The sequence below is a fragment of the Thioclava sp. F34-6 genome (assembly GCF_002213235.1).
GTDB classification, from domain to species: domain Bacteria; phylum Pseudomonadota; class Alphaproteobacteria; order Rhodobacterales; family Rhodobacteraceae; genus Thioclava; species Thioclava nitratireducens.
This window is the reverse complement of the sequence record NZ_NBOA01000007.1, coordinates 1-112,010: the sequence shown is the minus strand read 5'-3', so window position 1 is coordinate 112,010 and position 112,010 is coordinate 1. Positions and strand designations below refer to the sequence as shown.

Here is a 112,010-nt window from a genome sequence, read left to right as displayed (position 1 = left end):
CCGCAGCATTCCCCGCCGCCCCTCCGATTGAGAAGTTATTCGCATCGGACACAGCGACGAAACGGGAGACCAGATCATCGACCTCTTTCGGGTCTTTGAGTTTCGCAAGATCGAACTTGTCCTCGAAAATCTGTTTCTGCCGCTCGACATCGAGCTTCACCACGTCATTCGGGATCCCCAAAGCGGTGCGCATGAACTGCGCCATATCCTTGTCTTTCAGGACCGAATACCATGTTTTGACGCCGCCGAGCTTCTGCCGGAATTCGAGCACGGACCCGACGGTCTCGTTCTGGTCGCGCTCACCATTGATGAACTGCTGGCTGACATATTGATCGACGATCTTGTCCTGCCACGAGGCCGAGGAGGTATTCGCGTTTGCAGTGCCGCCATTGGTGAACCCGAGCGCATCGTAGAGCTTGCGAAACCGCGGATCGGTGAGCCTGTTGACGAGGGAACTTTTGTCATTGGGATCGCTCGACAGGATTTCGCGCATCATCGCCTTGCCGAACATCTGGTCTTCCAGATCGAAGGCCTTCATCACGAAACTATAGGCGTCGTAATCCTTCACCAAGTCGGCCGCGGTATGGATATCCCCGATCTTCTCGCGGAAACGGCTGATCGCGCGCGCATGCTGCGGCTCTTGCGCCAGTTGATCGAGTTGCTTGGCCTGCGTCCGATCGATCAGGCTCAGCGCGAGCCGACTGCTCATGCCCGAAATCGTCAGCATTCTTCGCCCTCCAGCGCCGCCGTCGCGCTCGTGTTTGCGGACAGGCGGGCGAACAGTTCTTCTTCGCGGCGCATGACCGGGCGCAGCGCGCTCAACGCTTTGTAATAATCGCCCTGAGACACCCAGTTCGCGGCCTCGAAAACACTGCCAACCACGGCGGCACTGAAGATCGTGGCGAGATCGGCGAGCTTCTCCTGAATGACCGGCACCAGCGTGTCGCGGGTATCGGCGCGGATCAGCGCGGTCTGGATCAGGAAATAGGCCTGCTTCACCGGGGTCGGCTCGCAGTTTTCATCCAGCAGGTCTTCGGCCCGGATCACGTCGGCAGTGTTCTCGATCTGCAGCGTCTGTCGGCGGTTGGCATTCCGGATGACGCATCCATTGACCACGATCCGCTCGTTCGGTTTCAACGTCAGTCGTAATGCCATGACCCGCGCCCCTTCTTATTCCGCAGCCACCGGCTCGCCCGCGTCGCCGCTGAGCCCGCGAATGATGTTGCGGTTCACCTCGACCAGCGGCGCAACCGCGCCGCCGCCGCCCATCACCATCTGCGTCTGCCGCTCGACCCAGAGCGCGAGCGAGATCAGCCCGGCCTTCAACTCGGCGGGAAACTGGTTCGCAGGCTCCGCGAGGTCATCGCGCAATGCCGTCCAGATGCGTTCGTTTTCCCAGAGCGCGGTGCGCAGCCCCTGCGCGAGGATCGCCCCCCGTCCGGCCCGTGGCGCCTCGTCATAATCGACGAGAAAGGCCTCAAGCTCGCCAGTGACGCGCGACAGGATACGACGCTCGATCTGCCGCGGAGACTCGGTTTCGGAAATGGTTCGCTTATACGCGGCGACGCTCATGCAAGCTCTCCTCTCGATATTCTTTTGTTCTCTTTGCCCGAACTTAGCACGACCCGGTTAAAGGCGTTTTTAAACTTTGGGAGAAAAGACAACTCAGACGCGACAAAAGAAAAGGCCCCGCACTGCACGGGGCCTTTCCATTCAGTTCATCGCCACCGATTAGCGGAACAGGCTCAGAAGGTTCTGAGGACCCTGGTTCGCGATCGAGAGCGACTGCGTCGCGAGCTGCTGCTGAACCTGGTAGGACTGCAGGCGAGCCGCCTCCTGCTCCATGTCCGCATCGACCATGTTGCCGACACCGGTGTCGAGCTTGTCGGTCAGCTTGCCAAGGAAGTTCTGCTGAGCTTCCAGCGACTTCTCCGCAACGCCCAGCGAGGTCGCGTTGTCGATCGCCGTCGAGAGAGCGCTTTGGGCGCTCGTCAGCGCGCTGGTCAGAACCGCCGCCGAACCACCAGAGATGTCGATCCCGCTCAGCGTCGCCTGAAGCGATGAGAGATCGACCGCCTGGAAGGTCATCGACGTCGTTGCGAAGGAACCGCTTGCGCGGCTGATCCCGGTGACGACCGTCACGTTGGCCGAGCCGTCGACGAGGCTGTCACCGTTGAAGGTTGCCTGGCTGATCGTGGTGCCGATCTGATCAACGATGCTGCGGAGTTCCTTTTGAACCGCAGCATGATCCACCGCATCGCCTTGCGCGAACGAAACACGCTCGACGAACTGCTGGGCGAGATCCTTTACCGACTCTGCGCCGAGACGTGCGGTCGAAACCGAGTTCTTGGTCAGGGTCAGGCCTTCGTTGATCGACTTGTACATGCCGCTGTCGCTGTTCATCGATTCCGAGATCGAGAAATACGCGGCGTTGTCTTTCGCCGAGTTGATCTTCTTGCCGGTCGAGATGCGGTTTTGCGTGTCTTCGAGACCTTTGTTCACCGAACGCAGGGTCGCAAGAGCATTCATCGCGGAGGTATTGGTAAGAATGGACGACATTTCTGGTCACTCCTCATTCTGAAAGATATTTTGTTTTCGTCTTCTGACAGAAAAACGGCGCGAGCCGTGGAGAGGAACTTTGGACCGAAGATTAAGCGCGGGTTAACGTTTGGCCGAAACTTAGAATTCCTTATCGATATGCATCTGTGGACCATCCTGTCCTGTGACCGGTTTGCCACTCTTTCCATAGAGACCGTCGAGGCTGTGCCGGTTCCGGATTTTCTCGATCTCGCGCACGATGTCCCGGGTCGCGTCGGACATCCGCGACAACAGAACGCTATTGTCCTGCACGGCGACCTTCAGCTGGCGGAGCTTCTCGCGAAGTGCGGGCGCGGCTTGCTCAGACGCCTCCAGAAACGGCTCGATCACAGGGATCTTCAGCTCGATCCGCTTCAGAAGGTCCGCCTTGCGATCATAAAGCTCCGTGACGCGGTCGAGATGTCCCGCCTCGATCGCCGCGATTTCCTCATGCAACAGATCGAGCGTCGCATCGATATTCGCCTCGAAAGCGGCGAGGTTGGCGTCGTCCTCCTCGGTTAGGACGGGCCCGTCGGCGGAGATATCGTCGCGCCGGGCTTGCATCCGCTTGCGAAAACGCGACGGAGTTTCTTCAGCCATGATCTTCTCCGTTCGAAGTATAGGCGCCGATCATCCGCTCGACGCTTTGCGCGATCCCGGTCCGGCCCGAGGCGGCGATCTCATCCGCGATGCCGCGCGCGAGGAAGGACTTCCACATCTCCTCGGCGTGGCCGCCATCCAGTCCGCCCATCTTCACGGTCTTCATCATCTCACCAACGGCCTGCTGCAGGAAGGTCGCCTCGAAATTCTTGGCGATTTCCTTCGCATCCTGCGTCTTCGCACCGGAGGCAGCAGGCGCCTTGAGAGACGCAGCCGAGAGAAATGGCTTCGACGGACCGAGCGGGTTCATCAGATGATCTCCAGATCGGCATGAAGCGCGCCGGCGGCTTTGATCGCCTGCAATATCGAGATGGTTTGCCGCGCGCCGACACCGATCGCATTGAGACCGTCCACGAGGTCCTGAAGGCTGACATCACCCCCTTGGAGCACGCTGAACTGAGTGTTGCGCTCTTCGACCTGCACATCCGTTTCGGGCACCACGACCGTCTGCCCGATGGAGATAGGCTTCGGCTGGCTGACCGCGTAGCTTTCCTTGACCTTCACGGTCAGCCCGCCCTGGCTGATCGCGACCTGATCGATCCGCACATTGGCGCCGATCACGATCGTTCCGGACTTCTCGTCGACCACTACTTTCGCCACGGAGTCGGGCGTGACGGGGAGGTTCTCGATCATCGCCAGAAGCTCCGGCACACCATATTTGCCCTTCGCCTGCACTTCGATCGTGGAGGGGTCGAGCATCTGCGCGGTGTTGTGGCCGAGCTTGTCATTGATCACCCCTGCGACCCGGGAGGCCGTCGTGAAATCCGGCTCGCGCAGGGAGAGACGCACCGAGTTCAAGGAGTTCAATTCGAAATCGATCTCTTTCTCGACGATTGCGCCATTCTCCATGCGCGCGACCGTGGGCACACCGTCCACGATGCTCGCCGCGTTGCCCTTCGCGCTGTAGCCCGCAACCGAGACCGGCCCCTGCCCCACGGCGTAAATCTCACCGTCGGCGCCGACGAGCGGCGTCACGATCAGCGTGCCCCCCCGCAGGCTGTCCGCATTGCCGAGCGAGGAGATCGTCACGTCGATCGTCGAACCACGGCGGGCGAAGGGCGGCAGCTTGGCCGTCACCATCACCGCGGCCGTATTCTTCGTCTTGATCGCATCGCCGGAGAGATTGCCGACCCCGAGCCGCTCGAGCATCCCCTCGATCGACTTCTTCGTGAAAGGGCTGCCGTTGAGGGTGTCGCCAGTCCCGTTCAGGCCAACGACGAGACCGTAGCCCACGAGCTGGTTCTCGCGCACGCCTTCGAAACTGGCGATGTCCTTGATCCGGACCTGTGCGGTGGCCGGGATTGCGCTGAGCACCCCCGCAAAGACGGAGAGCGCGACGAGCGCTCCGCGAAACCCGGCGCAAGAAAGCGACGCCCGACGACTTTTTCGGCACAAGGCAGCAAGCATAGTTTCCTCACGTCACCGACACATTTCATTAAATTAAAGTAAAACGCGAATAGTGTCCAATATAAATCGGTACTATTCTTGACTAATCCTTTGTGGCAACTTAGCGTGAGCTTGCCGCTTGTGCGAGAAACTTGCCCGGGATGGAGACCTGTATGAATATTTACGTCTTTGAGCCTCGCGATGGCCGTGTTCGCGGCCTGCTCGGCGAGCTGGAGAGCGTTGGGTTGCAGCCTGTCCTCATCCCTGCGTCCTTCTTCGCGTCCGATCTCAGCACGCTAAACCAGAAGGGGGTCGACACGCGGGCGATCCTGATCGGCGACTGCCCCGAAGTGACCGATTACATCCGGGCCATCCGCAGCTGCGGCTGCCGCAACCCGGTACTGGTGATGCGGGACTTCAAGAACTCGCGCGACGCCTCCGAGGCGCTCGATGCCGGGGCAGACGATGTCATGGTCAGCCCGATCAAGGGGATCGAGGCGCTGTCGCGGATCAACTCGATCATCCGGCGTTCCTATGGCCACGCCGCCGAGAGCATCAGCGTCGGCGAAATCACCGCCTTCTTCGACGGGCGCGACCCGCTTGTCTCCGGTGTGCGGCTGAAACTGTCGAACCGCGAACACGCGATCTTCCAGCACTTGGCACTGAACGCGAACAAGGTGATCGCAAAGGGCGCGATCTATGACGCGGTCTACGGGATGAGCGACGACCAGCCCTTCGACAAGGTGATCGACGTCTATATCTGCAAGCTGCGCAAGAAGATCGCCGACGCGGCCGAAAGCGGCCACCAGTATATCGAGACGGTCTACGGTCGCGGCTACAAGTTCAGCGAACTGGACAGCACGAGCGACGTGAAAATCGCCGCTTACGAGCAGACCGACTCGCGCCGCACGGTGGCCGCGCGATAAACGCGCGGCTCAGAGATAATTCAGGATCGACAGTTTCGACATCTGCGCGGCAACGCTGTAGCTCGCGTTGAGCTGCGTCTGGAGTGCCGTCATCCGCGTCGCGGCCTCATATGGATCGACCGAGACATAATCCGACAGCCGACTGTTGAGCACCGCATCCATCGATTGCTGCTGCGTCAGCTTGATGTCGAGCCGCTTCTGCTTCGCACCCAGGGCGGTCTCGGAATTGCGCAGCCCCTCTACCCCATCGCTCAATGCTTTGACCCCGGCCGCCACCCAGCTTTTATAGGCATCCCGATCCGTGATCTTCGAGACGTCGGTCGAGGCGAAGAGTGCGAGCCCCTTGATGATGTTGCGGAATTCGGGATCGTTCGCCTGCATCCCGTAATCAAGCGTCTCGCCATCCCCGATCAACGCCGACTTGCGCGCCGCTCCACTCGTCGCGTCGCCCTTGAAGAAGGTAGAACTGAAGCGCTTGGCCGGATCGGCATTGCTGTCGTCGAACACGCTGTCGATCTGCGACAGCATCGCCGCCGCCTGGGTCGCATCCGCTGGGCCGCCACCGACGATGCCCGCCAGGACATCCTTTGCCGACAGGCCCGTCGCACCATTCGCCACATCATAGCCCCGCAGCGCGGGCTTGTCCGACGCGACGCCGGAGAACAGGTGCTCGCCGTCGAGCGAGATGTTCAGGCTCGTCATGATGGTGTCGAGCGCGGCGCGGGCGCTTTGCTGCAGGGTCGCCGCCGCGGCGCCGGGTTGCTCAAGGTTACCGACGGCGAGCCCGAGCACCTCCTGCGCGGCCCCGCGCGCCGTCGACGCGCTCGATGCAATCATATCGAGCTTGCTTCCGAGGAGCTTGTTCGAGGTGACGTAATTCGAATTTGTGGTCGCGCGATCTTCCAGAGCGAGGACGAAGGCCGATTTCGCCCCCATATCCGCGTAGACATCGGATTTGCGCCCGGTCGCGACCTCGTCGCTCGTGCGTTGCAGCTCTGCCGTGGTGCGATCGACCGAGCGGCGCGAGATGATGCTCATCTGCAGGGTCGACAGCGAATTCCGGATCAGGGGGATCATCGTTCAGTCTCCTCAGACGGCGGCGAGCAGCGTGTCCATCATCTTCATGACGGCGGTCATCATTTTCGAATTGGCGGCGTAGCTTTGCTGAATCGTGATCAGCTTTTGCATCTCGTCATCGATATTCACGCCCTGAATGCTCTGACGCGTACCGTTCACGGTTTCAGCGGCGGTGCGGGCGGCAGCGAAACGCTCCTGCGCGCGGGTGCCCTCGAACTCCTGCGCGGAGATCATGCTGCTGCCGTAGTCGCGCAACGACAGGGACGCCGCCAGCCCGGTGTCCGGATTCGCCGAAAGCGGGGCGTCGAACATCGACACAAAGGCCTCGATCTGGGTCGAATCCCCGGCCGCGCCCGGCGTGGTCGCACCGATCCCGTCGCGCAGTCGCGACAACTGCCCGCCCTGCGCAGGGTCCACGGCTGCGCTCACGGCGATCCGTCCGGCAAGCCCGTCGAGCTTCGCGGGATCGTAAGCCGCACCAGCGTCAGTAAAGAGACCCGCCTGCCCCGGAGCGAGCGAGGCATCCGCCCCCTCGAACCCTTGCACGAGGCCGCGCGCCATCTCGTCGAGCTGAAGCTGGAAGCGCGGCAGAACATCCTTCTTCACCGCGAACAGCCCGGCAATGCTGCCATTCTGGAAGCCGCGCGCTTCAGTTGATTCCGGGGTGATCTCCGCCTTGCCCGCGAACAGCTTTCCGGCCACCTTGTCATAGGTGACGTAATTTGCCTGATCGCCATCGACGAGCGGCGTGCCCCCCGCGGTGTAGAGCGTGGCCCGCCCATCGGTGGAGCGGCGCACCTGCATATCGATCAACTTCGACGCCTTTTCCACCAGAACGTCCATCTGGTCGCCGAGATCGGCCGCGCCGAGCGAGCCGGGCTGCGCATCCGAGATCTGCTTGTTGAGCGAAGTGATCTTATGCAGCGTCTCGTTGAAATCGGAGACGTCGTACTTGATCTCCATATCAACCTCGCCACCGATCCGCGCGAGCATGTCGCTGCTCTGGTTGAGCGACGTCACCATCTCCTGCGCGGCGGAGGCCACTCCGTTCTGCGCCGCGTTGTTGCCAGGATTGTTCGCCAGCGCGATCATCGAGCTGCGCAGGTCGGTCAGCCGATCCGCGGGCGACAGCCCATCGCCCGGCTGGCCGAGGGTCGCGGTATATTCGCCCACCGCCTCGAAGATCGCCTGCTCGCGTGCCATGGCAGAAGAATGCTGGCGATACATGCGGTTGAGCGAGGCGTCGACGTCGCGCCGCGCCTCGCCGGTCTGCACGAGGCCGCCCGAGATAGTGACCTGCGGCAGTTCCTTGCGCACATAGCCCTCGGTGCTCGCATTCGCGATATTGCGCGAGGTCGCTTCCGACTGCATCTGCGCCGCGCGCAGACCGCTCGTGCTCGCCTGGAGGGCGCCCGTCAAGCTCATCGGTTTGCTCCGTTCTTCTCAGCGTGACGATCAGCGCTTGAGGCGCGTGGTTTCGTCGAGCATCTCGTCCATCGTGGTGACGATCTTGGCGTTGGTGGAATAGGCCCGCTGGGTGCGGATCAGATCGCTCAGTTCCTGCGCGATATCGACATTCGACCCTTCGAGCGCACCCGAACTGATCGTGCCCACCGGACCCTCGTTCGCCTTGTGGATCGTGTAGGCGCCGCTGTCGCGGGTCAGACGATAGGCGTCGCCGTCGATCTCCTGCATGCCGTTGGGGTTCTCCACATGGGCGAGCGGAATCTTGTAGAGCGGCTGGCGCTGCCCGTTGTCGAAGATTCCGTACATCGTGCCGGTATCGTCGACTTCGATCCGGGTCAGCGCGCCGGACGAGGAGCCGTCTGCAGTGAACTTCTGGGGCGTGAAATCGCCAGCGAACTGGGTGATCCCGTCGAAGCTGTTCAATGCGCCGAGCCCGATCTCGATCGGCTGCGTGGTGCCGCCGTCATTCATCGTCAGGCTCATCACGCCCGTGGTCGTGTCCATCGAGAAAGCGCCGGGGGCCGTGGCGAGGTTGGTCACACCGGAATAGCTGATCGGCGCGCCGGCATTGGCACCGCCCGGGGCGAAATCGACCGTCACCTGACCATAGGGCACGCCGTCACCATCGGAGACAGTGATGTCCCATTGGTTCGGCGTCGAGGTCGGCTGCCACGAATATTCGAGCCGCTTCACCGCGCCGAGCGGCGTGTAATATTGCGACGAGGAGGTGAAAGGCGCGCCCGGCGTCGCGTTGCCGGTTTCCTGCGAGGGAAGATTGCCCTGCACCCCGATCGAGGTGGTCGCCTTCGCGCTCAGCGTGGCGTCCGTGACGTTCACCGTCTTCAGACCGTTGAAGCTGTTGCCGTCGATCGTGGCAAGTTTGACGTCCGTGTAAGGATAGCCGGACAGGAAGTAGCCCGCCGAATTGACGAGGTTGCCGTTCTCGTCGGGCTGGAACGAGCCGGCGCGCGTCATGACGTAATCGGATTGCACACTGGTATTGGCGTTGCTGGACACGACGAAGAACCCGTTCCCGTTCACCGCGAAATCGGTGGGCGAGTTGGTAGGGATCACCGCGCCGCCATTCTGCAGATCGGAGGAGACGACGGCATTGACCCCGGATGGCGCGTTGAGCCCGCCGGTCGGCGTCATGGTCACCATCTGGGCAAAGCTGCGCTTGTAGCCCGTGGTGTTCGCATTCGCGATATTCTCGGAAATTTCGCCAACGGCGACGGAGTTCGCATTCAGGCCGCTCACACCGGTCTGCATTGCGCTCGAAATACTCATGGTTTTATCCTCTCATGTCCGAAGAGAAAGGGGTCCTATCCAAGAGATAGACGAGTGATGTTTCACTGAAGTTAAAAATATCCGCCGTTTTTCTTTGGACTCGCGTCAGGGGCCAATGCATAGCAAAGATACCTAGCCTCCTGCCCGCTTCGCCTCCGCCCCGACCATCTCGATCGCATCACCGGCGTTGCGCAGCCGATCCCGCGCTGCGGCGTCCATAAGCGGGGTCAGTTTGGCGGGCTCGGCCAGCAGGCTTGCGACGAGCTTGTTCAGGTCCTCCCGCCCCGCGAGACGGGGGAAAACCTCTGCGACGCTGCGGGCCGTGGTCAGGTCGCCGGACCGGTAGGCAGCCAGCAGCAATTGGACCGCATCGGTCTCCGAAAAGTCACCAGAGGCTGTCTTCCACAATGCGCGATAGGACCGCGTCGCCGCTGACCAGTCGCCCTTCTTCCAATGGAGCTGCGCCTGCAACCGGAGATGGTCGATCGATTGCGCGGTGACCTTGGTGTCCAGGGCCGCATCGGTCTTTCCGGCCTCGGCCAGAACGCGGGCCTGCAGCGCGTTGAACTGGTTCAGCTCCTGCGCGTCGGCGGGACGCTCGGAGGCCTCCAACACCTTGGCGGCACGCGCGAATTGCCCGCCACGGGCAAGTGCTTCCGCCTCGCGAAGCGCAAGATAGGCCATCCGGTCCTGCGACACCGCCTCGGGGTTATCTTTGCGCTGCACGCTGAGAGCCTCTCGGATCTTGCGATATTCCGACGAGGCTTGCGTCGTGGCGCCCAGTTCCAGCAGACGATCCGCGAATTGCTCGGCATAGGCCTGGAAATCGGCGCGAGCCTCGTAATAGGGCTCCAAGCGCTGATGGCCTGCGGTGAAGGCGGTGAGCGAGATCTTCCCCGCCGCGCCTTTCGCATAGAACGCCTTGAGCAACCGATCCGCCGCCTCTGCGGCCGTCCGCGCCTGCGGGCGGTCCGGGAAACGGGTCAGGATCTCGCCATAGGCGATCAGCGCCTCCACATCGCGACCGCTCTTTTCCCCCAGATGCGCGCGCTGTTCGAGGGCCTGAAGATCGAACCGGTCGCCGCGCCACGCAAGATTGGCCTCGGCGAGCATGGATAAACCTTGGTCCGTCGTGAGCGCACCCTTCGCAAGGCCGAGATCGACCAGAGCGAGCCGCGCCCGCTGAGCGTATCGATCCCGTCCCTTCGCTGCTTCGCGATAGGCGGCATAGGCCTTCTCCGGATGATGCGATTGCTCTGCCACCCGCCCGATGAGGAAGCTGTAAACCGGTTGGGCCTTCAACTCGGGATAGCTGTCGAAATCCCGGCTCAGTCGCTCGGCCAGCGCCCATTGCTTGACCGCGATCGCGCCTTCCAGAAGCGCGGGCAGGCAGGCCTCCACGAAAACGGGCGGATAGGCGGGCAGCCGGTCCGCCGCACCCGCGAGGTTCCCCTCGAGCTCCTCCGCGTCGCCCTGCGTGATCGCATTCAGCGCCGCCCAGAGGTGATAATCCTGCCAGTTCGCCCAATCCGCATTGGGCAAGAGCGTGCCAGTCGGCACCCCCACCCCTTCCATGATATCGAACCCGGCGGCGATCGCGCGCCAGCGGGCCTGTTCGGCGGGGATCAGACCGTCGGGCATCTCGTCGCCCAGCACCGACCGCCCCTCGGGCAACATGACATGCGCGAGATAGAATTCAGCCAGATTGAGCCGCGCGACCGCGCGCGACGGCCCGGGCTCGGCCGCGGCGAAACCTGCGGTTAGCGCATCGCGGTCCGCAAGGAAGCCCGCCTGAGTGTATTGCGCGAAATCGAATGGTGGCGGCGCAGGTATGGCCTCCGCCGCGGCGGGGCCGCACAGAAGACAGAGCGCCAAAACGCCGCCCATCAAGGGGAAACCGCTTCGCAATTCCATCACCTCTTGCCCAAATGCGCCAGAATTCCTTCGCTCTTTAAAGAATAGTATTGATTATTCCAAGAAGAGCAAACATTATTGACCGGAAATCGGCAGCAGTCCAAGCAAAGCCACAAGTTCTATTCGCGCGGGCGGACATTCATGGATAGCTCAAATTACGTCTCCCTATCCCTCGCCTCGACGCTGTGGCGCAGTCTCGACATCTCCGCCAACAACATGGCCAATGCCAACACGGCCGGCTTCAAAGCGGAGCGCTCGCTGACCGAGAGCTTCGAGTCGAAGGGCAATGCCGGGGCCGAGGATGACGTGAGCTACGTGCTCGACAAGGGCTCCTATCTCGACGACAGGCAGGGATCCCTCACGAAAACCTCGAACCCGCTCGATGTGGCGCTGAACGGCGATGGCTGGTTCGCCTACCAGACGCCGGCGGGCCAGACCGCTTTCGGGCGCGACGGCCGGCTGACCGTCGACCCGCAAGGCAATCTCGTGACGCTGTCGGGCAATCGGGTACTCGACCGGGGCGGCGCGCCGATCGCGATCCCGCCGGGCGAGGAGATCACCATTTCCCGCGACGGCACGATTTCGGGGCCGAATAGCGGCACGATCGGCACGCTGGGCATGTTCGCCGTGCCCGACATCCAGAGCTACAGCCGGCTGGGTGGAGGCCTCTTTGCCGCGCCCGGCGGCGCCGTACCCGCCTTTACGCCATCCGAAACGACGCAGGTCGCTCAGGGCTTCATTGAGGAGAGCAATGTCCAACCGGTGGTCGAGATGACCCGGATGATGGACATCCAGCGCTCCTATGAGCGCGCGGTGAAGTTGATGGATGAACAGAACAACCTTCGTCAGGAAACGTTGCGCAGGCTTGGCAAAGTCTGACCGGCGCGAAAAGGAGCTGAACCATGAGAGCACTTGGAATTGCCGCGACGGGGATGCTGGCCCAGCAGACCAATGTGGACGTGATCTCGAACAACATCGCGAACGCGAACACCACCGGCTACAAGAGCACCCGCGCCGCCTTTCAGGATCTGGTCTACCAATCGCTGCAACGCGAAGGCTCGCTGACCTCTGCCGACGGGACAGCGCGCCCTGTGGGCGTGGATATCGGCCTCGGTGTACAAAGCGCGGGCGTGGTGCGGCTCAACACCCAGGGCGGGCTCGTCCAGACCGAGAACCAGCTCGACCTCGCAATCGACGGCGGCGGCTATTTCACCCTCAACATGCCCGATGGCAGCCAGGCCTATACGCGGGCGGGTACCTTCCAGCTGAGCCCCGAGGGACAGATCGTGTCCCTCGACGGCTACGAGGTCGCGCCCGGGATCAACGTCCCGGCGAACACCACGAATGTCGAGATCAACCAGCAGGGCCTCGTGATGGCTTATGTCGGCAAGGACCCGACCCCGGTTCAGATCGGCCAGCTGACGATGGCGACCTTCGTCAACGAGGCGGGGATGAAACCGCTTGGAAACAACCTCCTGCAGGCGACGACCGCGTCGGGCGATCCGACCGAGGCGCTTCCGGGCGATCCGGGCGTGGGCATCCTGCGTCAGGGTTATCTCGAAAGCTCGAACGTCAACATCATCCAGCAGATCACCGACCTGATCTCGGCGCAGCGCGCTTACGAGATGAACTCGAAGGCCATCGAGACGGCCGACCAGATGATGTCCACCTCGAACCAGATCAAGTGATGCCATGAGCCCGATACGCGCCTCCGCGACCGCCGTTCTCGCCACGCTCGCCGCCGCGCTTCTCGTCGCCCCCGCGAGCGCCGAATCCGTGCGCGTGCTGATCGCCGAGAAGGCGGAGCAGTCCTGGGGGATGGAGATGCCGCCGAGCGGCCATTTCGAGATCACGCTGCAAGACAGCGACCCGGGCGACGCGGAGATGATAAGCGACTTCTGGATGGACCGCTCCACGGGGCAGTTCCTGGCGAATGCGGTGGAGGCCTCGGGCGACGTGCGCCGCCTCGCGGGGCTTGCGCTGCTCAACGTGCCCGTCCCGGTGCCAACGCAGCAGTTGCTTCCCGGCAAGATTCTTTCCGGAGATGATTTTCAGGTCGTCGACCTGCCCTACGGTCAGGTGGGCGCCTATGCGGTGACGCGGCTCGACCATCTGGAGGGGATGCAGGTGCGCCGCGTGCTCGCCCGCGGACGCCCGGTGATGAGCCAATCCATCACCGAGCCGGTCATCATCTCGCGCGGCGACCCGGTCTCGATCGAATATTCGAAAGGCGCCATGTCCCTGACCGCACCCGGCAAGGCGATCTCCGACGCCCATGCCGACCAGTCAGTGCGCGTGGTCAATCTCGTGAGCAACAAGATTGTCGAAGGCATCGCCAAGCCCGACGGCAAAGTGGAGATTCAGAAGTGAGACATCCGTTCTACATCCTGCCGATGCTCGCACTGGCCGCCTGCGGTTCCGGCACGGCCTTTGAGCGCGACCCAAAAGTGAGCGACATGGTGGTCGATGGCGACACGATCCCCGAGGTGAACCGGGTGAGCGTACCGATGCCGCCGCTCGAGCCCACGCGCATTCCGCAGCGGGCCGAGGCCGCGTCGCTCTGGCAGACCGGCTCCACCGGCTTCTTCGGCGATCAGCGCGCCGACAGGGTAGGCGATTTGCTGACGGTGGATATCAACATCAAGGACGAGGCGCAGCTTCAGAACGCGTCCCAGCGGAGCCGCGACGGCAGCCAGAGCGTCGGTTTTCCGACCTTCCTTGGCTATGGCGGCAAGATCGCCAAGATCCTGCCGGGCGTCAGCGAGAAGGACTTGCCCACCGGCAGCAATATCGTCGATCTCAGCTCGCAATCGACCTCCAACGGCAGCGGCTCGATCAAGCGCAACGAGACCATCAGCCTGAAGGTCGCGGCCCTCGTGATCCAGAAGCTTCAGAACGGGAATTTCGTGATCGCGGGACGCCAGGAGGTGAAGGTCAATCACGAGCTGCGCGAATTGCGTGTGGCCGGGATCATCCGTCCCGAAGACATCCGGATGGACAACACCATCCCCTACGAGAAGATCGCCGAGGCGCGCATCTCCTATGGCGGGCGCGGCCAGATCAGCAAGGTGCAACAGCCCCGCTACGGGGAAGACGCGCTCGACGTCGTCCTCCCCTACTGATCGTCTCCGATGCCGCGCTGGAGAACACTCGTACTGCTTGTCGTGGTGGTGCCGATCGTCGCGGCGGGGCTGGGCTATCTGGGCGGAAGCCAGATCGCACCGCGACCTGCTGCCCCAGAAGCGCCGCCCGAACCCGCGCCGCGTGACGTCGCCTTGGGGCCTGTCACGGTGCCGGTCTACCGGGCGGGTACGATCAGCTATTTGAGCGTCGACGCATCACTGGTGCTGAAGGGAGACGGGCTTCCCGATGGCCCCGCGCTGGTGCCGAAGCTGCGCGACGAGACACTCGACCTTTTGAGCAAGCTCGCGGATAACCGGATGTTCGATCCCGATACGGTCAAACCCGAGGACCTCGCCACCCTGCTAGAGCGTGGCCTCGCGGACCGAGTACCCGGCCTGCAAGCGGCCAAGGTAAACAGCGCCGAGCCGTTCAAGCAGAGATAGAAAGCCTCCCATCACGGATCGCGCCCGGTGCAGGCGTGTCAGCCCGACACCGCGACGATGAGCGAACTCGGCACTTCCTCGCCATTGCGAAGAACCAGCGATTGCCCCTGCGAAGAGAAGCGCACCTGCTCCACCTGCGTGCTGGGATAGGTGTCATACGAGACCGCATTACCATCGGCGTCCTGCGCGTCGATCTCGACCCGGAACGTGTCATCCGGCACCGGCAACCCCGCAGAATCGCGCCCGTCCCAGTTCAGCGCGATCTTCTCGCCCGCCCGTCCGGGCAGGCCAGTAATCCGGCGCAGTTCGGTCCCGTCTTCCGTCTTGATGATCGCGGTCACCTTGTCGGCGGGTGCGGCAAGCTCGTAGCTGGTGCTGGCCTGACCGTCGCGCAACTCGATCCGGTCGGAGGCGAGCGACACTGTTTTGCCCATCAGGGCCACATCCGACATCGCACCCATTGCGCTCAGCTTGGCATCGATGGTCTTGAGGTTGGTATTGGTCTGCACCGTTTGCTCGACCTGACTCAGCTGCGCCAGTTGCGAAACGAATTGCGTGGAATCCATCGGCTTCAGCGGATCCTGATTTCGGATCTGCGCCGTCAGAAGCTGCAAGAAGCTGTTGTAATCCGCCGAGATCTTGGACTGCGCCGGGTTCACCTTGGCGTCGGCCGCGGTCGCAGCGGGATTGGTGCTTGTCGGAGAGATGCTCATCGGTGGCTCCTCAGGTCCTGATATCCAGTTGTCCGTCGAGAATGGTGGGCTGCCAGTCGGCGCCCAGCACGGGGATGTCTTCATCTGCGGCAACATGCGCGCCGGAGGCGCGCTCATCGCCCCGTTCGCCGTGACCGCCGAACTGCTCGAAATCGAGCGCGCCGCTATCCATCTGCAGCCCCTGCCCGGCGAGGATCGCCGCCAAGGTCTCGCGATCGCCGCGCAACGCACTCAGCACCGCCGGGCTCTCGGCGCGCACGACCACGTTGACCTGACCACGCTTGTCGCGCTCCACGTCGATCTCGATATCGCCGAGCCCGCGCGGGGTCAGCGCCACGCGGGTGCGTCCTTCCTGCAGATCCGCGCGCCGAAGCTGCGTCGCGACGAAGGCCGCGAAGCGCGGCGAGGGTTGGGCCGCCGTCTGCGCCGATTGAGCAGCAGCGTCGCTGCGCGCAACGTGACTGGCGTCATGCTGCGTGAGCCGCGCCACCGCGGTTTCGGGCAAGACGCCTGCACGGGCGGCCTCGGCAAAAAACTGGGCGGGCTTGGGGTCGCCCTTGCTCTGCGCTGCAGGCAGAACCGCGGCTTGCGCCTCGACCTTGCCGGTGTTCGTGGCGCCGTTGGCGGCAGCTTCCAGCACGGCGCGCACCCGCGGGTCCATGTCGCTCTGCTGAATCTCCGCCGTGAGCGGCGCTGGAATCACCCCGGCAAGCCCCTGCGGAACGGCGATGATCGCCTGCGCCTGCGACTGCGTCTGCGTTGCCTCAAGCTTCGGCTGTGCCGCCGGAGAGGATAGATTGCCAGCAGAGTGCGCGGGCATGAGCCCCGCTACCGACGGAATCTGCGCACCACCCGTTTGCGGCGATGCAGTCCCAGATGGCTTCGCTTGCAGACCGAGCGAGACCAGAAGGCTCGCGAAGACCGCGTCGATCGTGTCGCTTTTGTCGCTCGCACGATCCGAGGCGGGCTTTGCCCCCGCGCCGTCAGTTTGCAGCCGCATACCTTCAAGTGCCCGCGTCAAACCTTGCTGCAGCTTCGTGCCATGCGCCGCGTCGAACTCCGTGAGGACCGTAGCCAGCGACGCGCCCAGCTTTTCGAGCACCTCGCTCATCGACTTGCCCTGCGCCAGCTCTGCCAGCGCGCCGTCGCGAACCGTTTGCAGCTTGCTGGCCAGCTCGGCCTGAAGCGCTGGATTGTCGGTCAAGGCGGACGCTGCGCCTGCGCCAGCCCCCGGCGTCGCGGCCGCCGTGGCAGCCCCCACGCCCGAAGCTGCAAGCCCATCCGCCGGCACGCCCTGCACGAGCGATCCGAAACCGGTCCCCTCTGTCGCGGATTTGCGCCCGGTGCCTGCGGCCGACGCCGTTACCTTCAGCAATGTCGCGGCTATCGCGTCCATCTCATCACCCTCGTCACACGAAACTCATACGCTTGCTCCGGGGCCTCGAGGCCGCCTGCCACGCCATGAACGGCGCGAACCAGTCGCGATCCTTTTCGTAGCCCAACTGCTCGAGCAGGTCGAACAGCACCGGGAAGCGCGAGAATTGATCGAAAATCCGCGCCCGATGCTCTTCGTCGAGCCACTTCGCACGCGCCTTTTCCACCGGGCGCACACCGTTGAGCGGGCCTTGCAACTCCTCGGGAATTTCGGCGGCGCCGAAATCGGAAAAATGCCCTTCGAATTGCAGACCGAGCGCATCGCGCAACTTCTGCTGAATCCTGTCGGGATCATTGACCAGGTCTTCGTATTTCAGGAGGAATACACCCTGCGGGAAAATGCCGGATCTCAGCACGGTCCCGATCGCCTCGTGAATCTGCAGGAACCCCGGCATCACCGGCGCGGGCGCATCCGGACCGCCGATGAAATACATCGCGTCCGCCGAGATGAAATAATCGTCCGGCACCGCCGAATGACGGCTCACGAGGATGTCGCGCGGGTCGCGCAGCGGCACGATCAGATCGATCTGCTTGCTACGGACATTCGCCCGCGCGACATTCGCGACCTGGAAAATATCGAGCGGCCGCTTGCTGACCCAGTCGCCCGGCTGCCCGATCGTGGAAAGCGCGCTGGTCTCGCGCGGCGGGATTTCGAAACCTTTGAGAGTCTCGCGCAGCATGTTGTAAAATAGCGTGGTGCCTGCGCGCCCGTGCCCTGCGATCATCAGATGACGTGCCATCGCCCTTCTCCTCAGTTCAGCATCGCGGGGCTGAAGCCGCGTTTTTCGAGACACCGCTTCAGCCGGAGGAGCGCACGCTTCTCGACCTGTCGGGCACGCTCACGGCTGATTCCAAGATCACGGGCAAGATCGTCGAGCGACTCCGGCGGAGTCTGCAATTTGCGCCGCAAAACGATCTCGCGATCCGGCGCGTCCAGATCATCCAGCGCACTGCTCAGCACCTCATGTGCAGCCTGCGCGGCGGAGGACGCCAGCGTCTGTTCCTCGGGTGTGAGATCGGGGCTGGGCATCATCTCCATCAGGTCGGCGTCACTGTCATCGAAGGATTTGGCGTCCAAAGCGACGAGACCGGTCAGAAGCTGGCTCGCCTCGGGATTGTCGAGCCGCCCCATCCGCGCATCGAGATAGACCCGCGCCGGCACGTCGATCACCGTTTTGATCCGGGCGAGGGCGTTCAGCACGCAAGTCATCACCCACCAATGCGAGTAGGTCGAGAACCGGACATCCTGCGTCAGATCGAACCGTTCGGCGGCGCGCATCAGACCGATGATCCCTTCGGCCACGAGGTCTTCGAGCTCGACCGGATTGGACGCCCAGCGACGCGCCTGTGCATACGCCTGCCGGACATGCGACCGCAGCAGAATTTCAAGCGAGTTCTGATCTCCGTATTCCTGCCACCGGGAGATCGCCTGCCGCTCTTCTTCGACATCGAGAAACGGCGCATCAAGTGCAGCACGAAAGCTCAATGCAAACATTACCCCGCCTCTATTCACTCTATTCTTGCTGAACAGAAGACCACGGCGCCCTGTTTGGAGAAAGCTTTACTTGATTAAAGGCGAGTTAATCGCGGTGTTTTCTGGTTAACCCTAGATTAACGCCCCAAAAGGCAGCGCCGCCCCAAGGGCGGCGCTTCGTATTTCCAACGATGTCGCGGTTGCACGGCCCACCCGCCGAGCAGCGCGTTCATACCGGGCTTTCGGCACTGTACTCACGTTCAGAGATAGCCGCCCATCGCGGTTGCGCTGCAATCGCGCGCATCTTCGTGCACCGAGAACTCGCTCCGGGGCCGCGACGCCATGGCCGGCAGGCGGAGGTTGATCGCGCGGTCCCCAAAACCATGCTTCACCTCCGCGGCATTCGCTGGCTCGATGACCACGAGGCTTCCATAAGGCACCTCGATACCCAGTTCTTCCACGAGCACGTCGCCAAGCGAAATACCCGGCAGGAGCTCTTCCGACTCGGGCAGCACGAGCAGGCTTGCTTCCTTGTGTGTCGAACGCAGCACCACGGTCTGCGCAGGCAGAAGCGCAGCCGCCACCAAACTTCCCTGAGAACCTGCTCCGGCTGACACTTGCTTCACCGAGCCTTCCCAAATTTGCGCTAACAAATTGTTACTTTTCATGGACATCCCTAATCCCCAAGTCCCCCAAAGTCAGTGGCTGCAGATTACCAGCGATTCCCTTTCCCGTAAGGTTAAGGATTGTTAAAACTGTAAGGCGAGTAAGGATAGTTCCTGCCCAAAAGGACAACTTGCCGCCGCGCCGAGTTATCCCCAGGCGAACCTCGAAAGAAGCGTCGATGACCCAATTTTTCATGGCCTCTTACGCTACAAGTTGTGGCTACAACTTCAATCATCCACAGCTTGTCGACGGTTCCGCTACAAATTGTGTACTCACGATCAATCGCTGAGATGTTAACAATTCAGCGCTTGACACGCACTCTCTCGAAACCAGTTTCGGAAGATCGACGAATCAACCTCAGGTTGCAAAGTCTGAGGGCTTTCGCAGGGGAATTTCATAGAACGAGTATCCGGCGGATCGCACCGTTTCGACGACATATCGGTCGCCGAACGCATCGCGCAGCTTCTTGCGGATCTTGGTGATGTGAACGTCGAACTTCCGGTCGCCATAGACCCACATAGTGTTGTCGATCCGGCGCGAGAGCGCGTCGCGGGTCACGATTCGACCGCCGCTGCGGATAAGCTCGCACATGATCTCCCGCTCCATGGGAGTCAGCTGGACAGCTTCAGTCGCGTCTGGGCCGGTCAGCCGGTTTTCCTCGTCTATCTTGAGGCGCGCGACCCGCTTCTCTTCTCCCGGGAAACTGATGGGCAATCTGCTCCCCGCCCGAAGCCAGAGGCGCGCCGTCAACTCCCTGTCGGAATAGGGCTCCCGGAGCACGTCATCGGCGCCAGCGAGGATCATCTCGGCAGCGAACACTCCGTCGCTCGAGGGATCGACGAACAGGATGAGGCTCTCGGGCGTACTGACACGCGAGGTGCGGATCAAATCCGCTGCGCCCTCGGGCTGCGCAAGACTGATCATCAACAGGCACGGATTGCCATGCAGCAGGATATACTGCTCCGCCTCCACCGCCGTCGCGAACGGTAAGGAGGCCCAACCACAGCACGCAAGAAAGAAGGCAGCCAACTTGGCTTGCTTCGCGTTTTCTTCCGCTACGACGATAACGTTCTGTCTCCGCATGGCGCTCGAGCCAAACAAAAGGCAACTCCCCGTATCTCTCTGCGCGTCGACGCGAACCTTAGGTTTCGCGCCGCCCCCATCGCGCAGCCCTTTTTTTGAATAACGCAGCGCCAGGGTGAAGGAGAGAGCGTAAATCCGCCTGCCCCGGCATGTTCGCGTTTTCAAATTTTTTTACCTGCTTTATCCAACTAATTTACGTGTTTACACCTGACAAGCCCGACCACTCATTTGACATGGACCGCGCCTTCGTGACGTCTCGTGGGAAAAGTTGATTTCTTTGACCTAACTTTAAGAATTCCTTCAATCTTTCTCCCGTAGGACAAAAACATGTGAGGATAGACATGACGCAACATTCCCCGGACCAGTCCGGCGAGCCTGCGACGTCCCGCGTCCCTGCGGTGCCAATCTCGGAGAGCGTCCTACCAGACCGACTGATCTGTCTGGAAACGGGCCGCCCAATCAAGATGTTGAAGCGTCACCTCCAAAACCTACTCGGAATGACCTTCGAGGAATATCGCGCGAAATGGGGGCTTCCGCCGGATTATCCGACGACCGCGCCGAACTATCAATACGCCAAGCAGCGATGGCGCACAAAAGGCAAGCTCCATTGAGCAGCCACAGGACAGGCGAAGCACTCAGCGAAACAATCCTGTGCAGAAACAGTGTTTTCTCCGGAAACCCAAACACAGATTCACGCGTTCATTGACAGAAACGCGCCTCGCACGTAACTTTCTCTACTAATCCGGGGAGAGTGCAACTTTAAGCATTGGAGAGACCAGATGTCGAAGGACCGGCCCACGGATGCAGCAAACATTATCGCGACAGTTGCTGCGGCCTATGCCGCGCGTTCGGATGTGACGGCGGATCAGGTGGTCGACCTCGTGACGAAACTCTCCGCGCAGTTCGGCGAGGATCTGCACAACGCGGCCGCCAATCACGCGGCAGAGGCGCCAACGGCTAGCTCCAGTCCCGCGCGGCCGCAACCGGCGCTGCCCGTGAAAGAGGCCGTCACCGAAGACAAGGTTTTCTGCCTGTGCTGCGGACGCGGCTTCAAGATGCTCAAGCGCCACCTGGGCTCGGAACACGGGCTGAGCGAAGACGAATATCGCGCCCTGTTCAACCTGCCTGCTGACATGCCCCTCGTCGCACCGAGCTACTCGGCCCGCAAAGCGGCCTATGCCAAGAAAGTCGGATTGGGCAAACACAGCCGCGACGACTACGAAGCATCGCTCCACGACGCCTGAGGAAGGGTCGGCGGGCACGAGTTCCGCCACTCTGGGCAGGATGCCAAAGCGGTCGGCCAGCATCTTTGTTTCCAGATCATGAACGATTATCGCCCTTTTTTGGCCCATTTTTAAGCCGACAACCCACACTCAAGGGCTGCAGAAAACGCATGCCCAGAGAAGGCTGCTGGCTCCTGCCAGCGAGGTGGGAAAGGGCAACTCATGGCACGGTCGAATCAGGCGCCGATCATCGTGAAGCGGAGCGATGACGATCACGAATCCGAGCATCACGGCGGAGCGTGGAAAGTCGCCTATGCCGATTTCATGACCGCGATGATGGCCTTCTTCCTGCTGATGTGGATTCTCTCCGTTTCGGACGAGAACCAGCTCACGGGGATCGCCGATTACTTCGCCCCTGCGAAAGTCTCGATGCAGGCCCCCGGCGGCACCGGCCCCCTCGCCGGCGAGACGATCGGGCCGAAAGGGGTGCTGAACGCCTCGCGCGCCGACGACACGATTCCCGCCAATCCCGGCGCCGGGAGCGAGACAGCCCCCTCGACCGAGCTGGCCAACGCCTCCGGCAGCTCCAAGGAGGCCACGCCGGACGCGACGACGAATAAAGTCGCCGACGCGGTGCAGGCGACGGCAGAGGCAGGCGACACAACCGGCGCGAAGACTGCTGCAGCCACACCGCATGCCGTCGACGACGCCCGCTTCCAGACGCTTCAGACCCGGATCACGCAGGCGATCCAGCGCGTTCCGGACCTGCGTCCGCTGCAGCAGAACGTCCTATTCCGCCGCACGCCGGACGGGCTGAATATCGAAGTCGTGGATCAGGCGGGCAAAGCCATGTTCGCCTCGGGCAGCGCGAAGCTCGATGGGCCCACGCTGGCGCTGATGGATCAGCTCGGCCGCGCCCTCTCCGATCTGCCCAATGACGTGCTGATCGCGGGTCACACCGACTCGGTGCCCTATCAGAAAGCGGGCGGTACCTATGGGAACTGGGAACTGTCCTCGGACCGCGCCAACGCGACGCGCCGGGCGCTCGTGGCCGCCGGTGTCGCCCCGGAACGGGTCACCCGCGTCTCGGGCCTGTCGGATACCGATCCGCTGAAGCCGGCCGATCCGCGCGATCCGTCGAACCGTCGGATCACCGTCACCCTCGCCTATATTCAGCCCGAGGCCGACACGAAAACGCCGACCGAGGCAACGAGGCCGCGTCTCGAAGCGAATGCCGAGCAGACCCCGCCGGCCCCTGCGGTCGAGCAAGCGGCGCCCGAAATCGTCACCCCCGCGGCGGCCACCCCCTCGGATCAGCCTCAGAAATACAGCTCGATCGCGATGGATGACCTGCGCAGCGCTCTGCAGTAAGCTTCTGGAGACAAAAAAACGCCGGCGCGAACCCTATCGCGCCGGCGTTTTCTTATTCGGTGGAGGCGAAACTCAGATCAGACCGGCATGGACCATTGCCGCGTCGATCGCGGTCTTCGTCTCGGGCAGCAACTCGGTCAGCGGCAGACGCACCTCGGCCGAGCACATGCCCAGCTTCGACATCGCGTATTTCGCACCCGCCACGCCCGGCTCGAGGAAGATCGCCATGTGCAGCGGCATCAGCTTGTCCTGATAGCTCAGCGCCTTGGCGTAATCGCCGGCAAGCGTCGCCTCCTGGAATTCCGCGCAAAGCTTGGGCGCGACGTTCGCCGTCACCGAGATACAGCCCACGCCGCCATGCGCATTGAAGCCGAGCGCCGTCGCGTCCTCGCCCGAGAGCTGGATGAAATCGGGCCCGCAGGTCGCGCGCTGCATCGAGACGCGCTCCAGTTTGCCGGTCGCATCCTTCACGCCCACGATACGCGGCAGCTTCGCCAGTTCGCCCATCGTCTCGGGGATCATGTCGACCACCGAGCGGCCCGGAATGTTGTAGATCACGATCGGCAGTTCGCAGGCATCGTGCAGCGCGCGGTAATGCTCGATCATGCCGCGCTGCGTCGGCTTGTTGTAATAGGGCGTCACGACGAGCGCCGCATCGGCCCCGGTCTTGCCGGCGTGCTGGATCAGCCGCACACCTTCCGCCGTCGAGTTCGAGCCTGCACCCGCGATGATCGGAATGCGGCCCTTCGCGGCTTTCACGACCTCGGTGATGACCGTCATGTGCTCGGCATGGCTCAGCGTCGGGCTCTCACCGGTCGTGCCGACCGGCACGAGGCCGTGGCTGCCCTGATCGATATGCCACTCGACAAGTTTCTTGAGCGTGTCCAGATCCAGCTCGCCGTCCTTGAACGGCGTGACCAGTGCGGGAAGAGACCCTTTGAACATGACACGCTCCTTTTTTGGTTGGGCCGGGGGGTTGAGTCGTCCCGGCGGAAATCGGCCGGGTTATAGGCGGTTGCGCGGCTGTTGCCAACTTGTGATTCATCCCCATCTGTGAGAGGCCCGTAGCAAAGGGACAAACCCGCGACCACGAGCAGCCATGATGATCCGACGCCAGTTCCTCGCCGCGCTTGCGGCTTCGAGTTTCGCGCTCTCGCCGGCCGCGCTTCGCGCTGCGAGTTCCGCGCTGTCCGATGCCTTCGCGGCGGCCAATTCCGGCGATTGGGACGAGGCCGAAAATCTCGCGCGTCGCGTGGGCCCCCTCGGCTTCGATGTCATCGAGTGGAAGCGCCTGCGCGATGGCGAGGGCGACTTCTCCGACTATCTCGATTTCGCCACACGTCGCGCCGATTGGCCCGGCATGCCGTGGCTGCGCGAGAAAGGCGAAGCCAAGCTCGACGGCATCCCGCCGCGCGAGGTGATCGCCTATTTCAAGCTCGGCCCTCCGCAGACCGGCACCGGCGCGCTGGCGTTGATTGGTGCGCATCTCGCCCTGGGGCAGAAGGCGCAGGCGGCCGAGGTCGCCAAGACTGCCTGGCGCCAACTGCCAATGGAGGCAGACGAGCAGGCGAAGTTTCTGGCCGACTATCCCTCGCTTATCTCCGCCGATCATGGCGGGCGGATGCAGAACATGCTCGATCGCGGTCACCTGTCGGATGCGCGCCGGATGATCGATCTGGTCACGCCCGGCACCAAGGCCGTCGCCGAGGCGCGGATCGCCCTGCAGGCGCGCGAGCAGGGCGTGGACGATCTCGTGGCCGCCGTCCCCGGCTACATGGTCGAGCGGTCCGCAGGGCTTGCCCGCGACCGCGCGATGTGGCGCTGGCGCGCCGGGCTGGAAGACGGCGCGGCAGAGCTGATCCTCGAGCGGTCGAAATCCGCGACCGATCTGGAAGATCCCGACCTTTGGGCCACGCTGCGCGGCTATCAGTCGCGCTGGGACCTGCGCGCGGGCAATACCCAGCGCGCCTATGATCTGGCTTCCTCGCACCACTTGGAACCGGGCGGGGCAGATTACGCCGATCTCGAATGGGTGGCGGGCTATGCCGCCTTGAAACTGGGCCGTGCCGACACGGCGCTCGGCCATTTTCACAATCTCGAGAAAGCGGTGGACGGGCCGATCTCGTCGTCGCGCGCGTGGTACTGGCAAGGCCGCGCGCTCGAGGTTCTGGGCCGCAGCGACGAAGCCAAGGCCGCATGGCGCAAAGGCGCTGAAAATCAGGACGCCTATTACGGGCTCCTGTCGGCCGAGCGGCTGAACCTGCCCTTGCCAGCGAATTTCGCCAAGGGCCCCGACCTGCCCGACTGGCGACGCTACAAGCTGCGCCATTCTTCCGTCTTCAAGGCCGCGCAACTGCTTTACGAGGCGGGCGAAAACGAGCTGGGCGCGCGCTTCGTGCTGCACCTCGAGGAGAGCCTCGGCCCGGGCAATTTCGGCGCCCTGACCCAATACGCGTTGGAAGAGGATGACACCTATCTCGCGCTGATCATCGGCAAACGTGCCGCACTGAAGGGCGAGATCATCGCGCAGGCGCTCTGGCCGATCCCGGGCCTGACGAGCCATGACCTGGGCGTGCCGGAGGAACTGGTCCTCGCCGTCGCCCGCCGTGAAAGCCAGTTCGCGGTCGGCGTTGGCTCTCCGGTCGGCGCGCAGGGCCTGATGCAGCTGATGCCCGGCACCGCGAAGATGATGGCGGAGAAAACCGGCCTGCCCTACGAGAAGGCGCGGCTGACGACGGATGCGACCTACAACCTCAGGTTGGGCGGCGCCTATCTCGCGGAACTGCGTGACGAGTTCGGCGCATCCTCGGTGCTTGTCGCCTCGGGCTACAATGCCGGTCCGGGCCGCCCGCGAAGCTGGATAGAGGATCGCGGTGACCCCCGCGTTGGGACTGTCGACGTGATCGACTGGGTCGAGATGATCCCCTTCACCGAGACCCGCAACTACGTCATGCGCGTCTCCGAAGCGATCCCACCCTACCGCGCTCGGCTGGGCAAGGAGGAGGTGAAATTCACCGACGTCCTGCGCGGCGACGTGAAAGATTGAGGCGCACTTCCCCTCGGCCTCACGGCCTCACCCGGAATATTTGAACCAAAGCGAAAGAGGCGGTTAAGCCTCTTGGGCCACGCGCGCGCGCCAGAGGGTGAAGAGCCCCGCGCTGACCACGACCCCAGCCCCGATCACCACGTTCCATTCCAGGGCCTCGCCGAAGACGACGACGCCCAGGGTCGAGGCGAAGACCAGCTGGAGATAGGCGAAGGGCTGGATCGCGGAGGCCTCGGCCACCTCATAGGCCTTGATCAGCAGGAAATGCCCGGTCGCGGCAGTGAAGCACAGCACGATCATCCACGCCCAATCGGATGGGATCATGTTTTCCCAATGCCATATGCCCACCACGGTGATTACCACGGCGCCGATCACACCGGTGTAGAAGAAGGACACCGAAGCCGGATCGACCCGACCCACGTAGCGCGTCATCAGCGAGTAGAGCGCGAACAGTGTCGCCGCCGCCAGCGGGATCAGCGCATAGGGGGAGAAAACACCGAAACCGGGCTTGAGGATGATAAGCACCCCGATGAAGCCCACCCCGATCGCCGCCACGCGCCGCCAGCCGACCTTCTCGCCCAGCACCGGCCCGGAGAGACCCGCGACCAGAAGCGGGTAGCAGGCGAATACCGCATGAGAATGGACGAGCCCGAGATAGACGAAGGCCTGCACCATCACGATCACCTCGGTGATCAGGACGACCGAGCGGAAGACCTGCGCCCAAGGCAGGCCCGAGCGCGTCGCCCGCTTGATCCCGCCCGGGCTGCGCGCCGCGATCGCAAGCACGAAGGCGGCGAAGAACCAGAACCGCACCATCAGCGCCATGTAGACGTTGTAGGTCTCGGCCAGGTGGCGCGAGATGCCGTCCTGGATCGCGAAGATGAAGGTCACCGCGACCATCAGCGCAATGCCGCGGCGGGTCGATTGTTCAACCATGTTTCACCCCGAGCGACATATGGCGTTTGCGCCCGAAACCCGGGCCACGGCTGACCTCGAAACCGGCGGCCTCGAGGGCGCGGCGCACGAAGCCTGCCGCCGTATAGGTCGCGAATGTGCCGCCCGGCACAGTATGCGCGCCGACCTCGGCCATCAGACCCTCGCCCCAAAGCTCGGGGTTTTTCGCGGGCGAGAACCCGTCAAGGAACCACGCATCGGCAGCGCCGTCCCAAGCGGGAAGCGCCGTGCGCGCATCACCCTCGATGATCTCCACCGCCACCGGACCGAGTTGAAACTGACGCTGTCCCGCAGCCCAGGCGTCCAGATAAGGACCGGCGACGGGCGCGACTTCCGGAAATGCATCCAGCGCCCGTGCGATCTCGTCCGCCTCCATCGGATAGGCCTCGAAGGAGGTGAAGCGGATCGGGCAGCCCTCGGGACAGGCCAGCCGCAACGCAAGCAGGTTCAGCCCCGTGCCGAAGCCCAGCTCTACGACATGGAAGCCAGGCTGCAGCCGCGCAGGCAGATCGTTGCCCGCCAGAAACACATGCCGCGTCTCGTCCAGACCGCCTGCAAGGCTGAAATAGGGATCGTCGAACCGTCGCGAGACCGGCACAAGGTCATCGCGCCAATCGAGATCGGCTTTGCTCTGGTCAGGGGCGTTCATCGGGGATAGTCCACAGTCTCCGGCCCAGCCTTGAAGCAGGAGGCGCGAAATGACAAGCGGCAGACACGACATAACCGTGCGCGGCGGCGGCATCTTCGGCCTCGCGATCGCGTATCAGGCAGCAAAGCGCGGCGCGAAGGTGCGGCTCATCGAACGCAGCCGCATCGGCGCGGGCAGCTCGGGTGGCCATGTCGGCGCGCTCGCCCCGCATGTACCGGAGAACTGGAACCTCAAGAAACAGTTTCAATTCGAGAGTCTCCGAATGGCCGAGGATTTCTGGGGCGAGGTGCAACGCATCGGCGGCGGCGATCCGGGCTATGCGCGTCTCGGGCGGCTGCAGCCGCTCGCGGATGAGGCGCAGATCGCACGCGCCAGGGACCGCGCGGCGGGGGCGGCCGAACTGTGGCAGGGCTTCGCCACATGGCGCGTGGCCGAGACTGCGGAGTTCGGCGCCTTCGCGCCCCCCTCGCCCACCGGGCTCGTAATCCATGACACGCTCACGGCGCGCGCCAATCCGCGCGCCGCCGGGGCCGCGCTGGTCGCGGCGCTCGAAGCGATGGGTGCGGAGATCGTGATCGGCGAGGCCGACGAGGTTGGTCCGGTCATCCACGCGACCGGCGCCGAAGGTCTGGCCGAGCTGAACGCGGTGGTCGGCAAGACCATCGGCAACGGCGTGAAGGGCCAATCGGCGCTCTTGAGATACGCGGCTGGCGACGTGCCTCAGCTTTTCGCTGAAAGCCTCCACATCATCCCGCATTCCGATGGAACGGTCGCGATCGGGTCGACCTCCGAGCGCGAATTCGACGCCCCAGACACGACCGATGCGCAGCTCGACGCGCTGATCGAGAAAGCCCGCGCGCTTTGCCCGCCCCTCGCCGAGGCCCCGGTGATCGACCGTTGGGCCGGGGTGCGCCCGCGCGCCAAATCGCGCGCGCCGATGCTGGGTGACTGGCCCGACCGTCCGGGCCATTTCATCGCCAATGGCGGCTTCAAGATCGGCTTCGGCATGGCGCCGAAAGTGGCCGAGGTGATGGTCGATCTGGTGCTGGAGGGGCGCGACACGATCCCCGAAGGCTTCCGCGTGGCTGACAACCTGTAAGGGGCGCCGCCCCCGGCTTGCGGCCTCCCCCGGGATATTTCAGCAAGCCCGAAGAGGCAGACCGCGCGCTTTTTCGGGCTTGTCCAAATATCCCGGGGGGCGCGCGTCAGCGCGCGGGGGCAGCGCCCCCTCCGACATGACCCGCCCGCGAGACTTCGGCCTCGGTGATCCCGAAGCGCGGCGCGAATTTCTCCCGTGCCGCGATCAGGCGCGGATCATCGGGGCGCAGGCCGAGGGTCCGGATGAACTCGACGCGGCTTTGTGTCTTGAGCTGATCGCGCGAAATCGCGGTGCCCATCAGCCGGTCGATCACCTCGCCCCCTGCCGTGACGTGGAACCATTTCGAGAAGTCGCGGAAATGGTGCTGGTTGTGCAGCGTCGAGACATGCCGCTCGATCGCGGTCTTCTTCACCGTCACATGAGCGGTGGTGTGGAACCATTCATAAGCGAGGAAGGTGGCGGCTCCACCCAGCGGCACGACGGCCACGGCGATGTCGAACGCATGGGGCGCGCCGATCAGCGCCAGCACCGCCCAGAGAAGCGCGGTATTGCCCACGAGCACCGGCACGATCACCGAGAGCGGCGCAAACAGAAGCGGCCAACAGGTCGGGAATTCGTGGTGTCCGTAATGCACCCGGTAGAGCCAGTTGAAGGCCCATTGCCGTTTCGGGGGCGTCATGTGGAAGATGTAGCGATGAAGCCCGTATTCGTTGAGCATCTGCGCCGGGATCCCGAGCAGCGCGACCGCCCAGAGCCACCACGGTCCCTGCGCGGTCCAGTAGAGCGCCGCAGCGACGACTGCGATCATCACCCAGATCGACAGATGGGACAGCATCAGCCGCATCCGCATCGCAAAAGTCTCCCGAAATCTCCTCCGGAGATCAGCCTGCCACGGCTTACGCCCACGTCAAAGCATTTCGCGGCGTCAGGGCGTCAGTCGTTCTCGTGCGGGATGTTCTTTTCCCGCTCGACCGCCAGCTCGCCTTTCGAGGTATCGGCATCGGCGGTATGCACCGCCCAGTCGCCCTCGCCGGCGGGTTTCGGCAGTTTCTCGGGCGGCCAATCGCGGAAGATATTCGCCTTCGAGATGAAATGCGCCGTGATCGGGGCCGTCAGGAAGATGAAGATGGTGACCATCAGCTCGTGCAGGGTCACGTGGCCCTGCTTCACCGCGAACCAGACCATCGAGGCGATCAGGATCGCGCCCACGCCCAGCGTCGCGGCCTTGGTGGGCGCATGCAGCCGGGTCATCGGGTCGGGCAGTTTGACCAGGCCGAAGCTACCGACGAGGCCAAAGATGCCACCGATCACGAGCAGCGCTGAAATCAGGATATCCCAGAACAGTTCCATCTCGCCCTCACTCGATAATGTCGCCGCGCAGGATGAACTTGGCGAAGGAAACCGTCGCCACGAAGCCCGTCATCGCGTAGAGGATCGACGCCTCGAAGAAGAGCGCGGTCCCCTCCCAGATGCCGAAGAGCACGATCATCGCGATCGCGTTGATCGCCATCGTGTCGAGCGCCAGAACCCGGTCGGTCACGCCGGGCGCCTTGACGACCCGGAAGAGGTTGAACAGAAGCGCCATCGAATAGCAGGCGATGGCGAAGATCAGGGCATAGGTGATCATTCGAAAATCTCCTTCAGGCGGGCCTCGTAGCGGGACTTGATCTCGTCGCGCACCTCATCGGCATCCGGCGCGTGCAGCGCGTGGACCAGCAGCGAGTGACCGTCGGCGGCCAGTTCCGCCGTCAGCGTTCCGGGCGTCATCGTGATCGTGCCCGCCAGCACCGTCACCGCCTCGGGCGTGACAATGTCGAGCGGCACAGAGACCCAGGCGGGGTGCAGCTTGGAATTGGGCATGAAGAGGACGATCTTCGCCACCGTGATATTCGCGACGATGATATCCCAGATCACGATGAAGATGTACTCGATGATCTTCAGCGGCTTCGCGAAACTCGGGCGCGCGGGCCAGTAGGGTGCGGTGATCCACGGGATCACGAGCCCCACGAGGATCGCGAAGACCAGCGAGTTGAGCGTGTAGCTATTGGCCAGCATCAGCCAGACCATCACCAGCGTGACGGTCAGGTAGGGGTGGGGAAGGATCTTGCGGATCATATCTTTGCTCCCCTCAATGCGTCGCGGCGGGGGCATCCTGCCCCGTCTCGCTGTGGGTGTCGGTCTGACCGGCCGGTTGACCGTCGGCAGCGTGCGGGTCCGCGACACCGGTGTCGCCACCATGCCCGTCCTCCGCCTGCATCTCCTCGCTCACTTCCATATGGCCATGCTCATGCGCGCCGACCTTCGCCGCCTCCTGCGCGCGTTCTTCGGCGCCCGCGAGAACCGCGTCGATATATTGCGACGGCGTGAAGAGTTGCGCGGCGGTGCCCTGCAGCCAGTTGCTCGCAGGTCCGGCCAGCACGGTCAGCGCCACGGAGCCCGCCAGCAGGATACCGGTCGCGGTGAAGGCGAGGCCCGGCGCGCTCGCATCCTTAGGCCCGGCCGGCAGCTCGTCCTCCTCGGCCTCGACGGCGTAGGAACGCCAGAACACCTGGCTACCCGCCCGGGCATAGCCCACGATGGCGATCAGCGAGGTCACGAGAACCGTGGCCCAGAGCGCCCATTGGCCGCGCGTCACGTCGAGGATCATCAGCTTGCCAAGGAAGCCCGACAGCGGCGGCATCCCCGCCATCGCGATCGCGCCCACGAAGAACATCCCGGCCATCAGCCCGTGGTTCTTCATCAGAGGCGCATCGGTATAGCCGAGCCCCCAACGGCCGCGCCGCTCGCGCACGAGATCGGCGATCAGGAACATCGCCGCGGCCACCAACGTCGAGTGAACCATGTAGTAGAGACCTGCGGAGGTCGCCCCTTGGGTGAACTGCGCGAAGCCCAGCATCATCGTGCCGACTGAACCGATCACCGCATAGGCGACCGTGCGACCCAGATCGCGCGCCCCGAAAATACCGATCATCCCGATCGCCAGCGTCAGGAACGCGGCGGGCAGCAGGATGTCATGCGCAAGCGTGCCGGTGGTGCCGGTGATCGGAAAGATCAGCGTGTAGACGCGAACGATCGCGTAGGTGCCCACCTTGGTCATGATCGCGAACAACGCCGCCACCGGGCCGGGCGCGTTGGTATAGGTCGCGGGAAGCCAGAATTGCAGCGGCACCAGCGCCGCCTTGACCGCGAAGACCACCATCAGCAGCGCCGCGCCGACCTTGATCAGCGCCGTCTGATCGACCGGCATCTGCGCGACCTTCACCGCGAGATCCGCCATGTTGAGCGTGCCCGCCGTCGCGTAGATCGTACCCAGCGCGAACAGGAACAGCGTCGAGCCCGCGAGGTTGTAGACGACATATTGCACGCCCGATTTCAGCCGCGCGCGCCCGCCTCCATGGATCATCAGACCGTAGGAGGCGATCAGCAGAACCTCGAAGAAGACGAACAGGTTGAACGCGTCGCCCGTCAGGAAGGCACCGTTGATCCCCATCATCTGGAACTGCATCAGCGAGTGGAAATGCCAGCCGCGCTTGTCCCAGCCCGAGCCTATCGCATAGAGCACGATCACGAGGCCGAGGATCGAGGTCAGCAGCAGCATCAGCGCCGACAGCCGGTCGAGGACCAGCACGATGCCGTACGGCGGCTCCCAGTTACCGAGGCGGTAGACCTCGGGCGGGTTCATCGAAGCCGAGATCATGAGCACGATCGCCAGCACGACCAGCGCCGACATGCCGAGGATCGAGGCCACGCGCTGCGTGACCAGATCGTAGCGCATCCACAGCACGATCAGCGGTGCGAGCATCGCCGGGATCAGGACAGGCGCGATGATCCAATGTTCCATCATCGGCCGTCCTCCTCTTCCTCGAGGTCAATGCGGTCATTGCCCGCCTCGATGAAGGCGCCAAGCGCGAGCATAACGACCACCGCCGTCATCCCGAAGGAGATCACGATCGCGGTCAGCACCAGCGCCTGCGGGATCGGGTCGGTATAGGAAGTCACGCCCTCGCGCAGGATCGGCGGCTGGTTGATCACCAGACGACCGGTGGCGAACAGGAAGACGTTCACCGCGTAGGACAGCAGCGACATGCCCACCACCACGGGGAAGGTGCGCAGACGCAGGATCATGTAGATGCCGGCGGCGGTCAGCACGCCGATGGCCGATGCAACGAGCACTTCCATCAGTGATCGCCCCCGTGGTTCTTCTTGTTCTCGTGCACGATGTCACGTTCGTGCTGGGTGGCTTCGCGCGCGGCGCGGGCGGTCTTCCACCAGCGGCGGGGCACTTTGGCGTCGGGTGGATATGGCCCGGCCGAGAGTGGCGCGAGCACGCGGGCTTCAGGTTTCTCGGCGGCGATATGCGCACCGTCCTCGCCGCCTTCCTCACCCATAGCGGCACGGCGTGCGAGGCGCGACAAACCGCCAAGCGCCAGCATCACCGAGCCCACGACGCCAAGGAAGACGCCAAGGTCGAAGCCCGCCGCCGTCGCCAGCTCGAACTTGTCTAGGCCGGGCAGTTTCACGTAGCCGAAATCGGAGGTCAGGAAGGGCATGTCGTTGAAGAAGGCCCCTGCCCCGGTGATCCCTGCGACCAGCACGCCGGACGCGATCAGCACGTGGTAATAGACCTTTTGGCGCGCCTGCGTCCACGCAAAGCCCGAGGCCATGTATTGCGTGACCAGCGCGATCGCGATCACCAGACCGGCGATGAAGCCACCACCGGGCGCATTATGGCCGCGCAGGAAGATATACAGGCCCACGACCAGTGCGATCGGCATCATCACCCGCGTCACGATCAGCAGCATCAGCGGGTGCTTGTCGCCGCCGCGCGGCACGTCGGGCCGCCATGCGATCAGCTTGCGCGACGAGGCGCCCTGCAGCAGCGCCTCGGTCAGCGCGAAGATCACCAGCGCGGCGATGCCGAGCACCGTGATCTCGCCAAACGTATCGTAGCCACGGAAGTCCACGAGGATCACGTTCACCACGTTATCCCCGCCCGCGAGGTTGTAGCTGTTGTCGAGCATGTAGCCGGACATCGTCGGGAAGGCGAAATCGCGGGTCAGCAGCGCGTAGATCAGCCCCGAAACCGCGACGCCCGCCACGACCGAGAGCACCACATCGAAGCTGATCTTCATCCGGCTCGACTCGATCGAGGTGATCTTCGGCAGGAAGTTCAGCGCCAGAAGCATCAGCACCGTCGTCACGACCTCCACCGAGATCTGCGTCAGCGCGAGATCGGGTGCGGACAGGAAGATGAAGGAGACCGAGACGGTCAGGCCGACGATCCCGATCAGCACCAGCGCGAGGATGCGGTTGTGATGGAAGGCGACGATGCACATCGTCGCGGTCAGCAACAGCAGCCACGAGGTTACCGCAGCTCCGTTCACCGGCGTCAGCGCCCGCGTCTGGGGGCCCAGCGTGCCGCTCGTGAAGGCGTAAAGACCGACGCCGACCGAGGTGATCGTGAACAGCATCAGGTAACGCGCCATCGCACCGTTATGCAGCGCCTGCGTGATCCAGCCCGCCAGACCCTGCGCGCGCGCAATCACCCAGTCGAACATCGCCTTGGCCTCGGGACGCGGCGTGGTGTCCCAGAGGCGCTGGAAGGGACGATGCGCAGCAAGCAACGCGATACCGCCGGCGACCGCGATGGCCGACATGATCAACGCCGGCGTGACGCCATGCCAGATCTTCAGCTCGTGCATGTGATAGCCGCCACCGACGACCGCATTGGTCGCCATCTGGACATAGCCGCCCGCCACCGCCATCGGAAACAGGCCGATCGCGATCACAAGGAAGGACAGGAAGGCAGGGCTGATCCACATGCCGAAAGGCGGATCATGCGGGGTCTTCGGCAGATCCTGCGGCGGCGGGCCGAAGAAGCCGTGGCTGATGAAGCGGAAGGCATAGGTGGCCGAGAACAGCGCCGCGACGGTCGCCAGAACCGGGATCAGCCAGACATTTTCGAGCCATTTGGTATGGGCGGCGGCTTCCAGCATCATCTCTTTCGACAAGAAGCCGTTGAACAGCGGAATTCCGGCCATGGACAGCGCGGCGATGGTCGCGATCACGAAGGTGATCGGCATCAGCTTGCGCAGCCCCGAGACGCGGGTGAGGTCGCGCGTGCCCGCCTCGTGATCGACGATGCCCGCCGACATGAAAAGCGCCGCCTTGAAGGTCGCATGGTTGATGATGTGGAAGACGGCGGCCAGCGCACCGGCCTCTGTCCCCAGCCCCAGCATGAAGGTGATCAGGCCAAGATGCGAGACGGTCGAGAAAGCCAGCAACGCCTTCATGTCATGTTTGAAGATCGCGATCTTGGCGGCGATCAGCATGGTGATCAGGCCCACGCTCGCCACGATGTAGAACCATTCCGGCGTGCCCGAGAGCACCGGCCACATCCGCGCCATCAGGAACAGCCCCGCCTTCACCATCGTCGCAGAATGTAGATAGGCCGAGACCGGCGTCGGCGCGGCCATCGCGTGCGGCAGCCAGAAATGGAACGGAAATTGCGCGGATTTGGTGAACGCACCGCCGAGGATCAGGAGCAGGGCCGGGATGTAATAGGGGCTCGCCTGAATCGCGTCCTTGTGCTTCAGGATCTCGGAGATGTCGTAGCTGCCCGCGATATTTCCGAGGATCAGCATCCCCGCGATCATCGAGAGCCCGCCCAAGCCGGTCACGGTCAGCGCCATGCGCGCGCCCTGACGGCCCGCGGGCAGGTGCTTCCAATAGCCGATGAGCAGGAAGGAGCTAAGCGAGGTCAGCTCCCAGAAGATCAGCAGCAGCAGGATGTTGTCGGACAGCACGATCCCCACCATCGCGCCCTGGAACAGAAGCAGGTAAGTGTAGAACTGGCCAACCGGGTCCCTGTTCGACAGGTAGAACCGCGCGTAGAGGATGATCAGCAACCCGATCCCGAGGATCAGTGTCGCGAAGAGCATCCCCAGACCGTCGATCCAGAAATTCACGTTCAGGCCCAGCCAAGGCAGCCAGTCGATCTTCGTCTCAACGACACCCCCCGCCATCACGGTCGGCAGGTTGAGCAACAACCCAAGCAGCGCAAGCCCCGTGAACAGGGCTGAAACCGCTGCGGCATTGGTGCGTCCGGTGCGGATCAGGATCGACGGCATGGCTGCGCCCAGGAAGGGCAAAGCGGCGATCAGGGCAGGCGACATCTTCTCTCCGGTCCGTTCTCTGGCGGGCCTTGGGGCGATGGATGCGACCGCACTCTCCCCCCGCGCAAGCTTTACTTTACCTGCGCACAGGGGGCATGGCTGTCAAGCTTCACGAAGACGTTTCCTGACCAGAATCGCAAGGCATTGTGCCGGTGCCGCCCGAATGCGACAGCGACCCGCCCGCGCGGCGCCCTTTGCAGGCGCAGCAATCTGCGGCGGAAATGTCGCGGAATCGGCGGGAAATTGCGCTTTTCGATGCATGGATGGGCGGTGTTATGCGAGAATCGCATGGCTCGGCCCTGTCCGCCCCAGCGGCCTCGCTTCGCCTCTTGCAGTTTTTCAAGTCATGTGGATATGCAAATTGCAGCACGGCCCTTGTGAGGCCGCGCGAAGCGACTGTAATCGCAGGGAAACAGATGTCTCATTCCCGCACTGTGCAAGTGCCCCGCCTCTCCCGCCGTCAGCTCCTCGCCGCCGGTTCCGCTTTTGGCGCGCTCGGCGCCACGGGAGGCTGGCCGAACCATGCGCTCGCGCAAGATAGCGCCGCCCCGGCCGAGCCCTCGACCGCCCCTGCCCCGGCTCCCGCCGCACCGCAGCAATCGCCGTTTTCCTTCGACGATCTCGCGGCGCGGATGCAGAAAGCCGCCAAGGGCGAAGCTGTCCCGCCGGAAACCAGTTCGGCCGATTTCCTGAGCAAGCTGGATTACGACAGCTACCGGATGATCCGCTTCGACCCGGACAAGTCGCGCTTCGAGAATATCGAGGACACGCGTTTCGAGTTGCAGGCCTTCCATCTGGGCTGGCTCTTCAAGGAGCCGGTGCATCTCTCCAGCGTCGAGAACGGGCAAGCGCGCCCGATGACCTTCTCGACCGACGATTTCATCTATCAAAGCAAAGCGCGCAAGATCGTTCCCGAACATGCCGATCTGCCGGGAATCGCGGGCTTCCGGCTGAATACGCCGATCAACCGCCCCGATGTCATGGACGAGTTGATCGCGTTTCAGGGCGCATCCTATTTCCGCGCGCTCGGGCGCGGCTCGGCCTACGGGCTCTCCGCGCGCGGGCTGGCGGTGAATACCGGCGTCTCGGTCGCCGAGGAATTCCCGCGCTTCACCCAGTTCTGGGTCGAGACGCCGACCTCGGGCGCGAACTCGATCACCGTCTTCGCAGAGATGCATTCGGCCTCGCTGACGGGGGCCTTCAAGTTCGTCATCACGCCCGGCGAGGCGACCGCGGTCGACGTGACCGCACGCCTCTTCATCCGCGAGGACATCCAGCAGCTCGGCGTGGCGCCGCTGACCTCTATGTTCCTCTACGGACCGCGCAACCGGCACGATTTCGACGATTACCGCCCGCGCGTGCATGACAGCGACGGGCTGGCGATCGAGCAGGCCGATGGCGACAAGCTGTGGCGGCCGCTGCAGAACCCCGACACGCTCGCCTCCTCCTATTTCGCGGAGAGCGCGCCGAAGAGCTTCGGTCTTTATCAGCGCGAGCGCGAGTTCGATCACTATCAGGACGCTTCGGCCCGTTACGAGCGTCGCCCCTCGGTCCGCGTGACGCCGCAGGGCGACTGGGGCAAGGGCATGGTTCGCCTGGTCGAGATTCCCTCGAAACTCGAGGTGAACGACAATATCGTCGCGTTCTGGGTGCCCGAAGCTCCGGCAAAAGCAGGCGATGCGCTGGAATTCGCCTATCGCCTCGAATGGGGCGACCTTCCCCCCGATCCGAGCGATCAACGCGCCTATGTCAACCAGACATGGGCCGGAACCGGCGGCGTGTCGGGCGTCGAGAACACTAAGGGAACCCGGAAATTCGTCATTGATTTCAAAGGCGGAGAGATTTCGCGCCTCCCCGCATCGGCTGTCGACGAGATCAAGCCGGTCACCCACGCGAACAAGGGCAAGATCGTGACTCAAGCCCTGTCGAAGGTCGAGCAGGACAATGTCTGGCGTCTCGTTCTGGATATTTCCGCCGATGGCGAAGCGCCGGTGGAACTCTCTGCGACACTAGCCGGTTTTGGACGGAACCTATCCGAGACCTGGCTCTATCAGTGGACCAAAGCATGAAATCACACCTGAAGCTGCCGGCCGTGCCGGCGCTGACCGACCAGCCGAGCGCCCTGCGCCGACTGTCCCCCGAAGACCTCGTTGAGGGGCCCGCCGCGCTGCCGGTCGCCCCGATGTCCATGCCTGCGCAACAGATCGAACCCGATCTTCGGCTGAGTACCCGGCTCGCCCGGATGCTGACCCGCCGCCCGGTCGGGGAAGGCACCTGACATGTCCGCGCTAGCGCGCCCCCGTGGCGCATTGCTGATCGGCCTGCGCGCTCTGGCGCTCGGGCTTGCTGCGCTTGCGGGCATCGGCGCCTTCGTACTGTTCATCCAGTTCGGGCAGGCCGATGGGCTGCAGACGCTCGACGTGGTGCGCGCGCTGCTGATCCTGATCTCGACGCTCTGGCTCGCCTGGGGCGCTGTGCAGGCACTGATCGGCCTCACTTCGCGTGCAGAACCACCGACGCGGGTGGACCCCCATGCGCGGATCCAAGGGCGCACGGTCGTGCTGGTGCCGGTCTATAACGAAGACCCGGTCTCCACCTTCTCGCGCGTGGCCGCGATGGATGCCTCGCTCGCCGCGACCGACGACGACGCGGAGGTCCATTTCGCGATCCTCTCGGACACCCGCAAGGACGACATCGCCCATCGCGAACTGCAGGTCTTCGCCCATCTCGTGGAAGAGCGCGACGCGCTTGGCCGGTTCTTCTATCGCCGCCGCACCAACAACGTGGGCAAGAAAGCGGGCAATATCGAGGATTTCATTACCCGTTCCGGCGCGGCCTATGATTTCGCGCTGATCCTCGATGCCGACAGCCTGATGGAAGGAGAGACGATCCTGCAGATGATCCGTCGGATCGAGGCCGAGCCCCTCCTTGGCCTGCTGCAGACCCTGCCGAAAGTCGTGCGGGGGCGCTCGCGCTTCGCTCGGGCGATGCAATTCTCGGCCAGCTTCTTCTCGCCCGTCTTCGCGCGTGGCCTGGCGATGCTGCAGGGCAAGACCGGCCCGTTCTGGGGCCACAACGCCATCGTGCGCACCCGCGCTTTCGCCGAAAGCTGCGGCCTGCCCGCGCTGAGGGGGCAACCGCCCTTCGGCGGGCATGTGATGAGCCACGACTATGTCGAGGCGGCACTTCTGGCGCGCAACGGCTGGCTTGTGCGGCTCGACGACGATCTGGAGGGCTCCTTCGAGGAAGGCCCGGAGAATATCGTTGATCATGCCAAGCGCGACCGCCGCTGGTGTCAGGGCAACCTGCAACATGCGCGCATCATCGGCGCGCCGGGGCTGCGTGGCTGGTCGCGGTTCGTCTTTGCGCAGGGCATCATGGCCTATATCGCGCCGCTGTTCTGGCTGGGATTTCTCGTTGCCTCCATCGCGGCGCCCCTGTTCGTGCCGCCGCCGGATTACTTCCCCGAGCCCTATTGGCCCTTCCCCTATTTCCCGCCGTCGGAGGCCTCGAAGGCGATCGGCCTCGCGATCGGCATCTTCGGCCTGCTGCTGGTGCCGAAACTGCTGATCGCCGCGCGCGCCGCGATGAACGGCACGGCGCGCGGCTTCGGCGGCGGCAACCTCGCCTTCGCTTCGACGCTGAGCGAGCTGCTCTTCTCCTCGCTCACGGCCCCGGTGCTGCTGGCCTTCGCCACGCGTTCGGTCTTTCAGGTGCTGTTCGGAGCGGATGGCGGCTGGCCCACCAATAACCGCGGCGACGGACGGCTGAGCGTGGCCGACGGGTTCAACGCGGCGTGGTGGATTGTCGCCATCGGTGCTGCGGGCCTTGCCGTCACGTGGTGGCTCGCGCCCGGCCTGCTGTTCTGGCTGCTGCCGGTCGGTCTGCCGATGATCGCCGCGCCGTGGCTGATCTCGTGGTCGTCGCAGCCGTCGCGCTCGCAGCTGATGCTGGTGCCGAGCGAGATCGAGACGCCCCGCATCCTGCGTCTGCACGACGCGATCTTCACCCGCTGGGAAAACGCTTTCCCGGCCCCCGAGGGCGACCGCGCCGGTTTCGCGGACGCCCCTCACCGGAGCCCCGCACATGCGTAACATCGCGCTGATGAAACCCGGGCGCGACCTGCGGATCGACCTGTTCCGCGGCCTCGCGCTGGTGATGATCTATATCGATCACATCCCGGGCAATCTCTACGAGAACTTCACCTCCCGCAATCTGGGCTTCTCGGATGCGGCGGAGGGTTTCGTCTTCATGTCCGGCCTTGCCGCCGCGCTGGCTTACGGTCCGGCGCTGGCCAAGGGGCTGAGCTGGGAAGGCACGTCGCGGCTCTGGGGCCGGGCGTGGCTCCTCTATCTCGTGCATATCCTGACCGCCGTCTGGGCGATCGCCATCGTCTCGGCCGCCGTGCAGTTCTGGGGCAACGAGGCGATGCTGTCCAAGAACGCGATGAAGATCTATGGCACAGACCCGTTTGGCTTCCTGATCGGGATCGCGACGCTGGGTCACCAGCTGGGCTATGTGAACATCCTGCCGATGTATATGGCGCTTCTCTTGATGGCGCCCGCGCTGATCCGGATCGGTCAGCGCAGCAAATTGGCGCTGCTGGCGACCTCGGTCGGGCTTTGGGCGGCGACGGGGCTGTTCCGGCTGAACCTGCCGAACTACCCGATGGAAGGCGGCTGGTTCTTCAACCCGCTGGCGTGGCAACTGGTGTTCAGCCTCGGCATCCTGACGGGCCTTTCGCTGCGCCAAGGCAAGCGGCTCGTGCCTGTGAAAGGCTGGATCATCGCGCTTGCGGCGGGCTGGCTGGCACTGACCTTCGTGTGGGTTCACAACGACTGGATGCTTAAGAATTTTGGCCACGCGGTCTGGCAGTTGCGCCAGTGGAACGTGCCCTTCTTCATCGCGGGCTTCGACAAGACATTCGTGTCGCTGCCGCGCCTGTCGCACCTGCTGGCGCTCGCCTACATCCTGTCGCTGCCGGGGATCGTCCCGCGCATCGCCGAGGCGCGCGTGCTGGAGCCGATCCGGATGCTGGGCCGTCACTCGCTGCCGATCTTCGCGCTCGGCACGGTGCTGGCGATCGCGGGCCAGACGGTGAAGCAGGTGCATCCGGGCGGGATCTGGCAGGACAGCGTTCTGATCTTCGGCGGGCTCGCGCTGCAATTCGCCTTCGCCTACGGGCGCGACAATTTCGGCGCGAAGGCTGTGGCCCGGCGACGGAAGGCCCGCGACGAGACAGAGCCTGCGCCCGCTCCGGTCCGGCGGCTGCACGCCGCAGAATAGCTCAGTTCAGGATCAGACCGTCCGAGCGCGCCGCCTGTTCCTTGATCGCCTTCACGGCGGCCTGAACCTTCGGCGTCCGGTGCAGATCGACATGGGTCACCAGCCACAGGTTGGTGTCCCAGGTATCATAGGGCTTCACCACCTCTTCGAGCGTCGGATCGGCGCGACCCATCGGCACGGTCAGGAAGCCCAAGCCCAGACCCGCCTTGATCGCATCGACCTGGCTCTCGTGCTCGTTCGCGCGAAACACGACCTGCTCGTCGGGGACGTTGTCGCGCAGCCAGCGGTAGAACGGCGCGCGGCTGTCGCGGTTGTCGTTCGACACGAAGCGATGCTTTGCGAGTTCTTCCTTCGAGCGCGGAATCCCGAAGCGCTCGACATAGGCGTGGCTCGCATAGAGCGCATTCTGCATCCGGCCCAGCGACTGCACGACGTTGTCGGGCTCGGTCGGGCGGTTGCCGGCGCGGATCGCGACATGCGCCTCGCCATATTCCAGCCGGAACACGCGCTGATCGGTCAGATAGCGCAGCCGCAGCCCGGGATATTCGCCCAGAAGCTTTTCCATCGCGGGCAGCACCAGCACCGAAACCGCAGTCAGCGACGTCACGATCAGCTCGCCCGTGACTTCGTCGCCCGCGCCCGCGATCCGGGCGGCGAGTTGGCTGAACTGGTCCTCGGTCGCCTGACCCACGGAGAGCAGTTGCTGCCCCGCTTCGGTCGGCGTGTAACCGCGCGGATGGCGCTGGAACAGCTTCGTGCCCAGCTTGTCTTCCAACGCGTCGACATGACGGATCACCGTCGCGTGGTGAACGCCCAAAACCTCCGCTGCACCCGAAACGGTGCCGATCCGCGCCACGTGAAACGCGGTACGGATTTCATCCCAACTGTCAAAGCTCATGCTGTGCGCCCGTGAACATAATCTGCTCGATCATGCCCGTTGCGTTCTGGATTGCAAGGGACAAGTAAGGCGCAGAACAAAATCACGACCCCACATCGAACACGTTTTACGGAGTCCTCCCCATGACCAAGACCCTTCGTATCGACAGCTCCATCAAAGGCGACGCGTCGATCTCCAAACGCCTCACGGACAAGATCGTGGAGCGGATCGGCGGCGACGTCACCGCCCGCGACGCGACCGCCATTCCCGCCATCGACGGTGCATGGATCGGCGCAGCCTATACCCCGGCCGACCAGCGCAGCGACGAGCAGAAAGAGCTGCTCGCCCTGTCCGACGAGCTGATCGCCGAACTCAAGGCCGCCGACACGATCGTCATTGGCTGCGGCGTCTACAACTTCGGCGTCACCGGTCCGCTCAAGCACTGGATCGACATGGTCTGCCGCGTGGGCGAGACCTTCCGCTACACCGATGCCGGCCCCGAAGGCCTCGCCGGCCCGAAGCGCGTCATCATCGCCTACTCCTCGGGCGGCGTGCCGCAGGGCTCCGCCTTCGATTTCGCGACGCCCTACATCAAGCAGGTTCTGGGCTTCATCGGCATCACCGACGTGACCGTGGTCGCAGCCGAAGGCGTGAACCTCGACGAGGCGGCGGCGATCGCCAAGGCCGAGACCCAGATCATCGAGCTCGCAGCCTGATCCCCCAGTCTGCAAAGACGTTCCCTACCTCCCCCGACTGGCCCCGTGGTTGACTCCGCGGGGCCTTTGTCATAGTTCACGCGAGATTTCCCCGGAGGACGAATCCCTCCGGTCCCGGCATGAGGTCGGGATCGCCACCAGTCAGCGCGTTGCGCCCACTGGTGCGCTTGTCGTTTGTCCCGGCCCCAATCACAGGAGGGTGGCCCATGTTCGAAAGTCTATCCGAGCGCCTAGGCGGCGTCTTCGACCGGCTGACCAAACAAGGTGCGCTTTCCGCCGATGACGTGAAAACAGCCATGCGCGAAGTGCGCGTCGCGCTTCTCGAAGCTGACGTTTCGCTGCCGGTCGCCCGTCAGTTCATCAAATCGGTCGAGGGCAAGGCCACCGGCGCCGCGGTCACCAAATCGGTCACGCCGGGCCAGCAGGTCGTCAAGATCGTTCATGACGAGCTGATCAAGATGCTCGCGGGCGAAGAGCCTGCCGATGCGCTGAAGATCGACAACCCGCCCGCGCCGATCCTGATGGTCGGTCTTCAGGGCTCGGGTAAGACCACCACCACCGCCAAGCTCGCCAAACGTCTCAAGGACCGCGAAGGCAAGCGCGTGCTGATGGCGTCGCTCGACACCAACCGCCCGGCGGCAATGGAGCAGCTGCAGATCCTCGGCACCCAGATCGGTGTCGACACGCTGCCGATCGTGAAGGGCGAAAGCGCCGTGCAGATCGCCAAGCGCGCCAAGCAGCAAGCGACGCTCGGCGGCTATGACGTCTACATGCTCGACACCGCGGGACGTCTGCATATCGACGAAGTGCTTATGGACGAGGTTCAGGCGGTGCGCGATGTCGCAAACCCGCGTGAGACGCTCCTCGTCGTCGATGGCCTGACCGGTCAGGATGCCGTGAACGTCGCGACCGAGTTCGACGAGAAGGTCGGCGTCTCGGGCGTCGTGCTGACCCGGATGGACGGCGACGGTCGTGGTGGTGCGGCGCTCTCGATGCGCGCGGTCACCGGCAAGCCGATCCGCTTCGTGGGTCTGGGCGAGAAAATGGACGCGCTCGAGACCTTCGAGGCCGAGCGTATCGCGGGCCGCATCCTCGGCATGGGCGACATCGTCGCCCTCGTGGAGCGCGCGCAGGAAACGCTGGAACAGGAACAGGCGGAGCGCATGGCCAAGCGCTTCCAGAAGGGCCTGTTCAACATGAACGACATGAAGAACCAGCTTGAGCAGATGATCAAGATGGGCGGGATGCAGGGCGTCATGGGCATGATGCCGGGCATGTCGAAATACGCCAAGCAGGCGGAAGACGCCGGGCTGAATGACAAGACGATCAGCCACCAGATCGCGCTCATCAACTCGATGACCAAGAAGGAGCGCGCCAACCCGCAGATCCTTCAGGCGAGCCGCAAGAAGAGGATCGCGGCGGGCGCGGGCCTCGAAGTGTCCGATCTCAACAAGCTGCTGAAGATGCATCGCCAGATGTCCGACTCGATGAAGAAGCTCTCGAAGATGGGCAAGGGCGGCATGATGAAACAGGCGATGAAGATGATGGGCGGCAAAGGCGGCGGCGCGCCGGATCTGGCAAACATGGATCCGTCCGAGGTCGAAGCCGCCGCCAAGGCGATGGGCGGCAAGATGCCCAAGGGCGGCATGCCCGGTCTGGGCGGCGCGTTGCCGCCGGGCCTGTCGGGCTTCGGCAAGAAGAAGTGATCGAGATGACCGTCGCGCTGTCCCCCACGCCTGTTCTCGAGACCGAGCGTCTCGTGCTCCGCGCCCCGAAGGCTGCGGATTGGGCGGCATGGCGCGATTTCTACATGTCCGAGCGCAGCCACTGGTTCCGCCCGGTGAAAGAGCCGACCCCGGAAGCCGCATGGCGCAGCTTCGCGGCGATCGCCGGCCATTGGGTCCTGCGCGGCTGGGGCATGTTCGTGATGACCGAGCGCGGCTCGGATCAGGGTTTCGGGGCGCTCGGCCCCTGGATGCCAGAGAGCTGGCCCGAGGCCGAGATCGCTTGGTCGGTCTGGTCGCAGGAGGCCGAGGGCAAGGGCTACGTGGCCGAGGCTGCGCGCGCGGTGATCGCTCATGCGTTCCGCGACCTGAAATGGTCCACCGCTGTCAGCTATATCGACCCGAACAACACCCGTTCGACCGCGCTGGCCGAGCGTCTGGGCGCGCGCCCCGACCCGCAGGCCGCCTATCCCGGGGAGCCGCCGATCGTCGTCTGGCGCCACCCCGCCCCGAAGGAGGTCGCCGCATGAGCGATGCAACCACCCGTGCCGCTGAGTTGCTGAAAGAGCATCGCGACAGCATCGACCGGCTCGATGCGGTGATGATCTACACGCTTGCCGAACGCTTTGCCCAGACGCAGGCCGTCGGCAAGCTGAAGGCAGAGCACGACCTTCCGCCCTCCGATCCCGATCGGGAGGCCAAGCAGATCGCCCGGCTCGAAAAGCTGGCGAGCGATTCCGGGCTCGACCCGGAATTCGCGAAGAAGTTCCTCAATTTCGTGATTTCGGAAGTGATCCGGCATCACGAGAAATTCCAGAAATGACGGGCCATCCGGCCCATCACCAGCCATCCAAAGGAGACAACTGACATGGCTATGAAAATCCGCCTCGCCCGTGGGGGCTCCAAGAAGCGTCCGTTCTATTCGATCGTCGCTACCGACTCGCGCATGCCGCGTGACGGCCGCTTCCTCGAGAAGCTGGGCACCTACAACCCGCTGCTCCCGAAGGACAGCGAAGACCGCGTGAAAATGAACATCGAGCGCGTGAAGTACTGGCTCGATCAGGGCGCACAGCCGACCGACCGCATCGCGCGCTTCCTCGAAGCCGCTGGCGAGCGCAGCAAGGCGACCCGCGCCAACATGAAGAAAGCCGTTCCGGGCAAGAAAGCCCAGGAGCGCGCCGAACAGCGTGCCGCCAAGGCCGCCGAGGCGAACGCCGAAGAAGCACCCGCCGAAGAATAATCGGCAGCTATGGATGGCTGGTGGGCCGGGCGCGATATGTGCCCGGCCCCTGCCCCATCCGATCTAGCACAGAGGATCGCATCATGACCCAACCCGAACGCGTCTGCGTGGGTGCCATTGCCGGAGCTTTCGGCGTGCAGGGCGAAGTGCGCCTCAAGAGTTTCTGCGCCGAACCCGAGGATATCGCAGGCTATGCCCCGCTTTATACCGAAGACGGCGCACGCCAGTTCGACGTGACGCTGACGCGGGGCCTGAAGAACGGGCTTGGCGCACGGCTGTCGGGCGTGGCCACGAAGGAAGAGGCCGATGCGCTGCGGGGCACGACCCTCTGGGCCGACCGCGACAAACTGCCCTCGCTTCCTGACGACGAATTCTATCATGCCGACCTGATCGGGCTGACGGTGGTGGACACCGGCGGCGCCAAGATCGGCACCGTGCGCGCGGTCCACAATCACGGCGCGGGTGACATTCTCGAAATCTACGCGCCCGGGCGCAAACAGGCGCTGCTACTGCCCTTCACCAAGGCCATCGTGCCGACCGTGGATCTCGCCGCGCAGCGTATCGTCGTCGATCCGCCCGAGGATCTGTAATCGGATGCGTGTGATCGTCCATCCGGGCTTTCACAAGACCGGCACCTCCACGATCCAGACCGGACTGCGCGAAGTCAGCGCCAATCTGCCCGATTGGGTGATTGCGCTGCGCGAAGACATTCCCGACGCGGCCGCCGCCGCCCGTGCCTATTCGCTGACGCGGGACCCGTTCGAGTTGGGGCTCTATCAGGCCGCGCTCGCCAGTTGGGCCGATGCCCTCCCCGAAGACACCAGGCAAGCCGTGATCTCGATCGAAGGGCTCGCAGGCCACATGCCGGGGCGCGATGGCGTGCTGGACTATTCCGCCACGCCAGCCCTGATGGGCGCGCTGGCCGAGATGTTCCGCGCGAAATACGAAGACGCGCTGGAGTTGCAGCTGTTTCTGACCACCCGCGAGAAGACCGCATGGATCGACAGCCTGCATTGGCAGCACGTGCGCAGCGGCATGCTGACGGACTCGCTCGACACCTTTCGCACCCGACTGTCGGGCTTCGATCTCGCCCCCGTTCTGCGTGAGATCGTAAGCGCCGTGGCGCCCTTCCCGGTGAACTGGGTCATGCTCGACGAAGCCCGCGATAATCCTCACGGCCCGCTGACGCCGCTTCTTGATCTGATGGGCGTGCCCCCCGAAATTCGCGCGTCGCTTGGCGTCGGGACCACGGCCAACGCGCGCCCGCGGCGGGTGGATCGGGCGGCGCTGGCCGACCAACTCGCCGCGATCAACGCCGAAGGGTTGCCGCGCGAGGCCACAAAAGAGAAAAAGCGCGCCATATTGCGAGCGGCATGGCGCGAAGAGGCAGAGGCGAAATCCGATGAGTGACGACAAACCCAAGCTCGCGACCAAGTCGCATGGCCGCCTGACGATCTCGCCGACGCGCAAGCCCAGCTCGCTGATGGACGAGCCGCTGCGGCTGAAAGGCGCGTGGACCGCGAAGATCGTCACGCTCTTCCCTGAGGCCTTCCCCGGCACGCTGGGTCTGAGCCTTCTGGGCCGCGCTCGCGATCTGGGTCTCTGGGCGCTTGAGACGATCGACCTACGCCCCTTCGGCATCGGCAAGCACCGCAACGTCGACGACACGCCCGCCGGCGGCGGCGCTGGGATGGTGCTGCGCGCCGATGTGGTGGGCGAGGCGCTCAAGCAGGCCGCCCGCGGCACGCCGCCCGACCGCGCGCGCTGGCCGGTCGTCTATCTCTCGCCGCGCGGCAAGCCGCTGACGCAGGAGATGGCGCGTCGCTTTGCCGAGGCCGACGGCATGACCCTTTTGTGCGGGCGGTTCGAGGGCGTGGACGAGCGTGTGCTGGAACATTTCGGCGTCGAGGAAGTCTCGATCGGCGATTTCGTCCTGACGGGTGGCGAGGTGGCCGCCCAAGTGCTGATCGACGCCACCGTGCGGCTGCTGCCGGGCGTGCTGGGCAATGCCGAGAGCGCGGTGGAGGAAAGCCATTCCAGCGGATTGCTGGAGCACCCCCAATACACCCGCCCCGCCGAATGGGAAGGCCGCTCGATCCCCGAAGTGCTGACCTCGGGCAACCACAAGAAGATCGAAGACTGGCGCCGCGAGATGAGCGAGAAACTCACGCAGGAACGACGGCCGGATTTGTGGGAGAAGCGGGGGCTTCCCTCAAACGACGATTCATCCAGCTGATCCCGCGCGCCCCTATAAAACAGGCTTGATCCACACCCCATTTCCCCGTAATACGCGCGGGTCCGGACCGGAATCGGCCCTCGGACCCTTTTGCTGTTGCCCGGCGGAGCCTTCTTCGGTCCGCGACACGGCACCGGCGAAGGGCGAAAAAGCGAAAGACGACCTGAAATCTCCCGCGGGCGCGACCCTGAAAAGGCGACCGGACCCGATGAAGACGCGGAGCTCTGAGGCGGCGAAACCTTCACGGGACAAACCGTGAGCATGTGAAAGGACGTTGCGATGAACCTGATCGCACAGCTCGAGGCGGAACAAATCGCCGAGCTCAACAAGACCATCCCGGATTTCAAAGCCGGTGACACCATTCGCGTCGGCTACAAAGTGACCGAAGGCACCCGTTCGCGCGTGCAGGCCTATGAAGGCGTCTGCATCTCGCGCAAGGGCGGCGACACGCTGGCGGCTTCGTTCACCGTGCGCAAGATCTCCTTCGGCGAAGGCGTGGAGCGTGTGTTCCCGCTCTATTCGACCAACATCGACTCGATCGAAGTGGTCCGCCGTGGCCGTGTGCGTCGCGCCAAGCTGTACTACCTGCGCGCCCGTCGCGGTAAGTCGGCTCGTATCGCCGAAGACACCCACTACAAGCCCAAAGCTGCGAAATAAGGAGCGGGACCATGAAAGCCGATACCCATCCCGACTACCACACGATCACCGTCAAGATGACCGACGGGACCGAATACCAGACCCGCTCGACCTGGGGCTCCGAGGGCGACACCCTCACCCTCGACATCGACCCGACCTCGCACCCGGCGTGGAACGGCGGTTCGTCGCGCCTCATGGACACCGGTGGCCGCGTGTCGAAGTTCAAGAACAAGTATGCCGGCCTCGGTTTCTAAGCTTGAGCTGCATGACTGTTACGGAAAAGGGCGCCTTGCGGGCGCCCTTTTTCATTCCCTCCACCATCGCGGGGACACGGCTTTCACCGCCCCCCGCGATAGACCTTGCGCAGTTCCGGTACGGCGATGACGATCAGCAGCGCCGCCGCCAGCGCGAAGACCATCGGGCCGATCCGCTCATATCCCAGCACGCCTGCGATGCCGCCCGCGAAGAAGGAACACAGCGTCGCGACATGCAGCAGGAGCCGCGATCGCAGCACCTGCCCGGTTTCCGCATCGCGCGCGCCCGGCAATAGCGCCGCAAGCTCCAGCCCCAGATCGGTCGCGATGCCGGACACATGGCTCGTGCGCACCCGCCCGTCCGAGATCTTCGTGCTCGCTGCGTTCTGCAGCCCCATCAGGAAGCTGAGGCCGATCATCATCAGATGCTCGCTCATCGCCGCGGCCCAGACCATGTCCAGGATCGTCAGCACGATCAGCAGTCCAGCTTCCAGAAGGATCGACAGCGCGTAGATCCCGTGCAACCGCCGGCGCTGCCCGACATCGATCAGCACGCCAGACGCAAAGGCGCCGAAGACGAAAGCCAGAAGCAGCAGCAGGAACCAGATCGCCGTGCCGAACCGCCCCAGCGCGAGCAGGTCGGTCGCGGTCGAGACATTCCCGGTCATGTTGGCCGAGAAATAGCCGAGCGCCCGGAACCCGGCCGCATTCACCGCACCCGCGACCAGCGACAACCAGACCGCCAGCGCGAGGTCGATCGAAACGCTCCGATCGTCTCCGGCATGTATCAGCACCGCCTGCCCCCCACGCTTTTGCACTCTCGCCCCGACTATCGACGCCACCCGCGCAAAAGCAAGTCTTGGACGTGCGCGCCCTCTTTGCACTCGCCTTTTATCAGCGCGCCGACACCGAGACATGGCGCGAAACCGGTGGCGCGATCGGCAAGGTCTACACCCTCGACTGATCGCAAAGCCGCAAGCGGGCGTGTCTCGGCGCTCCCCCCTAGCCCTTCGCATGATTCCCTAGTAAACCCGCGCCCAAACGCTCCACAGCAAGAGGGTCCTACATGGCGCGCCATCTCATTACCTCGGCCATTCCCTATATCAACGGCATCAAGCACCTCGGCAATCTCGTGGGCTCGCAGCTGCCGGCTGATCTCTTCGCCCGCTACCAGCGCGCGCGAGGCAACGAGGTGATGTTCATCTGCGCCACCGACGAGCACGGCACCCCCGCCGAACTGGCCGCAGCGAAAGCGGGCAAGCCGGTCGCCGAGTATTGCGCCGAGATGCACGAGGTGCAGGCGAAGATCGCGGAAGGCTTCCGCCTCAGCTTCGATCACTTCGGGCGCTCGTCGAGCCCGCAAAACCATCGCCTGACGCAGCATTTCGCCGTTAAGCTGGCCGAGGCCGGGCTGATCCGCGAAGTCTCGGAAACCCAGATGTATTCCAAGGCCGACGGGCGCTTTCTGCCCGACCGCTATATCGAGGGCACCTGCCCCAATTGCGGCTTCGAGAGCGCGCGCGGCGACCAATGCGACAACTGCACCAAGCAGCTCGATCCGGTCGACCTGATCAACCCACATTCGACGATCTCGGGTTCGACCGATCTGGAGATGCGCGAGACCAAGCACCTCTTCCTGCGCCAGTCGGCGATGAAAGATCAGCTCGATGCGTGGATCGACAGCAAGACCGACTGGCCGGTGCTGACCACCTCGATCGCGAAGAAATGGCTCCATGACGGCGACGGGCTGCAGGATCGCGGCATCACTCGCGATCTCAGCTGGGGCGTGCCCGCGCAATTCGAGGGCGCGCCGTGGTCGGGCATGGAAGGCAAGGTCTTCTACGTATGGTTCGACGCGCCGATCGAATATATCGCCGCGACCGAGGAATGGACCGAGAAGACGGGCGGCGATTGGGAGCGCTGGTGGCGCACCGACAAGGGCGCGGAAGACGTCACCTACACCCAGTTCATGGGCAAGGATAACGTGCCCTTCCACACGCTCTCGTTCCCCGCGACGATCCTCGGCTCGGGCGAGCCGTGGAAGCTCGTCGATTACATCAAGTCGTTCAATTACCTGAACTACGATGGCGGCCAGTTCTCGACCTCGCGCGGTCGTGGCGTCTTCATGGATCAGGCGCTGGAGCTTCTGCCCGCCGATTACTGGCGCTGGTGGCTACTGTCCCACGCACCCGAAAGCGCGGATGCCGAATTCACCTGGGAGAATTTCCAGGTCTCGGCGAACAAGGACCTCGCCGATGTGCTGGGCAACTTCGTCAGCCGGATCACCAAGTTCACCCGCTCGAAATTCGGCGAGGCGATCCCGGAAGGCGGCAGCTGGGGCGAGCAGGAAGCGGCCCTGATCGAAGATCTGACCACCCGCATCCGCGCCTACGAGACGCATATGGAAGAGAAGGATATCCGCAAGGCGGCGATGGAGCTGCGCGGGATCTGGGTCGCGGGCAACGAGTACCTGCAGGCGTCGGCACCGTGGTCGGTGTTCAAGACCGACCCCGATCAGGCGGCGGCCATCGCACGGCTCGCGCTCAACCTGATCCCGATCTACGCGGTGCTCTCGGCGCCCTTCATTCCCGATGCGGCGAAGATCATGCTCGAGGCGATGGGCGACGAAGATCGCGGCTGGCCGGGCGACGTAAAATCCGCGCTCGAGGCGCTGCCCGCAGGCCATGCCTTCACCACGCCCGAGGTGCTCTTCCGCAAGATCACGGATGACGAGCGCGAAGAGTGGCAGGAACGCTTCGCAGGCACCCGCGACTGAGGCGCATCAGGGGCTCCGCCCCTCTTCGCTTTCGCGAATTCACCCCGGGATATTTCCGGCAATTGGAAGCAAAGACCTACCCTCTTCCAACTGCCTCAAATATCCCGGGGGAGTTCCCGCAGGGCGCGGGGGCAGCGCCCCCTACCCGTTCTGTTTCTCGCCAGACCGCCACGCCGAAAGCGCCGCGTTTTCCTCGTCCGGAGGAGTCGCGAGCTCTGCGGGAGGCACCGCCGGCACCTTCTTCATCCGGAAGTAATGCGCCTCGCGCGCGCCGAAATAGAAACTGACCACCGCGCCCAGAAGCCACCAAAGCGGCTCGGGCACGTAGCTCAGCCCGACCATCCGTTGCGCGAAGCCGACCGGGTCGACCATTGCATAGACAAAAAGCCCCACGATCCCGAAAGCGAGCACCGGGCGCGGCAGGCGGTTGAGGCCGTTCACGATGCGATCGAAGCGACCGGGTCGGATATATTCGAACTCGGCGCCGTGTTCCTGCAGCGCCGCAAGGTAGGCGGCCTGCGCAGCCTCGAGCTTCTTCGTGGCATTGGGCACGAAGACCTCCGCCACCGAACTGGCGGCCTCGCCTGCTGCCTTCACCGTGCCCGCACCGCCGAGCAGTTTTTCGATCACACCCATTTCGCCACCCGCTTGCGATGCTCGCCCTCGGTAAGGCGAAAGCGTGGGGAAATGAATTCCTCGGCGCGGCGGATCCAGCCGCCCTTCGCGCCCGCTCGTGTCGTGGCGTATTTTCGGCTGGCCGGGCGCGCATCGGCGAGCCGGTAGTAGTAATTGCGCCGCGCGATCCCGTAGGCATCGGCGAAATAGCCGGGCGCGGCCGCATCTGCGAGTTCGGCGGCGGCGATGGTCTGCGGGCCGATGATCCCGTCCACCACGACACGCTGACCCATGTCGCCCAGCAGACGCTGCAGGATCACCACCGCGTTGCCGCCTGCATTCACATACATGTCGAAGACCGAGGCCTGCACCGAGGGTGGCAGCCGGTCGATACGCGGACCCTTGTAGTAATGCTCGATGAAGATCTCGGCAGCCTGCGCGGGGTCGAGCGCGCGGACATCCATCTCGTCCACCCGGCCATCGCCGGTCAGATCGCGCCCCAACCGGCGCAGGGTTCCGAGCGTGACGCCGTGCTTGGTCGCACCGCCCGGATCGTCCGGATCATCGACGTAACCGCCTTCGCGCGCGACGATCTCCGCCGCGATCTGGGTGACCGATTTCATGGCCTGCCTCCGTTGATGACAACGTCAGGCAGGCTCGGGCCGTGCGGTTAACAGTGCTGCAAGCGAGCGTTCGCCGGGGTGGGGATCAGGAGGACGGGCCCTCGTAGACGCCCTGCTCCTTCAGCGCGTCGACGACTTCCTTGGGCATGTAGTTCTCGTCATGCTTGGCGAGGATTTCCGAGGCCACGAACGTATCCCCTTCCATCTTGCCCGTGCCGATCATGCCTTGTCCCTCTTTGAAGAGGTCCGGCAGGACGCCCGCGAATTTCACCGGGACGGTCGCGCCGCCATCGGTGACCTTGAATTCGATGACCTCGCCCTGACCGCGCTTGAGCGAGCCCTTCTCGACCAGCCCGCCAAGGCGGAAGACTTCGCCGGGCTGCGGCGGTTCGGTGGCAAGCTGCGAAGGTGCACGGAAGAAGTTGATGCCGCTCCGCATCGAGTACCCGATCGTGCCGGTCGCGATCACCAAGGCCAGCGCCGCCACGCTGAGCACCTGGATACGACGTTTCTTCTTCAGACTCTTCATCTCTTCGCCTCCTGAGATGCCGTTTCGTCTACCTCACCGCGCCGGCCTTGCCATTGACGCGCATCAAGGGAAGACGGGGGCGAGCATCAGCCCTTCGCTTTCCTCCAGCCCGAGCATCAGGTTCGCGTTCTGGACCGCCTGTCCCGACGACCCCTTGCAGAGGTTGTCGATCGCGACGACCACGAGCGCGCGCCCGGGAATTCTGTCTCCTGATACACCAATATGGGCATAATTGGAGCCAGTTACAGACCTGGTGGACGGAACTGCGCCGAAAGGTAGCATTTCGATGAAGGTTTCTTCCGCATAGCGGTCGGCCAGCGCCTTGTAGACGGCCTCGGGCTCGCCCTTCACATAGGCGGAGGCAAGGATGCCGCGATTGAACGGCGCCAGATGCGGGGTGAACTGCACCATCACGGGGCGGCCCGCCAAGGCGCTGAATTCCTGATCGAATTCACCCAAGTGACGGTGCTTGCCGCCCTGCGAATAGGGCGCGACACCGCCCGACAGCTCTGCGTGCAGCAGGTTTTCCTTCAGCGACCGGCCCGCGCCGGAGACACCGTTCTTCAGATCGAGGATGATGTCGTCGAGATCAATCACGCCAGCTTCGATCAGCGGACGGATCGCAAATTGGCCCGCAGCGGCATTGCAGCCCGTGCCCGCCACCAGTCGCGCTTCGCGAATCGCATCGCGGTAGAACTCGGTCAGCCCGTAGACCGCCTCTTTCTGCAGCTCGACCGCAGCATGAGGCTTGCCGTACCACTTCTCGTATTCCGCAGGATCGCGCAGCCGGAAATCGGCCGAAAGGTCGACGATCTTCAGATCGCGCGGCAGCTCCTTGATGACTGCCTGCGAAGTCGCATGCGGCAGTGCGCAGAAGGCCAGATCGACATTCGAGAAGTCGATCTCTTCGATTTTCACCAGATCCGGCAGGCCCAGATGGCGCAGATGCGGGAACACGTCACCCATTGCCATGCCCGCCTTACGCTCGCCCGAGAGGGCCACGATGTCCATGTTCGGATGGGTGGCGATCAGCCGGACGAGTTCGGCGCCGGTATAGCCCGACGCGCCCAGAATCGCGATTTTCTTGGTCATTTGGTCCTCCGCGCTTGTCGCTCGGCTCTCCCTTACCCTAAGCTCACACTCAAATAAACTCCGTGTGAGACGGGTCGACGACCGACAGTGAACGAGGCAGGCCGTGGCAGAGCAGTGGTATTACGCCGATGGGAAGGATCCCGTCGGCCCGTTCCCCCCGGAACATATGATGGATATGGTGCGGGGAGGTCGTATCAAGCCCGAAACGATGGTTTGGCAAGACGGAATGGAGGGATGGGAGCCTGCGGGCGATCACTTCTTCCGGCGGCCGCCCGACACCTCGGCAACCGGCACCGATCCGCATAGCGGCGCGACGAATTACGCCGCCCGCATCGCACAGCGCCATCAGCAGGAGGGCAAGCTTTCCTCCGCCGATCCGCGTGCCTATGCCGAGGCCTCGATCGAACGCGACCGGACGCAGCGCGGGATCGGCTCGGACGGGCTTTACGAGGGAGCCCCCTCGCGCAGCTTCGTCGAGGCGATCAAGGTCTGTTTCCGGAAATACGCAACCTTCAAGGGTCGCGCGAGCCGTTCGGAATACTGGTGGTTCGCGCTCTTCGTCATGCTGGCGAGCATCATCGGCGCCATGGCCGAAGGCTCGATGGGCGAGGACGGCACGGCGATCAGCGCAGTGATTTCCATCGCGACGTTCCTGCCATCGATCTCGGCGCAGGTTCGACGCCTGCATGACACCGACCGCTCGGGCTGGTGGGTCGGCGGCTACCTTCTCGCGAGCGTGTTCGGCGGCATCGTGATCGGGCTGACGGTCATGTCCTACGGCGTGCAGGACCCGGCAGCCATGGCGGGCATGTCCGCAGCGCTTCTCGCGATCTGGGGGATCGTGATGCTGGTCTGGGGCATCGCGCTCTTCGTGTTCATGGTCCAGCGCGGTACGCGCGGGCCGAACCGGTTCGGCTGAGGGCCACGACGATCAGGCGCCTCAGGCGGCCTCGAAGCGGATCGCGTAGCGCAGGAATTGCGTCGCGTGGCTCGAGACCGAGGCCGGATCGCCGGTGGTCAGGAATTTCGATTCCGTCCCCGCACCTTTGAACTCGGGTCGACGCTCCAGATAATCCGCGAGACTCTCGGCCACGAGGTTGGCCTGGCTGTAGACGTCGACGTTCGGCCCCAGTGCTTCCTGGAAGGTCTTTTGCATCAGCGGGTAATGGGTGCAGCCGAGGATCGCTGCCTCGGGTTTCGGCATCCGACGCTTGAGCGCTTCGACATGGGATTTCACCAGCGCCTCGGCGAGGATTTCGTCGCCAGTCTCGATCGCATCGACCACGCCGCCGCAGGGCTGCGCCTCGACATCCACGCCGATCGCGCGGAAGGCCAGTTCGCGCTGGAAAGCGCGCGAGGCCACCGTCGCGGGCGTCGCGAACAGCGCCACGTGCTTCACCGCAACTTCGCGCGGCGGGGAGTTGTCGCCCCATTTGCGTTCGGTCAACGCTTCGATCATCGGTACGAAGACGCCCAGCACGCGCTTGCCCTCGGGGATCCAGGTCTCCTGCATCCGCTTGAGCGCGGCGGCCGAAGCCGTGTTACAGGCGAGGATCACCAGATCGCAGCCCTCTTCCCACAAACGCTCCACGCCCGCGCAGGTCAGGTTGAAGATGTCATCGGCATCGCGCACGCCGTAAGGCGCATGGGCGTTATCGCCGTAATAGCAAAAGGCCATATCCGGCAGCCGCCTGGCGCAGGCATCATAGACCGTCAGTCCGCCCAGACCTGAATCGAAAACGCCTACCGCCATGCTCGCGCCCCTTGCCCGTCCGGGCCGCACACGGACACCGGTCAGTTTCTGTATTTCGCCTCGAACTCGAAGCCATAGCCGTAGGACTTCAAGGGAGTCGGCGACAAGTCATACGTCGCACTGCGCAGGAAATCCATCATCTGTTTCGGGCGCTCACGCAGCGGTGCGAGATCGGCCTGCGGGACCGGCTCACCCACACAGAGCCGCACCGGACGATTGGCATGACGTTTGAACTCGCGGATCATCAGCCCCATGCGCAGGCTGTAATGCAGATGGCTCGCCAGCTGGAACAGGCGACTGTTATGGCCCTCGAAGAAGACCGGCACCACGGTCGCATCGGATTTCGCGATCATCTTGGCGGTGAAATTGCGCCAGCCCGGATCCATCGGCGCCCCGAAGGGCTTAGCGGCGGTCGAAACCGTGCCGCCCGGAAACACACCGATCGCGCCACCGTCGCCGAGGTAGCGCAGCGCCTCGGCGCGGGTGCGCAGGTTGGCCCTCGCGGCCTCTTTGGTTTCGGAGAAATCCACCGGCAGGATGACCCGGTCGATCTCTTCGGCACGCTTGAAGACGTTATGGGCGAGGATACGGAAATCGCCGCGAATGCGCGACAGCAGCAGGCCCATGATCAGCCCGTCGAGAATGCCGTAAGGGTGGTTCGCGATCAGCACCAACGGCCCGGTCTGCGGGATATTGGCGAGCGCGCCGCGGGTCACCTCGACCTGCAGCCCGTAGCGCTCGGCCATCACCTGCCAGAAATCCGCACCTTGCGCGATGTCATGCTCGTAGCCGCGTGCTCGCCGGATCAACCCGATCCGCCCGGTCGCGTTCTCCATCGCGCGGATCAGCACCCGCGCGCCTTTCGAGCGCGCGGACCAAGCATATGAGATTTCCTGTGTGGCGTGGCGGACAGGCATCCGGGGGGCCATCGGGGTGGCGGTCATCTCGTACCTCCGCAACATGGGCTGGCTTCACTCTGCCAGCGCCATGTCACGAAGGTACGACACTCAGATGACAGCCCTCACTCGGCGGCCATTTTCTGCGGAGCGCCACCTGCGCGGAAAGCGGCGAGCAGTTCCTCGCGCCGCTTCGCCGCCATTTGCTCGGCCTGCGCCTTGACCGGGCCGAAGCCGCGGATTGTCAGCGGCAATTCGGCCAGTTCGCGCGCGATCTCCATCGTGTCTGGCGTGACCTTGGGTAGCACTTCGGCCATGTCGGCCTCGTATTGCTTGATCAGCGCCCGCTCCATCTTGCGCTCCTCGGCATAGCCGAAAGGATCGAACGGCGTGCCGCGCAGCCCTTTCAGCTTCGCCAGAAGACGGAAGCCACGCTCCATGCCGGGGCCGAATTCACGCTTCTTCGGACGTCCGTCCGGGCCTTCCTTGGACAGGATCGGCGGGGCGAGATGGAAATGCATCTCGAAATCGCCCTCGAACTCGGCCCGCGCCTTTTCTGCCGTCGACAGATGCAGACGCGCGACCTCGTATTCGTCCTTGTAGGCCAGGAGCTTGTGATAGCCCTTCGCGACGGCCTCACGCAGCTCCGACGGCGCCTCGTCCACCAGCTTGCGGAAACGCTTGGCGAGCCGCTTGTTCTGGTAGTCGACGAGATGGTTGGCCCGGAACTCGACCGGATCGACCGGGGCCTGCACGACCTCCGCCGCCATCGCCTTCGCAGCCTCCTTCGGATAGGCCATCGCCCAGCGCCCCAGATTGAAGGCGCGCTTGTTCTCCTCGGGCTTTGCGCCGTTCAACTCGATCGCCCGGAAGATCGCCTCGAGGGTCAGCGGCACGTAGCCTTGCTGCCACGCAGCCCCCAGCACGACCATGTTCGAATAGATCGAGTCGCCCAGCATATGCCGCGCGAGTTCCGACGTGTCGGCAAAGGCCACCCGGTCCTTCAGCCGCGCCTCGAGGCTCAGCCGAAGCTGTTCGCCCGGCAGGCGGAAGTCGCGGTTGCGGGTGAACTCGCCGGTGACGATCTCGTGGCTGTTGATCACGGCGCCGGTGCGGCCCGTCGTCATGAGCCCCAGCGTCTTGGCACCGGCGGAGACCACCAGATCGCCCCCGATTACGCAATCGGCCTCGCCCACCGCGACGCGGATCGCCGAGATATCCTCGGGCTTGTTCGCGATGCGCAGGTGGATATGCACTGCCCCGCCCTTCTGGGCGAGACCGGCCATCTCCATCATGCCTGCGCCCTTGCCGTCGATATGGGCGGCCATCGCCAGCACCGCGCCGATGGTCACGACGCCCGTGCCGCCGACGCCGGTGATCACCACGTTATGGGTGCCGTCGATCGCGGGCAGCGTGGGCTCCGGCAGGTCCGGCAGGTCGAGCGCCTGCGCTTCCGCCTTCTTCACCTTCGCGCCGTGCAGCGTCACGAAGCTCGGGCAGAACCCGTCGAGGCAGCGGAAGTCCTTGTTGCAGGACGACTGGTCGATCGCGCGTTTGGTGCCCAGTTCGGTCTCTTCCGGCACGATGGAGACGCAGTTCGACTGCACCCCGCAATCGCCGCAGCCTTCGCAGACGTCGGTGTTGATGAAGACGCGCTTGTCCGGATCCGGGAACTTGCCGCGCTTGCGGCGGCGGCGTTTCTCGGCGGCGCAGGTCTGGACATAGATCAGCGCCGAGACGCCTTTCGTCTTCGCCAGCCGCTTCTGCACGTTCATCAGCTCGGCCCGTTCGACCTTCTCGACGCCAGCGGGGAAGGTGGACAGGTCCAGCTCTTCCTTTTCGTCATAGACCACCACGACCGGCTTCACGCCCATCGCCACGATTTCCGCCGCGATCTGCTGCGAGGTCAGGTCGCCCTCGTTCTCCTGCCCCCCGGTCATCGCGACCGCATCGTTGAACAGGATCTTGTAGGTGATGTTGGTGCCGGCTGCCAAAGCCGCCCGGATCGCCTGCGCGCCCGAGTGGTTGTAGGTGCCGTCGCCAAGGTTCTGGAACATATGCTCACGCGTCGAGAACGGGGCCTCGCCGACCCAGTTCACGCCCTCGCCGCCCATATGGGTGAAACCTTCCGTGTTCCTGCCCATCCACTGCACCATGTAGTGACAGCCGATCCCGGCATAGGCGCGCTCGCCCTCGGGCACCTTGGTCGAACTGTTATGCGGGCAGCCCGAGCAATACCAAGGCGTACGGGTCGCGATCTCAGGGGCGTTGTCGGCGCGTTGGGCGGCTTCGATCTTGGCGATACCCGCCTTGATTGCATCGGTCCCGCGGCCTTCCTCAATGAAGATATCGCCCAGCTTGCGCGCGATCATCACCGGGTCGAGCGCGTAGCGCGTCGGGAACAGCTCCACCTGGCGGCCGTTCTTCCATGTGTCGCCCTTGTGCCAGCCATAGACGCGACGGCCACGACGGTCGTCGAAGATCGCTTCCTTGACCTGCACCTCGATCAGCTTGCGTTTTTCCTCGACGACGATGATCAGCTCCAGCCCCTCGGCCCATTCGTGGAAGCTCTCCATGTCGAGCGGGAAGGTCTGGCCGATCTTGTAGGTGGTAATGCCGAGCCGTTCGGCCTCGGCCTCGTCGATCCCCAGCAGCGAGAGCGCATGGGTCAGGTCGAGCCAATTCTTGCCCGCAGCGACCAGACCGATCTTCGCGCCGGGCTTGCCCCAGACGCGGTTGTCGATGCGGTTGGCGCGCGCGAAAGCCTCTGCCGCGTAGCGCTTGAAGTCGATCATCCGCGCTTCCTGAGCCACCGGAGTGTCGCCCAAGCGAATGTTCAGCCCGCCTTCGGGCATCTTGAACTCGGGGATCACGAAGTGTTGACGGGAGGGATCGCCATCGACGACTGCAGTCGCCTCGACCGTATCCTTCATCGTTTTCAGACCGACCCAGACCCCGGCAAAACGGCTCAATGCATAGCCATAGAGCCCGAAATCGAGGATTTCCTGCACGCCCGCGGGCGACAGCACCGGCATGTAGGCATCGACCATCGCCCAGTCGGACTGGTGCAGCACGGTCGAGGACTCACCGGTATGGTCGTCGCCCATCGCCATGAGGACGCCGCCGTGTTTCGACGTGCCCGCCATATTGGCGTGACGCATCACGTCGCCCGAGCGATCTACGCCCGGACCTTTTCCGTACCAGAGGCCGAAAACGCCGTCATACTTGCCTTCGCCACGCAATTCCGCCTGCTGCGAGCCCCACAGCGCGGTGGCCGCGAGGTCTTCGTTCAGGCCCGGCTGGAAGCGAACGTCGCTCTCTTCGAGCACGGTCTTGGCGCGCGCCATCTGCAAATCGACAGCGCCCAGCGGCGAGCCGCGATAGCCTGTCACATAGCCGGCCGTATGCAGCCCCGCCGCCTTGTCGCGTGCGGCCTGAGCCAGAACCAGACGCACCAAAGCCTGCGTCCCGTTCAGCAAAACCGGAGATTTCGTTAGGTCGAACCGATCCGCTAGGGATATTTCTTGCCTTCCCATTAAGCACCTCCCCTTGCTAACTGGGCATGAAGACATGGTAGGTCATAATATCTGACCTAGAAAGCGGAAAATTGTTACTTAGCGGTTTCGTAAATCCTCGAGATTAATGTAAAGAAACTTGCGCGGAACAGCAGATGATACAGCGAAAGTGACCTTGATGGATTGGGACAAGCTCAGAATCTTCCACGCAGTGGCCGATGCGGGGTCTTTGACTCATGCCGGCGATGCGCTGCACCTGTCTCAATCTGCCGTGAGCAGACAGATCCGGGCGCTCGAAGAGGCGCTTGGAACGACTCTGTTTCACCGTCACGCCCGCGGACTGATTCTCACCGAGCAGGGGGAGTTGCTGTTCGAGGCCACCTCCTCGATGGCGAAAAAGCTCGACAGCGCCTCCGCACGCATCCGTGACAGCGAAGAAGAAGTCTTCGGCGAGCTGCGCGTGACGACCACGACGGGCTTCGGCACGCTCTGGCTCGCGCCGCGCCTGACTAAGCTTTACGAGAAATATCCCGATCTGAAGATCGACCTCATGCTGGAGGAGCGGGTGCTCGACCTGCCGATGCGCGAGGCCGACGTCGCCGTTCGCATGAAAGAGCCCGCGCAGGCCGACCTGATCCGCAAGCGTCTGCTGAACATCCGTATGCGGCTTTACGCGACCTCCGAGTATCTCGCGAAATGGGGTGCCCCCGAGAAGATCGAAGATCTTCGCAAGCATCGCCTGATCTGCCAGACCCCGCGTACACCGCAGGTACAGGCCGGTGCCCAGCTTGCGCGGCAGGTGCTGGCCTTCGATCAAAGCTCGACGCTGACGGTGAACAACTACTTCGGCGTATTGCAGGCCGTGCTGAACCATATCGGCATCGGCATCCTCCCCGACTACCTGACCGCAGATTTCAACGATCTGCAGCGCGTGCTGCCTGATCTGGAATCGGTCGAGATTCCGATCTTCCTCGCCTACCCGGAAGAGCTGCGCTCCTCGCGCCGCGTGACTGCGTTCCGCGACTTCATTCAGGAAGAGATCACCAACTATCGGCGCTTCCAGGCAGGCGATTCAGCCTAGGGTTGCAGCGCGACTTTACCGCAACGCATACCGGCCATGATGCATTCGCAGCATGTTTTCCCTTGATGCGTTAACAAACTGCCCATAAATGAGGCTCAGAAGGGTTGGCCGTGCCGAAAGGCGCAGCACCTTCTACCTCCCTGTTGGACTTTGGCCGAGCTTTGCTCGGCCTTTTTTTTGCCCGACGCACGGATGCGGTTTTCACGCACGGCGCGAGAGCCCCCGACATCAGCCTCGGTCTCACGAAATTTCACGCTGACGCGACCGCGCAAGCCCCGCGCTACGCACAGCTATCCCCTTCGGTTCATTTAACAATCCGCGATGTCACTCACAATTATTTCAGTGAACTTTCGACGATTCCACCCCGTTTCCTCCCCGACGCCGACAACGGCGCAGGATTTGGTAACCAGTTGAAAGGATACTGATATGACCACGACGAAAAACATCTTTGCCGCTTCGACCGCTCTTCTGGGTGCGATGACCATCGCAGGCTCGGCTTCGGCCCTCGACCTGACGAAGATCCCGTCCACCAACAACAACGACGGCCAGTATTACGGTATCGCCGATTATCGCACCGGCACCGTTCCGGGAGAGACTTCGTCGATGGGCACCCCGCCCGCCGTCACCTCGTCGAACACCTACGCATCGACTGATCAATACGGCATCACCGACGTGAAGACCGGCACCGCCGAGTTCGCGAACACCTCGATGGGGTCGGACATGATTCCCGCGCAGCGCCAGCTGACCGAGCAAGCCGGCATCACCGGCCTGAAGACCGCGGCCAACGCGGAAGACAAGGCGATGAGCGCCGATGGCAACGTGATCGGCATGATCGAAAAGGTCGAGTCGCATGACGGCTACGACACCATCTATGTCCGCACCTCGCCGAAGCTCGACACCACCGTGTCGCTCTTCAAGGTCAACGTGCCGAAGGACGCCGCTGCGAACGGCGAGGTCAAGCTCGGCTGGACCGTCTCGGAACTGCTGACCAACCTCGAGACGCAAGTGGACATGCGCTCGTAAGCCGGACGTACCACGACAAGACGCTTTCACGACGCGGGGCCTTCGGGCCTCGCGTTTTTTCTTTCCGCAACGTCCGGCCTCTCTTTTCCCCCTGCACATATTGGCCTAATAGGGGCGGCGAAGCCGATGCCGGAGGATCCTCATGAACGAGCCGCAGATCACGCCTGATCTCATCGCAGCCCATGGCCTGAAACCCGACGAGTACGACCGGATCCTCGAGATCATCGGACGCGAGCCGACTTTCACCGAACTCGGGATCTTCTCGGCGATGTGGAACGAGCATTGCTCCTACAAGTCGTCGAAGAAATGGCTGCGCACGCTGCACACCAAGGGCGATCAGGTCATCTGTGGTCCGGGCGAGAATGCGGGTGTCGTCGATATTGGCGACGGGCAGGCCGTGGTCTTCAAAATGGAGAGCCACAACCACCCCTCCTACATCGAACCGCACCAAGGCGCCGCGACTGGCGTCGGCGGCATCCTGCGCGATGTGTTCACCATGGGCGCGCGTCCGGTGGCCGCAATGGACAGCCTGAGCTTCGGTATGCCCGACCACCCGAAAACCTCCCATGTCGTCAAAGGCGTGGTCGAGGGCGTGGGCAGCTACGGTAACTGCTTCGGCGTTCCGAATGTGGGCGGCGAAGTGCGTTTCCATCCCTCCTATAACGGCAACTGCCTCGTGAACGCCTTCGCGGCGGGCTTGGCCGATGCTGACAAGATCTTCTACTCCGCCGCGTCCGGCATCGGCATGCCGGTCGTCTACCTCGGTGCGAAGACGGGTCGCGACGGCGTCGGCGGCGCGACGATGGCCTCGGCCGAGTTCGACGACACGATCGAGGAAAAGCGCCCCACCGTTCAGGTCGGCGACCCCTTCACCGAGAAATGCCTGCTGGAGGCCTGCCTCGAGCTGATGCAGACCGGCGCGGTGATCTCGATTCAGGACATGGGGGCCGCGGGCCTGACCTGTTCCGCGGTCGAGATGGGCGACAAGGGCGGCCTCGGCGTGCAGCTCAACCTCGACGCGGTGCCGCAGCGCGAGGCCGCGATGACCGCCTACGAGATGATGCTGTCGGAGAGCCAAGAGCGGATGCTCATGGTCCTCAACCCCGAGAAGGAAGACATCGCCCGCGAGATCTTCGAGAAGTGGGATCTCGATTTCGCCATCGTCGGCGAGACCATCGCGGAAGACCGGTTCCTGATCGTGCATGGCAACGAGGTGAAAGCCGACGTGCCGCTGTCGAAACTGTCCTCGGAAGCGCCCGAATACGATCGTCCCTGGGTCGAGACGCCCGTCGCGACCGCGGGCGAAGCGCTGCCCGAGATCGGTGCTATCGATGCGCTCAAGAAACTGATCGGCTCGCCGAACTACGCGCACAAGTCCTGGGTCTATGAGCAATACGACACGCAGGTGATGGGCGACACTGTGCGCCGCCCAGGTCTCGGCGCAGGCGTCGTGCGCGTGCACGGCACCGACAAGGCGCTGGCCTTCACCGCCGACGTGACCCCGCGCTACGTAAAGGCGAACCCGTTCGAGGGCGGTAAGCAGGCGGTGGCCGAAGCCTACCGCAACCTGACGGCCGTGGGCGCGAAACCCCTCGCCTCGACCGACAACCTGAACTTCGGCAACCCGGAAAAGCCCGAGATCATGGGCCAGTTCGTGGGTGCGATCAAAGGCATCGACGCCGCCGTGCGCGCACTCGACATGCCTATCGTGTCGGGTAACGTCTCGCTTTACAACGAGACCGACGGCACCGGCATCCTGCCAACCCCGACCATCGGCGCGGTCGGTCTGCTGAGCTCGCTCGACGAGTTGATCGCGGGCCTACCGACGGCGGGCGACGTGGCGATGGTGATCGGCGAAACCAAGGGCCATCTCGATCAATCCGCGCTCGCCTTCGAAGCCTTCGGGATCGAGTCGGGTGACGCGCCGGCAGTCGACCTCGACGTCGAGAAACGCAATGGCGAGTTCCTCCGCGAGAACCGCGCGCTGGTCAAAGGCGCAAGCGATCTCTCGGACGGAGGCCTCGCGCTCGCAGCTTTCGAGATGGCAGAGGAAGCCGGTCTGGGTGTCACGCTTGAGGCTGGCGACATCGCGACGCTCTTCGGCGAGGATCAGGGGCGTTACCTCGTGGCCTGCTCCTTCGATCAGGCCGAGGCGCTGATGGTCGCCGCCCGCCGCGCCGAGGTGCCGCTTTACACCGTGGGCCGTTTCGGCGGGGACACGGTTAGCTTCGGCTCGGAGAGCGCCCCGCTGGAGGAGCTGTCGACCCTCTATCGCAGCGCGTTCAAAGCGGCGATCGACGCCTGAGTTCTGTGATCTGACGCAGAGCGGACATGCACGCCGGGCGGTTTCTTGCCGCCTGCGCACAGACTAGTATCGCCGCGACACACCGATTTCAGGTTCCCGCTTTGACCAGCTCCACCCTTGCCTATGCCGCCCGGCTGTTCCTCGCCGCGACGCTCGCCCTGACCGTTGCGCGGTTGCTCGGGCTGACCAATGTCTACTGGGCGGCGATGCCGGTCTGGGTGGTAATCCAGCCCCATCGCGAAGACATGGCGCTGCGCGCGGTGCTGCGGGTTGTGGGCACCTTGGTCGGGGCAGCAATCGGGATCGCCGCGCTTCGCTGGCTGCCAGTGCCGGGAATCGCGCTGACCGTGGCGCTGACGGCGGCCGTGGGCGTGGGGATCGCCTACCGGATCGGGACGCATTGGGCCTATGGCTTCACGCTGATGGCGATCACGGTCGGCGTTGTGGTGATGCCCGCGCTCGGCATGGGGGCGGAGGCAATCCCCCTCGCACTCGACCGGGTCGCCTGCACGCTTCTGGGCGTCATCTCGGTGACGGCGGTGAACTGGCTCTTCACGCCCGCCCGTCGCGCGCCGATGCCGCCGCGCCCGAACCCGCATTTTATCCAGCAGCTTTGGCTGCGCATGGCGGCGGTGGCGGCGCTCACGGGCGCGGCCACGCTGATCGACGCCCATTTCCCCCACCCCGCCGCGACGGCAGCTGCATTGTCGGTGATCGTCTTCTCCTCGGTGCTGGGCTCCATGCCGAATCCGCGCCCCGCCGTGCGCTTCCTGGTGCCCGGCGTCGCGCTTGGCGTCCTCGCCGCCATCGCCTATCGCGGGCTGACCCACCTGTCGGGCGGCGATCAGACCGAGTTCCTGATACTCGCCTTCGCCTTCATCGCGGGCGGTGCGCTACTGCGCGCCCATCCCCGGACCACGTTGATGGGGATCGACATCAACATGTGTTTCCTACTGGCCGGAGAAGTCGGCGCGCCGGGTCATTCCCTGCAAGTGACCGCCGCCGGAGCCGCCGCGATGTTCACCGGCAGCGTCGTCATCGCGACGCTCATGTTCTACCTGTCGCGGCTGCACCCACCAGCGGCCACCGCATAAGCTCGCACCGCCCCGCGCATCCCCTTGCAGCCAGCCGCCGCGCCACTTAAGTTTGCGGCAAAGGACGAGGAGCCCTATTTATGGCAATGGAAGCCCATGACATCGAAGCCCTGATCCGGGCCGAATTCCCCGATGCCAAGATCACGATCACCGATCTCGCCGGGGACGGAAATCATTGGGCAGCGGAGGTCATTGACGAGAGCTTCCGCGGCAAGAACCGAGTCCAGCAACAGCGCGCGGTCTATGCCGCGCTCAAAGGGGCGATGGACGGGCCGAACGGGGTGCTGCACGCGCTCGCACTGACCACCAAGGCGCCCGAGTGATTTCACACGCGTCCCGAGCCGGGACGGAGAAAGGATTAAGCGATGAACGCGCAAGACCAGATCGCCCAGCAAATCTCCGAGAATGACGTCGTTCTCTTCATGAAGGGCACCAAGGACATGCCGCAATGCGGGTTTTCGAGCCGCGTCGCGGGCGTGCTCAACTTCATGGGCGTGACCTACAAGGACGTCAACGTGCTGGCGGATCAGGACATCCGTCAGGGCATCAAGGACTATTCGGACTGGCCGACCATCCCGCAGCTCTACGTCAAAGGCGAGTTTGTCGGCGGCTGCGACATCATCACCGAGATGACCCTCTCGGGTGAACTGGATCAGCTCTTCGAGACCAAGGGCGTGAGCTTCAACAAGGAAGCTGCCGAGCAGATCCGCGCCGCCAACGCCTGAGCGCGGATCAAATACCTATCGAAAGCCCCGCCAGTGGCGGGGCTTTCGCGTTTCAGCATCGGTCTGAGTTGGGTGCCGCCCGGCGGCCCTGAAACTCCGTCTCACTTGCGTCCGATGAAGCGGTCGAACCAACCCTTCGCACCTTCCTCGGCATCGTCCCAGGCTTCGCCCGCCTCCTCGAAAAGCGGATCGATCGAGCGCTGACGGAACTGCCGCCACATCGCGCGGATCGTCAGGACGATGATGACGAGCAGCGTCAGGATGATGATATTCGCCCAAGGGATAATGCGCGTATCGGGAGCGGGCACGACCTTCAGCCCGACCGCATTCGGAAAGATCGTCAGCCAGCGCGAGCGCCAGCCATAGCGCGTGACCGACACCCAGATCGGATCGGCCGAGGTCGAGATCAGCGACTCGGCCTGTGCCTGCAAATCCGAACTGTCGAGCTTGAAATAGGGCGGCCACCCCCAGCCGGTATCCTCGTTGCGAAAGACCAGTGTCTTGCCGTTCGGGCGCACCGTGTTGATGAAGCGCACATCGCGGCTCGTGGCGTTCGCAGTGCCTACATCGGGCGCGGCCCAGAAAATCGAGTTCTCGCCGAAGTCGATCCGGCGCACCTCGGTGCCGACGATCCGCACGATGTCATGGCGTGGCAGGTTGTAATGCAGGAACACCGCAGCGAAGCCGATCACGACCAGCCAGAAGCCCCATTTCACGTAACGCATCGCACCCTCACCTGTAATTCATCAGATAGACAATCAGCCCCACCACGACGATCGGCAGGACATAGACCAGCCAGATCAGCTTGCGCAGCAGACTTTTCTCGTAGTCTCGCATCCCGGCCTCGACGTAAGCCTCGCGTGTGGTCTCGGCCCGACCCTCGGCTGCGGCCTCGTTCCAATCCTCTTCCAGCGCCTCGCGCCGGACCGACCGGGCATAGAGACGCACCAGCCAAAACAGGACCGTCAGTACGATCAGGCCGAATATCGCCAGTCGGATGAAGGCCAGCATCGCGCGCCCTCCTTGCCCCTCGCTGTCGCAAGCCTAGGCCGCAGCGGCGGGCTTGACCAGATCAGCCTTTGCGGCGCGCCATGCCGATCCGGATCAGCTTGATCACGATGGCGGAGGCCGCGACTGGGATCAGCGCCATCACGTAGGTCGCGGCGAACATCTGCCGCGGCACGTAGCCGTTCGAGCAGCTCGCCGTGTCAGAGAAGAAATGCAGCACGAAGCCCGCGCCGCAGGCGGTGCCGGTCATGTAGAAGGCAGGCACGATCATCGCCACAGGCACCAACGCCAGAAGCTTCGCCCAGTCGTATTTCGACAGCCACCCTCCGACCGCGATGCAGAGCACAAGCGCGAAGGCCAAGAACAGGTTCATCCGGTCCCTCCGTAGGATTTTGTCCCGCAATAGCGCGCGCCGTCCGCGAAAGCCACGTGTTTTCAGTCCAGCTGTTTTCGCTTGGCCCGCCGCGTCGAGCGGCGCTAGCCTTGGGTATGGACCTTGCCACTCGCCTCAAGACCGCCATCGATGCCCGCCGCGACGCGTTGATCGCGCTGACGCAGGCCTTGATCCGCATCCCGACGCTGAACCCGCCGGGACGCAATTACCGCGAAATCTGCGAATATCTTGCCGAGCGTCTCTCCGAACGCGGGTTTGCGACCGAGATGATCCGCGCCCGTGGCGCGCCCGGCGACAGCGAGTCCTATCCGCGCTGGAACCTCGTCGCCCGCTTCGAGGGCGCGCGCCCCGGCGACTGCGTGCATTTCAATTCACATCACGACGTGGTCGAGATCGGCCATGGCTGGACCCGCGATCCGTTCGGCGCCGAGATCGACGGCGACCGCATCTACGGCCGCGGCGCCTGCGACATGAAGGGCGGGCTGGCGGCCTCGGTGATCGCTGCAGAGGCCTTCCTCGACACCTGCCCCGATTTCAGGGGCAGCATCGAGATTTCCGCCACTGCCGACGAGGAATCGGGCGGCTATGGCGGCGTGGCCTATCTGGCCGAGCAAGGCCGCTTCGATTCCGCCCGCGTGCAGCATGTCATCATCCCCGAGCCGCTGCACAAGGACCAGATCTGCCTCGGCCATCGCGGCGTCTGGTGGGCCGAAATCGAAACCCACGGCCGCATCGCGCATGGCTCGATGCCCTTCCTCGGCGACAGCGCGATCCGCCATATGAGCGCCGTTCTGAGCGAGATGGAGGAGACGCTCTATCCGCTCCTTCTGGGCAAGCATACCGAGATGCCCGTGATCCCCGAAGGCGCGCGCGCCTCGACACTGAACGTCAATTCGATCCATGGCGGCGCGCCGGAAGAGGAGGCCGATTACACCGGCCTGCCCACGCCTTGTGTCGCCGATCGCTGCCGAATCGTAATCGACCGCCGCTTTCTGATCGAGGAAGACCTTGCCGAGGTAAAGGCCGAGATTGCGGACCTGATGGAACGCGTGAGGGCGCAGCGTCCGAGCTTCCGATACGAAATCCGCGACCTGTTCGAGGTGCAGCCCACGATGACCGACAAGGGCGCGCCCATCGTGCGCTCCACCGCCGCCGCGATCGAGGCTGTGCTGGGCCGCGAGGCGGCTTACGTCGTCTCTCCCGGCACCTATGACCAGAAGCATATCGACCGGATCGGGCGGCTGCAGAATTGCATCGCTTACGGGCCGGGCCTTCTGGAGCTCGCCCACCAGCCCGACGAATGGGTCGGCATCGAGGATATGGCCGACAGCGCTAAGGTCATGGCGCTGGTTCTGGCAGAACTGCTGGGTCCCTAGGGGCGCTGCCCCTCGGCGCGTGCCGCGCCTCACCCCGGGATATTTGGACCAAGGGGAAGGAGCATTCCCTCCTTCTTCGCTCTTGTCGAAATATCCCGGGGGGCGGCGAAGCCGCGGGGGCCGCGCCCCCTCGAGCTATCAGACGGCGATATTGTCGATCAGACGCACATCGCCGAGCCAGATCGCGGCCAGCATCCGCGTCGGTTGCGACAGATCCGCCGCGGGCTTCAGCCCGTCGACCGTGCGCAGCTCGAGGTAATCGAGTTCCCCAAAGCCCGCTTCCTTCAACTCGGCTTTCGCATCGTTGAGCGCGCCTTCGACCGGCACGCCGTCGCGGATCTTCGCGGCCGCCTCCTGCATCACCTTATGCAGACGCGGCGCCAGTGCTCGCTCCCGAGCGGTCAGCCGCACATTGCGCGAGGACATTGCCAGACCGTCCTCTTCGCGGATGGTCGGGCAGCCGATGATGCGGATCGGCATGTTGAGATCGCGGGTAAGCTGCTGGACCACCTGCAATTGCTGCCAATCCTTCTCGCCGAAGAATGCGCGCCCCGCCTGCGTCATGCCGAAGAGCTTCGAGCAGACCGTCGCCACGCCATCGAAATGGCCCGGCCGGAAGGCGCCCTCGAGCGGCTCGGTGATACCCGACACGGACACGGTGGTAGAGAACCCGTCGGGATAGACCTCGTCCACACCGGGCGCGAAGAGCACGTCGACCCCTTCCGTTTCCAGAAGCGCCAGATCCTGTGCCTCGTCGCGCGGGTATTTGTCGAGATCCGAGGCATTGTTGAACTGCATCGGGTTCACGAAGACCGTCACGATCACGCGGTCCGATTGCTTGCGCGCGGCGCGGGCGAGACTGAGGTGGCCGTCATGCAGCGCGCCCATCGTCGGCACCACGCCGACCAGCATCCCCGAGCGCTTCCACGCCGCCACCTTGTCGCGCAGTTCAGCGGCCTTGCGGATCACCTGCGTCATTTCTTCACCTCATCGGCGAAGCTGTGCTCGGCTGCCGGGAAGCTGCGATCACGTACTTCGGCTGCGTAATCGGCGACGGCGGCTTCGGCTTCCTGACCGAGCTGGCCGAAACGCTTGACGAATTTCGGTTTGAAATCGTTGAAGAGGCCCAGCATGTCATCGACCACCAGCACCTGCCCGTCGCAGCCGGCGCCCGCGCCGATGCCGACGGTGGGGATAGCGACCGTCGCGGTGATCTCGTCGGCCAGCCCCTGCGGAACTTTCTCGAGCACCACCGAGAAGGCCCCCGCTTCGGCCACGGCTTTCGCATCCTTGACCAGGCGCGCCCGACTGTCGCCGCGGCCCTGCACCTTGTAGCCACCCAGCGTGTTCACCGATTGCGGGGTCAGCCCGATATGGGCCTGCACCGGGATACCGCGCGCGGTCAGGAAAGCGATGGTCTCGGCCATATGCGCCCCACCTTCGAGCTTCACCGCCCCCGCGCCGGTCTCGGCCATCAGCCGCGACGCGTTGCGGAACGCCTGCGCCGGGCTTTCCTCGTAGGAGCCGAAGGGCATGTCGATCACCATCAGCGCGTTAGACAGACCGCGCGCCACGGCCTTGCCGTGAAGGATCATCATTTCCATGGTGACGCCCAGCGTCGAAGGGAGTCCGTGGAGCACCATGCCCACCGAGTCGCCGACCAGCACGAGATCGCAATGGCTGTCGACCAGCTTCGCAATCGGCGTGGTGTAGGCGGTCAGGCAAACGATCGGCGCGCCGCCCTTCATCGCGAGAATATCTGCGGGCATCTTCTGCCGCGTGGTTCCGGTGACGCTCATGGCATCCTCCTGATCTGCTTGCGCGCGAGTCCTAGCGTCACCCGGCCCGCAAGGAAAGACGTGAACGCGCAAACGCTGCGACATCGGGCGCGTCGCGCATGATTTTGCCCCGCTCGCGAAAAGACCGAGCCCCCATGAAAAACGGCGCGAGGTTGCCCCACGCGCCGCAGATTTCTTGTCCAAGATCGGTTCGATCAGTTGTTGCTATCGACACAGGTGCCGGTGCCGGAATAGCCGCAATCGACAGTGGAGTTGGCATTCTCTCCCGAGCCGCCGACCTCTTGGGCCATCGCGACCGAAGCCTGATGCTGTTCCTCTTCGATTTTCTTCTGATCGGGAATCCGGCCCGCTTTCCACGCGGCCTCGTCCTCGTTGATCGCCACCTGATTATAGGCGGAGACCACGTAGCCCGAATGCAGCTGCACCACGGGCCCTTCCATCTCGAGGCTTTCGGCGCGGCTGCGAACCTTCACCGGCGTGCCCTTCGGCACTTTCGAGAACAGGTCGATGATGTCCTGGTTGAAGAGGCGGATACAGCCGGCCGACGTCGCACGACCGATCGAGGACGGGTCCATCGTGCCGTGAATCCGGTAATAGGTATCGCGGTTGCCCTGGTAAAGATAAAGCGCGCGCGCCCCCAGCGGGTTGTCCAGACCGCCCGGCAGACCGTCTTTCAGCGGCCCGTAGAGGTCGGGATCTTCCTGGATCATGTTCTGGGTCGGCGTCCAGCTCGGATATTCCTGCTTGCGCTCGATCGTGGCGCTGCCCGAGAAAGTCTTGCCATCGCGGCCCACGGCGATGCCGTAGCGCTCTGCCTTGCCCGGCTCGGTGATGTAGTAGAGGAAGCGCGCATAAGGATCGACGACGATCGTCCCGACGGCCTCGGGCCCGTGATAGGGAACGATCTGACGGCGGTTGCGCTCAACCAAATACTTCGGGTTGATCGCCGGGATGGTTTTCCCGTCATCTTCGCGCGCCTGATATTCCGAGGGCACGGCCTTCGTCGACTGGGTCGGTTGCGCGTAGCGCTGTTCCGGCGCACTCGCGCAGGCAGCCAAGATGCCAGCCAGCCCGAAGAGCATGGCCGGTCGGATCGCGCGTTTGAGCGTCGAATAACTCGCGGTCACTTGCAATATTCCTGTCTCTTTTTCGGTGGGCCTTCTGCCCGGTTCCGTCATTCAAGGGGCTAGATAGGGGAAAGTTCCCTCCACTCACACTCACATGAATGTGATCAGGGCGACTCCGGCAGATTCCTGCCCCCTTGATTTTCCGCGTGTGCAAGCGGAGCGTGCTGCGAAATCGCGTGACAAGAGGAGGTGCCGCGCATGAGTTTGCCGCTTTGGTTCGATCCCGAGGAGATATTGATCGGAGGCGTCTGGCACAAGACCAATGCGCGCCTGCAAGTGGAATGCCCGTCCGATGGGCGCGAAATCGCGCAGATCGCCCGCGGCGGCTCGGAGGAGATCGACGCGGCGGTCGAGGCCGCGCAGGCCGCGCTTGCGGGCGAATGGGGGCAGTTGAGCGCGGCGGAACGCGGGCGACTCCTGCTGAAGATGTCGAGGCTCGTGCTCGCCCATGCCGAGGATCTCGCGGTGATCGAGGCGCTCGATGTCGGCAAACCACTGACGCAGGCACGGGCCGATGTGGCGGCGCTCGCGCGCTATCTCGAATTCTACGGCGGCGCCGCCGACAAGGTGATGGGCGAGACGATCCCCTATCTCAACGGCTACACCGCCTACACGCTGCGCGAGCCGCACGGCGTGACTGCGCATATCGTGCCGTGGAACTACCCGATGCAGATCATCGGCCGCTCGGTCGGGGCCGCGCTGGCGATGGGCAATGCGGCGGTCGTGAAACCCGCCGAGGAAGCCTCGCTCACCGCGCTGGCCTTCGGACGGATCGCGCAAGAAGCCGGAATGCCAGCCGGGGCGCTCAATATCGTGCCCGGTCTGGGCGAAGAAGCCGGCGCCGCGCTCTCGGCCCATCCGGGGATCGACCACATCTCCTTCACCGGATCGGTCGCGGTGGGCCAGCGCATCCAAGCTGCGGCGGCCGCCAATGTCGTGCCCGTCACGCTGGAGCTCGGTGGCAAATCCCCGCAGCTCGTCTTCGCCGATGCCGATCTCGACCGCGCGCTGCCCTTCCTCGTGAATGCGGGCATCCAGAACGCCGGGCAGACCTGTTCGGCCTCCTCTCGCATCCTCGTGCAGCGCAGCCGCTACGACGAGGTTCTGGAAATGATGGCCGCACGCTATCGAAGCCTCGTCGCAGGCCCCGCGCTTGGCGATCACGACCTCGGCCCGCTGATCTCGGCGCGGCAGAAGGAGATCGTCGAGGGCTACCTCGCGCTCGCGTCCGACCTCACCATCGCGGCCCGAGGCCGGATCGCCGAGAACGCCCCGGCGAGCGGCCATTACGTCGCGCCGACCCTGATCGGTGGCGGCCACGGCGCACATCGGCTTGCGCAGGAGGAAATCTTCGGCCCGGCGCAGATCGTCATCCCCTTCGAGGACGAGGAAGAAGCCGTCGCCATCGCGAACGGCACAGAATACGGGCTCGTCGCCTCGGTCTGGTCGGAGAATGGCGGGCGGACGATGCGGCTCGCTCGCCGCCTGCGCGCGGGACAGGTCTTCCTGAACAATTACGGCGCGGGCGGCGGGGTGGAGCTTCCCTTCGGCGGCATCGGTAAATCCGGGCACGGGCGCGAGAAAGGGTTCGAGGCGCTCTATGGCTTCTCCGTCCTGAAAACCGTCGCCGCCTGGCATGGCTGAGGGTTTCGGCTTGGCGGAAATACCCCGGGGGTGAGGCGGGATCAGCGGCCTTCCGGTGGAAGGACGCCCCGACGAACGCCCGAAGCGCAAGCGAAGGGCCGGAACCGGGGCAGAGCCCCCTTGCACCCGATGTGTCCTGCGACAACAGTAGGCCCCGAGGAGGAGGAGAGATGAGACTGGAAGGCAAAAGCGCGATCGTCACCGGCGCGGGCTCGGGCTTCGGGGCGGGGATCGCGCGCCGCTTCGCCGCCGAGGGCGCGCGTGTACTGGTCGCGGATCTCAACGCGGAGGCCGCACAGGCCATTGCGGACGAAACCGGCGGCGTGGCCTGCACCGTGGATGTCAGCCGCGATGCGGATGTTGCTGCCATGGCGGAGGCCGCACGCGAGGCCTTCGGTCAGATCGACATTCTGGTGAACAACGCCGGGACCACTCATCTGCCGAAGCCGATGGAGGACGTGAGCGAGGAGGAATTCGATCGCATCCTGAGGGTGAACGCGAAATCGGTCTACCTGACGGCGCGCCATATCGTGCCGGAGATGAAGGCGCGCGGCGCGGGCGCGATCCTGAACGTGGCCTCCACCGCCGGCGTTAGTCCGCGGCCCAATCTAAGTTGGTACAACGCCTCGAAGGGCTGGATGATCACAGCCACCCGCGCGATGGCGGTCGAGCTGGCGCCGTCCGGCGTGCGGGTCAACGCGATCAACCCGGTCGCCGGAGAGACCCCGCTCCTGAAGAGCTTCATGGGTGAGGACACACCGGAGATCCGTGCGAAGTTTCTCTCCACCATCCCGCTCGGGCGGTTTTCGACCCCCGAAGATATGGCGAATGCAGCGCTGTTCCTGTGCTCGGACGAGGCGAGCATGATCACCGGCGTTGCGCTGGAAGTGGATGGCGGGCGCTGTATCTGAGAACAGCGGTTTGACTTGGGGGCGTTGCCCCCCAACCCCCAGGATATTTGGACCAAGAGGAAGATGAAGGCAGGGCCGAACAATCTGATCACCGATATCGCCGGGCTGCGCGTGGGCAATGCCGAAGATGCGGGCCTGCGCTCGGGCGTGAGCGTTCTGGTCGGCGAGCGCCCCTTCACGGCGGCGGTGCAGGTGATGGGCGGCGCCCCCGGGACGCGGGAGACCGATCTTCTTGCGCCGGACAAGCTGGTGCAGGAGGTCGATGCGCTTGTGCTCTCGGGCGGTTCGGCCTTCGGGCTTGGTGCCTGCGATGGGGTGATGGCGGGGCTGCGCGCGCAAGGCCGCGGTTTCGCGGTGGGCGATCAGCGCGTTCCGATCGTGCCCGGCGCGATCCTGTTCGATCTGCTCAATGGTGGCGACAAGAGTTGGGTCGACACGCCCTATCCCGGGCTCGGGCGCGCGGCGCTCCAGGCGGCTTCGGAGCGGTTCGAGATCGGCAGCGCCGGGGCGGGCTTCGGGGCGATGACCGGCACGGTGAAGGGCGGACTTGGCTCTGCCTCTGCCGTGCTGGAGAGCGGCTTCACGGTGGGGGCGCTCGTAGCAGTGAATGCGCTCGGCTCGGCGACCGTCGGCGAGGGGCCGCATTTCTGGGCCGCGCCTTGGGAAATCGCGGGCGAATTCGGCGGGCTCGGACCAGCGCCCCGGCACGATCCCGCCACCGAGCCCGAACCGACGAAACGCCAGGGCGAGGCCACCACCATCGCCATCGTCGCGACCGATGGAGCCCTCAGCCAAGCGCAGGCACAGCGCATGGCCACCGCGGCCCATGACGGCATGGCGCGGACCATCGTGCCCTCGCACACGCCGATGGACGGCGATCTGATCTTCGCCGCCGCGACCGGCGAGAAGCCCCTGCACGATCCGGTCCGCGACCCGTTCCAGCTTGGCCATGCGGCGTCTTGCGTGCTTGCCCGGGCCATCGCCCGCGCCATCTATGAGGCCAAAGAATACCCCGGCGATCTGCAGCCCTGCTGGCGCAGCCGTTACGGAACATCCCACACCCCGGCGCATTGACCGGACGACCCATCCAGCCCTTCGGAGGACATCATGCTCGACGACAAAACCGACCTCAAATCCATCCTCAAGGATCCCTCGCTTCTGGTGACCAAGGCCCTCGTCGCGGGCGAATGGGTCGATGCCGATGACGGCACCACCTTCGAGGTGACCAACCCGGCGCGCGGCGACGTGATCTGCACCGTGCCCGATCTGGGCCGCGCCGAAACCGCCCGCGCCATCGCTGCCGCCGACGAGGCGATGAAGGACTGGGCGGCGCGCACCGGCAAGGAACGCGCGCAGATCATGCGCAAATGGTACGACCTGATGATGGAGAACCAGGACGATCTCGGCGCGATCCTCACCGCCGAGATGGGCAAGCCGCTGGCCGAGGCGAAGGGCGAGATCGCCTATGGCGCAGGCTTCATCGAGTGGTTCGGCGAAGAGGCCAAGCGCGTCTACGGCGAGACGATCCCGGGCCATCAGCGCGACAAGCGGATCACCGTGATCAAGCAGCCGATCGGGGTCGCGGCCTCGATCACGCCGTGGAACTTTCCCAACGCGATGATCGCGCGCAAGGCGGGCCCGGCGCTTGCCGTGGGCTGCGGCTTCGTCTGCCGCCCGGCGTCCGAGACGCCGCTCTCGGCGCTGGCGATGGCGGTACTGGGTGAACGGGCGGGCCTGCCCAAAGGCATCCTCTCGGTCATCACCTCCGCGAAAGCCTCCGATATCGGCAAGGAATTCTGCGAGAACCACACCGTGCGCAAGCTGACCTTCACCGGCTCGACCGAGGTGGGCCGTATCCTGCTGCGTCAAGCGGCGGATCAGGTGATGAAATGCTCGATGGAGCTGGGCGGCAACGCGCCCTTCATCGTGTTCGACGACGCAGATCTCGATGCGGCGGTCGAAGGCGCGATGGCGTCGAAATTCCGCAATAACGGTCAGACCTGCGTCTGCGCCAACCGCATCTACGTCCAGTCCGGGGTCTATGACGCTTTCGCCGAGAAGCTGGCCAAGGCGGTCGAGAAGCTCAAGGTGGGCGATGGCCTGAAGGAAGGTGTCGAGGCCGGTCCGCTGATCAACGAGGACGCGGTCAAAAAGGTGCAGGAGCACATTCAGGACGTGCTCGACCACGGCGGCTCGATCGTCACCGGCGGCGCGCGGCACGAGATGGGCGGTACCTTCTTCCAGCCGACCGTGCTGACCGGGGTCACGCAGGAGGCCAAGGTATCGCATGAGGAAACCTTCGGCCCGGTCGCCCCGCTCTTCAAGTTCGAGACCGAGCAGGAGGCGATCGCCAAGGCCAATGACACGATCTTCGGCCTCGCGAGCTATTTCTACGCCCGCGATGTGGGCCGCATCACCCGCGTGCAGGAGGGTCTGGAATACGGGATCGTCGGCGTGAACACCGGCCTGATCTCGACCGAAGTCGCGCCCTTCGGCGGCGTGAAGCAATCCGGTCTGGGCCGCGAGGGGTCGCATCACGGCGTCGAGGACTATCTCGAGATGAAATATATCTGCCTCGCGGTCTGAGACCGGCGAGCGGCAGAGGAAATCTTCGGAGGGCGGGCCGCGTGTCCGCCCTCTCTTTCATTAATACTCACCGCTGCTTATCTTGTTCGTGAACGAGGACGAGGGGCAGGCTTTGGGCATTTCCGACATTGCGGACGGCATCACGCGCGGGATCGAAGGCATGGGCCAATCGGTCTCGGAAGCGCTGTTCGAACCGGTGATCCGGCTCGGCGTGACGGGTCTGTCGCGCGCGGGCAAGACCGTGTTCATCACTTCGCTGGTCGCGAACCTTCTGGACCGGGGGCGGATGCCTGCGCTGGGGTCCGCCTCCGACATCACCGCCGCCTATCTGCAGCCGCAGCCGGACGACACCGTGCCGCGCTTCGACTACGAGAGCCACCTTGCCGCGCTGACTGGCCCGTCACCGCATTGGCCGGACGGCACGCGCGCGGTCTCGGAGCTGCGCCTGTCCTTCCGCATCCAGCCGCGCGGGATGCTGGGCGCGGTGCGCGGGCCGCGCGTCGTGCATCTCGACATCGTGGATTATCCTGGCGAATGGCTGCTCGATCTCGGGCTGATGGAAAAGAGCTATGCCGAGTGGTCGGCCGAGGCGCTGGCGCGTCTGCCGAACCGTCCGCAAGGCGCAGAGTATCTGGCGCAGTCCGAAGCGACGGATGGCACGGCGGAGTTCACCGAGCCGCAGGCCAAGGCGCTGGCGGCGGGCTTCACCCGGTATCTGGTCGCGGCGCGCGATGCGGGGTTCTCCGATTGCACGCCGGGGCGCTTCCTGCTGCCCGGAGAGATGGCCGGATCACCCGCGCTGACCTTCGCGCCGCTGCCCGCGGGCGACGCCCCACGCGGCTCGCTCCGGCGAGAGATGGAGCGGCGCTTCGACGCCTATAAGCGCGAAGTGGTCCGCCCCTTCTTCCGCGACCATTTCGCCAAGATCGACCGCCAAGTGGTGCTGGTCGACGTACTGGGCGCGATCCATTCAGGGCCTGCCGCGCTCGACGATCTGCGGCAGGCGATGGCGGATATCCTGGCGGCCTTCCGCCCGGGGCGCGCGAGCTGGCTGACCTCGCTGATCGGCGGCAAGCGGGTCGAGAAAATCCTCTTCGCCGCGACCAAGGCCGATCACCTGCATCACACCCAACACGCCCGCCTCACCGCGATCACCGGCGCGCTGCTGCGCGAGGCCAGGGACCGCGCCGATTTCGCGGGTGCGAAGACGCTGGCCCTGTCGATCGCGGCGCTGCGCAGCACTACGGAAGAAACCCTCTCGCATGACGGGGCGGAGCTGCAGGCCGTGCGCGGCCGTTTGGAGAGCGGTAAATCGGTCGCGCTATATCCCGGCGAATTGCCCGCCGACCCGGCGCAGCTTCTCTCGCCCGCCGCCCAAGGGGCCAGCGCGTGGCTTGATGAAGACTATTCGATCATGAACTTCGCCCCGGCCCCGGTGATCCTGAGGCCCGGCGAAGGCCCGCCGCATATCCGGCTCGACCGCGCGGCCGATTTCCTGATCGGGGACAAGCTATGAAAAAACCGGTGATGATCGAGATCGAGGACGCGCCCTCGCCCGCCGAGGCCGCGCCGATCGAGGATATGCCGAGCGCAACCGAGGAACGGCTGGAAGGCCGTGCCATGCAGATCGCAACCCGGCTGGGGGCACGCCGCGCCTCGCCCATCGTGCGCTTCTTCTGGCGCGCGACGGTGGCGCTGGTGGGCTTCCTGATTTCCGTCGCGCTCTGGCGCTTCATCGACGGGCTGTTCGCCACCCATCCGATCCTCGGCTGGATTGGCACCGCGCTGGTAGCGGCCTTCGCGCTTGGCGCGCTGCTGATCACGGCGCGCGAGATCGCCGCCTTCTCGCGGCTGGCGCGGCTCGACAAGGTCCACAAGGAAGTCTCGGAAGCGTTGAGCGCCGACGACCTAAGCCGCGCCCGCAAGGTGACGGCCCATGTCTCCGGCCTCTATGCCGCGCGGCCCGAAATGGATTGGGCGCGCAAACGACTGGCCGAGCAAACGGGCGAAGTGCTCGACACCGACACGCTGATGGGGCTGGCAGAGACCGAGCTGATGGGACCGCTCGACGCCGCGGCCCGGCTGGAGATCGAGGCCGCGTCGCGCACCGTCGCCACGGTGACCGCCGTCGTGCCGCTTGCGCTGGCCGATGTGTTCACCGCGCTTACCGCAAACCTGCGGATGATCCGGCGCATCGCGGAAATCTATGGCGGGCGCTCGGGCACGCTCGGCTCGGTGCGGCTGGCGCGGACGGTGATGACCCATCTCGTCGCGACCGGCGCGGTAGCGGCGGGTGACGACCTGATCGAGACCGTCACCGGCGGCCACCTCGTCTCGAAACTCTCGCGTCGCTTCGGCGAAGGCGTGATCAACGGCGCGCTCACCGCCCGAGTCGGCATCGCCGCGCTGGAGGTCTGCCGCCCGATGCCCTTCCGCAAACTGCAAAAGCCCCGCGTGACCAACCTGATCGGGCGGTCGCTGACGGGCGTGTTCGGGAAGAAAGGGGACTGATCCTCTTCTTCTTGGCTTAAATATCCAGGGGGGCTGGCGGTGCCAGCGGGGCAGAGCCCCCATTGTCATTTCAGTTTCGGAATACCGCCCGGAAGCGTCTCGCGTTCGACCACGCCCTGACGCAGGCTCATGCCGATGCGATGGGCGAGCGCTGACCAACCTTCCGCCTGTTGGGGCGAGAGCTCCTCGCGCAGCACCTTGTCGAATTCTGCAAGCCAGGTCGAAAACATGCCCGGGCGCACGTTGCCCGCCGCCCGGTGGACCTGCATGGGCGAGCCGTCATAGACCGGTTTGCGAAGGATCGCGTTCTTCCAGAACCGTGCGACCTTGTCCTCATGTGTCGGCCAGTCGGTGACATGCACCGCAAAGACCGGGCCCAGCATCGCATGTTCCCGGACGCGCTCGTAGAAGCGCGCGACGACGCGGTCGATCTCGGCCTCGGTGATCTCGAAACGTGCCAGGGGATTAGCCATCGCCGAACAGGTCCGTCTGCGGGGTTGCCGGTTTCGGAGCTTCCAGCCCCAGATGCCGCCACGCCCGCGCGCCCAGCATCCGCCCGCGCGGGGTGCGGCTGATCAGGCCCTGTTGCAGCAGGTAAGGTTCGATGACTTCCTCGATCGCGTCGCGACTTTCCGAGAGCGCGGCCGAGAGCGTCTCCACCCCCACCGGGCCGCCGCCGTAATGATCTGCCATCAGCATCATGTAGCGCCGGTCCGCGCCGTCGAGACCGAGATTGTCGACGCCCAGCCGCGTCAACGCCCGGTCCGCGATTTCGCGGGTCAGCCGCCCGTCGCCTTCGACCAGCGCGAAATCGACGACTCGGCGCAGCAGGCGGCCGGCGATGCGCGGGGTGCCGCGGGCGCGCTTGGCGATCTCGCGGGTGCCTTCGGGATCGGACGGGATACCCAGCAGCCGCGACCCGCGCGTCACGATCAGGTCCAGCTCATCCTCGGTGTAGAATTGCAGTCGGGTCGGGATGCCGAACCGGTCGCGCAGCGGCGTCGTCAGCAAACCGAGCCGCGTCGTCGCGCCGACCAGCGTGAAAGGCTGCAATTCGATCCGCACAGTGCGCGCGGCGGGGCCTTCCCCGATCACGAGGTCAAGCTCGAAATCCTCCATCGCGGGATAGAGCACTTCCTCGACCGCCGGATTCATCCTGTGAATCTCGTCGATGAACAGTACGTCGCGCGCTTCGAGATTGGTCAGGATCGCAGCCAGATCGCCCGCCTTGGCGAGCACCGGCCCCGAGGTCATCTTGAAGTTCACGCCCAGCTCGCGCGCCATGATCTGCGCGAGCGTCGTCTTGCCCAGACCGGGCGGGCCGTGGAACAGCGTGTGATCCATCGCCTGGCTGCGCATCTTCGCGCTCTCGATGAAGACCCGCAGATTGGCGCGGGCCTCGGCCTGACCGGTGAATTCTTCCAGCGCCTGAGGCCGCAGAGCGCGGTCGGCGTCTTCGGGCAAGCGGTCGGGCCGCAACGTGGGATCGGGTTCGCTCATCGTCATCTACTGTCGCGCCTTTGGCGGAGGGGAGCAAGCGGGGCCCTGCCCCGCACCCCGGGATATTTAGATCAAGAAGAAGATCAATCCTTAGGGGCCAGGAGCCGAAGCGCCGCGCGGATCAGCTTGGCGGTATCGGTGACCTCCGGATCGTCATTGGCCTGCGCCACGGCACCAGCAGCATCGGAAGGCGCGTAGCCCAAATTGGTGAGCGCAGAGATCGCCTCGGCGGTGAAGTTCACCTTCGGCGTGGCGGCGGGCGCGGCTTTCTTCGCGGGCTTTTTCGCGGGCGCATCCTCGATCACCTCGGGAGAGGCGTCGACGGTCAATTCCGCGCCCATTGCCATGACGGAAGGTGCTTTCTCTTTCAGTTCCAGCACCACACGTTGCGCGAGTTTCGGACCCACGCCGGGGGCCGATTTCACCGCTGACCAGTCGCCCAGCGCGATCGCCCGGCCCAGCCCTTCCGCGCCGAGCGTGCCGAGGATCGCGAGCGAGGCTTTCGCACCGATCCCCTGTACCGAGGTCAGCAGCCGGTGCCATTCCTTCTCCAGCAGCGTCGGGAAGCCGAAGAGTTGCAAAAGGTCTTCGCGCACCAGAAGGTCGGTATAGAGCGCGCAGGCCTCGCCTACGGGCGGCAGAGATTGTGCAGTGCGCTGGCTGACATGGACGACATAGCCCACCCCGCGCACGTCGATCATGACGTGGTCGGGCGCGCGGTGGATGATGACGCCTGCGATGCGACCGATCATGCGCGCCTCCGTTGCGTCGTGCCGAGGGCCTCGCGGGAGAGCTGCGCCGCGTTCATCCGGGCCGCCGATTGCAGGTGGAAGGCGTGGCAGATCGCGATGGCGAGCGCATCGGCGGCATCCGGGCCTTCGAACTGCACGCCGGGCAGTTGGTGGCGCACCATGTGCTGCACCTGCGTCTTGTCGGCATGACCGACGCCGACGACGGTTTTCTTGATCGCGTTCGGGGCGTATTCGCCGACCTCGAGCCCCGCCTGCGCCGGCGCCAGAAGCGCGATGCCGCGCGCCTGCCCCAGTTTCAGCGTCGCAACGGCGTCCTTGTTGACGAAGGTCTGCTCCACCGCCGCGGCCTCGGGCGCGTGAGTCGCGATGACCGCGCTCAGCCCTTCGTGCAGCACCAGCAGGCGCTTTGCCAAATCCTTACCTTCGGAGTGGAGAATACCGTTCGCGACGTGCCTGAGCCGCGATCCGTCCATCTCGATCACGCCCCATCCGAGATTGCGCAACCCCGGATCGATCCCGATCACCCGCATCTGCCCTGCCTCGTTCTCGTGTTGTTTCGCAAGGACTAGCACGAAAAGGGAACATCGGCCAGAGGCGATGCAGAAACAGGCCTTCTATCACATGCGATTCCTGCATGGCGGGGCTGCCAAAACTGAGATTGTTTTCGCGCTCTGCCAGTCTTATCTGCGCCTCAGAAGATGGAATGCCCGAAACTTGAGCAGTTTGTGAACGAAGGATCCTCCCCATGGCTTCGATGGATATCAACACCCGCATGAGCCGCAGCGCCCGACCGAGCGTCATCACCTCGCTGATCGCCGCCCTGCACGACTGGAACGACGCACGCGTCACCCGCAAGGCTCTGATGAAGCTCAGCGACCGCGCGCTGGACGATATCGGCCTGACCCGGCTCGACGTGGCGCGTCTGCGCTAAGTCGACCGAAAGGTCATGCGAAAAGGGCTGCCCCGGCAACGGCGCAGCCCTTTCTTTTTGGGATACAGGCTTGGGTGCCTAGCCGATGAACGGTGCGAGCCAGCCGGCGATTTTCCGGGTAATCGGATCGGCATGCATGATCCAGGCCCCCACCCGTTCGAATTGCGAACCACCCGCGAGGCTTGCGACACGCGCCTCGTAGCTAGCCTGCCCAACCTGGGCGAGCATAGCGCCCTTCACCAGCAGAATACCGGCGAAGATCAGCGCCACACCGCGCAACGGAAAATGGCGCCGCACCTTGGGACGCATGGAGTCGAAATAGCTGCGGCCCAAGGCACCGGAGGCCTCGAATGCGCCGCCAGCCTGATGAATCTGGTCGATCCGATGCAGCCGCTTTTCAAAGGACTCTATTTGTGGATCGCGCATGGCAAACCCCGTTGACTGCGATGCCCCGAAGGCAATTTCTCAAGACAGGGTAAAGCAATCCTTACGACAATCAGAGCGGATTTGTGGCGGATTAGGCGCGCTGCATGACCAATGTCGTCCATTCGCCGAATTCCTTACGCGAATGGGAAACAAAGCCCTGCGCCTGATAGGCGGCGACGACTTCATCGGCCTGTTCGTTGAGAATCCCGCTGAGGATCACAAAGCCCGATTCGGCGCAGTTGCGGCCCATTTCGGGAGCAAGCGCGACGAGCGGGCCTTTCAGGATATTGGCGAAGATCAGATCGAAGGGGGCGGCCTCTTTCAGACGCGCGTCGCCGAAGCCCGCAGCTTCGATGCAGATCACGCGGCCCTCAAGATCATTCACCGCGACATTCGCCGCTGCCGTTTCCACCGCGACTGGATCGATATCGGAGGCCAGAACCGGTTCGGGCCAGAGCTTCGCCGCTGCCATCGCCAGAACGGCGGTGCCGCAGCCTATATCGGCGACGTTGTGGAAGGTGTGACCCTCGTTCGCGAGATCGTCGAGCGCCGTCAGGCAGCCCGAGGTGGTCCCGTGATGGCCCGTCCCGAAGGCCATCGCCGCGTCGATCCGCAGCGCAATCGCATCGGCCGGGATCTTGTCCTCGTCATGGCTGCCGTAGAGGAAGAAACGGCCCGCGCGGACCGGGGCCAGTTCACGGCGCACATGGGCGACCCAATCGGTCTCAGGGATTTCCGAGACGACGAAAGGCTGCGCCCCGTGCGAGATCGCCAGCAGGTCGAGCGCCACGTCGTCAGGTGCCTCGAGGAAATAGCCCGAGACCTCATAGCGGCCCGACCCGTCCTCGATCTCGAACACGCCCGTGCCATAGGGGCCGGGATCGAGCTCTTCGAGACGTTCGGACAGCGCCTCGGCGGCCTCGCGATCGGCCAGCGTGGTAAAGGCGGTGAAGGTGGTCATGGGGCGCGCTCCTCGGGATGGTTGCGCCCGGGCTTAGGGCCGCGGGCGCGAACCGTCAAGCGGCCCGCGCGCCCATCGGATCACGCGTTCAGCCCGATCGGGCAGGTCACGCCGGTCCCCCCGAGGCCGCAATAGCCGCCGGGGTTCTTCTCCAGATATTGCTGGTGATAATCTTCGGCATAGTAGAAGGGCGGCGCGTCCATGATCTCGGTGGTGATATTTCCGTAGCCCGCCGCACTCAGGCGCTCTGCATATGCTTCGCGCGAGGCTTCGGCCGCCTCTTTCTGCGCGTCGGTATAGGTGTAAATGCCCGAGCGATACTGGGTGCCGCGATCATTGCCCTGACGCATGCCCTGGGTCGGATCGTGGTTTTCCCAGAAGATGCGGAGCAGATCGTCGTAACTGACCTTGGCCGGATCGTAGATCACGCGGACCACCTCGTTATGGCCGGTCATGCCGGTGCAGACCTCGCGATAGGTCGGGTTGGGCGTCGGCCCGCCCGCGTAACCGACCATGGTCAGCCAGACGCCGTCGGTGTTCCAGAAGATACGTTCGACGCCCCAGAAGCAGCCCATGCCGAACATCGCCTCTTCCATGCCTTCGGGCACGGGGGAGCGCAGGTCGCGACCCCAGAGGAAATGCGGCTCTGCCAGAGGCATCGCCTCGTCGCGGCCCGGCAGGGCCTCGGCCTTGGTGGGAATGGTGGCGGGTTTTTCGAACAGCATTGTGAGTCTCCCTTTCGCGCCCCTCTCAGATAGGCGCGGATCGACGAAATTTCCAGTTCACGCCGGAACCGGGCCAAGCCCCTGCAGCACGGTCTCGTAGCCTTTCGAGGGGTGACGCGGCACCAGCAGCGCGAGTCCCAGCGAGATCACCGCCATCGAGGCCGCCAGCCCGAAAACCGCGCCGGGCGAGACCATCCAGAGATAGCCCAGCGTCACCGGCAGGAAGACGGCGGCGATATGGTTGATCGTGAAGGCGACGGCGGCGGTGGGCGCGATATCCTCGGGGTCGCAGATCTTCTGAAAATAGGTCTTCTGCGCGAAGGCCAGCGCGAACAGCAGATGATCGACGACATAGAGCGCGCAGGCGAGCCAGATGCCCCAGCCGAACCAGTAGATCCCGCCATAAGAAAGAAACAGCAGTGTCAGCCCGACATATTCGAAGATCAGCGCGCGGCGCTCGCCGAAGCGATGCACGAAGCGGCCCATCGCCGGCGCGGCGGCCATGTTGACCGCGAAGTTGATCAGGAAGAGCGCGGTGATCTCGTCCACCCGCAGCCCGAAGCGCTCGACCATCATGAAGGCGGCGAAGACCACGAAAATCTGCCGACGCGCACCCGCCATGAACGTGATCGCGTAATAGAGCCAGTAGCGGCGACGCAGCACGAATTTCTTCGATTGCGGCTCGCGGGTGTGGAACTGCGGATAAATCAGCGCGGCGGCCGCCATCATCACCATCGTCGCGATCCCGGCGGTGGCGTAGACGAACTCGTAGCTGAGATTGAAGGTCTTCCATGTCAGCACCAGCACCGCATAGGCGGCGAGCGACGCGCCTGAGCCGATGGCCACGATCCGCCCCAGCGTCTGTGGCGCCTTTGCCTTGTCGATCCACTGCAATTGCAGCGACTGGTTCACCGTCTGGAAATAGTGAAACCCGATCGACGAGAGCAGCGTCACGATGATGAGTCCGGCGAAGCTCGGGAAAAGGGCGGTCACCGCCGTCGCCCCGCCCAGAAGCAGCAGCGACAGGATGGCCAGCGTCTGCTCGCGCATTACCCAGAGCACGACGATCACCCCGATCGCGAGGAACCCCGGCACTTCGCGGAAGCTTTGCAGCCAGCCGATATCGACGCCGTCGAAATTCACCACGTCGATGACGAAGTTGTTCAGGAGCGCCGACCAGGTGGCGAAGGAGATCGGCATGGCAGCGGCCATGACGTAAAGCAGCGCTTCGGGTCTGCGCCAGCGGGGCAGCTCGTGGGCTTCGTCGAGCGGGACGGAACGGAACTTCATCATGCTCTCCTTAGACGCGACGGCAGCGTCCACGGCAAGTCTGCAAAAGGTGCGACCTGACTCAGATCAATGTGCGTTTCTGCGGTTTCTGGCAAAACCCGTGCGCGAACGGGAGATCTGGCTATGGACATCATCGCACTCATCGAGCGGATCGGCGAAGGCCCCACGGCGGCGCTTTTCGGGGTCATCACCGGGCTCATCTTCGGCGTGGCCGCGCAGAAATCGAACTTCTGTCTGCGGGCTGCGACCGTGGAATTCGCGCGGGGCAAGCTGGGCGGCAAGGTCGCGGTCTGGTTTCTGACCTTCTCGACCGCGCTGGTCTGGGTGCAGAGCGCGCAGTTGCTCGACCTGTTCCGGCAAGCCGACAGCCGGATGATGTCGGTGCCGGGCTCATGGTCGGGCGCGATCATCGGCGGCCTCATTTTCGGCGTCGGCATGGTGCTGTCGCGCGGATGTTCGGGGCGGCTTCTCGTGCTCGCGGCGACGGGCAACCTGCGCTCGGTCGTCTCGGGGCTGATCTTCGCCGTAACCGCCACGATGAGCCTCAAGGGCATCCTCGCACCGCTGCGCGATAGACTCGCCGGCCTCTGGATTACCGGGACGCAGAACGTGAATATCCTCGACGCGCTGCATCTGCCGGACTGGACCGGGCTCGCCGTCGGCATCGTCTTCGCCATCGCAGGCATGTATCTGGCCAAGCGCAACGAGATTGGTGTGAAGACGTGGATCTTCGCCTCCGGCGTCGGCTTCGCGGTCGCGGTGGGCTGGGTGCTGACCTTCATGCTGAGCCAGGTCGCATTCGATCCGGTGCCGGTCAATTCCGTCACCTTCTCGGGCCCCTCGGCCAATACGCTGATGTTCTTCCTCGACCGCCATTCGGTGCTGGAATTCGACGTCGGCCTCGTGCCGGGCGTGGTGCTCGGCGCGTTCCTGAGCTCGCTCCTCTCGCGCCAATTCGCATGGCAGGGCTTCGACTCGGTGCCGGTGATGCGGCGCTCGATGATCGGGGCTGTCTTCATGGGCTTTGGCGCGATGCTCGCCGGCGGCTGCGCCATCGGCAACGGGGTGACGGGCACCTCGGTTCTCGCGGGCACCGCGTGGCTGGCGCTGTTCTGCATGTGGATCGGTGCGATGGTGACCGACTTCCTTCTGGACCAGCGCAGCATGACACCTGCCACAGCCTGCTAAGCGCGCTCTTGCGCTTGCGAATAGCGCGTCCCGAGAGTCTCGGGGCGCCTACGCGCCTTCCTGCCGAAGCGCGAAGCTGCGCGAATCCTCACCTTACGGCACCCGTAAAAAAGCGTTAGATATTTCAGGGAAGAACCGCCGTGGAACTCGCGAAACGCCAGTTCTCGGCGCTGCATTTAGCAAGCACCACAGCTGCCGTACGAAATACCTTGCAAAAAATCGCTTTCGGGGAAAATCGTGATCGCTGTCATGTCTTATGACACTGGGCGCAACGGATTTATCTGAGCATAGGTGGAATATGAAAGCCTGCGCATGAAAACCACTGCACCGCCCTCACCCTCATCCGACCCCGCGCCCCGGTCCCGACTCACCGATCCGGCGCGCCTTCGGGCATTACGCGAGACCGGACTGCTGGAGAGCGCTCCCGCGGACATCTTCGCGCGTGCGACGCGTCTCGCGACGCGGATGACCGGCGTGCCTATCTCGCTGGTTTCGATGGTCGACGAGAACCGTCAGGTCTTCGTGGCGCAAAGCGGGCTGGATCGCTTCGACGACCATTCTCCATCGGAGACGCCGCTCACCCATTCCTTTTGCCGCTATGTCGTGGAAACCGATGCGCCGCTGCGTGTGTCCGACGCGCGCGAGGATGCGGTGCTGGGCGAGAATGGCGCGGTGCGCGATCTGGGCGTGATCGCCTATCTCGGTGTGCCGTTGCGCACGATCGAGGGGCAACCGCTCGGCGCGTTCTGCCTGATCGACCGCGAGGCGCGGCAATGGACCGAGGAAGAGTACGAAGCTCTGTCCGACATCGCCGCGGGCGTCGAGGCGGAAATCCGGCTACGCCACCAGATCAACGTCGCCCACCGCGAAGAAAACCGCTACCGCGCCATTCTCGATCAGATGCCGGTCGGCGTGGGCGTGGCCGAGCTGGGCACCGGGCGGCTCCTCGATCTGAACGCGACCGCGATCGAGATGTTCGGCGTGAAGAACGGCGAGGTGGGCAAGCAGCTCGCCTTCGACGCTTATACGCCGGAAGGCCGCAAGCTCAGCCTCAGCGAATTTCCGATCGTGCGCGCCGCACGCCACGGCGAAAAGATCAACCATATGGAGCTGCGCTGCGTGCGCCGCGACGGAAGCGAAAGCAACCTGCTGATCTCGGCGCAACCGATCGAGAGCGATCCGCCGGTGGCCGTGGCAACCGCGCTCGACATTTCCGAACTGAACGAGGCGCGCGAACGTGCGGCCGACATTGACCGGCGTCTCGCGAATTTCCACGAAATCACCTCCGACGCGATCATCGAGATCGACCGCGACGACAATATCCGCTTCGCCAATTCTGTCATGCGCGCACGCATCCGTGCCGCTGTCGGGGCCGCTACCGAGTCGCAGGCGATCGGGCGATCGCTCTGGGAAACCGTGCCGCATCTGCGCGAGAGCAAACTGGCGGAGGCGCTGGCAGAAGCCCGGCGCACAGGCACGCCGACCGTCGCCGATCAGATCGGGCGCGACGGGCGCATTCTGGAAGCTCGCATCTATCCCGAGAGCGGCGCGATCCTCGCCTATCTGCGCGACGTGACAGAGGAGCGCCAGCTCGCGCAGGCACGCGACACGCTGACGCGCGAGCTCAATCACCGGGTCAAGAACGCCTTCGCGATGATGTCGGGGCTGGTCGGCATGACCGCCCGCCACGCGACGACGCCGGACGAGATGGCGCGGGGCCTGCGCGAACGGATCGGCGCGCTCGCCCGCGCCCATGAGCTGATCAATCCGACCGCCACACCCGAGCGCGATTTCCGCGGCATGGTCGAACTGCGCGAATTGTTGCTGGGCGTGCTTTCGCCCTACACCAATCTCGACGATCCACGGCTGACCCTCGGCGGTCCCGCCCTCGCGCTGAACCATGCAGGGTCCACCAACCTCGCGCTGGTAATCCACGAACTGGCCACTAACGCTGTGAAATACGGCGCACTTTCGCACGATGCGGGGCGTCTGGTGCTAACGTGGCGCGAGATCTCCGGCCAGCTCGAGCTTGATTGGCGGGAAAGCGGCCACCCCGGGAAACTGGTGCCACCAAGCAACAGCGGCTTCGGGTCGCGCTTGATCGACCTGACGATTCAGGGCCAATTGCGGGGAACCTATGGAACCGAATGGGTTCCCGACGGGTTCCAAGCTCGCATGACCGTGCCAATGGACCTGATAAAAGGGTAGTATAGCCCATGCTACAGAGCAGTATTTCTTGCCTCGAGGGCAGCAATGTCCTCGTCGTCGAAGATGAATTATTCATCGCCTATGACATCGCCTTCTCGGTCGAGGAAGCAGGCGGTCAGGTTGCGGGACCGTTCGCGACCCTGGCACGTGCGCGTGCCGCGCTTACGGATGACTCGGTCTCCGTAGATGGCGCGATCCTCGACATGAATCTGCTGGACGGATCGGCGGAAGCCCTGATCGTCGAGCTGTGGAAGCGCGAAGTGCCCCTGGTGGTGAACACGGCCGAGCAGCTGCCGCTTGCCTTCCAATCGATCATGCCGGAAATCCCGGTCTTCTCGAAGCCGACGAACCCGTGGGAACTGGCCGAGGCGCTAGGACGCCAGCTGCGCAACTGAGGTTGGCTGTCGCGCAGTTCCGACCTCCCCTGCCCGCCTCAAAGCGGCATCTTGTATTCCTTGGCGATCGCCCAGATCTCGGCATTGATTGCTTGCATTTCGGCAAGCGCGGCTTCCAGTTCGGTAAGCGTAGCGCTGTCCAGAACGCTTTCCTCTCCAATCCGCAGACTGGTCTTGCGATCCGCGATACGCATCTGGATCGCGCGCACCGGACCTCCGCCCTCGTCGAAAGCGTAGAGGCAATGGTTGAAGTGATTGCGCAGCCCCGACACTTTCTTCATCCGTGCCGACACCGCAAGCACCCGTTCGCAGGCCCGCGGCGCGCAGGGACAGTCGTCGCGCTTGGCCAGCCGATCCACGAGATCGAGCCGCGCACGCGTGGTGTTCAATGTCAGATGGATGATCGTCGCGACGCTCTTGTCGGTCCCGGCGAGCCCGGCGATCAGATGGATCAACAGGCTCTCGGTATTGGTCCAGGCATAATTGATGCGTCCGATCAGCATCAGGAACCGATCGAAATCCGGCGGGCGCACCTCCGCGGGCGTGGGCGGGTCCTTAGGCACCTCGGATACGGTGATACCAGATCGCCGCCTCGGTGCGGTTGGTGACGCCTAGCTTCCCGATGATGCGGTGGATATGCAGCTTAACCGTATGTTCGGACAGGTTCAGCTTGCCCGCGATGATCTTGTTCGGCTGGCCCGAGGCGAGCATCTCCAGAACCTCGGTTTCGCGCGGCGTCAGCCCCGACAGGCAGATCGCATTGGCAGACTCCGTCGCGGTGGCGCCGTTCAGCATCGGCATCGGCAGCTCTGACGGACGGCAGTGCAGAAGCGCGGGCGGGATGTAGTGCCCCCCCGAGACGATCATCCGCAGGATCAGGAGCCAAGTCGTCAGATTCACGTTCATCGGCAGCAGACTGATGTGATGCGTCAGGATCGCAGAGCCGTGGCGCGCCATCAGATCCTGCGCATACGCCTCGTCCTCGATCGCGATGATCAGTTTCACGCGCGACAGGAACGGCTCGCGACGTTCCGCGAGCGCGACCAGACCATCGGCGTGATCCTCGTCCACGATCAGCGAACACAGCGTGCCGCGATGATCGATCCGTCCGTCGGACTGCAATTCCTCGAGCAGCGTCTCGAAATCGTTCAGCCGCAGGCACGTCGCCGGCGTCACTTCGGCATCTACGGTTCGCAAAACGGTATCGGAAAAAACATGCGATGCGCCAAGAAAGCAGATCGCTGCGTCTTGTTTGCGGCAGGACGGCATCACGCGCGCCCCCGCAGGTTCACTCTTATGCAACGCATTCATGGTGGCCCCCTCGTCCTACCCTGAACTCAAATGTTCGGGCGACTAACCCCACGTCATATCGCCCGCATCCACCATATCACGGACCAGTGAGATCAGCGTTACCCGAAGTGTTTACCCAACGGTAAGGATTCTCTTACGCAACGTAAGTCTAAGCGAATCGCGTCCGGAATCACGGTTTTTCGCTCAACGCCGCTTGGGACGCGTCACAAATGGTAGGTTGTGATCGAGTCGCCACTATACCTTGTTCAGCTTTGGGCATCTGCGACAACTTCGTGAAAATTTCTCCGATGGTCCGGGATTCCGCAGGCCACAGCGCGGAGCGCATGGGGAAACGGTTGATTTTCAGCCGGTTAAAACGGTGCACCGGCCGGCTAGACCCATTTGCTAGCTAGGTCCACCGGATCACGGGGCGCAGGATGTTGGTGTCGCAGCTGGGGGCTGTGACTCGTCTGTTTCCACATTCCGCCCGGAAAGGGTGACCCACCTGCGAATCGCTCGATTCGGGGATCGGGACCGGGGTGCCGAGCGGTTGGGGAAGCGGACATTCATCGGGGCGAAAGCCCTGCATAGCAATGGTCCGAACCATATCCGTTTTAGACAGAGTGACGGATCCCGGACCGATCAACTGGGAGAAATGAAATGGTTAATCGTAATTATGGATATTCGGGTCAACAGCCGAACAAGCCGCATGACGGTCCCGACAAAGACGACATGAAAAAGCCGATGCATGACACGCAGGAGCAGGAGCAGCAACAGCAGCAGCACCAGCATCAGGAAGCCGTGTCGGACTCGGATTCCCGTGCAAACGCCGATGCTAATGCTGACTCATCTTCAGCGGCTCGTGCCCATGCTGACGGCGGTGACGCAAGCAATACCAATCGTCTCGACGACACGAACCACAACCGTGTCAATACCGACACGAATTCCAACTCGACTTCGAGCAACACCAACACCATCACGATCGATTTCCCGGATGAGGGGATTTTCGGCGAAGACAACGACTTCGCGGATATCGACAACTCGGACGTGGGCGACATGGTCTTTGCCGATGGCGATATGACCTATACCTACGACTACGATCCGGGTGACGACATCAACCTCAGCGACATGCTCAACGGCATGGGTAATGACGTGATGATGGTCAACACGCAGGCCAACACGCTCACCGACAACGATACGCTCAGTGATCCTGACGTGACCAATGCCGCGCAGTTCAACTCGACCCCCACGATCAACGGTGGCACCGCGCATTCCGACGACGGGATCGACGCATCCTCCGAAGGCGGCAACGGCGCCGAGGATGTCGGTTCGTCGGGCGGCATGGCGCTCGCGGGTGGCGGTATCGCCCTCTCGGGCGGCGGCGTTTCGCTCGCAGCCTCGGAGACCGAGGGTGAAGGCGACGATGGCGGCGACGGTGGCGACGGCTTCGGTATGGGCCTCGGCATGGGCGGCGGCATGGCGGGTGCTGGAGCGGACGAAGGCGGCGCAATCGCAAACGCCGGCGACGGCGGCGGCGGCATGCCGATGATGATGAAGCATCACCATCCGCAGATGGGCGGCGACGGTGGCAATGCAAGCGCCACCGATTCCGGCCAGGCAATGGCTGATGCACGGGCGACCGGTACTGGTACTGGCTCCGGCACCGGTGACGGCGGAAACGGCGGCGCCGGCGGCGACGGTTACGGATGGTCTTCGACCGGTTCGCAAGCCTCGGGCGGCGGCTCCTGGGCGACCGGCGGCTATGCCGGCGGCGGTAACGGTGGCGGCGACGTCACCGCAGGCGGCGGCGGCAATGGCGGCAGCCTCGGCAATTGGGGGTCGGGCAATGGCGACGATGGTATCGTCACCGGCCAGTCCTATGCCGATGCGAGCGCGGCCATCGACACCACCGCGTTCAACCAGTCGATCGTGATGGGCGCCAACATCCTCGGCAATGCCGTGGATACCACCGTGGTCGGCGGCAACCTGTCGTCCTCCTATATCGGCGACGACGACGCATCGTAAGCAAACAAGCGGCGTGCCTCCACGAGAGGCGCGCCGCATTCCGTTCGGGCCGTTTCGCATCGCATCACGCCCGGACCTTGCCCGCGGCGGAGTTCACCCCGCCGGATGCGATGAACCGACAGTCTGACGCCCCGCATCCAAGCGCGGGTTTTCAGCGTCATGAAGGGGGGAAGGAAGATGCTTGACCGGCAGACCGAAATCATCGCCCATTTCATCGGTGCCTTCAATCAGACGACCGAGACCAATGTCGCCCGACAGGAATACGACGCCTTTCGCGCGCTGCAGGCTTCCGCGCCCTCGCCGGGGGACCTGCTCTCCGTCAATGTCAGCGTCAATTCGGATTACCTGCTCGAGGATTTCGATCCGTCGCTGCAGCTGAAGCTCCCACTGGTGCCTCCGCCAGAGGCGCCGTGGCTTCCCTTCGTCGACGATTACCAGCTGCGCGATATCGCACCGCCCGGGTTGCCGTCCGGCCAGCTCGCAATCCCGCCCTATGATTTTCCGCCCGTTCCGGTACCGCTCCAGATGTTTCTCGGAATGGCGCCACCTTCCTCGGTGCTCCACATCACTTCGCAGATCAACACGCTGAGCGATCATGACGTGCTCTACGACAAGCCCTTCATGATGCCGGCAGAGCTGATGGACGAGTACGGCCCGGCGGCCACCTCGTCGAAGCTGATGGCATTGGCCGAATATGCAGATGCGCTGACGGTGAGTGCCGCACCCGTCGGCATGACCGTCGAAGCGCAGGCGGAGGCGCTGATGGCGCAGATCGACGCGCTCGATCCCGACTCCGTGCCCGACGGCGTGACGGCCGCGATGTTCCGCAGCGAGACGATCTTCGCCGCGCCGACCGACCCGGAAGAGGGCGACGGTCTCGAGGAGGGCGCAACCGACCCGGAGGCCATGACCGAGCTGCAAAGCGAAAGCATCGACGGTGAAGAGGCGGCGGCCTCCCTCCTGCCACCCGCGTTTTCGGGCGCGGTCGTGTTCGACGGGCAGCTCATGGACGAATTGCCCGAGACATTGAAACTTCGGCTGGAAGCACGCGACCCCTCGGACGACGAGTCGGAGGATACACCGCTCGACGCGGGTGTGATCGAGGTGGAGACCGACGGTATCGGCGGAGATGGCGAAGGGGCGGCCGGAACGGTCCAAGGCCCCGATATGCCCGTCGATCCCGCGGACATGGCACTGGAAATCGCGCAGAGCCTCAGCACCGGCAACAACCTTCTGCTGAACCAGTCGCAGGTGGTGCATGACTGGCTCGATGCGCCGGTGATCGCGGTCGGCGGATCGGTGACCTCGCTCTCGGTGATCTCGCAGGTGAACGTGCTGCGCGACGCGGATTTGAAGCCCGGTCTCGGACACCACGGCACAGGCAACAGCGCGGGCGGGCAAGGCTTGGGTAATGGTGACAGCGCCGACCCGCTCGCCTCGCTAGGCCACAACGTCGCGGTCTACACGCAAGAGGCCAATCCCGCGAACTTCCTTAACCTGGTGATGCCGCCCGGCGGCAGCCTGATCGCGATGACGGAAATTCGCGGTGACCTGATTGTCGACAACCACATGACGCAGGTGAACGCGGTCTCCGATGGGGATCTGGTGAGCTTCGAATTCGGCTCCTATTCCGCCGAGATCGTGATGGGCGACAACTCGACCGTCAACCTGCAGCTTCTGCTGGAAGCGGGCGCGCAGTTCGACCTGATCATGATCGGCGGCAACATGTACGAGATCGCCCAGCTCGAGCAGATCAACGTATTGCTCGACGACGATCTGGTGATGAGCGGCGCGGGCGGCATCGGACACGGCGGCGTGGGCCATGTCTCAAGCGAGGATAACCTGCTGTGGAATGAGGCGCATCTGACCAAAGTGGGCATCGACACGCAGTTGGAGATGGGCCCGCAATATCAGAACGTCCTCGACCAGCTGGCGGAGATCTACAGCGGCCTCGATCCGAACCCGGGCGAAGGCTATTCGATGCCGCCGGGCGCGGCCTACGACGCGGTCGAAGGGCTGCTGGGCGACGAGCTTTTGGGCGGCCAGATGGCACTGCGGGTACTCTATATCGAGGGAGACCTGATCGTTCGCGACAACCTCACCCAGATCAACATTCTCGAAGATGCCGACCTGATATCGGTCGACGGTCCGGGCGAATTCGACGTCGATGCGGGCGGCAACACGCTCGCCAACGTCTCGTCGCTGACTGTCGCGGGCGTCGACAGCACGATCATGGCCGCCGATGGCGTCTATTCCGACGCGGTGATCTGGCAGGCGGGGATGATGGACGATGGCAGCGGCGGTCCCCTCGGCCCGACGAGCCCCAGCGAAGGGGCGCTTGCCTCGGAGGCGGTGGCGTTCCTCGCGGACGGGATGATCGAGAACGCGCCGACTTACGACGATGACGAATTCCAGGTGCATCCGGGCTCCCACGGGGGAAGCGGGTCGCTCGATGCATTGCACACGGTTCTGGCCTGACGGAGGGGCGGAACTTCATTCACTAGGGGAACTTCGATGAAAGACAGGACTGACGACGCCGCCGGGGGGCAGGCGACCCGCCAAGATGGTCATGACGCGATGGCTCGGAACGTGGATCCGCCGCAGGCCGATCCGACAGACAAACGGCAGGCGCAAACCGCAACGGGCGACGGTCCCGGGGCGAAAGCGCGCGCCGACGAAACCGGCGCGGAGGGGACTGTCGAGACAGTCGCCGCCCGGACGGAGGGTGGTGCTGACGCCCGAAAGGAGGCGGGTCGTGTCCCCGCGCAAAATGCCTCCGGCTCCCCACCGGCGCCACCCTCCACCCCAGCCTTTCACAAGCGCCTCGGCCCGGTGGATTTCACCCGCACGCTGCATGACATGAAAAAGCGGCTGCGCGTGAACATGGCCTTCGTCGTGCTGATGACCTGCGCCACGAATATCCTGATCCTCGCGGTACCGATCTACCTGTTCCAGATTTCCGATCGGGTCTTCACCTCGCGCTCGACCGACACGCTGGTGATGCTGACCATCGTGATTGCCGGGGCGATCGTGGTGCAGACGCTGCTCGACGCGGTACGCCGGCTGGTACTGATGCGCTCGGCGGTGGATGTGGCCGCGCGGCTCGGCGCACCGGTCCTGTCGGCTGCAGCGCAGGCTTCGCTGCATTCCAACGGGCGCGAATATCAGGTTCTGGGCGATCTCAACGCGCTGCGGAGCTTCCTTGTCTCCGGCACGCTGCTGTCCTTCCTGGACGTGCCCTTCGCGCCGATCTTCGTGCTTGCGGTCTTCCTGATCCACCCGCATCTCGGCACGATCGTGGTCGTGACCGCATTGATCCTTATGCTGTTTGCCTGGATCAACCAGAAGATCACTTCGGACGGCTTCAGCCGTGCCAATATCGCGCAGACCCGGGCGAACCTTCACCTTGAGTCGATGTCGCGCAACAGCCAGATCATCAACGCGATGGCGATGATCCCCGAAGCCGTGTCGATCTGGGGTCGCGATACCGCCGCCTCCCTGCGCGCGCAGACCGAGGCGCAGGATCGCAACGTCTTCACCGCCTCCGCGTCGCGGATGTTCCGCCTGTTCACCCAGATCGGGATGCTGGGCTGGGGCGCCTATCTCGCGCTCGATGGGCAGATCACCGGCGGCATGGTGATCGCCGCCTCGATCGTCGCGGGCCGTGCGCTCGCACCGATCGAAGGCGCGATCGAGGGATGGAACTCCTTCCTGCTGGCACGCGGCGCCTATGATCGGGTCGGCCAGCTTCTGGCCTCCGCCAAGACCCGCAACGACAAGCTACGCCTGCCCAAGGTGGAAGGACGGCTCGATATCGAGCGTCTCCTCTATGTTCCGCAAGGCACCAAGCATGTCGTGCTGAACGCGCTGACCTTCTCGCTCGCGCCCGGCGACCAACTGGCGATCATCGGCAATTCGGGCGCCGGCAAGACGACGCTCGGCAAGATGCTGGTGGGATCGGTGCTGCCGACCTCGGGAGCTGTGCGGCTCGACCTGATGGACATCCGCAACTGGGACCCGCGGCAATTCGGCGAAAGCATCGGCTATCTGCCGCAGGACGTGCAGCTCTTCCCGGGCACCATCAAGCAGAACATCGCCCGGATGCGGGAGGATGCGAGCGACGCCGCGATCCATCGCGCCGCCGCGCTCGCCGATGTGCACGAGATGATCGCCTCGCTGCCGCAGGGTTACGAGACGGTCGTCAGCTCCGACGGCTCGCCGCTATCGGGCGGACAGAAACAGCGGATCGGTCTGGCGCGCGCCTTCTTCGGCGATCCGAAGTTCGTGGTGCTGGACGAGCCGAACTCGAACCTAGACACGCAAGGCGACGCGGCCCTCGTGCGCGCGCTCGGTCATGCCAAGGCCAACGGGATCACGGTGGTCGTGGTCACGCAGAAACCCTCGCTGCTCAGCGCGGTCGACAAGATCATGCTGCTCAACGACGGCAATATCGCGATGTTCGGCTGGCGCGACCAGATGCTCGCAGAGCTGGAGCGGCGCAAGCAGGCCAAGGCCCAGCAGGTGCAGCAACAACGCGCAGCGGCGCAGAACGTCGCCGCGACCGCCCCGATGCAAGGAGCCCCGGCATGACACTCCTTCTGACCAACCCGCTCAACTCCCACGAGACCCCCGACTGGTCGACCGAGGTCCCGCGCAGCATCAAGACGCTGGTCATTGTCGGGCTGACGATCTTCGCGATGGCCTTTGGCGGCTTCGGCGTCTGGGCCTTCAGCGCCCCGCTCGCCGCCGCCGTCATGGCACCGGGCTCTTTCGTGGCCACGGGCCGCAACAAGATGATCCAGCACCTCGAAGGCGGGATCATCAAGGAGATCAATGTCTCCGAGGGCGATTTCGTCACCGCGGGGCAACCGCTCCTGCGCCTCGACGAGACCTCGGCGCTCGCCAATGAACGCGCGCTATTCCTGCGCCGCGCGCGACTGGAATCGATGGAGGCCCGGATACAGGCCGAATATGACGGCTGGCGCGAACTGGTCTTCCCGAAATGGCTGCAGGACGCCCGGCGCGACGTGGAAATCGCCGCGATGATGGATTCCCAGCGCCTCGCCTTTGATGTGACGAAAGCGAAAGTGCAAAGCGAGTTGGACCTGCTGGCACGCAACATCGCCGCGATGGAGAGCCGTTCGGAAGGCTACCGCGCGCAGCTGATTGCCGCGGAGGCCCAGCGCGACCTGCTGGCCGAGGACCATGAGAGCAAGGCGAAACTCTTCGAGAGCGGGCTGATCCGGCGAACCGAGCTGAACGCGCTGCTTCGCGCTCTGGCCGATGCGGAAGGGCAGATCGGCCGCCTCAAGGCGGAGATCGGCGAGAGCGAGGAGATGCGCGCGAAATACCAGGCGCAGACCAAGCAGACGATCGAGACCCACAAGCAGGCCGCGCTCGACGAGTTGGAGACCGTGCAGGCGGAACTCGATTCCGTACGCGAGCAAGAGCGCAAGGCGACCTCCGTCCTGAAGCGCGTGGTGATCGAAAGCCCGGTTTCCGGCACCGTGGTGCGGCTGAACTATTCCGGCGCGGGCGGCGTGATCGAGGCGGGCAAGGTCATCGCCGAGATCCTGCCCTCGGAAGCCCCGCTCATCATCGAGACGATGATCGCGCGCACCGATATCGACGCGATCAAGGTCGGACAGGAAGCGTCGGTGCGGCTCTCGGCGCTCAACCAGCGCACGACGCCGATCCTGATTGGGGAGGTCTATTACATCTCCGCCGACGCGATCGTGGAGCGCTCGGGCGAACATCCCCGCGAGGTCTATATCGCCCGCATCCGCCTGCCCGCCTCGGAGCTGCGCCGGGTACCGGGCTTCGCGCCGATGCCCGGGATGCCGGTGGAAGTGATGATCCAGACCGCGTCGCGGACCTTCGCCCAATACATCGCGAAACCAGTGGTGGATTCGATGAACCGTGCTTTCCGCGAGCATTGAGAGGTCGATCCGACGGAAAACCGGCGTGAAGGCGTCGCTCTCGAGGGCGCGGCGCCTTTCTCCTTCAGCCTAACGAATTCATGGGCTTACGCCACAGTTTAGACTCCTTCTAAATTCCTGAGTAAAATAATCGATCACGAAGGCGGGAAAATACCAGACTTCATTTGTCAGAGATCAATTTCCAGACTATCTCCTGAAGATAGGAAGCGAAGACCGACTCGCGACCCATCACGGAGGTGCCCTCATGAAGGCCAGCCCTATCGAGAACGAAACCTGCAAATGCGCACTGCCGCTTGGCCAGTGCCGTCGCGGGTTCCGGGGCACTCTGGTCTCTGTCTGCCCGCTGGCCGGAAAGGATGGCTATGACGCGGACGAGCTGGAACTGCGCCTGCTGGAGCTTGGCTTCATCGAGGGCGCGTCGGTCCACATCCTTCACGAAGGTCCGTTCGGTCGCGATCCTATCGCGGTGCGCGTGAACGACACCACCGTCGCTCTGCGGCGTGCCGAGGCGATGGCCATCCTCGCGGAATGACGTCGGCTCCTGCCATAAACCAGCCCAAAGCCCCGCAGACCGATCCCGACGCCCAGCCGATCGAGGCCGCGCTGGTCGGTGCGCCGAATTGCGGCAAGACGGCGCTGTTCAACGCGATGACCGGTGCGACGCAGAAGGTTGGCAATTATTCCGGCGTGACCGTGGAGCGCAAAGTCGGCGTGGCGACCACGCCTGCGGGGCGCAAGTTCGCGCTGATCGACCTGCCCGGCACCCATAGCTTGCGCGCCCGTTCTCCGGACGAGGAAGTGACCCGCGACGTGCTGCTGGGCCAGCGCCCGGGAGAGCGCGTCCCCGACATGATCCTCGCGGTGGGCGATGCGACCAACCTGCGCGGCGCGCTGCGCCTGGTCTCGGAACTGAAGAAGATCGGCCTGCCGATCGTGATGATCCTCAACATGATCGACATCGCGCGCCATCGCGGCTTGCAGATCGACCATGTCGCGCTGAGCGAGGAACTGGGCATCCCGGTGATCCCGGCCACTGCCGTCCGCCGCGGCGGGCTCGACGAGTTGTGGTCCAAGGTGGATCCGATGCTGGAAGCCGGCCTCGACGATCCGCAACCTTCGAGCTGGGCGGTTCCGAGTACGCATGACATGCGGGTCTCGATGCGCGAGGCGGAACGGCTGGTGAAGACCCACGTCATCCGCCCGCCCGAGCCGGACACGATTTCCGCCAAGATCGACCGCGTGGTGCTGAACCCGATCGCGGGGCCGATCATCCTGCTGGCGATCCTCTTCGTGATGTTTCAGGCCGTCTTTTCCTGGGCCGCGCCCTTCATGGATGCGATCGACTGGGCGTTCAGTTCGCTGGGCGCGCTGGTGACGCAAGTGATGCCCGAAGGGCTGGTGCAAAGCTTCATCTCGGACGGTTTGATCGCGGGCATCGGCTCGGTCATCATCTTTCTTCCGCAGATCCTGTTCACCTTCCTCTTCATCCTGCTGCTGGAAGATTTCGGCTACATGGCGCGGGCGGCCTTCCTGATGGACCGGATCATGGGCCGCGCCGGGCTGAACGGGCGCGCTTTCATCCCGCTTCTGTCGAGCTTCGCCTGCGCGATCCCCGGCATCATGGCCGCGCGGGTGATCCACAATAAACGCGACCGGCTGACGACGATCCTCGTCGCGCCGCTGATGACCTGCTCGGCGCGCATTCCCGTCTACACGCTGATCATCGCCGCCTTCATCCCCAACACGAAAGTGCTCGGCGGGCTGAGCCTGCAGGGGCTGGTCATGTTCGGTCTTTATGCGGCTGGCGTGTTCTCGGTTCTCACGGTGGCCTTCGTCGCGCGGCATCTCTTCGCACGTGAAGAGCGCTCGGCGCCACTTATGCTCGACCTGCCCGACTACAAGATGCCGATCCTGCGCAATATTGCGCTGGGGCTCTACCAACGCGCACGGGTCTTCCTGCGCCGGGCCGGCACGGTGATCTTCTGGGCGATGGTGGTGATCTGGTTCCTGTCGACCTTCCCGATGGCCCCCGAGGGCGCGACGCAACCGGCGATCAACTATTCCTTCGCCGCGATGATCGGCCACTTCGTCGCGCCGATCCTCGCGCCTTTGGGCTTCAACTGGCAGATCGCCGTGGCGCTGGTGCCGGGCATGGCCGCCCGCGAAGTCGCGGTCGCAGGGCTAGCCACGGTCTACGCGGTGGGCGGCGAGAACGGCCTGATCCACACGCTTACCGATCAGTGGAGCCTCGGCACCGCGCTGGCGTTGCTCGCATGGTATATCTTCGCACCGCAATGCATCTCCACGCTGGCGGTTATCCGGCGCGAGGCCGGTTCGGCGAAGTGGATGTGGGTCGCGGTGGTCTACATGTTCGCGCTGGCCTATCTCGCGGCTTTCGCAACCTACCAGATCTCGGCCCTCCTCGGCGCGGGCTGAGCCCTCGCGCACCCTTCAATCGATGGTGAGACGCGGTGAACGCTTTGCCGCCTTGAGTTTCGCGCGACGATCCGGAAGATGCCGCTCGAGAGTCACGGGACAGAGAGCCTCCGCATGATCCTTCGCCGCCTTGCCGCCCTCTTTGGCCTCGTCGCCCTGATGCTGCCGCAGGTGGCCGCCGCCCACATCACCGCGACCGGCTCGGGCGGTTTCACCGCAGGGTTCGAGCATCCGCTCTCGGGCTATGACCATTTCCTCGCGATGTTCGCGGTGGGCCTCTGGGGCGCGCAGATGGGTGGACGTCAGGTCTGGCAATTGCCGGTGACCTTCCCGCTGATCATGGTCGTAGGTGGCGTGATCGGCATTCTCGGCCTGCCGCTGCCCGGCATCGAGATCGGGATCGCGCTGTCGATCGTAGTTCTCGGCCTCGCCATCGCCACCGCATGGAAGCCCTACGAATGGATAGCGCTCGCGATCATCTCGGTCTTCGCGCTTTACCACGGTTACGCACATGGGGCAGAGCTGCCGATGGCCGCCGACCCGGCAGATTTCGCGATCGGCTTCGTGCTGGCGACCGGGATGATCCACGTGATCGGGGTCGGCGTGGGTCTCGTCCTCGACCCGATCCGGGGTGGACAGTTCTCGCGCGGGCTGGGCGCGATCATCGCGGTGGTCGGGCTCGGCTTCCTTGCGCTGGCACTGGGTTACCTGCAATCTCAGCTCGGGTTCCTGCAAGGTGGGCTGAGCCTCTTTGGCCATTGACGTATCGCATAACCGTTCCGGCCTTAGCTGGCTGCGTCACCTCTGGGTGCTGGCCGGGCTGACCGCTCTGATTGTGCTGGCGCTGATCCCGCCTGCGGACCGCGGCGAGACCGGGGCGTGGCTGATACGCGACGCGCTCGCGATCGAGCGGCTGTTCCCGCTATTCGGCTTCGGGATCTCGCTGGCCTTGGTCGGGCGGCGCGCTGCACTTATCGCGGCGCTGCTCGGGGCCGTCGGGATCGCGCTCGGCTTCACCTTCCGCATCGAGCTGATGGCCGCGTTGCAACAACTCCCCGGCGCGATCACGCATCACTTCCTGACCATGCCGATCTCGGCCATCGCCATCGGTGCCACGCTGGCGCTTGGGCGCTGGTCGCGGCCCGTGCTGATCGTGCCAGCGGGACTTGTTCTGGGGGTGATGTATGCGCTCTCGGTGAAATTGTCCGACCCGAGCTATGGCGGTGCGCCTTGGGTCTTCCTCGCCGGGATCGGCCTGGGCATCTGGCTGATCGGCGCGGTCTATCTGGTGCTGCGCAGCTGGCAGGCGCAATGGTTCGAGATAGCAGGCCGGATCGTCGGCAGCTGGCTGGTCGCGATCGGACTGCTTTACGGAGGCGTCGCACTGATGGGCGGCAAGCTGAAGCCGAAGAATGCAGATCCTTCGACCGCCGCCTCGGAGAACGCGCCCGCGGCAGAAACCGCAGTGCCCGAGGCCGATGCTTTCCCCAGCTTCGGCGCGCCGCCGCCCGCCGCCCCGCCCGGCAGCAAGAAACCGGATTTCCAACCATGATCCGCAGCACCGTTCTCACCCTCGCCGGTCTGATCGGGCTGCTGCCGGGGCTCGCGAACGCCCACCCGGAAGACGAAATCCTGATCCGTCTGCTTGTCGGCATGGAGAGCGGCAAAGTCACCCATATTGGCGAGAGTTGGACCTTCGATCCGACCGTGTCCGACTGGCTGATCCAGAGTTTCGACAAAAATGGCGACGGGGCCTTCACCGGAGACGAGCTGGCGCCGCTGCAAGACGCGGCGAAGCAGAATTCGGAGGGCTCGTTCTTCTACACCCGGTTCTGGAAAGGGACCCAGCAACTGCCCGATCCCCAGATCTACGGCTTTCAGGCGACGGTGAAGGATGGGGCCGTCACGATGGCCTTCGCGCTCGCCCTCGCCCAGCCCGAAGACCCGAACGACCTGCGCATCGAGATGTATGACCCCGAGAACCTGACTGGACTGGTGCCGGTGAAATCGGACCCGGTGGTGATCCGCGGCTTGGCCGACGGCGCGACCTGCGTGCCGAACGTCTCGGTCAACCAACCCGATGTGCATCGCGGGCCGGACAATATCCCGATCGCGCTGACGCTGGCTTGTAAGGGGTGACGCCTGCACGCTCTCGCGTGCAAAACTGAAGTCGGGAGGGGGCGCTGCCCCCCGCGCTGACGGCCCTTCGCTTGCGCTTCGGGCGTTCGGCGGGGCGTCCTTCCACTGGAAGGCCGCTGATCCCGCGTCACCCCCCGGGATATTTCCACCAAGAGGAAAAGGCTAGTCGGCCTTTAATTTCGGGGCGGGTTTTGGTTCCGCCAAGGGCGTGTCCGAAAAACGGATCGGCGTGCGGATGCCGGGGATACCCTCGGCCTCGACCCGCATTCCGCGCGCCTCCACCTGCGGATCGGCGAAGACCTGATCGACGGAGTTGATCGGGCCCGCGGGGACCGTCGCCTTTTCGAGCGCGGCGAGCAGATCGGCGCGCGGCCATTCCGCAAGCGCAGGGAAGAGGGCCGCGCGCATGGCCTCACGATTGGCGACGCGCGCCTCGTTCGTGGCGAAGTCAGGATTGGCTGCGAGGTCGAGGGCCAGAACCTCGCAAAGCCGCCGGAACTGCCCGTCATTGCCGACTGCGAGGATCAGATCGCCATCCTTGGCACTGACGACCTCGTAGGGCGCGATGTTTGGATGCGCGTTGCCTAAGCGATGCGGCGCATTGCCGGTCGCGAGAAAGTTCATCCCCTGATTGGCGAGCACGCCCACCGCGCAATCCAGAAGTGCCATGTCGACCAACTGCCCGCGCCCGGTGCGCGCCCGCGCGGCCAGCGCCGCCTGAATGCCGATCACCGCGTAAAGCCCGGTGAAGATGTCCGCGAAGGCCACGCCCACCTTTTGCGGCTGGCCTTCGGGATCGCCGGTCAGGTCCATCCAGCCAGCCATGCCCTGGATCAGGAAGTCATAGCCCGCGCGGCTCGCGTAAGGACCGTCCTGCCCGAAACCGGTGATCGAGCAATAGACGAGACGCGGATTGATCGCGGAAAGGCTCTCGTAATCGAGGCCGTATTTCTTCAGCCCACCGAGCTTGAAGTTCTCGATCACCACATCCGCGTTCTTGACCAGATCGCACACGATCTTCTGGCCTTCTTCGGTACGGAAATCAGCCACGACCGAAATCTTCCCGCGATTGGTGGCGTGGAAATAGGCAGCCGATCGACCCTCCGGCCCGTCGCCTTCGCGCGCGATGAAGGGCGGGCCCCAGCGGCGGGTATCGTCGCCCTCGGGCGCTTCGACCTTAATCACCTCCGCGCCGAGATCGGCCAGCACCTGACCGGCCCAGGGACCGGCCAGAATCCGCGCCAGTTCGACGACTTTCACACCTTCCAGCGGGGCCATCAGAAGAAGGCCTGCAGGCCCGTCTGCGCACGACCCAGGATCAGCGCGTGCACGTCATGGGTGCCCTCGTAGGTGTTCACCGTCTCGAGGTTGACCATGTGGCGGATCACCTGAAACTCGCCCGAAATGCCGTTGCCGCCATGCATGTCGCGGGCCATCCGCGCGATATCCAGCGCCTTGCCGCAATTGTTGCGCTTGATGAGCGAGATCATCTCGGGGGCGGCATCGGCTGCGTCCATCAGGCGGCCCACTTGCAGCGCGGCGTGCAGGCCCAGCGTGATTTCGGTCTGCATGTCTGCGAGCTTCTTCTGGAACAGCTGCGTCTGCGCGAGAGGCTTGTTGAACTGTTTGCGATCGAGGCCGTATTGGCGCGCGGCGTGCCAGCAGAACTCGGCCGAGCCCATCACGCCCCAGGCGATACCGTAGCGCGCACGGTTGAGGCAGCCGAACGGACCTTTCAGCCCCTCGACATGCGGCAGCAGCGCGTCTTCCCCGACCTCGACGCCCTCCATGACGATCTCGCCGGTGATCGACGCGCGAAGCGACAGTTTCTGCCCGACCTTCGGCGCGCTCAGCCCCTTCATGCCCTTCTCCAGCACGAAGCCGCGGATCTTGCCGCCATGGGCTTCGGACTTCGCCCAGACGACGAAGACATCGGCGATCGGCGAGTTGGTGATCCACATTTTCGAGCCGGTGAGGCGGTAGCCGCCCTCGGTCTTCTCGGCGCGGGTCTTCATACCCGCCGGGTCCGAGCCCGCATCGGGTTCGGTCAGGCCGAAACAGCCGATCCACTCGCCCGAGGCCAGCTTCGGCAGGTATTTCTGGCGCTGCTCCTCCGAGCCATAGGCGTAGATCGGATACATCACGAGGCTCGATTGCACCGACATCATCGAGCGGTAGCCGCTATCGACGCGCTCGATCTCGCGCGCGATCAGGCCGTAGGACACGTAGCCCGCGCCGATCCCGCCATATTCCTCGGGGATGGTCGCGCCCAAGAGGCCCATCTCGCCCATCTCGCGGAAGATCGCGGGGTCGGTGGTCTCGTTCTCGAAGGCCTCGATCACGCGCGGTTGCAGCTTGTCCTGCGCATAGGCGCGGGCCGCATCGCGCAGCATCCGCTCCTCTTCGCTCAGCTGGGTTTCCAGACGCAGCGCGTCGTCCCAGGTGAACTTGCCCAGATCGGGGGCATCCTTGGCTTTGAGCGTGGGGCGGTCGGTCATGGCGGTCCTCGGGATCTGTCTTTCGTTGCGTCGAACTCTAGGCATCGTGCCGCGCGGCGCAAACGATTAAATTTGCGAAGATGATGAGTTTTGCGCATGATCCAGCAAGACACAGCGGAGCACCCTCGCGACCATGCGCAAAAGCTACACTCCTACGATCAACGAGCTGCAAGCCTTCGCAGCCTGCGCGCGCTTCGGCACGACGACGCGGGCGGCAGCGGAGTTGAACCTGACGCAATCGGCGGTGTCGCGCTCGCTCGGGACATTGGAGGAACGGCTGGGCGTGGCGCTGTTCGACCGGGTGCGCAAACGGCTGTCTCTGTCGCCGGCAGGTCATGTTTTCCTTGCGCAGGCAGAAGAAATCCTTGGTCAGATCGACCGGGCCGCGATGGGGGCGATGGCCTTCGGCGGCGCGCGCGCGGTGCTGCGTATGGCCGTGCTGCCGAGCTTTGCGCGGTCGTGGCTGATCCCGCGATTGGCCGGGTTCGAGGCCGCGCAGCCGGAGGTGAGCCTCGATCTCAGCGCGCGACTGCTGCCGGTGGATTTCGCGCGGGAGCCATTCGACCTGGCAATCATGCGCTCCAGGCATGAACAGGCGGGGGCCGAGGTCGAAAATCTCGTTGCGGAGGAATTGATCGTCGTGGCCGCGCCGCACCTGATGACGGGGCGCGCGGAATTGGAGGACGACGCGCTGCTGGCGCTGCCCCTCTTGCAGCAGTCGACGCGCCCGACGCTCTGGCTCGACTGGTTCCGCGAGAGCGGGCGCGACGCGCGGCATATCCTCCGCGGCGCGCGGTTCGATCATTTCGACATGATCCTCGATGCGGCGAGCGCGGGCATGGGGCTGGGGCTGGTGCCCGCGATCATCGCGCAAGGGGCGCTGGCCTCGGGGCGGCTGGTGCAGGCGACGCCGCGCCGGTTTGCCACCGGTGAGAATTACGCGCTGATCCTGCCCGAGCGCGCGCGGGAGGCGCCGCATGTCAGCGCCTTCCGCGATTGGTTGCGGGCCGAGATCGGCGCTTAGTCGAAGACGATGACCTGCCGGATCGCCTCTCCCGCGGCGAGCCGCTCGAAACCTTCGTTGATGTCTTCGAGCTTTAGGCGATGGGTCATCAGGTCCGGGATCGGCAGTTGCCCTTGCACCATCATCTGCGCGAAACGCGGGATGTCGCGGACCGGCACGCAGGAGCCCATGTAGGATCCCTTCAGCGCATGTTCGTTCGCCGTCAGCGACACGGCCGGGATCGTGAACTCCGCCTTCGGGTTCGGCAGGCCCGCCGTGACGGTCGTGCCGCCACGCCGGGTGATGGCATAGGCGAATTGCAGCGCCGGAGCCGCGCCAGCCAGCTCCACCGCGAGATCGACGCCGCCGCCGGTAAGGTCGCGCAGTTTCTGCACCGCGCCTTCCTCGGTCGGGTCGATGGCATGGGTCGCGCCAAGCTTGAGTGCGAGGTCGCGTTTGTCCTTGGCCAGATCGACCGCAACGAGGGTGCGCGCGCCTGCCGCGACCGCGCCCAGAAGCCCCGCGAGGCCGACGCCGCCAAGGCCGATGATCGCGCAGCTTTGCCCGGTCTTCAGCCCGCCCGAATTCAGCACCGCGCCGACGCCGGTCAGCACCGCGCAGCCCAGCAGCGCGGCTTGGTCGAGGGGGATCGATTTGTCGATCTTCACGCAGGACGCCTCGGAGACGACTGCGTAATCCGAGAAGGCCGACACGCCGATATGGTGGTTCACATGCTCGCCCGCGACCGAGATGCGTTTCGATCCGGTGATCAGGCTGCCCTTACCCGCCGCGACCGCGGCCGGCTCGCAAAGCGCGGGCCGCCCCTCGGCGCAGGGCACGCAATGGCCACAGGACGGCGCGAAGACGAGGACCACGTGATCGCCGGGCGCGAAGCGCGTGACATGGGGACCGACGGCCTCGACAACGCCCGCCGCCTCGTGACCCAGCGCCACAGGCATGTCGCGCGGGCGGTCGCCGTTGATGACGGAGAGGTCCGAGTGGCACAGACCCGCCGCGGACATCTTGATCAGCAACTCGCCTGGGCCGGGATCGTCCAGCTCTGCCTCGACGATCTCCAGCGGCTGGCTGTCGGTATAGGGGCGCGCCTTGCCCATCTCGCGCAAAAGTGCGATCCGCGTTTTCATTCTTGCTCCTCCCCAAAACGATTTGGCGCAGATTGGGAAAGATCGGCGGAAGTGTCCATGCCTCTTTGACGATGCGTCACACGGTGACGGTGAAGGGAGCGTCCAGCGGATGTTCTTCGAGGTTCGCGGTTTCGCCAATCCGGTCCACCACGGCGAAGAGACCGGGCGCTGCGAGCGGCGTCAGTACACCGTGCCACGTCCCGCGATGGAGGTTGATGCCCTGCGCGCCGTCGGTCAGGAAAGCACGCGGCGTGCCGGGCTTGCCGCCTGCGTCCGGTGCCACGATCACGAGGAACGGGTCCGCGCTCATCGGGAGGAAGGCCTGCGAGCCTTCGGGGTGCCGCTCCAGCAGGTCACAAAGATAGGGCAGCGTTCGCGGCTCCGCCTTGAAGATCGAGAGTCCGGCGCGCCCGCCGGACTCCGCCCCGAAATCAAGCTGTGCGCGATCATGGTAGCGCCCACAGAGCCCGGCATTGATGATCTTGTCGGGCGCGCCGGACGCCTCGAGCACATCCCCGAACGGGGCAAACGCCTCGGGTGTCAGCGGTTCGGCCTTGATCTGCATGGCGCCTCCGGGTTCGGGCGGAAGAAAGGGGGCGCTGCCCCCTCACCCCCGGGATATTTCGACCAAGCCGAAAGGGTCAGCTCGAGATGGGCGAGCCGAGCTTCGGGTGGCGGTTCACGTCCTTGTAGAGCAGGTAGCGGAACGGACGGCGACCGGCGGCGTAGCAGGCCTGCGGGCAGAAGCTCCGCAGCCACATGAAGTCGCCCTCCTCGACCTCGATCCAGTCCTGGTTCAGCAGGTAGACTCCGCGGCCCTGCAGCACGTAGATGCCGTGCTCCATGACGTGGGTTTCCGCGAAGGGGATGGTGCCGCCCGGCATGAAGGTCACGATATTGACATGCATGTCGTGGCGCAGATCGTTCGGATCGACGAAGCGCGAGGTCGACCAGTAGCCCGAGGTGTTGGGCATCTCGAGCGGCGGCTTGTCCTGATCGGCGGTGACGAAGCTTTCCGGCGCGTCGATGCCGGGCACACGCTCGTAGCGTTTTCGGATCCAGACGAAGGTGCCGGGCGTGTCCTGATCGTTCGCGACCGACCATTGCGTGCCCGGGGCGAGATAGGCGTAGCCGCCGGCGTCCAGTTCGTGGCCAACGCCTTCGATCACGAGGCGGATGTGGCCAGCGAGCACGAAGATCACGCCCTGGCCCTCGGGATCGGGTTCGGGATTGTCCGAACCGCCGCCCGGCGCGACTTCGACGATCAGCTGCGCGAAGGTCTCGGCAAAGCCCGACAGCGGCCGCGCGAGCACCCAGGCGCGGGTGTTTTCCCAGCCCGGCATCAGCGAGATGGTGATGTCGGAGAGCACACCGCGCGGGATCACGGCGTAGGAGGTGTTGAATTGCGCGCGCTCGCGGGCGCGCTGGTTCTGATCGGGCAAACCGCCCGTCGGAGCGTAATAGGTGTATTCCATCAAAGGTCCATGGCGTTCAGGCGATGCCACGCGATCCGCTCGACCTGTTTGCAGGCCTCACGGAATTCCGTCTCGCGGCCCTGGTCAAGCCGGCGGCGGAAGGCGTGGAGGATTGACGCCTTGGTATTGTCTTTTACGGCGATGATGAAGGGGAAACCGAATTTTTCGGTATAGGCGGCGTTGAGCGCCTCAAATGTGGCGCGTTCCTCGTCGGTCAGCGCGTCGAGCCCGGCGCTCGCCTGTTCCGAGGTGCTTTCTGCGGTTAGACGTTTGGCCTGGGCGAGTTTTCCCGCGAGATCCGGGTGCGCGGTCAGCACGCCGAGACGCTCCGCCTCCGAAGCAGAGCGGAAGATGCGGACAAGCGCCGAGGCCATCCCTTCATGGCTGTCATGGGCCGGGCCCAGCTCCAGCTCGAAAGCCCGCTCGGCGATCCAGGGCGAATGTTCGTATATGCCGCCGAAGACTTCGACGAAACGGTCCCGGTTCATCTGGCTCGGGCGTTCGCGGCGCGTGTGGGGGTGGGTCGCGGCCCAATGCGCGGCGATCTCTCCACGGGTCGCGAACCAGACGCCCTCATGCGACAGCGCGTAATCGAGGAAGCGCTTCAGCCCCGCAACTTTTCCCGGCCGCCCGATCAGGCGGTTATGCAGGCCCACCGAGAACATCTTCGGCGCGCCGTCCATCCCTTCGGCATAGAGCGTGTCGAAACTGTCCTTGAGGTACTGGAAGAACTGCTCGCCCTCGATATAGCCGGGCGCCGTGGCAAAGCGCATATCGTTGGCTTCCAACGTGTAGGGGATCACGAGTTGGTCCCGCGCGCCCACTTCCAGCCAATAGGGCAGGTCGTCGTCATAAGTGTCGGAGATCCAGTCGAAGCCACCCTCTTCTGCGGTCAGCCGCACCGTGTTGGCCGAGCAGCGCCCGGTATACCATCCGCGCGGACGCTCTCCGACGACCTCGGTATGCAGGCGGATAGCCTCGGCGATCTGGCGGCGTTCTTCGTCTTCCGCCATATCTTTGTGCTCGACCCATTTCAGGCCGTGCGAGGCGATCTCCCAGCCCGCTTCCTTCATCGCAGCGACCTGTTCCGGCGCGCGCGCCAGCGCGGTCGCGACCCCGTAGATCGTGAGTGGTACGTTCAGCCTGGTGAACAACCGGTGCAGCCGCCAGAAGCCTGCGCGCGCACCGTATTCGTAGATCGACTCCATGTTCCAGTGTCGCTGGCCGGGCCATTGCGCGGCGCCTGCGATATCGGACAGGAACGCCTCCGACGCCGCATCGCCGTGCAGGATATTGTTCTCGCCGCCCTCCTCGAAGTTGAGCACCATCGAGATCGCTACGCGCGCCTTTCCCGGCCATTGCGGATCTGGGGGCGTGCGGCCGTAGCCGCGCAGGTCGCGGGGGTAGCGGGTCATCGAATGGCTCCTGTCTTCGGGTCGAACCGGGACAAGAAAGAGCAAAATACGCGAAAGGGAAAGGGGGGCTGACCCGTCGCCGCAGGTCAGACTGCCGCGATGGTGGCCTCGACCGCCTTTTTCCACGCAGTGTAGCGGGCTTCGCGTGTGGCCTCGTCCATCTGCGGGGC

At 64.3% G+C, this 112,010-nt stretch carries 112 protein-coding genes (1 of these 112 running past the window's edge); 54 read left to right on the top strand and 58 right to left on the bottom strand.

Annotated features, from left to right (window positions below):
* The 7 genes from B6V72_RS15490 to B6V72_RS15460 form a co-directional block, all read right to left on the bottom strand.
* A protein-coding gene (locus tag B6V72_RS15490; protein WP_075775849.1) for a DUF1217 domain-containing protein crosses the window boundary here: on the bottom strand, window positions 1–727 show its 5' portion. The gene continues 104 nt to the left of window position 1, outside the view; the window shows 727 of its 831 coding nt (coding positions 1–727); the start codon lies at window positions 725–727; its stop codon lies beyond the left edge, outside the window.
* Entirely contained in the window at window positions 721–1,155 is a 435-nt protein-coding gene (locus B6V72_RS15485) for a flagellar biosynthesis repressor FlbT (protein ID WP_075775848.1), read from the bottom strand. The genes B6V72_RS15490 and B6V72_RS15485 overlap by 7 nt, the downstream gene beginning before the upstream one ends.
* A 15-nt stretch (window positions 1,156–1,170) precedes the next feature.
* On the bottom strand, window positions 1,171–1,572 hold the full coding sequence (locus B6V72_RS15480) for a flagellar biosynthesis regulator FlaF (protein ID WP_075775847.1): 402 nt from the start codon (window positions 1,570–1,572) through the stop codon (window positions 1,171–1,173).
* A gap of 159 nt (window positions 1,573–1,731) precedes the next feature.
* On the bottom strand, window positions 1,732–2,559 hold the full coding sequence (locus tag B6V72_RS15475; RefSeq protein ID WP_088722923.1) for a flagellin: 828 nt from the start codon (window positions 2,557–2,559) through the stop codon (window positions 1,732–1,734).
* Window positions 2,560–2,679: 120 nt separating this feature from the next.
* Window positions 2,680–3,177, bottom strand: coding sequence for a flagellar biosynthesis protein FlgI (locus tag B6V72_RS15470; protein WP_088735960.1), 498 nt, complete (start codon window positions 3,175–3,177; stop codon window positions 2,680–2,682).
* A complete protein-coding gene (locus tag B6V72_RS15465) occupies window positions 3,170–3,487 on the bottom strand; it encodes a rod-binding protein (RefSeq protein ID WP_088735959.1) in 318 nt (105 codons plus the stop codon). Before B6V72_RS15465 ends, B6V72_RS15470 begins: the two co-directional genes overlap by 8 nt.
* A complete protein-coding gene (locus tag B6V72_RS15460; protein ID WP_088735958.1) occupies window positions 3,487–4,644 on the bottom strand; it encodes a flagellar basal body P-ring protein FlgI in 1,158 nt (385 codons plus the stop codon). Before B6V72_RS15460 ends, B6V72_RS15465 begins: the two co-directional genes overlap by 1 nt.
* A gap of 152 nt (window positions 4,645–4,796) precedes the next feature.
* Here B6V72_RS15460 and B6V72_RS15455 point away from each other — a divergent pair, with 152 nt between their 5' ends.
* Window positions 4,797–5,549, top strand: a complete 753-nt coding sequence (locus tag B6V72_RS15455) for a response regulator transcription factor (RefSeq protein WP_088720407.1) — start codon at window positions 4,797–4,799, stop codon at window positions 5,547–5,549.
* Window positions 5,550–5,558: 9 nt separating this feature from the next.
* Here B6V72_RS15455 and B6V72_RS15450 read toward each other — a convergent pair whose 3' ends face one another.
* The 4 genes from B6V72_RS15450 to B6V72_RS15435 all read right to left on the bottom strand — a co-directional run bounded on the left by B6V72_RS15450 (window position 5,559) and on the right by B6V72_RS15435 (window position 11,294).
* Window positions 5,559–6,626, bottom strand: coding sequence for a flagellin (locus tag B6V72_RS15450; RefSeq protein ID WP_088735957.1), 1,068 nt, complete (start codon window positions 6,624–6,626; stop codon window positions 5,559–5,561).
* A gap of 12 nt (window positions 6,627–6,638) precedes the next feature.
* On the bottom strand, window positions 6,639–8,051 hold the full coding sequence (gene flgK / locus B6V72_RS15445; RefSeq protein WP_088735956.1) for a flagellar hook-associated protein FlgK: 1,413 nt from the start codon (window positions 8,049–8,051) through the stop codon (window positions 6,639–6,641).
* 30 nt (window positions 8,052–8,081) lie between these two features.
* On the bottom strand, window positions 8,082–9,380 hold the full coding sequence (locus tag B6V72_RS15440) for a flagellar hook protein FlgE (RefSeq protein ID WP_075775841.1): 1,299 nt from the start codon (window positions 9,378–9,380) through the stop codon (window positions 8,082–8,084).
* A gap of 132 nt (window positions 9,381–9,512) precedes the next feature.
* Window positions 9,513–11,294, bottom strand: coding sequence for a hypothetical protein (locus B6V72_RS15435; protein WP_088735955.1), 1,782 nt, complete (start codon window positions 11,292–11,294; stop codon window positions 9,513–9,515).
* A 141-nt stretch (window positions 11,295–11,435) separates the two neighbouring features.
* Here B6V72_RS15435 and flgF point away from each other — a divergent pair, with 141 nt between their 5' ends.
* The 5 genes from flgF to B6V72_RS15410 are packed head-to-tail and all read left to right on the top strand — an operon-like array spanning window position 11,436 to window position 14,860.
* Window positions 11,436–12,173: a flagellar basal-body rod protein FlgF gene (flgF, locus tag B6V72_RS15430; protein ID WP_088735954.1), complete on the top strand. Its 738-nt coding sequence runs from the start codon at window positions 11,436–11,438 to the stop codon at window positions 12,171–12,173.
* Window positions 12,174–12,196: 23 nt separating this feature from the next.
* A complete protein-coding gene (flgG, locus tag B6V72_RS15425; protein ID WP_075775839.1) occupies window positions 12,197–12,982 on the top strand; it encodes a flagellar basal-body rod protein FlgG in 786 nt (261 codons plus the stop codon).
* A 4-nt stretch (window positions 12,983–12,986) separates the two neighbouring features.
* Window positions 12,987–13,664 carry a flagellar basal body P-ring formation chaperone FlgA gene (gene flgA / locus B6V72_RS15420; RefSeq protein WP_088735953.1) on the top strand — a complete coding sequence of 226 codons (678 nt, stop codon included), beginning with the start codon at window positions 12,987–12,989 and terminating at the stop codon, window positions 13,662–13,664.
* The gene (gene flgH / locus B6V72_RS15415; RefSeq protein ID WP_346394423.1) at window positions 13,661–14,416 is read left to right on the top strand and encodes a flagellar basal body L-ring protein FlgH; all 756 of its coding nucleotides are present in this window, start codon (window positions 13,661–13,663) and stop codon (window positions 14,414–14,416) included. The genes flgA and flgH overlap by 4 nt, the downstream gene beginning before the upstream one ends.
* A gap of 9 nt (window positions 14,417–14,425) precedes the next feature.
* Window positions 14,426–14,860 (top strand): hypothetical protein, encoded by a 435-nt coding sequence (locus B6V72_RS15410; RefSeq protein ID WP_146696211.1) that lies wholly within the window; start codon window positions 14,426–14,428, stop codon window positions 14,858–14,860.
* 38 nt (window positions 14,861–14,898) lie between these two features.
* On the opposite strand, the gene B6V72_RS15405 is transcribed toward B6V72_RS15410, so the two are convergent.
* The 6 genes from B6V72_RS15405 to B6V72_RS15380 all read right to left on the bottom strand — a co-directional run bounded on the left by B6V72_RS15405 (window position 14,899) and on the right by B6V72_RS15380 (window position 20,248).
* Window positions 14,899–15,573, bottom strand: coding sequence for a flagellar hook assembly protein FlgD (locus B6V72_RS15405; protein ID WP_168173061.1), 675 nt, complete (start codon window positions 15,571–15,573; stop codon window positions 14,899–14,901).
* A gap of 10 nt (window positions 15,574–15,583) precedes the next feature.
* Window positions 15,584–16,969 (bottom strand): flagellar hook-length control protein FliK, encoded by a 1,386-nt coding sequence (locus B6V72_RS15400; RefSeq protein WP_088735950.1) that lies wholly within the window; start codon window positions 16,967–16,969, stop codon window positions 15,584–15,586.
* Between the two features lie 13 nt (window positions 16,970–16,982).
* Complete coding sequence (locus B6V72_RS15395; RefSeq protein WP_088735949.1) at window positions 16,983–17,747, bottom strand: hypothetical protein; 765 nt, start codon at window positions 17,745–17,747, stop codon at window positions 16,983–16,985.
* An 11-nt stretch (window positions 17,748–17,758) separates the two neighbouring features.
* Window positions 17,759–18,502, bottom strand: a complete 744-nt coding sequence (locus tag B6V72_RS15390) for a sigma-70 family RNA polymerase sigma factor (protein ID WP_075775833.1) — start codon at window positions 18,500–18,502, stop codon at window positions 17,759–17,761.
* Window positions 18,503–18,741: 239 nt separating this feature from the next.
* Entirely contained in the window at window positions 18,742–19,149 is a 408-nt protein-coding gene (locus B6V72_RS15385) for a hypothetical protein (protein ID WP_146194463.1), read from the bottom strand.
* A gap of 355 nt (window positions 19,150–19,504) precedes the next feature.
* Complete coding sequence (locus B6V72_RS15380) at window positions 19,505–20,248, bottom strand: response regulator transcription factor (RefSeq protein ID WP_146696210.1); 744 nt, start codon at window positions 20,246–20,248, stop codon at window positions 19,505–19,507.
* A gap of 323 nt (window positions 20,249–20,571) precedes the next feature.
* Here B6V72_RS15380 and B6V72_RS15375 point away from each other — a divergent pair, with 323 nt between their 5' ends.
* The 3 genes from B6V72_RS15375 to B6V72_RS19510 all read left to right on the top strand — a co-directional run bounded on the left by B6V72_RS15375 (window position 20,572) and on the right by B6V72_RS19510 (window position 22,824).
* Window positions 20,572–20,841: a MucR family transcriptional regulator gene (locus B6V72_RS15375; protein ID WP_088735947.1), complete on the top strand. Its 270-nt coding sequence runs from the start codon at window positions 20,572–20,574 to the stop codon at window positions 20,839–20,841.
* Window positions 20,842–21,009: 168 nt separating this feature from the next.
* Window positions 21,010–21,474 carry a MucR family transcriptional regulator gene (locus B6V72_RS15370; RefSeq protein WP_088735946.1) on the top strand — a complete coding sequence of 155 codons (465 nt, stop codon included), beginning with the start codon at window positions 21,010–21,012 and terminating at the stop codon, window positions 21,472–21,474.
* Between the two features lie 201 nt (window positions 21,475–21,675).
* The gene (locus B6V72_RS19510; RefSeq protein WP_088735945.1) at window positions 21,676–22,824 is read left to right on the top strand and encodes a flagellar motor protein MotB; all 1,149 of its coding nucleotides are present in this window, start codon (window positions 21,676–21,678) and stop codon (window positions 22,822–22,824) included.
* A 72-nt stretch (window positions 22,825–22,896) separates the two neighbouring features.
* Here the strand turns inward: B6V72_RS19510 and dapA are convergent, their stop codons facing one another.
* A complete protein-coding gene (gene dapA, locus B6V72_RS15360; RefSeq protein WP_088720420.1) occupies window positions 22,897–23,769 on the bottom strand; it encodes a 4-hydroxy-tetrahydrodipicolinate synthase in 873 nt (290 codons plus the stop codon).
* Between the two features lie 154 nt (window positions 23,770–23,923).
* On the opposite strand from dapA, the gene B6V72_RS15355 reads away from it, so the two are divergent.
* Window positions 23,924–25,870, top strand: coding sequence for a lytic transglycosylase domain-containing protein (locus tag B6V72_RS15355; protein WP_088735944.1), 1,947 nt, complete (start codon window positions 23,924–23,926; stop codon window positions 25,868–25,870).
* A gap of 63 nt (window positions 25,871–25,933) precedes the next feature.
* On the opposite strand, the gene B6V72_RS15350 is transcribed toward B6V72_RS15355, so the two are convergent.
* Together B6V72_RS15350 and mnmD are read right to left on the bottom strand one after the other, a co-directional pair.
* On the bottom strand, window positions 25,934–26,806 hold the full coding sequence (locus tag B6V72_RS15350; protein WP_088727870.1) for a DMT family transporter: 873 nt from the start codon (window positions 26,804–26,806) through the stop codon (window positions 25,934–25,936).
* Entirely contained in the window at window positions 26,799–27,473 is a 675-nt protein-coding gene (gene mnmD / locus B6V72_RS15345; protein ID WP_088735943.1) for a tRNA (5-methylaminomethyl-2-thiouridine)(34)-methyltransferase MnmD, read from the bottom strand. The genes B6V72_RS15350 and mnmD overlap by 8 nt, the downstream gene beginning before the upstream one ends.
* 49 nt (window positions 27,474–27,522) lie before the next feature.
* Between mnmD and B6V72_RS15340 the strand changes: the two genes are divergently transcribed.
* Window positions 27,523–28,572: an FAD-binding oxidoreductase gene (locus B6V72_RS15340; protein ID WP_088735942.1), complete on the top strand. Its 1,050-nt coding sequence runs from the start codon at window positions 27,523–27,525 to the stop codon at window positions 28,570–28,572.
* Between the two features lie 106 nt (window positions 28,573–28,678).
* Here the strand turns inward: B6V72_RS15340 and B6V72_RS15335 are convergent, their stop codons facing one another.
* The 7 genes from B6V72_RS15335 to B6V72_RS15305 form a co-directional block, all read right to left on the bottom strand.
* Window positions 28,679–29,407 carry a sterol desaturase family protein gene (locus B6V72_RS15335; RefSeq protein WP_240496990.1) on the bottom strand — a complete coding sequence of 243 codons (729 nt, stop codon included), beginning with the start codon at window positions 29,405–29,407 and terminating at the stop codon, window positions 28,679–28,681.
* Window positions 29,408–29,505: 98 nt separating this feature from the next.
* Complete coding sequence (locus B6V72_RS15330) at window positions 29,506–29,922, bottom strand: Na+/H+ antiporter subunit G (protein WP_075775822.1); 417 nt, start codon at window positions 29,920–29,922, stop codon at window positions 29,506–29,508.
* A 7-nt stretch (window positions 29,923–29,929) separates the two neighbouring features.
* Window positions 29,930–30,199, bottom strand: a complete 270-nt coding sequence (locus tag B6V72_RS15325) for a K+/H+ antiporter subunit F (protein WP_075775821.1) — start codon at window positions 30,197–30,199, stop codon at window positions 29,930–29,932.
* Window positions 30,196–30,687, bottom strand: a complete 492-nt coding sequence (locus B6V72_RS15320) for a Na+/H+ antiporter subunit E (protein ID WP_075776007.1) — start codon at window positions 30,685–30,687, stop codon at window positions 30,196–30,198. Before B6V72_RS15320 ends, B6V72_RS15325 begins: the two co-directional genes overlap by 4 nt.
* A 13-nt stretch (window positions 30,688–30,700) precedes the next feature.
* On the bottom strand, window positions 30,701–32,413 hold the full coding sequence (locus tag B6V72_RS15315) for a monovalent cation/H+ antiporter subunit D (RefSeq protein WP_088736056.1): 1,713 nt from the start codon (window positions 32,411–32,413) through the stop codon (window positions 30,701–30,703).
* The gene (locus B6V72_RS15310) at window positions 32,413–32,751 is read right to left on the bottom strand and encodes a Na+/H+ antiporter subunit C (RefSeq protein ID WP_088722908.1); all 339 of its coding nucleotides are present in this window, start codon (window positions 32,749–32,751) and stop codon (window positions 32,413–32,415) included. Before B6V72_RS15310 ends, B6V72_RS15315 begins: the two co-directional genes overlap by 1 nt.
* Window positions 32,751–35,747, bottom strand: coding sequence for a monovalent cation/H+ antiporter subunit A (locus B6V72_RS15305; protein ID WP_088725575.1), 2,997 nt, complete (start codon window positions 35,745–35,747; stop codon window positions 32,751–32,753). Before B6V72_RS15305 ends, B6V72_RS15310 begins: the two co-directional genes overlap by 1 nt.
* Before the next feature lie 416 nt (window positions 35,748–36,163).
* Here B6V72_RS15305 and B6V72_RS15300 point away from each other — a divergent pair, with 416 nt between their 5' ends.
* From B6V72_RS15300 to B6V72_RS15285, 4 genes are read left to right on the top strand one after another with little or no spacing between them, the layout of a single operon-like run.
* Window positions 36,164–37,816 (top strand): glucan biosynthesis protein G, encoded by a 1,653-nt coding sequence (locus B6V72_RS15300; protein ID WP_088735941.1) that lies wholly within the window; start codon window positions 36,164–36,166, stop codon window positions 37,814–37,816.
* Entirely contained in the window at window positions 37,813–38,025 is a 213-nt protein-coding gene (locus tag B6V72_RS15295; protein ID WP_088725573.1) for a hypothetical protein, read from the top strand. The genes B6V72_RS15300 and B6V72_RS15295 overlap by 4 nt, the downstream gene beginning before the upstream one ends.
* 1 nt (window position 38,026) lies before the next feature.
* Entirely contained in the window at window positions 38,027–39,841 is a 1,815-nt protein-coding gene (gene mdoH, locus B6V72_RS15290; protein WP_088735940.1) for a glucans biosynthesis glucosyltransferase MdoH, read from the top strand.
* The gene (locus B6V72_RS15285; protein ID WP_088735939.1) at window positions 39,834–41,033 is read left to right on the top strand and encodes an OpgC domain-containing protein; all 1,200 of its coding nucleotides are present in this window, start codon (window positions 39,834–39,836) and stop codon (window positions 41,031–41,033) included. Before mdoH ends, B6V72_RS15285 begins: the two co-directional genes overlap by 8 nt.
* Window position 41,034: 1 nt before the next feature.
* Here B6V72_RS15285 and B6V72_RS15280 read toward each other — a convergent pair whose 3' ends face one another.
* Complete coding sequence (locus tag B6V72_RS15280; RefSeq protein WP_075775814.1) at window positions 41,035–41,931, bottom strand: LysR family transcriptional regulator; 897 nt, start codon at window positions 41,929–41,931, stop codon at window positions 41,035–41,037.
* A gap of 122 nt (window positions 41,932–42,053) precedes the next feature.
* On the opposite strand from B6V72_RS15280, the gene B6V72_RS15275 reads away from it, so the two are divergent.
* The 10 genes from B6V72_RS15275 (at window position 42,054) to rpmE (ending at window position 48,716) form a co-directional block, all read left to right on the top strand.
* Window positions 42,054–42,626 (top strand): NAD(P)H-dependent oxidoreductase, encoded by a 573-nt coding sequence (locus B6V72_RS15275; protein WP_075775813.1) that lies wholly within the window; start codon window positions 42,054–42,056, stop codon window positions 42,624–42,626.
* 206 nt (window positions 42,627–42,832) lie between these two features.
* Complete coding sequence (gene ffh, locus B6V72_RS15270) at window positions 42,833–44,332, top strand: signal recognition particle protein (protein ID WP_088735938.1); 1,500 nt, start codon at window positions 42,833–42,835, stop codon at window positions 44,330–44,332.
* A gap of 5 nt (window positions 44,333–44,337) precedes the next feature.
* Window positions 44,338–44,880, top strand: a complete 543-nt coding sequence (locus tag B6V72_RS15265) for a GNAT family N-acetyltransferase (protein ID WP_088736055.1) — start codon at window positions 44,338–44,340, stop codon at window positions 44,878–44,880.
* Window positions 44,877–45,173: a chorismate mutase gene (locus tag B6V72_RS15260; protein ID WP_078522032.1), complete on the top strand. Its 297-nt coding sequence runs from the start codon at window positions 44,877–44,879 to the stop codon at window positions 45,171–45,173. The genes B6V72_RS15265 and B6V72_RS15260 overlap by 4 nt, the downstream gene beginning before the upstream one ends.
* A gap of 45 nt (window positions 45,174–45,218) precedes the next feature.
* On the top strand, window positions 45,219–45,590 hold the full coding sequence (gene rpsP, locus B6V72_RS15255) for a 30S ribosomal protein S16 (protein ID WP_075775810.1): 372 nt from the start codon (window positions 45,219–45,221) through the stop codon (window positions 45,588–45,590).
* An 83-nt stretch (window positions 45,591–45,673) separates the two neighbouring features.
* Window positions 45,674–46,180 carry a ribosome maturation factor RimM gene (gene rimM, locus B6V72_RS15250; protein WP_075775809.1) on the top strand — a complete coding sequence of 169 codons (507 nt, stop codon included), beginning with the start codon at window positions 45,674–45,676 and terminating at the stop codon, window positions 46,178–46,180.
* 4 nt (window positions 46,181–46,184) lie between these two features.
* Window positions 46,185–47,000, top strand: coding sequence for a hypothetical protein (locus B6V72_RS15245; RefSeq protein WP_088735937.1), 816 nt, complete (start codon window positions 46,185–46,187; stop codon window positions 46,998–47,000).
* Complete coding sequence (gene trmD, locus B6V72_RS15240) at window positions 46,993–47,826, top strand: tRNA (guanosine(37)-N1)-methyltransferase TrmD (RefSeq protein WP_088735936.1); 834 nt, start codon at window positions 46,993–46,995, stop codon at window positions 47,824–47,826. Before B6V72_RS15245 ends, trmD begins: the two co-directional genes overlap by 8 nt.
* 279 nt (window positions 47,827–48,105) lie before the next feature.
* Window positions 48,106–48,483 carry a 50S ribosomal protein L19 gene (gene rplS / locus B6V72_RS15235; protein WP_075775806.1) on the top strand — a complete coding sequence of 126 codons (378 nt, stop codon included), beginning with the start codon at window positions 48,106–48,108 and terminating at the stop codon, window positions 48,481–48,483.
* Between the two features lie 11 nt (window positions 48,484–48,494).
* The gene (rpmE, locus tag B6V72_RS15230) at window positions 48,495–48,716 is read left to right on the top strand and encodes a 50S ribosomal protein L31 (protein ID WP_075775805.1); all 222 of its coding nucleotides are present in this window, start codon (window positions 48,495–48,497) and stop codon (window positions 48,714–48,716) included.
* Window positions 48,717–48,799: 83 nt separating this feature from the next.
* Here the strand turns inward: rpmE and B6V72_RS15225 are convergent, their stop codons facing one another.
* The gene (locus B6V72_RS15225) at window positions 48,800–49,534 is read right to left on the bottom strand and encodes a YoaK family protein (protein WP_168173060.1); all 735 of its coding nucleotides are present in this window, start codon (window positions 49,532–49,534) and stop codon (window positions 48,800–48,802) included.
* A 248-nt stretch (window positions 49,535–49,782) separates the two neighbouring features.
* Here B6V72_RS15225 and metG point away from each other — a divergent pair, with 248 nt between their 5' ends.
* On the top strand, window positions 49,783–51,492 hold the full coding sequence (gene metG / locus B6V72_RS15220; RefSeq protein WP_088735934.1) for a methionine--tRNA ligase: 1,710 nt from the start codon (window positions 49,783–49,785) through the stop codon (window positions 51,490–51,492).
* A 141-nt stretch (window positions 51,493–51,633) separates the two neighbouring features.
* Here metG and B6V72_RS15215 read toward each other — a convergent pair whose 3' ends face one another.
* The 4 genes from B6V72_RS15215 to argC form a co-directional block, all read right to left on the bottom strand.
* Entirely contained in the window at window positions 51,634–52,128 is a 495-nt protein-coding gene (locus tag B6V72_RS15215) for a holin family protein (protein WP_088735933.1), read from the bottom strand.
* A complete protein-coding gene (locus B6V72_RS15210) occupies window positions 52,119–52,730 on the bottom strand; it encodes a holin-associated N-acetylmuramidase (protein WP_088735932.1) in 612 nt (203 codons plus the stop codon). Before B6V72_RS15210 ends, B6V72_RS15215 begins: the two co-directional genes overlap by 10 nt.
* A gap of 85 nt (window positions 52,731–52,815) precedes the next feature.
* Window positions 52,816–53,259, bottom strand: coding sequence for a cytochrome c maturation protein CcmE (gene ccmE, locus B6V72_RS15205; RefSeq protein ID WP_078522044.1), 444 nt, complete (start codon window positions 53,257–53,259; stop codon window positions 52,816–52,818).
* Window positions 53,260–53,322: 63 nt separating this feature from the next.
* Window positions 53,323–54,351, bottom strand: a complete 1,029-nt coding sequence (gene argC / locus B6V72_RS15200) for an N-acetyl-gamma-glutamyl-phosphate reductase (protein ID WP_088735931.1) — start codon at window positions 54,349–54,351, stop codon at window positions 53,323–53,325.
* Window positions 54,352–54,454: 103 nt separating this feature from the next.
* Here argC and B6V72_RS15195 point away from each other — a divergent pair, with 103 nt between their 5' ends.
* Entirely contained in the window at window positions 54,455–55,270 is an 816-nt protein-coding gene (locus B6V72_RS15195) for a DUF805 domain-containing protein (protein ID WP_146696209.1), read from the top strand.
* A 21-nt stretch (window positions 55,271–55,291) separates the two neighbouring features.
* Here B6V72_RS15195 and murI read toward each other — a convergent pair whose 3' ends face one another.
* From murI to B6V72_RS15180, 3 genes are all read right to left on the bottom strand, one after another.
* On the bottom strand, window positions 55,292–56,104 hold the full coding sequence (murI, locus tag B6V72_RS15190) for a glutamate racemase (protein ID WP_075775797.1): 813 nt from the start codon (window positions 56,102–56,104) through the stop codon (window positions 55,292–55,294).
* Window positions 56,105–56,145: 41 nt separating this feature from the next.
* Window positions 56,146–57,048 carry a lysophospholipid acyltransferase family protein gene (locus tag B6V72_RS15185; RefSeq protein WP_088735930.1) on the bottom strand — a complete coding sequence of 301 codons (903 nt, stop codon included), beginning with the start codon at window positions 57,046–57,048 and terminating at the stop codon, window positions 56,146–56,148.
* Window positions 57,049–57,125: 77 nt separating this feature from the next.
* A complete protein-coding gene (locus tag B6V72_RS15180; RefSeq protein WP_088735929.1) occupies window positions 57,126–60,536 on the bottom strand; it encodes an indolepyruvate ferredoxin oxidoreductase family protein in 3,411 nt (1,136 codons plus the stop codon).
* A 157-nt stretch (window positions 60,537–60,693) separates the two neighbouring features.
* Here B6V72_RS15180 and B6V72_RS15175 point away from each other — a divergent pair, with 157 nt between their 5' ends.
* From B6V72_RS15175 to grxD, 6 genes are all read left to right on the top strand, one after another.
* Window positions 60,694–61,596, top strand: a complete 903-nt coding sequence (locus B6V72_RS15175) for a LysR family transcriptional regulator (protein ID WP_075775795.1) — start codon at window positions 60,694–60,696, stop codon at window positions 61,594–61,596.
* 426 nt (window positions 61,597–62,022) lie between these two features.
* Window positions 62,023–62,619: a hypothetical protein gene (locus B6V72_RS15170; RefSeq protein WP_088735928.1), complete on the top strand. Its 597-nt coding sequence runs from the start codon at window positions 62,023–62,025 to the stop codon at window positions 62,617–62,619.
* Between the two features lie 142 nt (window positions 62,620–62,761).
* Window positions 62,762–64,924: a phosphoribosylformylglycinamidine synthase subunit PurL gene (purL, locus tag B6V72_RS15165; protein ID WP_088720444.1), complete on the top strand. Its 2,163-nt coding sequence runs from the start codon at window positions 62,762–62,764 to the stop codon at window positions 64,922–64,924.
* A 101-nt stretch (window positions 64,925–65,025) separates the two neighbouring features.
* Window positions 65,026–66,018: an FUSC family protein gene (locus B6V72_RS15160; protein WP_168173059.1), complete on the top strand. Its 993-nt coding sequence runs from the start codon at window positions 65,026–65,028 to the stop codon at window positions 66,016–66,018.
* A gap of 80 nt (window positions 66,019–66,098) precedes the next feature.
* Window positions 66,099–66,341: a BolA family transcriptional regulator gene (locus tag B6V72_RS15155; protein WP_075775791.1), complete on the top strand. Its 243-nt coding sequence runs from the start codon at window positions 66,099–66,101 to the stop codon at window positions 66,339–66,341.
* Between the two features lie 42 nt (window positions 66,342–66,383).
* On the top strand, window positions 66,384–66,743 hold the full coding sequence (gene grxD / locus B6V72_RS15150) for a Grx4 family monothiol glutaredoxin (RefSeq protein WP_075775790.1): 360 nt from the start codon (window positions 66,384–66,386) through the stop codon (window positions 66,741–66,743).
* A gap of 101 nt (window positions 66,744–66,844) precedes the next feature.
* Here grxD and B6V72_RS15145 read toward each other — a convergent pair whose 3' ends face one another.
* The 3 genes from B6V72_RS15145 to B6V72_RS15135 all read right to left on the bottom strand — a co-directional run bounded on the left by B6V72_RS15145 (window position 66,845) and on the right by B6V72_RS15135 (window position 68,124).
* Window positions 66,845–67,468, bottom strand: coding sequence for a DUF1523 family protein (locus B6V72_RS15145; protein ID WP_088720446.1), 624 nt, complete (start codon window positions 67,466–67,468; stop codon window positions 66,845–66,847).
* A gap of 7 nt (window positions 67,469–67,475) precedes the next feature.
* Window positions 67,476–67,754 carry a hypothetical protein gene (locus B6V72_RS15140; RefSeq protein WP_077701075.1) on the bottom strand — a complete coding sequence of 93 codons (279 nt, stop codon included), beginning with the start codon at window positions 67,752–67,754 and terminating at the stop codon, window positions 67,476–67,478.
* 61 nt (window positions 67,755–67,815) lie between these two features.
* Entirely contained in the window at window positions 67,816–68,124 is a 309-nt protein-coding gene (locus tag B6V72_RS15135; protein WP_075775788.1) for a hypothetical protein, read from the bottom strand.
* Window positions 68,125–68,240: 116 nt separating this feature from the next.
* Here B6V72_RS15135 and B6V72_RS15130 point away from each other — a divergent pair, with 116 nt between their 5' ends.
* Entirely contained in the window at window positions 68,241–69,521 is a 1,281-nt protein-coding gene (locus B6V72_RS15130) for an acetylornithine deacetylase/succinyl-diaminopimelate desuccinylase family protein (protein WP_088735926.1), read from the top strand.
* A 138-nt stretch (window positions 69,522–69,659) separates the two neighbouring features.
* Here the strand turns inward: B6V72_RS15130 and panC are convergent, their stop codons facing one another.
* From panC to B6V72_RS15115, 3 genes are all read right to left on the bottom strand, one after another.
* Window positions 69,660–70,499 (bottom strand): pantoate--beta-alanine ligase, encoded by an 840-nt coding sequence (gene panC / locus B6V72_RS15125; RefSeq protein WP_075775786.1) that lies wholly within the window; start codon window positions 70,497–70,499, stop codon window positions 69,660–69,662.
* Entirely contained in the window at window positions 70,496–71,320 is an 825-nt protein-coding gene (panB, locus tag B6V72_RS15120; RefSeq protein ID WP_088735925.1) for a 3-methyl-2-oxobutanoate hydroxymethyltransferase, read from the bottom strand. The genes panC and panB overlap by 4 nt, the downstream gene beginning before the upstream one ends.
* 194 nt (window positions 71,321–71,514) lie before the next feature.
* Window positions 71,515–72,447: a L,D-transpeptidase gene (locus tag B6V72_RS15115; RefSeq protein WP_346394398.1), complete on the bottom strand. Its 933-nt coding sequence runs from the start codon at window positions 72,445–72,447 to the stop codon at window positions 71,515–71,517.
* A gap of 198 nt (window positions 72,448–72,645) precedes the next feature.
* On the opposite strand from B6V72_RS15115, the gene B6V72_RS15110 reads away from it, so the two are divergent.
* The 6 genes from B6V72_RS15110 to B6V72_RS15085 all read left to right on the top strand — a co-directional run bounded on the left by B6V72_RS15110 (window position 72,646) and on the right by B6V72_RS15085 (window position 80,099).
* Window positions 72,646–74,091: an aldehyde dehydrogenase family protein gene (locus tag B6V72_RS15110; RefSeq protein WP_088735924.1), complete on the top strand. Its 1,446-nt coding sequence runs from the start codon at window positions 72,646–72,648 to the stop codon at window positions 74,089–74,091.
* 170 nt (window positions 74,092–74,261) lie between these two features.
* Window positions 74,262–75,002: an SDR family oxidoreductase gene (locus tag B6V72_RS15105; protein WP_075775782.1), complete on the top strand. Its 741-nt coding sequence runs from the start codon at window positions 74,262–74,264 to the stop codon at window positions 75,000–75,002.
* A gap of 63 nt (window positions 75,003–75,065) precedes the next feature.
* The gene (locus B6V72_RS15100) at window positions 75,066–76,076 is read left to right on the top strand and encodes a P1 family peptidase (RefSeq protein WP_088735923.1); all 1,011 of its coding nucleotides are present in this window, start codon (window positions 75,066–75,068) and stop codon (window positions 76,074–76,076) included.
* Between the two features lie 33 nt (window positions 76,077–76,109).
* Entirely contained in the window at window positions 76,110–77,588 is a 1,479-nt protein-coding gene (locus B6V72_RS15095) for an NAD-dependent succinate-semialdehyde dehydrogenase (protein WP_088720453.1), read from the top strand.
* A 112-nt stretch (window positions 77,589–77,700) separates the two neighbouring features.
* Window positions 77,701–79,104 carry a YcjX family protein gene (locus B6V72_RS15090; RefSeq protein WP_088735922.1) on the top strand — a complete coding sequence of 468 codons (1,404 nt, stop codon included), beginning with the start codon at window positions 77,701–77,703 and terminating at the stop codon, window positions 79,102–79,104.
* Window positions 79,101–80,099, top strand: coding sequence for a TIGR01620 family protein (locus B6V72_RS15085; protein ID WP_240497738.1), 999 nt, complete (start codon window positions 79,101–79,103; stop codon window positions 80,097–80,099). Before B6V72_RS15090 ends, B6V72_RS15085 begins: the two co-directional genes overlap by 4 nt.
* A 65-nt stretch (window positions 80,100–80,164) precedes the next feature.
* On the opposite strand, the gene B6V72_RS15080 is transcribed toward B6V72_RS15085, so the two are convergent.
* The 4 genes from B6V72_RS15080 to ruvC form a co-directional block, all read right to left on the bottom strand.
* Complete coding sequence (locus B6V72_RS15080; protein WP_088735921.1) at window positions 80,165–80,572, bottom strand: group III truncated hemoglobin; 408 nt, start codon at window positions 80,570–80,572, stop codon at window positions 80,165–80,167.
* Window positions 80,565–81,599 (bottom strand): Holliday junction branch migration DNA helicase RuvB, encoded by a 1,035-nt coding sequence (gene ruvB / locus B6V72_RS15075; protein ID WP_088720487.1) that lies wholly within the window; start codon window positions 81,597–81,599, stop codon window positions 80,565–80,567. Before ruvB ends, B6V72_RS15080 begins: the two co-directional genes overlap by 8 nt.
* Before the next feature lie 83 nt (window positions 81,600–81,682).
* Window positions 81,683–82,351, bottom strand: coding sequence for a Holliday junction branch migration protein RuvA (ruvA, locus tag B6V72_RS15070; RefSeq protein ID WP_088735920.1), 669 nt, complete (start codon window positions 82,349–82,351; stop codon window positions 81,683–81,685).
* Window positions 82,348–82,881 (bottom strand): crossover junction endodeoxyribonuclease RuvC, encoded by a 534-nt coding sequence (ruvC, locus tag B6V72_RS15065; RefSeq protein ID WP_088720456.1) that lies wholly within the window; start codon window positions 82,879–82,881, stop codon window positions 82,348–82,350. Before ruvC ends, ruvA begins: the two co-directional genes overlap by 4 nt.
* A 215-nt stretch (window positions 82,882–83,096) precedes the next feature.
* Here ruvC and B6V72_RS15060 point away from each other — a divergent pair, with 215 nt between their 5' ends.
* Window positions 83,097–83,282 carry a DUF1127 domain-containing protein gene (locus B6V72_RS15060; protein ID WP_075775776.1) on the top strand — a complete coding sequence of 62 codons (186 nt, stop codon included), beginning with the start codon at window positions 83,097–83,099 and terminating at the stop codon, window positions 83,280–83,282.
* 78 nt (window positions 83,283–83,360) lie between these two features.
* Here the strand turns inward: B6V72_RS15060 and B6V72_RS15055 are convergent, their stop codons facing one another.
* The 4 genes from B6V72_RS15055 to B6V72_RS15040 form a co-directional block, all read right to left on the bottom strand.
* Entirely contained in the window at window positions 83,361–83,708 is a 348-nt protein-coding gene (locus B6V72_RS15055; protein ID WP_075775775.1) for a hypothetical protein, read from the bottom strand.
* A gap of 91 nt (window positions 83,709–83,799) precedes the next feature.
* Window positions 83,800–84,669, bottom strand: a complete 870-nt coding sequence (locus tag B6V72_RS15050; protein WP_088727846.1) for a 50S ribosomal protein L11 methyltransferase — start codon at window positions 84,667–84,669, stop codon at window positions 83,800–83,802.
* Window positions 84,670–84,749: 80 nt separating this feature from the next.
* Window positions 84,750–85,394: a peptide-methionine (S)-S-oxide reductase MsrA gene (msrA, locus tag B6V72_RS15045; RefSeq protein ID WP_088735919.1), complete on the bottom strand. Its 645-nt coding sequence runs from the start codon at window positions 85,392–85,394 to the stop codon at window positions 84,750–84,752.
* A 57-nt stretch (window positions 85,395–85,451) separates the two neighbouring features.
* Window positions 85,452–86,684 carry an MFS transporter gene (locus B6V72_RS15040; protein ID WP_075775772.1) on the bottom strand — a complete coding sequence of 411 codons (1,233 nt, stop codon included), beginning with the start codon at window positions 86,682–86,684 and terminating at the stop codon, window positions 85,452–85,454.
* A gap of 123 nt (window positions 86,685–86,807) precedes the next feature.
* On the opposite strand from B6V72_RS15040, the gene B6V72_RS15035 reads away from it, so the two are divergent.
* The 3 genes from B6V72_RS15035 (at window position 86,808) to B6V72_RS15025 (ending at window position 90,475) form a co-directional block, all read left to right on the top strand.
* Window positions 86,808–87,872, top strand: a complete 1,065-nt coding sequence (locus B6V72_RS15035; protein WP_088735918.1) for a YeeE/YedE family protein — start codon at window positions 86,808–86,810, stop codon at window positions 87,870–87,872.
* 312 nt (window positions 87,873–88,184) lie between these two features.
* Window positions 88,185–90,080 carry a PAS domain S-box protein gene (locus B6V72_RS15030; RefSeq protein ID WP_088735917.1) on the top strand — a complete coding sequence of 632 codons (1,896 nt, stop codon included), beginning with the start codon at window positions 88,185–88,187 and terminating at the stop codon, window positions 90,078–90,080.
* Window positions 90,081–90,088: 8 nt separating this feature from the next.
* Window positions 90,089–90,475, top strand: a complete 387-nt coding sequence (locus B6V72_RS15025; RefSeq protein WP_075775769.1) for a hypothetical protein — start codon at window positions 90,089–90,091, stop codon at window positions 90,473–90,475.
* 38 nt (window positions 90,476–90,513) lie between these two features.
* On the opposite strand, the gene B6V72_RS15020 is transcribed toward B6V72_RS15025, so the two are convergent.
* Both B6V72_RS15020 and B6V72_RS19400 read right to left on the bottom strand, forming a co-directional pair.
* Entirely contained in the window at window positions 90,514–91,038 is a 525-nt protein-coding gene (locus B6V72_RS15020) for a hypothetical protein (protein WP_240497737.1), read from the bottom strand.
* Window positions 91,031–91,651, bottom strand: a complete 621-nt coding sequence (locus tag B6V72_RS19400; RefSeq protein ID WP_233243105.1) for a response regulator transcription factor — start codon at window positions 91,649–91,651, stop codon at window positions 91,031–91,033. The genes B6V72_RS15020 and B6V72_RS19400 overlap by 8 nt, the downstream gene beginning before the upstream one ends.
* A gap of 774 nt (window positions 91,652–92,425) precedes the next feature.
* Between B6V72_RS19400 and B6V72_RS15010 the strand changes: the two genes are divergently transcribed.
* From B6V72_RS15010 to B6V72_RS14975, 9 genes are all read left to right on the top strand, one after another.
* Complete coding sequence (locus B6V72_RS15010) at window positions 92,426–93,790, top strand: hypothetical protein (RefSeq protein ID WP_088735916.1); 1,365 nt, start codon at window positions 92,426–92,428, stop codon at window positions 93,788–93,790.
* A gap of 177 nt (window positions 93,791–93,967) precedes the next feature.
* Window positions 93,968–96,268: a hypothetical protein gene (locus B6V72_RS15005; RefSeq protein WP_088735915.1), complete on the top strand. Its 2,301-nt coding sequence runs from the start codon at window positions 93,968–93,970 to the stop codon at window positions 96,266–96,268.
* A 36-nt stretch (window positions 96,269–96,304) separates the two neighbouring features.
* On the top strand, window positions 96,305–98,380 hold the full coding sequence (locus tag B6V72_RS15000; RefSeq protein ID WP_088720464.1) for a type I secretion system permease/ATPase: 2,076 nt from the start codon (window positions 96,305–96,307) through the stop codon (window positions 98,378–98,380).
* Complete coding sequence (locus B6V72_RS14995) at window positions 98,377–99,729, top strand: HlyD family type I secretion periplasmic adaptor subunit (RefSeq protein ID WP_088720465.1); 1,353 nt, start codon at window positions 98,377–98,379, stop codon at window positions 99,727–99,729. Before B6V72_RS15000 ends, B6V72_RS14995 begins: the two co-directional genes overlap by 4 nt.
* Before the next feature lie 244 nt (window positions 99,730–99,973).
* Complete coding sequence (locus B6V72_RS14990) at window positions 99,974–100,261, top strand: FeoA family protein (protein ID WP_075775765.1); 288 nt, start codon at window positions 99,974–99,976, stop codon at window positions 100,259–100,261.
* Window positions 100,258–102,165 (top strand): ferrous iron transporter B, encoded by a 1,908-nt coding sequence (locus tag B6V72_RS14985; RefSeq protein ID WP_088735914.1) that lies wholly within the window; start codon window positions 100,258–100,260, stop codon window positions 102,163–102,165. Before B6V72_RS14990 ends, B6V72_RS14985 begins: the two co-directional genes overlap by 4 nt.
* Before the next feature lie 114 nt (window positions 102,166–102,279).
* Entirely contained in the window at window positions 102,280–102,927 is a 648-nt protein-coding gene (locus tag B6V72_RS14980; RefSeq protein ID WP_088735913.1) for a HupE/UreJ family protein, read from the top strand.
* On the top strand, window positions 102,917–103,717 hold the full coding sequence (locus B6V72_RS19225; RefSeq protein ID WP_168173057.1) for a hypothetical protein: 801 nt from the start codon (window positions 102,917–102,919) through the stop codon (window positions 103,715–103,717). The genes B6V72_RS14980 and B6V72_RS19225 overlap by 11 nt, the downstream gene beginning before the upstream one ends.
* Window positions 103,714–104,304, top strand: coding sequence for a DUF1007 family protein (locus B6V72_RS14975; protein ID WP_168173056.1), 591 nt, complete (start codon window positions 103,714–103,716; stop codon window positions 104,302–104,304). Before B6V72_RS19225 ends, B6V72_RS14975 begins: the two co-directional genes overlap by 4 nt.
* A 162-nt stretch (window positions 104,305–104,466) precedes the next feature.
* Here the strand turns inward: B6V72_RS14975 and B6V72_RS14970 are convergent, their stop codons facing one another.
* Together B6V72_RS14970 and B6V72_RS14965 are read right to left on the bottom strand one after the other, a co-directional pair.
* Window positions 104,467–105,582, bottom strand: a complete 1,116-nt coding sequence (locus tag B6V72_RS14970) for a CaiB/BaiF CoA-transferase family protein (RefSeq protein WP_088735911.1) — start codon at window positions 105,580–105,582, stop codon at window positions 104,467–104,469.
* Window positions 105,582–106,802: an acyl-CoA dehydrogenase gene (locus B6V72_RS14965; protein ID WP_088735910.1), complete on the bottom strand. Its 1,221-nt coding sequence runs from the start codon at window positions 106,800–106,802 to the stop codon at window positions 105,582–105,584. The genes B6V72_RS14970 and B6V72_RS14965 overlap by 1 nt, the downstream gene beginning before the upstream one ends.
* Before the next feature lie 133 nt (window positions 106,803–106,935).
* On the opposite strand from B6V72_RS14965, the gene B6V72_RS14960 reads away from it, so the two are divergent.
* Window positions 106,936–107,826, top strand: coding sequence for a LysR substrate-binding domain-containing protein (locus B6V72_RS14960; RefSeq protein ID WP_075775759.1), 891 nt, complete (start codon window positions 106,936–106,938; stop codon window positions 107,824–107,826).
* Here the strand turns inward: B6V72_RS14960 and B6V72_RS14955 are convergent.
* From B6V72_RS14955 to puuE, 4 genes are all read right to left on the bottom strand, one after another.
* On the bottom strand, window positions 107,823–108,950 hold the full coding sequence (locus B6V72_RS14955; protein ID WP_075775758.1) for a zinc-dependent alcohol dehydrogenase family protein: 1,128 nt from the start codon (window positions 108,948–108,950) through the stop codon (window positions 107,823–107,825). The genes B6V72_RS14960 and B6V72_RS14955 overlap by 4 nt on opposite strands.
* Before the next feature lie 76 nt (window positions 108,951–109,026).
* Entirely contained in the window at window positions 109,027–109,515 is a 489-nt protein-coding gene (locus tag B6V72_RS14950; RefSeq protein ID WP_075775757.1) for an ureidoglycolate lyase, read from the bottom strand.
* Between the two features lie 76 nt (window positions 109,516–109,591).
* The gene (locus B6V72_RS14945) at window positions 109,592–110,425 is read right to left on the bottom strand and encodes a bifunctional allantoicase/(S)-ureidoglycine aminohydrolase (protein WP_075775756.1); all 834 of its coding nucleotides are present in this window, start codon (window positions 110,423–110,425) and stop codon (window positions 109,592–109,594) included.
* The gene (gene puuE, locus B6V72_RS14940; RefSeq protein WP_088735909.1) at window positions 110,425–111,840 is read right to left on the bottom strand and encodes an allantoinase PuuE; all 1,416 of its coding nucleotides are present in this window, start codon (window positions 111,838–111,840) and stop codon (window positions 110,425–110,427) included. The genes B6V72_RS14945 and puuE overlap by 1 nt, the downstream gene beginning before the upstream one ends.
* Between the last annotated feature and the right edge of the window lie 170 nt (window positions 111,841–112,010).

Bases quoted from the DNA above. Each gene is read 5' to 3' on its own strand.
- rplS (WP_075775806.1), top strand. From the start codon at position 48,106: ATGAACCTGATCGCACAGCTCGAGGCGGAACAAATCGCCGAGCTCAAC.
- B6V72_RS15465 (WP_088735959.1), bottom strand. From the start codon at position 3,487: ATGAACCCGCTCGGTCCGTCGAAGCCATTTCTCTCGGCTGCGTCTCTC.
- purL (WP_088720444.1), top strand. From the start codon at position 62,762: ATGAACGAGCCGCAGATCACGCCTGATCTCATCGCAGCCCATGGCCTG.
- ffh (WP_088735938.1), top strand. From the start codon at position 42,833: ATGTTCGAAAGTCTATCCGAGCGCCTAGGCGGCGTCTTCGACCGGCTG.
- B6V72_RS15340 (WP_088735942.1), top strand. From the start codon at position 27,523: ATGACAAGCGGCAGACACGACATAACCGTGCGCGGCGGCGGCATCTTC.
- trmD (WP_088735936.1), top strand. From the start codon at position 46,993: ATGAGTGACGACAAACCCAAGCTCGCGACCAAGTCGCATGGCCGCCTG.
- B6V72_RS15355 (WP_088735944.1), top strand. From the start codon at position 23,924: ATGATGATCCGACGCCAGTTCCTCGCCGCGCTTGCGGCTTCGAGTTTC.
- B6V72_RS15135 (WP_075775788.1), bottom strand. From the start codon at position 68,124: ATGAACCTGTTCTTGGCCTTCGCGCTTGTGCTCTGCATCGCGGTCGGA.
- B6V72_RS15280 (WP_075775814.1), bottom strand. From the start codon at position 41,931: ATGAGCTTTGACAGTTGGGATGAAATCCGTACCGCGTTTCACGTGGCG.
- B6V72_RS15305 (WP_088725575.1), bottom strand. From the start codon at position 35,747: ATGTCGCCTGCCCTGATCGCCGCTTTGCCCTTCCTGGGCGCAGCCATG.
- B6V72_RS15080 (WP_088735921.1), bottom strand. From the start codon at position 80,572: ATGGCTAATCCCCTGGCACGTTTCGAGATCACCGAGGCCGAGATCGAC.
- puuE (WP_088735909.1), bottom strand. From the start codon at position 111,840: ATGACCCGCTACCCCCGCGACCTGCGCGGCTACGGCCGCACGCCCCCA.
- B6V72_RS15350 (WP_088727870.1), bottom strand. From the start codon at position 26,806: ATGGTTGAACAATCGACCCGCCGCGGCATTGCGCTGATGGTCGCGGTG.
- B6V72_RS15470 (WP_088735960.1), bottom strand. From the start codon at position 3,177: ATGGCTGAAGAAACTCCGTCGCGTTTTCGCAAGCGGATGCAAGCCCGG.
- B6V72_RS15320 (WP_075776007.1), bottom strand. From the start codon at position 30,687: ATGATCCGCAAGATCCTTCCCCACCCCTACCTGACCGTCACGCTGGTG.
- B6V72_RS15210 (WP_088735932.1), bottom strand. From the start codon at position 52,730: ATGAAATCGGTCACCCAGATCGCGGCGGAGATCGTCGCGCGCGAAGGC.
- grxD (WP_075775790.1), top strand. From the start codon at position 66,384: ATGAACGCGCAAGACCAGATCGCCCAGCAAATCTCCGAGAATGACGTC.
- B6V72_RS15185 (WP_088735930.1), bottom strand. From the start codon at position 57,048: ATGACCGCCACCCCGATGGCCCCCCGGATGCCTGTCCGCCACGCCACA.
- B6V72_RS14990 (WP_075775765.1), top strand. From the start codon at position 99,974: ATGAAGGCCAGCCCTATCGAGAACGAAACCTGCAAATGCGCACTGCCG.
- B6V72_RS15245 (WP_088735937.1), top strand. From the start codon at position 46,185: ATGCGTGTGATCGTCCATCCGGGCTTTCACAAGACCGGCACCTCCACG.
- B6V72_RS15435 (WP_088735955.1), bottom strand. From the start codon at position 11,294: ATGGAATTGCGAAGCGGTTTCCCCTTGATGGGCGGCGTTTTGGCGCTC.
- B6V72_RS15450 (WP_088735957.1), bottom strand. From the start codon at position 6,626: ATGATCCCCCTGATCCGGAATTCGCTGTCGACCCTGCAGATGAGCATC.
- B6V72_RS15325 (WP_075775821.1), bottom strand. From the start codon at position 30,199: ATGATCACCTATGCCCTGATCTTCGCCATCGCCTGCTATTCGATGGCG.
- B6V72_RS15175 (WP_075775795.1), top strand. From the start codon at position 60,694: ATGGATTGGGACAAGCTCAGAATCTTCCACGCAGTGGCCGATGCGGGG.
- B6V72_RS15390 (WP_075775833.1), bottom strand. From the start codon at position 18,502: ATGTTTGCATTGAGCTTTCGTGCTGCACTTGATGCGCCGTTTCTCGAT.
- B6V72_RS15400 (WP_088735950.1), bottom strand. From the start codon at position 16,969: ATGGACGCGATAGCCGCGACATTGCTGAAGGTAACGGCGTCGGCCGCA.
- rpmE (WP_075775805.1), top strand. From the start codon at position 48,495: ATGAAAGCCGATACCCATCCCGACTACCACACGATCACCGTCAAGATG.
- ccmE (WP_078522044.1), bottom strand. From the start codon at position 53,259: ATGAAGAGTCTGAAGAAGAAACGTCGTATCCAGGTGCTCAGCGTGGCG.
- B6V72_RS15060 (WP_075775776.1), top strand. From the start codon at position 83,097: ATGGCTTCGATGGATATCAACACCCGCATGAGCCGCAGCGCCCGACCG.
- B6V72_RS15475 (WP_088722923.1), bottom strand. From the start codon at position 2,559: ATGTCGTCCATTCTTACCAATACCTCCGCGATGAATGCTCTTGCGACC.
- B6V72_RS15410 (WP_146696211.1), top strand. From the start codon at position 14,426: ATGCCGCGCTGGAGAACACTCGTACTGCTTGTCGTGGTGGTGCCGATC.
- B6V72_RS15110 (WP_088735924.1), top strand. From the start codon at position 72,646: ATGAGTTTGCCGCTTTGGTTCGATCCCGAGGAGATATTGATCGGAGGC.
- B6V72_RS15130 (WP_088735926.1), top strand. From the start codon at position 68,241: ATGGACCTTGCCACTCGCCTCAAGACCGCCATCGATGCCCGCCGCGAC.
- B6V72_RS15335 (WP_240496990.1), bottom strand. From the start codon at position 29,407: ATGCTGTCCCATCTGTCGATCTGGGTGATGATCGCAGTCGTCGCTGCG.
- argC (WP_088735931.1), bottom strand. From the start codon at position 54,351: ATGACCAAGAAAATCGCGATTCTGGGCGCGTCGGGCTATACCGGCGCC.
- B6V72_RS14950 (WP_075775757.1), bottom strand. From the start codon at position 109,515: ATGCAGATCAAGGCCGAACCGCTGACACCCGAGGCGTTTGCCCCGTTC.
- B6V72_RS15285 (WP_088735939.1), top strand. From the start codon at position 39,834: ATGCGTAACATCGCGCTGATGAAACCCGGGCGCGACCTGCGGATCGAC.
- B6V72_RS15315 (WP_088736056.1), bottom strand. From the start codon at position 32,413: ATGGAACATTGGATCATCGCGCCTGTCCTGATCCCGGCGATGCTCGCA.
- mdoH (WP_088735940.1), top strand. From the start codon at position 38,027: ATGTCCGCGCTAGCGCGCCCCCGTGGCGCATTGCTGATCGGCCTGCGC.
- flgA (WP_088735953.1), top strand. From the start codon at position 12,987: ATGAGCCCGATACGCGCCTCCGCGACCGCCGTTCTCGCCACGCTCGCC.
- flgF (WP_088735954.1), top strand. From the start codon at position 11,436: ATGGATAGCTCAAATTACGTCTCCCTATCCCTCGCCTCGACGCTGTGG.
- B6V72_RS15140 (WP_077701075.1), bottom strand. From the start codon at position 67,754: ATGCTGGCCTTCATCCGACTGGCGATATTCGGCCTGATCGTACTGACG.
- B6V72_RS15460 (WP_088735958.1), bottom strand. From the start codon at position 4,644: ATGCTTGCTGCCTTGTGCCGAAAAAGTCGTCGGGCGTCGCTTTCTTGC.
- B6V72_RS15215 (WP_088735933.1), bottom strand. From the start codon at position 52,128: ATGGGTGTGATCGAAAAACTGCTCGGCGGTGCGGGCACGGTGAAGGCA.
- B6V72_RS15310 (WP_088722908.1), bottom strand. From the start codon at position 32,751: ATGGAAGTGCTCGTTGCATCGGCCATCGGCGTGCTGACCGCCGCCGGC.
- B6V72_RS14995 (WP_088720465.1), top strand. From the start codon at position 98,377: ATGACACTCCTTCTGACCAACCCGCTCAACTCCCACGAGACCCCCGAC.
- B6V72_RS14955 (WP_075775758.1), bottom strand. From the start codon at position 108,950: ATGAAAACGCGGATCGCACTTTTGCGCGAGATGGGCAAGGCGCGCCCC.
- metG (WP_088735934.1), top strand. From the start codon at position 49,783: ATGGCGCGCCATCTCATTACCTCGGCCATTCCCTATATCAACGGCATC.
- B6V72_RS15330 (WP_075775822.1), bottom strand. From the start codon at position 29,922: ATGGAACTGTTCTGGGATATCCTGATTTCAGCGCTGCTCGTGATCGGT.
- B6V72_RS14965 (WP_088735910.1), bottom strand. From the start codon at position 106,802: ATGACCGACCGCCCCACGCTCAAAGCCAAGGATGCCCCCGATCTGGGC.
- B6V72_RS15265 (WP_088736055.1), top strand. From the start codon at position 44,338: ATGACCGTCGCGCTGTCCCCCACGCCTGTTCTCGAGACCGAGCGTCTC.
- B6V72_RS19510 (WP_088735945.1), top strand. From the start codon at position 21,676: ATGGCACGGTCGAATCAGGCGCCGATCATCGTGAAGCGGAGCGATGAC.
- B6V72_RS15000 (WP_088720464.1), top strand. From the start codon at position 96,305: ATGAAAGACAGGACTGACGACGCCGCCGGGGGGCAGGCGACCCGCCAA.
- B6V72_RS15405 (WP_168173061.1), bottom strand. From the start codon at position 15,573: ATGAGCATCTCTCCGACAAGCACCAATCCCGCTGCGACCGCGGCCGAC.
- B6V72_RS15170 (WP_088735928.1), top strand. From the start codon at position 62,023: ATGACCACGACGAAAAACATCTTTGCCGCTTCGACCGCTCTTCTGGGT.
- panC (WP_075775786.1), bottom strand. From the start codon at position 70,499: ATGACGCAGGTGATCCGCAAGGCCGCTGAACTGCGCGACAAGGTGGCG.
- B6V72_RS15300 (WP_088735941.1), top strand. From the start codon at position 36,164: ATGTCTCATTCCCGCACTGTGCAAGTGCCCCGCCTCTCCCGCCGTCAG.
- B6V72_RS15275 (WP_075775813.1), top strand. From the start codon at position 42,054: ATGACCAAGACCCTTCGTATCGACAGCTCCATCAAAGGCGACGCGTCG.
- panB (WP_088735925.1), bottom strand. From the start codon at position 71,320: ATGAGCGTCACCGGAACCACGCGGCAGAAGATGCCCGCAGATATTCTC.
- B6V72_RS15370 (WP_088735946.1), top strand. From the start codon at position 21,010: ATGTCGAAGGACCGGCCCACGGATGCAGCAAACATTATCGCGACAGTT.
- B6V72_RS15030 (WP_088735917.1), top strand. From the start codon at position 88,185: ATGAAAACCACTGCACCGCCCTCACCCTCATCCGACCCCGCGCCCCGG.
- B6V72_RS15485 (WP_075775848.1), bottom strand. From the start codon at position 1,155: ATGGCATTACGACTGACGTTGAAACCGAACGAGCGGATCGTGGTCAAT.
- B6V72_RS14970 (WP_088735911.1), bottom strand. From the start codon at position 105,582: ATGGCCCCGCTGGAAGGTGTGAAAGTCGTCGAACTGGCGCGGATTCTG.
- B6V72_RS15025 (WP_075775769.1), top strand. From the start codon at position 90,089: ATGCTACAGAGCAGTATTTCTTGCCTCGAGGGCAGCAATGTCCTCGTC.
- B6V72_RS14980 (WP_088735913.1), top strand. From the start codon at position 102,280: ATGATCCTTCGCCGCCTTGCCGCCCTCTTTGGCCTCGTCGCCCTGATG.
- B6V72_RS15480 (WP_075775847.1), bottom strand. From the start codon at position 1,572: ATGAGCGTCGCCGCGTATAAGCGAACCATTTCCGAAACCGAGTCTCCG.
- ruvC (WP_088720456.1), bottom strand. From the start codon at position 82,881: ATGCGGGTGATCGGGATCGATCCGGGGTTGCGCAATCTCGGATGGGGC.
- B6V72_RS15005 (WP_088735915.1), top strand. From the start codon at position 93,968: ATGCTTGACCGGCAGACCGAAATCATCGCCCATTTCATCGGTGCCTTC.
- B6V72_RS14975 (WP_168173056.1), top strand. From the start codon at position 103,714: ATGATCCGCAGCACCGTTCTCACCCTCGCCGGTCTGATCGGGCTGCTG.
- B6V72_RS15180 (WP_088735929.1), bottom strand. From the start codon at position 60,536: ATGGGAAGGCAAGAAATATCCCTAGCGGATCGGTTCGACCTAACGAAA.
- B6V72_RS15455 (WP_088720407.1), top strand. From the start codon at position 4,797: ATGAATATTTACGTCTTTGAGCCTCGCGATGGCCGTGTTCGCGGCCTG.
- murI (WP_075775797.1), bottom strand. From the start codon at position 56,104: ATGGCGGTAGGCGTTTTCGATTCAGGTCTGGGCGGACTGACGGTCTAT.
- B6V72_RS15440 (WP_075775841.1), bottom strand. From the start codon at position 9,380: ATGAGTATTTCGAGCGCAATGCAGACCGGTGTGAGCGGCCTGAATGCG.
- mnmD (WP_088735943.1), bottom strand. From the start codon at position 27,473: ATGAACGCCCCTGACCAGAGCAAAGCCGATCTCGATTGGCGCGATGAC.
- ruvB (WP_088720487.1), bottom strand. From the start codon at position 81,599: ATGAGCGAACCCGATCCCACGTTGCGGCCCGACCGCTTGCCCGAAGAC.
- B6V72_RS15035 (WP_088735918.1), top strand. From the start codon at position 86,808: ATGGACATCATCGCACTCATCGAGCGGATCGGCGAAGGCCCCACGGCG.
- B6V72_RS14960 (WP_075775759.1), top strand. From the start codon at position 106,936: ATGCGCAAAAGCTACACTCCTACGATCAACGAGCTGCAAGCCTTCGCA.
- B6V72_RS15085 (WP_240497738.1), top strand. From the start codon at position 79,101: ATGAAAAAACCGGTGATGATCGAGATCGAGGACGCGCCCTCGCCCGCC.
- B6V72_RS14985 (WP_088735914.1), top strand. From the start codon at position 100,258: ATGACGTCGGCTCCTGCCATAAACCAGCCCAAAGCCCCGCAGACCGAT.
- B6V72_RS15260 (WP_078522032.1), top strand. From the start codon at position 44,877: ATGAGCGATGCAACCACCCGTGCCGCTGAGTTGCTGAAAGAGCATCGC.
- B6V72_RS15155 (WP_075775791.1), top strand. From the start codon at position 66,099: ATGGCAATGGAAGCCCATGACATCGAAGCCCTGATCCGGGCCGAATTC.
- flgK (WP_088735956.1), bottom strand. From the start codon at position 8,051: ATGAGCTTGACGGGCGCCCTCCAGGCGAGCACGAGCGGTCTGCGCGCG.
- B6V72_RS15095 (WP_088720453.1), top strand. From the start codon at position 76,110: ATGCTCGACGACAAAACCGACCTCAAATCCATCCTCAAGGATCCCTCG.
- B6V72_RS14945 (WP_075775756.1), bottom strand. From the start codon at position 110,425: ATGGAATACACCTATTACGCTCCGACGGGCGGTTTGCCCGATCAGAAC.
- rpsP (WP_075775810.1), top strand. From the start codon at position 45,219: ATGGCTATGAAAATCCGCCTCGCCCGTGGGGGCTCCAAGAAGCGTCCG.
- B6V72_RS15050 (WP_088727846.1), bottom strand. From the start codon at position 84,669: ATGACCACCTTCACCGCCTTTACCACGCTGGCCGATCGCGAGGCCGCC.
- dapA (WP_088720420.1), bottom strand. From the start codon at position 23,769: ATGTTCAAAGGGTCTCTTCCCGCACTGGTCACGCCGTTCAAGGACGGC.
- B6V72_RS15100 (WP_088735923.1), top strand. From the start codon at position 75,066: ATGAAGGCAGGGCCGAACAATCTGATCACCGATATCGCCGGGCTGCGC.
- ruvA (WP_088735920.1), bottom strand. From the start codon at position 82,351: ATGATCGGTCGCATCGCAGGCGTCATCATCCACCGCGCGCCCGACCAC.
- B6V72_RS15395 (WP_088735949.1), bottom strand. From the start codon at position 17,747: ATGGCACGTCATCTGATGATCGCAGGGCACGGGCGCGCAGGCACCACG.
- B6V72_RS15145 (WP_088720446.1), bottom strand. From the start codon at position 67,468: ATGCGTTACGTGAAATGGGGCTTCTGGCTGGTCGTGATCGGCTTCGCT.
- B6V72_RS15295 (WP_088725573.1), top strand. From the start codon at position 37,813: ATGAAATCACACCTGAAGCTGCCGGCCGTGCCGGCGCTGACCGACCAG.
- B6V72_RS15385 (WP_146194463.1), bottom strand. From the start codon at position 19,149: ATGAAAAGTAACAATTTGTTAGCGCAAATTTGGGAAGGCTCGGTGAAG.
- B6V72_RS15010 (WP_088735916.1), top strand. From the start codon at position 92,426: ATGGTTAATCGTAATTATGGATATTCGGGTCAACAGCCGAACAAGCCG.
- flgG (WP_075775839.1), top strand. From the start codon at position 12,197: ATGAGAGCACTTGGAATTGCCGCGACGGGGATGCTGGCCCAGCAGACC.
- rimM (WP_075775809.1), top strand. From the start codon at position 45,674: ATGACCCAACCCGAACGCGTCTGCGTGGGTGCCATTGCCGGAGCTTTC.
- msrA (WP_088735919.1), bottom strand. From the start codon at position 85,394: ATGCTGTTCGAAAAACCCGCCACCATTCCCACCAAGGCCGAGGCCCTG.
- B6V72_RS15055 (WP_075775775.1), bottom strand. From the start codon at position 83,708: ATGCGCGATCCACAAATAGAGTCCTTTGAAAAGCGGCTGCATCGGATC.
- B6V72_RS15040 (WP_075775772.1), bottom strand. From the start codon at position 86,684: ATGAAGTTCCGTTCCGTCCCGCTCGACGAAGCCCACGAGCTGCCCCGC.
- B6V72_RS15105 (WP_075775782.1), top strand. From the start codon at position 74,262: ATGAGACTGGAAGGCAAAAGCGCGATCGTCACCGGCGCGGGCTCGGGC.
- B6V72_RS15375 (WP_088735947.1), top strand. From the start codon at position 20,572: ATGACGCAACATTCCCCGGACCAGTCCGGCGAGCCTGCGACGTCCCGC.